Consider the following 115,343-nt stretch of genomic DNA (forward strand, 5'->3'; position numbering starts at 1 on the left):
CCGGTCTTGTGCGGGGCTTCAGGGCTGTTGCCGTTTTGCGGCATGCCCACTTCCGGGCAGTGAAGTGCCCGGCATAAATTGTCGAAAAAACTTTGTTTGATTGTTTGAAAAGCGATGTTTGTGCTGTCAACAGGCAAGCTTTGCTTTTCTTTTGAGCGGTAAACGAGACTCGAACTCGCGACCCTCGGCTTGGGAAGCCAATGCTCTACCAACTGAGCTATTACCGCAACACTATGTAAAACTTAGATATTTGAGCCGACACCCGGACTCGAACCGGGGACCTATTCATTACGAATGAATTGCTCTACCAACTGAGCCATGTCGGCTTCTTGATGCAAGCCTTTGTCTTTTTGCGTGTGCAAAGGTAATGCTTTTTTTTATTCTGGCAAAATATTTGTGTCAAAAAGTTCAATAAAGTTTTTCTTTTAAATATTGCCCCGTTATGCTTTCCTTGCATCCGCTCACCAATTCAGGCGTGCCGGCTACCACGATGTTGCCTCCGCGGTCGCCTCCGTCGGGGCCCATGTCGATGATATAGTCGGCGCATTTTATCACGTCGAGGTTGTGCTCGATTACGATTACGGTGTGCCCGCGGTCAATCAGAGCGTCGAAAGCGCCGAGCAGGCGCTTGATGTCGTGAAAGTGAAGCCCCGTGGTGGGTTCGTCGAATATGAACATCGTGGGCTCCTGTTTTTCCATGCCGATGAAGTAGGCCAGTTTCACTCGCTGGTTTTCTCCTCCCGACAGCGACGATGAGCTTTGGCCCAGCTTGATGTAGCCAAGCCCCACGTCCTCCAACGGCTTGAGGCGCTTTACAATCTGCTTCTGCCCGAAGCTCCCGAAGAACTCTATTGCCTCGGATATTGTCATGTTGAGCACGTCGTCTATGTTCTTTCCTTCATACCTTACGTCGAGTATGTCTTTCTTGAACCTGTGGCCATGGCAGCTCTCGCACTCCAACACAAGGTCGGCCATGAACTGCATCTCCACTGTTATCACTCCGGCGCCCTTGCATTCTTCGCAACGTCCGCCGTCGGCGTTGAATGAGAAATACTGCGAGGTGAAGCCCATTTGCTGCGATAGCGGCTGCTGGGCGAACAGGTCTCTGATGGCGTCGTAGGCCTTGACATAAGTTGCGGGGTTTGAGCGTGTGCTCTTTCCGATGGGGTTCTGGTCTACAAACTCAATGTGCTTTATAGCCTTGATGTCGCCCGTCAGCGAGCTGAAGTCGCCCGGTGCGTCGCAAACATCGCCGAGCGTCCTCTTCATTGCCGGGTACAGAATGCCCTTGATAAGCGACGATTTGCCCGAGCCGCTTACCCCGGTGACCACTGTCATGACGTTGAGCGGTATGGTGGCGTTCACCCCGCGCAGGTTGTTCATGCGTGCACCGTTTATCTTTATGCTCATGTTCCATTTGCGCCTTCCGTGCGGCAGCGGTATCGACTCTTCGCCGCTGATGTATTTTATGGTGTGGCTCAGCGGGTATCTGGCCACGGCATCCTTGTCGATGTGTGTGGCATTGCCGGCGAAGACTATCTCGCCGCCGAGCCTTCCGGCGTCGGGGCCAACGTCGATGAGGTAGTCTGCCGCACGTATTATTTCCTCGTCGTGCTCCACAACTACCACCGTGTTGCCCAAGGCCTGCAGCCGGCGCAGCACCCTGATGAGCCTGTCGGTGTCTCTGCTGTGCAGCCCGATGCTCGGTTCGTCAAGGATGTACAACGAGCCCACGAGGCTGCTGCCCAGCGACGTGGTCAGGTTGATGCGCTGGCTTTCGCCGCCGCTCAGTGTGTTCGACATCCGGTTGAGTGTCAGGTATCCCAGTCCTACGTCGAGCAAAAACTGCAGTCGGTTGTTTATTTCGGCAAGCAGCCTGCTCCCAATCTCCCTGTCATGGTCGCTCAACTGCAGGTTGTCAAACCACTCTTTGAGCCGTGTTATGGGCATTTGCACTATGTCTGATATGCTGCGTCCGCATATCTTGACGTAGTCGGCCTCCTTCTTCAGCCTTGTGCCATGGCATTTCGGGCAGGTGGTCTTGCCCCTGTAACGGCTTTGCAGCACGCGATACTGTATCTTGTATTGGTTTTCCTTGACCATGTTGAAGAAGGCGTCGATGGACACCTGGTCGTGTATGTCCTTGCCATTGTCGCCCGGCAGCCCGTGCCACAGCTGGTCTTTTTGCTGCTGTGTGAGCTTGTAGTAAGGCTCGAATATGGGGAAGTCGCTCTCTGCGGCACGGCGGCAGAACTCGTCTTGCCATATCCTCATCTTATCGCCGTGCCAGCACACCACGCAGCCGTCGTATACACTGAGCGACGAGTTGGGTATGACCAGTTTCTCGTCGATGCCTATCACCTTGCCGAAACCTTGGCATTCGGGGCATGCCCCGACCGGCGAGTTGAACGAGAACATGTTGTCCGACGGTTCTTCGAAAGTCATCCCGTCGGCTTCAAACTTTGTCGAGAAGTCGTAGCTTATCATCGATGGCAGGAACATGAGCCTGCAACTGCCGTCGCCTTCGTAGAATGCTGTCTCGGCAGAGTCTACCAACCGCGATGTGGCGTCTTTGGAAGAGTCTACCGACAGGCGGTCGATGACGAGGTATATGTCGTCGGCCTTGGCGCCGTTGACGGCCTCGCTCTCCAAGAAGTCCTCTATCCTTGTGAAGTCACCCCGGTAAAACAACCGTGCGTAACCCTGCAGGACATAGGCCTTTAGCTGCTGTTCGACGCTCCGTCCGTCGGAAATCCGCAGCTTGGTCATGACCACAAACTTGGTGCCGGGGGAGAATTGGGCGGTGCATTTTATCACGTCTTCGGTCGAATGCTTCTTCACTTCCACCCCGCTAACGGGCGAAAAGGTATGGCCTATGCGTGCGAACAGCAGCCGGAGGTATTCGTATATCTCCGTTGATGTGCCCACGGTGGAGCGCGGGTTGCGGCTTGTCACTTTCTGCTCTATGGCAATGGCGGGCGGTATGCCCTTGATGTAGTCGCACTCGGGCTTGTTCATCCTGCCGAGAAACTGGCGCGCATAGGCCGAGAGGCTTTCCACATACCTGCGTTGCCCTTCGGCGTAGAGGGTGTCGAATGCCAGCGATGACTTGCCCGAGCCGCTCACTCCGGCTATTACTATGAGCTTGTTGCGTGGTATGTTTACGTCAATGTTCTTCAGGTTATTGACGCGGGCGCCTTTTATCTCGATACAATCGTTCATACTCAACTTATGTTTTTAGCAAGCAAAGTTAATCAAAAACGCAGAAAAACACGAATGAATGAATCAAAAAGGATGGTCTGCCTGCCATTTGGGAGCATAGCGCAGCCCGGCTGCGTGCGCCCGGGCCGTTTGGCGGGGTGCAGCCTAAGCCAGTTTTGCCCCGTCCATTATCTTCGGGCAGATGCCCTCGAGTCCGCATTTGTCGCAGTGTGGCTTGCGCGATGTGCAAACGTATCTGCCGTGCAGCAGCAGCCAGTGGTGGGCCAGGGGTATGTCTTCCCGTGGTATGTTTTTCATCAGTGCCTGCTCCACTTTCAATGGTGTGGTGTCGCTTTTTGCCACGAGTCCGAGCCTGTGGCTTACGCGGTAGACATGGGTGTCGACAGCCATTGTCGACTTGCCGAATGCCACCGCCTGGATTACGTTGGCCGTCTTGCGCCCCACGCCGGGCAGGTCGAGCAGCGCGTTCATGTCTTCAGGCACCTCGCCGTTGTGCCGCTCGACGAGCGTACGGGCCAGCCCGGCCAGGTGCTTGGCCTTTGCGTTGGGGTAAGACACGCTGCTTATGTAGTCGAGCAGCTCTTCCGGCTCGGCCGCCGCCATGGCTTTGGCGTCAGGGTAGCGCGCAAACAGCTGCGGGGTGACTTGGTTCACCCGCTTGTCTGTGCATTGTGCGCTGAGCACCACGGCCACAAGCAGTTGGAATATGCTGCCGAATTCAAGTTCGGTGTTGGCTTCCGGCATTTCGTTGCGGAAGAAATCCATCACTTTTTCGTATCTTTCTCTCTTTGTCATTGCGGCACAAAAGTAACATAAATATTTGAGAATACCGATGATTTTCGTTAATTTTGCATTCCGGAACCCTGCACCATCAGTCATGCCCCGGTGGCTTCCCGGCCATGGGGCGGCCGATGGCAGAGGCCGCAGACCGGGCTTTTACATATTAATATGCAACATACAGAATAATGGAAGCAAAGAGAATATTGAGTTTCTTGACAGAACTCATGGCAAACAATAACCGCGAATGGTTTCTGGAACACAAGGCCGAATACGACGACGTGCGCGCGAGCTTTGAGCAGGGCGTAGCCCTCGCCATTGCAAGGATTGCAACCTTCGACCCGTCGGTGGCCCACCTCACGGTGAAAGACGCCACCTACCGCTTTTACCGCGATACCCGTTTCTCCAAGGACAAGTCGCCATACAAGAACCATCTTGGCGCCTACATCGCCGCACATGGCAAGAAGGCGCTTCACGGCGGATATTACATACACCTCGAACCGGGCCACTGCCTGCTGAGTTGTGGCAACAACTGGTTGCCGACAAATGTGCTCACTGCCTGCCGCAACGAGATAATGGCCAACACCGACGAGTGGCTCAAGTGTGTCGAGTCGGCCAAGTTCTTGTCGTATTTCGGCGCCGGCGAGGATGCCGGGTGGGACGAAAAGCAGGGATTCGGGCTGGAGCGTCTCAAGACATGCCCGTCGGGCTTTCCCCGCGACTATGAGCATGTGCGTTACCTGCGCATGAAAGACTATTGCTGCTGGCACTGCGTGGATGACAGTTTTTTTGAGGGTGACGGATGGCTCGACGGGATGGAGCGTATATTCAAGGCCGGGAAGCCGATGATGGACTTCATGAACTCGGTAATAGACGATTACGAATGACGCTCGCCGCTGGCCGCAACCCGTTCCGGGCTGATGCCGTCTGCATGGCCGTGGGCCGGTGATGGTGTGTCAGGGCAATGCTTTGCCCGGTTCCGGCCAGCCTGCCGGGATGAAAAGAAAAGTCCTCGCTGCGGTGCTTTCCGCAAGCGAGGACTTTTTTATTGTGCACCTGCGGCTGCGCCTTGCGTGCCGCCGGGTGGCATGTCGGTATGCTTATTTCTTGTTCAGGGCCATGTCTACGGTCACAGCTACGGCAACGGTGGCACCAACCATCGGGTTGTTGCCCATGCCGAGGAAGCCCATCATCTCAACGTGGGCGGGCACTGACGACGAGCCGGCGAACTGTGCGTCGGAGTGCATGCGGCCCAAGGTGTCGGTCATGCCGTATGAAGCAGGGCCGGCAGCCATGTTGTCCGGGTGCAGTGTGCGGCCCGTGCCGCCACCCGAAGCCACCGAGAAGTAAGGCTTGCCGGCAAGCACGCGCTCCTTCTTGTAGGTTCCGGCAACAGGGTGCTGGAAGCGGGTGGGGTTGGTAGAGTTGCCGGTGATGGAAACGTCGACGTTCTCTTTCCACAGGATGGCAACACCTTCGCGCACGTCGTCAGCGCCGTAGCACTTCACCTTTGCGCGCGGCCCGTCAGAGTAAGGTATCTCCTGAACCACCTTCAGCTCGCCTGTGTAATAGTCGAACTTGGTCTGTACGTATGTGAATCCGTTGATGCGGCTGATGATCATTGCAGCGTCCTTGCCCAGTCCGTTGAGGATTGTGCGCAGCGGGTTCTTGCGCACCTTGTTGGCCATCTCGGCAATCTTGATGGCTCCCTCGGCAGCGGCGAACGACTCGTGGCCTGCCAGGAAGGCAAAGCACTCGGTCTCCTCGCGGAGCAGGCGGGCTGCCAGGTTGCCGTGGCCGATGCCCACCTTGCGGTCGTCGGCCACCGAACCGGGTATGCAGAAGCTCTGCAGGCCGATGCCGATGGCCTCGGCAGCGTCGGCGGCAGTCTTCACTCCCTTCTTGATGGCGATGGCGGCGCCACAAACGTAAGCCCACTTTGCGTTCTCAAAGCAGATGCCCTGAGTGTCCTCGCATATCTGGTAAGGGTCGATGCCGACGTTCTCGCAAATCTGGTTTGCCTCCTCTATGTCCTTGATGCCATTGGCGTTGAGCGCTGCCAGTACTTGCTTGATGCGGCGCTCCTGGCTCTCGAAACTAACTTTTCTTATCATTGTGTCGGTCCTCCTTGTTATTCTTTACGTGGGTCAATACTCTTAACAATTCCCTGCTCGGCCTTTGTGCGTCCGTAAGAGCCGGTAAACTTCTTCACGGCCTCGTTGGCGTCCATGCCGTTCTTGATGGCTTCCATCATCTTGCCGAGGTGCACATACTCGTAGCCGCACACCTGGTTGTCCTTGTCGAGGAACATCTTGGTGATATATCCCTCTGTCAACTCAAGGTAGCGTGTGCCTTTGGCCACAGTGCCGTAAAGTGTTCCGGTCTGCGAGCGAAGGCCCTTGCCGAGGTCTTCAAGGCCGGCTCCGATTACGAGTCCGTCCTCTGAGAATGCGCTTTGCGAGCGGCCGTAGACAATCTGCAGGAAAAGCTCGCGCATGGCGGTGTTGATGGCGTCGCACACGAGGTCGGTGTTCAGTGCTTCGAGTATGGTCTTGCCGGGCAGAATCTCTGATGCCATGGCTGCCGAGTGGGTCATGCCGGTGCACCCGATGGTCTCTACGAGGCATTCCTGAATGACACCTTCCTTTATGTTGAGCGACAGCTTGCAGGCTCCCTGCTGGGGAGCGCACCAGCCCACACCGTGAGTATAACCGGAGATGTCCTTAATCTCCTTTGCCTGAATCCACTTTCCCTCTTCCGGGATTGGGGCCGGCCCATGGTTGGGGCCTTTCGCAACAACGCACATGTTGTTGACTTCGTTAGAATAAGTCATATTCTTTTTAATTTTATAAAATGAATAATTAGAGCCTTTTTTCGCTCGCAAAATTACTAAAATCTTTCGAGATATACCTATTATTAGGTATTCTTTTTGACTCTTTAACGCCATTTTTCCATGTCCGTATAATAAACTATGGTGATGGTCGGGCTTGCTTCCGTGGCCCGCTGGCGTGGTGGTGTGGTTGCGCCGGGGGCAGTCGGGACGGTTGCTTCCGGCGTAGTCCGCAGCTCATGACGGTGGTAAACAAACGTTACAAAAGCGGCTCCCCGCACCGCCCATGGCGGTTTTGCGTGCCCGTAAGGCCTGTTTTGCATGGCCAAACGGCCCGTTCGGGCGTGTTGTCCGGGCCGTTTTGGAATGTCATGTCGCATTGCTGTGTAAGTGGTTGTAGTCCAGTGATTTTTGTGGTTTGTTCTAAAGTTTGAAAACAATTTGCATTCCGGGCAGCCTGCAGGGGCGCATAGGGCTTGTTGGCACCATGCTCCTGGTGGTTTGTTCTGCGCGAGGGCAATGCCTTTTGTGCGTTGTGCGCTATGGCTCAGCGTATCCGCAGCGGGAGTGGGGCAGGCCCGTGTGGACGTGAGACTGGGCCATTCATGACATGTTGAGCCTGGATGGTGGCATTTGCGGCCCAAGCGATGCTGTCAGGCAGCAGCGCATGTAGTTAGCTGGTCTGTCCGTACGCCGTGTCGCCCATGCCGTGGCAAGTATGTTGCCATGTGCCCGAAGGCTTCAGAAGCCCCGCAGGGTCAAGGCGTCAACGCCGGAACAAACATCCTGCGGTATGACGGACGAATTGGGTTTAAATATGCATTCTTCTATGACAAATGCGTATAAAACATAGTTTTTTTAGCTCGCCGGATTGCCGTTTCGGAAAAATCATGTAAATTTGTAGCTGATATGAAAGAGGTAGTAATAAGTGATGCGGCATTGCGCGATGCCGCAGCAGAGGGAATGGATGCTTTTCTGCAAGTGTTTGTAGACGGCATCCTCAATGCCGTGGGCGGAGAGCTGACGGCAGACACCATGGCAGAGCTCAACTCCGACCAGCTCACCCTGTTGGCATACCACATGATGCACGACGAGGTGATGGACGGAGGCTTCGTGCAACTGATACACAACGGCTATGGCGGATTCATTTTCCAGAATCCGTTTGCCAAGGCCGTCAAGATGTGGGGGCTGCGCGACCTGGCCAAGCTGGTGTACGATGTGCGCATATTATATAACAAATATCATGAAGAGATTGAGGGAGATTGCTCAGACGAAGAGTTCATGGCGCTGTTTGAGCGCTTTGCCGAGTTCGACGATTACGACGACAAGTTCGTAGAGAACGAGGAAGAGTGGACTGCTGCCGTGGCCCATTACGTAGACGAGCACATCGACCGTTTTGCAAGGATAGAATGACGATGAACAAGGAAGAAGAACTGATACGGAAAAAAAGCCCGGTCAACATACGCAACAAAAAGGCTGCATACGAGTATTTTTTCATTGACACATACACGGCCGGAATAGTGCTGACCGGTACAGAAATCAAGTCGATCAGGATGGGAAAGGCCAGCCTGGTCGACACATTCTGCTACATCAACAACGGCGAGATATGGGTGAAAGGCATGAGCGTGAGCCCATACTTCTACGGGTCGTACAACAACCATGACGTAAAGCGCGACCGCAAGCTGTTGCTGAACAAGCGTGAGATACAGAAATTGCAGTCGGCCACGAAGCAGACTGGATATACCATAGTGCCGCTGCTCGTGTTTATCGATGGCAACGGACGCGCAAAGATGGACATCGCCCTGTGCAAGGGCAAGAAAGACTTCGACAAGCGACAGACACTGAAAGAGAAAGAAGACAGGCGCGAGATGGACCGTGCCATAAAACATTATTGAATGCAGCATAATACTTTGGCAGCCGCGGTGGGTAGCCGCGTGCTTGTGCTGGATGGCGCCATGGGCACCATGATACAGCAGTACGGGCTTGTAGAAGCCGACTTCCGCGGAGAGCGCTTTGCCGATTCCGCTGCCTTGCTCAAGGGCAATAATGACATATTGAACATCACCCGCCCCGACATAGTAGGCGACATACACAGGAAATACCTTTCCGCCGGGGCCGACATCATCACAACCAACACCTTCAGCAGCCAGCGCATATCGCAGGCCGACTACGGCCTGGGCCACTGTTGCCGCGAGATGGCGCTCGAAGGCGCGCGCATAGCCCGCAAGGCCGCCGACGAATATTCGGCTGGGGGGCACCCGCGGTTTGTGGCCGGCTCGATAGGGCCAACCAACAAGACCTGCTCGATGAGCCCCGACGTGAGCAACCCGGCAGCCCGCGAACTGACGTTCGACGAGCTGGCCGACGCATATCGTGAGCAGGTCGACGCCATGATAGAGGGTGGGGTCGACGCGCTGCTCATCGAGACCATATTCGACACGCTCAATGCCAAGGCGGCCATTGTGGCCTCGATGGATGTGATGGCGAGCCGTGGCGTTGCCCTGCCCATAATGCTTTCGGTGACGGTGAGCGACCTGGCCGGGCGCACGCTGAGCGGGCAGACGCTCGACGCCTTCCTGGCCAGCATAAGCAATTACCCCATCTTCTCGGTTGGCCTCAACTGTTCGTTCGGGGCGCAGCAAATGAAGCCCTACCTGAGGCAGCTCGCACAGCGTGCGCCATACTACGTGAGTGCATACCCGAATGCCGGACTGCCCAACAGCCTGGGGCTGTACGACGAGACTCCCGAGAGCATGGCTGCACTGGTGGCCGAGTTTGTGGATGAGGGGCTGGTGAACATAATAGGCGGATGCTGCGGCACCACCGAGCAGTTCATAAGGCTTTTCCCGGCGCTGGTAGAGGGCAAGGCGCCGCGCAAGCCTGCGCCGCGGCCCGCCACGATGAGGCTCAGCGGGCTCGACGTTCTCGACGTGTCGCCCGAGGTGCGCTTTGTCAATGTGGGCGAGCGCTGCAACGTGGCCGGTTCGCGCAAGTTTCTGAGGCTCGTCAGCGAGCGCAACTTCGACGAGGCCCTGGCCATTGCGCGCAAGCAGGTGGCCGACGGGGCGCTCGTGATAGACATCAACATGGACGACGGGCTCATCGACGCCCGCTCGTCGATGGTCACCTTCCTCAACATGCTGTCGGCCGAGCCCGACATAGCCCGGGTGCCGGTGATGATTGACTCGTCAGACTGGGAAGTGGTGAAAGCCGGCCTTAAGTGCATGCAGGGCAAGTGCATAGTGAACTCTATATCGCTGAAGGAGGGCGAGGAGACATTTGTCGCCCATGCGCGCGACGTCATGCAGTATGGCGCGGCGGTCGTGGTGATGTGCTTCGACGAGCAGGGGCAGGCCACCACATACGACAGGCGCATAGAAATTGCGGCCCGGGCCTACCGGCTGCTGACCGAGACCGTTTGCATGAACCCGCTCGACATCATATTCGACCCCAACGTGCTGGCAGTGGCCACAGGCATGGAGGAGCACGACAGCTATGCGGCCGACTTCATCAGGGCGGTGGCATGGATACGTGCCAACCTGCCCGGGGCCCACGTGAGCGGCGGCGTTAGCAACTTGTCTTTTTCTTTCCGTGGCAACAATTACATACGCGAGGCCATGCATGCCGTTTTCCTTTACCATGCCATACAAAACGGCATGGATTTCGGCATAGTAAACCCCGCTGCAAAGGTTACATATTCCGATATACCCGCCGACGAGCTACAAGTGATAGAAGACGTCATACTCAACAGGGGCGAGGGGGCGGCAGACAGGCTCGTCGAGCTGGCCGAGGCCATCAAGGCGCGCCAGGCGTCGGCGCAGTCGGCTCCCGCCGGAGGTGCCGCCGAAGAGCCTCAATGGCGCCATCTGCCGCTGGAAGGGCGTCTGTCGGCAGCCCTTGTCAAGGGCATCAGCGACTATATGGAGCCCGACCTTCACGAGGCACTGCAGGCATATCCGTCGGCCGTGGGCATTATCGAGGGGCCGCTGATGGCCGGCATGGACAAGGTGGGCGAACTCTTCGGCTGCGGCAAGATGTTTCTGCCGCAGGTGGTGAAAGCAGCCAGGACGATGAAGGCCGCCGTGAAAATACTCAATCCCTACATAGAAAGAGAGAAGGCAGGCGGCCACTCTGCCGCGGGCAAGGTGCTGCTGGCCACGGTAAAGGGCGATGTGCACGACATTGGCAAGAACATAGTGAGCGTTATCATGGCCTGCAACAACTACGAGATTGTGGACATGGGGGTCATGGTGCCTGCCGAACAGATTGTCAAGAAGGCCAAGGAAGAGCATGTCGACCTCATCGGGCTTAGCGGACTGATTACCCCGAGCCTCGACGAGATGGTCAATGTGGCCCGCCAACTGGCGGCTGCCGGCGTAGATGTGCCCCTGATGATAGGCGGGGCAACGACGAGCAAGCTCCACGTGGCGCTGAAGGTGGCCCCGGTATATGGCGGCCCGGTGGTGTGGCTCAAAGACGCCTCGCAGAATGTCCTGGTAGCGGGCAGGCTTCTAAGCGCCTCCGAACACGACAGGTTTGTGGGCGAGCTCAACTCAGAGTATGAGGCTCTGCGCCGTGACTACGCCGAGAAGCAGGCCGGCATAGTGCCGTTGGACGAGGCACGTAGCAAGCGCCTCAACCTGTTTGCCGACTGACCGGGCCCATGCCAGCCTGCAGCAAGCGTGGGATAGCCATGCAGCACGTATGGAATGGCTGTGATTAGCGAAATCAATTGAATATTAATGTATTATGATTAAGAATATATTGTTTGACTTGGGTGGGGTAATAATAACCCTTGACCCCAACCAAGCCGTGAGCCGTTTTAAGGAGATAGGGCTCGCCGATGCCGACCGCAGGCTGGACAGCTATACGCAGAGCGGCATATTCGGCGACCTGGAATTGGGAAAAATAAGCGCCGAGGAGTTTCGTGCCGGTCTGAGCGGGCTCATAGGCCATGAGGTGACGGCCGACCAGTGCCTGTATGCCTGGAAGGGTTATTGCAAGGAGGTGCCGCGGCGCAACCTCGACACCTTGCTCCGGCTGAGGGCCGAGGGCTACAGGGTGGTGCTCGTGTCAAACACCAACCCTTACATGATGAGCTGGGCGCTGGGCGACGGGTTCGACGGCATGGGCCATTCCATAGCCCATTACATGGACTCGATGTACATGAGCTATAAATGCGGGGCCATGAAACCTGACGAGGCTTTCTTCCGCCATGTTATCGAGGCCGAGGGCATCGAGCCCGGCGAGACGCTGTTTGTAGACGACGGCCCGCGCAACGTAGAGGCCGCCGCCAGGTTGGGCCTGCACACATTCTGCCCCGAAAACGGCAGCGACTGGACAAAATCCATTTATGAACATCTAAAATATTGAAATGCAGATGAAATGTCTCCTGGCTGTCATTGCCATAGCCATATCGATGTTGCCGGCCAATGTCAGCGCCCAACAGAAAAGAGAGTTCCGCGGTGCGTGGATTCAGTGTGTCAACGGTCAGTTCATCGGCATGTCGACCGATGCAATGAAACGCACGCTCACTTACCAGCTCGACGAGTTGCAGAAAGATGGCGTCAACGCCATAATATTCCAAGTAAGGGCCGAATGCGACGCCCTGTATGCCAGCCGCTATGAGCCTTGGAGTCGGTTTCTGACCGGGGTTCAGGGCAAGGCCCCGTCGCCATATTGGGACCCTCTGGCCTGGATGGTGGAGCAATGCCACAGGCGCGGCATGGAGCTGCACGCATGGATAAACCCGTACAGGGCCAAGACGAAGACCACCACCGACCTTGCATCAAACCACATTGCGGTGAGGCAGCCCGGAAGGGTGTTTGCCTACGACGGGCAGTTCATACTCAATCCGGGCATACCGGAGAACAGAGAGTATATCTGCAAGATTGTCAACGACATAGTGAGACGCTACGACATTGACGGATTGCACATGGACGACTATTTCTATCCTTATCCTGCGCCGGGGGCAACAATACCCGATGACGCTCAGTACAGGATGTATTCCAACGGCATTGCCGACAGGGCCGACTGGCGAAGGTATAACGTCAACCTGTTTGTAAAGCAGCTTTACGACTCGATAAAAAGCGTAAAGCCGTGGGTAAAGTTCGGCGTGTCGCCCTTCGGCATATACAGGAACAAGCGCAGCTCGGCCATAGGAAGCAACACAAACGGGCTTCAGAATTACGACGACTTGTATGCCGACGTGCTGCTCTGGGTGAACAACGGCTGGGTGGACTACTGTGTGCCGCAGCTGTATTGGCAGATTGGGCATCAGGCCGCCGACTACAAGACACTCATAGAGTGGTGGAACCAGTATGCAGGCGGGCGTCCGCTTTATATCGGCGAGGATGTGGAGCGAACTGCCAAATATCCCGATGTCGACAATCCGCGCATAAACCAGATGCCGGCAAAGTATGACCTGCACAGCAAGATGCACAATGTGAGGGGCACGGTGCTGTGGTACGCCAAGGCCGTGGTAGACAATGTGGGCAATTACGGCACCATGCTGAGGAATGTTTACTGGAAGTATCCGGCCCTTCAACCGCAGATGCCGTTCATCGACAAGAAGTCGCCCAACAAGGTGAGAAAGCTCAAGCCCGTGTGGACGGCCGACGGATATATCTTGTTTTGGACAGCACCAAAAGGCAAGGATTGGGACGATGTGGCACACAAGTATGTTGTCTACAGGTTTGCCCCGGGCGAGAAAGTGCGCACCGACGACCCGTCTAAGATAGTGGCCATCACCGGGTCTACATATTATAAGTTGCCTTATGATAACGGAAAGGTGAAGTATACCTATGTGGTTACTGCCTTGGACAGGATGCAGAACGAGAGCAAGGCACGCAAGAAGAAGATAAAGCTGTGAGCGGTATTCTGTACGCCCGCCCGCACAGCATGAGGGGTTGCCGGCCTGTACATCTCGGTGTGCAGGCCGGCTTTCCTTGCATGGCATTGCCTGAGGCTGTGCTGCCGGTGCTCTAAGTTGGCGTCCTGCACGGCAGGCGGTAGCAGGCGAGTGGGCATAGGGGCCAGGGCGGGCCAATGGTGTTATGAAAATGTTGGCCTCAAAATATATCAGGAATTATTTTGAATATTGGCTGAATTACATTATCTTTGTACTTTAAAAGCAGAATCTTCACTAAGACATGGACCATATAAGAAACTTTTGTATCATTGCCCATATAGACCACGGCAAGTCGACACTTGCCGACAGAATGCTTGAATATACGAAAACAATCCAGGTGACAAGCGGGCAGATGCTCGACGACATGGACTTGGAGCGCGAGCGCGGCATCACGATAAAAAGCCATGCCATACAGATGGAGTATGAGTATAAGGGAGAGAAGTATGTGCTTAACCTTATTGACACTCCGGGCCACGTGGATTTTTCTTACGAGGTGTCCAGGAGCATTGCTGCCTGCGAGGGGGCGTTGCTCGTGGTCGACGCCACGCAAGGCGTGCAGGCCCAGACCATTTCCAACCTGTACATGGCCATTGACCACAACTTGGAAATCATACCGGTTATCAACAAGATAGACATGCCGAGCGCAATGCCCGATGAGGTGGAAGACGAGATTGTCGACCTGATTGGTTGCGAGCGGTCGGACATAATACGTGCCAGTGGAAAGACAGGTGAGGGGGTGCCCCAGATACTCGATGCTGTGGTTGAGCGCATACCATGCCCTAAGGGAGACGCCGACGCTCCGCTGCAGGCTCTGATTTTTGATTCTGTGTTCAACTCGTTCAGGGGCATCATTGCTTATTTCAAGATAGAGAACGGCACATTGCGCCAGGGCGATAAGGTGAAGTTCTTTAACACGGGAATGGAATATGACGCCGACGAGATAGGAGTGCTCAAGATGGATATGATACCGCGCAAGCAGCTTGGTACCGGCGACGTGGGATACATCATAAGCGGCATCAAGGACAGCAAGGAAGTTAAGGTGGGCGACACCATCACGCATATAGCAAGGCCGTGTGACAAGGCCATCGAGGGATTTCAGGAGGTCAAGCCCATGGTGTTTGCCGGTGTGTATCCCATCGACCCGTCCGAATATGAGAACCTCAGGGCGTCTTTGGAGAAGCTTCAGCTCAACGATGCTTCGCTCACGTTCTCGCCGGAGTCGTCGGTGGCGCTGGGCTTCGGCTTCAGGTGCGGTTTTCTCGGGCTGCTTCACATGGAGATAATACAGGAGCGACTCGACCGTGAGTTCAACATGGATGTCATTACAACCGTGCCCAACGTGTCGTACATGTGCTACGATAAGCAGGGTGGAGTGAAGGAAGTGCACAACCCGTCGGGCCTGCCCGACCAGACTATGATAGACCACATAGAGGAGCCTTACATACGTGCGTCGATAATAACAGCCGCCGACTATATCGGGCCGATAATGAAGCTGTGCCTCGACAAGCGCGGAGAGCTCATCGACCAGCAGTATGTCAGCGGCAACCGCGTCGAGTTGCACTTCATGTTGCCGCTCGGAGAGATTGTGATCGACTTCTACGACAAGCTCAAGAGCATTTCCAAGGGCTATGCGTCTTTTGATTATCACATAGACTGCTTCCGCCCGTCAAAGCTGGCCAAGCTCGACATCCTTCTCAATGGCGAGCCTGTCGACGCGTTGTCGACGTTGACACACCAAGACAACGCCGTGGCCTTCGGACGTAGAATGTGTGAGAAATTGAAGGAACTCATACCGCGCCAGCAGTTCGACATTGCCATCCAGGCTGCCATCGGGGCCAAGATTGTGGCTCGCGAGACTGTGAAGTGCGTGCGCAAGGACGTCACTGCCAAGTGTTATGGCGGCGATGTGAGCCGTAAGCGCAAGTTGCTCGAAAAGCAGAAGCGTGGCAAGAAGCGCATGAAGCAGATTGGTAATGTTGAGGTGCCGCAGAAGGCTTTCTTGGCTGTGCTCAAACTTGATTGAAACTAAACGGAAAGGAGATAAATATGGTGAATATTGGAATGACGTCACGTGACGTGGCGCGCGAGCTCGCGCGGCGTTACAGTACGATGACCCATGAGGAGCTTGACCTCTTGGAGGGCATCTTGGTGCCGATGAAATTTCCCAAGGGTGAAAAAGTCATCAGCGAGGGGGAGGTCTGCACCCACATGTATTGGGTGGTCAAGGGCCTTGTGCGCCAATATTACTATAAGAACAATAAGGAGCTGACCGAGCACATGGCTGTCGAGAACAATATAGTAATGTGCATCGAAAGCCTTTTTAAGGAGAAGCCGACTCACCTTAATATAATGACACTTGAGCCGACTGTGATATATGCCATCCCGCGCCAGCAATTGGAACGGGTGGCTATGAAGAGCCTCAACATACAGATTCTGTACAGGAAGATTCTTGAGGAATCATTGATACAGAGCCAGATTCATGCTGACATGCTTCGCTTTGAGTCGGCCCAGAGCCGCTATGCCAAATTGGTGAAGTTGCAGCCACAGCTTGTACTGAGGGCTCCGCTTGTGTATATTGCAAGTTATCTGCAGATGACGCCGGAGACACTTAGCCGTGTAAGGACGTCGGCTTTGATGAATGGTGCCGATTGATATTTGCCGCGTTTCGCCTTGATGGCGATTCAGCAGACTATTGTATTCGAGCATGGCCGTGCGCCAGAGGCTTATGCCTTGGCGTACGGCCATGCCTTTTTCTGCTCATTGTTGGTTGGTGGTTCAGTCCATGTGGAACAGTTCTTTGAGCGGTATTGAAACAGGCGAGTTGTCTGGGTTTACTTCCATTATGTCGGCCATCATGTCCCACCACTTCTGTGTTATCGGGTCGACATTTGTCGTGTCTTGGCTGTTTGTGTCTTTATCGCATTTCTGGACGGCAAACAGCAGGTTGGTTTCTTTGTCCCAGAATATGCTGTAGTCACTGACTCCTTGGTCTTTTATCATTTGTTTCAGCTCCGGCCATATTGCAGCGTGGCGCTTGGCATACTCTTCTTCGCAGCCTTTTTTAAGGATCATTTTGAATGCAAATCGTTTCATTTTGTTATTGGTTTTAGTTCGACATTAATATTGTTTGTTTGATATGAAGTATCCGATTCTGTAGATGTTGAGGAGCTTGAGGCATGGGTGGCTGCCTGTCAGGATACTTCGTTCAGCCTTGCCGAAGGCCCAGTGCCATGTCCTTACGCTGTAATAAAGCGGTGGCATGCGCCTCAGTGTATTGGCAAGGGTAAGCAAATGCGAGTAGCCTTTTAGCTCGTCGCTGAACGTTGATAGTATCCGGGCGTCAAGTTCTATCTTGTTTATGTAGTCGGGGTTGCTCTCGAAGTCGTTCATCACAACAGGGTTGTCGATGTGCAGCACTTTTATGTTTTTTTGCCTGAGCACCTTTCCGAAGTAGACATCTTCATACCTTTTCATCTTTTCTTCAAATTTTATTGAAAGGAAAAGGTCGCGTTGTATCATGAAGTTGGTGGAGCGGAAAGATTTGTATGGATTTCTGTTCCTCTGTTCTGCTGTGTGTGACGAAGCCTCGCGGCTTTCGTACAGGTAACGAAGGTTGCGTCTGTTGGCTTCCATGCTGCCTCCTATGTTAAGCCCGCCATTGACAACGCAACCCTGTATGCGCTTGTCGACATATTTCTTAATGAAATCTTGGTCTGGGATATCCATGTCGCAGTCGAGAAATATGAGCCATTCGTACTGGCTGAGTTCTGCCAGCCTGTTCCTCGTTGCAGCGCTGCCCTCATTGCGTTCTTTCCTTATGAACCGGCAATTGGCCATCGAGTTTATGGCGGAATTGCGTTCAACGGCGCCAAGGTCGGGCGAACCGTCGTCTGCTACAATAATTTCGTAGTTCAATGACGGTATGCTGTCGCAGAGCCTTTTTAGCGTAATTACTCTTTCAACGCATACTTGGTTGTATGCAGGCAGTAATATGGAAAGTCCTTCGTTCACGGGTATGTTGCTGTTACAATGTAATTTTCGTATCACAAAAGTAATCAAAAAAAATTAATGCAGGAACTTTCATGGGTTTTATTTGTGTATGTTATGATAAAGTATTAATTTTGCCACACATTTTAATATATAGTTATTTATGAAAAAGAATGTATTAATCAAGACACTGGTCATTGCATTGATGCTGGCCGGAAGTGCCACTGCGAACGCACAGATTGACTTGGGAAGCATTTTGGGAAGCTTGACCGGCAAGAGTTCAAGCAAGGAAAATACGTCCTCAACTACTAATCTTCTTTCTGGCTTGACGAACATTTTCTCAAGTGAAAAGCAGGCCAGCAAGAACAATCTGGTCGGTACTTGGGAATATTCCGAGCCGGCTATTGTCTTCGAGTCTGACAATCTGTTGGCCAAGGCTGGTGCCAGCATAGCATCAAGCAAGATTGAAGACAAGCTGCAGGAGCAACTTTCAAAATTCGGTTTCGAGTCGGGAGCTTTCAGCATTACCTTCAATGAGGACGGAACTTTTGAGGAAACGTTTAACGGCAAGAACATTCCTGGAAAGTGGGAAGTAAAAGACTCTAAGCTCTATCTTACGTTCGGAATGAAGGCTTTGCCCATCAACACGCAGTTGAGCGGCAACAAACTGATGTTTGTAACAGACGCCACAAAGCTCCTCGACCTGGTTAAGACAATTGGGAGCAAGTCGACTAATTCAAGCTTCCAGACCGTTACATCGTTGATGAAGAGCATAAATGGCATGCAGGCTGGCCTTACCCTTGTTAAAAAATAATAAAAGGCAGGGCTGCTACGGCCTTTTCTGTTGATAAAGTATTACCTTTGCACCCGTCATTACGGGTTAATGGCATAAAATTCAAACCTAATTAAACATTAAAATTAAATGGCAACAAAAATCAGATTGCAGCGCGGCGGTCGCAAAGGCTATGCTTTCTATAGCATCGTAATCGCTGACGTTAGAGCACCACGTGATGGTAAATTTACTGAGAAAATTGGTACTTACAACCCTAATACCAATCCGGCCACAGTAGATTTGAATTTCGACCGTGCACTCTATTGGGTGGAAGTTGGTGCACAGCCAACCGACACCGTGCGTAATATCCTCAGCCGTGAGGGTGTTTACCTTATGAAGCATCTGCGCGGAGGCGTTAAGAAGGGTGCCTTCGACGAGGCTACAGCACAGAAAAGGTTCGACGCTTGGAAGGCTGACAAGCAGAAGGGCTTGGACACAATCCGTGAGAAGGAAGAAAAGGCAAAGAAGGATGCCAAGGTGAAAGAGCTCGAAGCCGAGAAGAAGGTCAATGAGACTATAGCAAAGAAGGTGGCTGAAAAGAAAGCCGCTGTTGCTGCTGCCCAGGCTGAGGCCGAGGCACAGAAGGCCGCAGAAGAGGCTGCTGCTGCAACAGCTGAGGAGCAGGCACCCGCTGAGGCATAACTCATATGATTAATGATTACTAAGCACCGCGAGGCCGGAATCTCATTATGGGGTTCCGGCCTCGTGCGTATAGTAGTGTTCGTATTCTTTAGCCACCTTTACATAGTCATGGTGTTTCTTCACATATTCAATGCTTTGGGCTTTCAGCTTGCCTATCCGTTCGGTGTGGCATACCAATTGCTCTAACTCATGGCAGACGCTTTCGTAGTTTGGTTGTACGTTGATTATCGGTCGCAAATCCGTTTCATTTATAATGGAGTAGCTTTCTTCTTCGCCTCCTCCGATGCAGATAATGCCTTTCGACATGGCCAGCAGAGAGTTCATCGACGGGGTATAGCTGTATAATTGGTCCAATATGGCGTCGCTGCCGTTCATTAGCTTTTCGTATTCGGAGAAGGGCAGTGATTCAGCTTTTATCAGTTCCATTTTGTCCGGGTGCCTTTTTTGTATGTCCAAGGCAGCTTTCAGCATGATGTCTGTACCCTTATACTCACTCCGGCTTTTGTTTATCCCGATGAAAACCTTAAGTTTCCTGCCTGCCGTGTCGCCACGGTCATTGTCGGCCTGGCATTCGCCTGCCTTGATGGGGAAGGGTATGTATACCGTTTTGCGTGGCATGGCCGATGAATAGCAAACCCAATACTCATACAATCCGGCTATGATGCCGTCGCAATCGTTGGCTATAAACCTGTTCAGTCGTTCCTTGGCAGTGCCTATCCAGTCGTTCTGCTCCTTGATGGCATCTCTGTTTGTGCGCCTGACATTGCCTATGTTGAAGTCGCTGTATTTCAGTGGCATGTCGTTGATACAAGTGTTCACCCAATACCAGTCCATTCCGAAAGCGCACAAAAACACTTTTTTGTTGTGTTTGCGCAAGTATTTGTATATTGGGAATATCCTTTCGGCCTTCAGTTCAACGAACATAGGGTTGATCAGCTGCACAACGTCATACCCCCTCAGTTTAGGCAGCAGCGAGTATATCTTGAGCAACAGGGCCATCCCGCCAATCTTACCTTTGCGTCTCACCAACGATATGTCGCGAGGGTAATCCTTCCAGAAGTCACCGTTGGAGGCAACGGTTACCTGATGACCGAGCGCCCTGAGCCCTTCTGCCAGCGTAGCGTGCACATTGCTGTATTCGCCTAACAACAGTATCTTCATCTTGCTTATTTTACCAATGTCAGTGTATGCCGCAAGATGTAGAGGCCCGTCTTAGAGTTTGCAAGTTTCCTGAACCATATATACTTCTGCGAATAGTCCCTGTCGGGCAGGGGGTAGAGCCCCACCTTCTGCAGTCGCATCAACCGCGTTTCGAGTTGGCTTTGCGATTTTGTCATTTTGATGATGTTGTATATATAGTCCATTGTCAGCTGTGCCACCCGCCTTTGCAGCGCCGTGCTTTCTGCCATTGGCAGTGTTGTCGATATGTCGTGCAGGTGCTTGATTATCTGTTCAAAGTCATTCAATCGTTTCAGGATGTGCTTCTTGTCTTTCTTTGTTGTTATCGAGCCTGTCCTTTTTCTGTAGAAGTAAGCCTTGTAGTCTGTGTCGTAAACTTTCTCCGCGCGCAACAGCAACTGAGGGGTAAACTCCTCATCTTCGTGCAGAATGCCCGGCGAGAATTTCAGTCCCATCAGTATATCCTTCCTGAACAGGTAGCCCCAGGCCGACGCATGGATGTTGTTGTTGTTCATAAACACAGTTCCGTCCACCGCATCGAGGTTTTTTATCTTGGGTTTGGCACTGTCTGTGTCGGTATAGTCGAACAGCACCATGTCGGGGTCTTTAAACCTCGCCAAGTCAAGGCACTGTTCATAAATGTTAGAAACAATCTTGTCATCGCCGTCGATGAATTGTATGTATTTGCCTGTTGCAATGTCCAGGCCTATGTTCCTTGCGGCACTGAGCCCTCTGTTTGGTTGTCTCAGATATATTATGTCATCACAATAAGCCATTAGTTCAGGCATGGGACACTGCTGCGAACCGTCGTCAACTATGATGATTTCTTTCTCAGAGCGGCTCAGCGACAGGGCCAATACACTGTCTATGCACTCGCGCACCATGTCCATTGGTAAGTTATAACATGTGATTATAAAGCTTATCAATGGTGTTTTTTTATCTGTTTGTGTTGATGGTTGGCTTTGCATATATTGGTCGTTTCGTTATTGAATACGAATGCAAAATTACAATAATATTTTATATTTCCAATGGTTTGGTGCAACCATTTGAATGATAAACTTTCAGCTGGGCGTCTGCAAAACGTTGCAGGTGGCAGTCAAACCGCCCACAATCAAATGATTTTAGCGGAAGTAGACCTGTGATGCTTAAATGCTTTTGTATATCGCCGGTCAAGCATTTTCCGCCCGGTTTAATGTGCTTCGTTTCTTCCATGGCTACAAAGGGCGTCGGCCATGTCGTGGTGGCTTCATACCGTGGTGGCGTTATCAGTCTCCCGGTCCCCCCTTGGCGTATCACCGCAGCCTTATTTACGGTTTCTCCCCAAGATTGCGCGCAAAGAGAAATACAGCCATTCCTGCACCCTGAAAAGGCCCCATGTGGGCGCGTGGCGGTAGCCGAACTTCCTTTTGAGCGCATCCGGCAACCTGGCGGTGTCTGTGGTTCGCCATGCCCTCTCAAGCTCCCCCAAGCCGTACGAGCGTTCATTGCAGTCCAACTCGTTGGCGTGGCAGTGGTAGAACATATACGTGTCGATGAGTATCAGCCAGCGTTGCTGTTCATATTCTGCCATGATGTTTTCTGAGACTCCCATCAGCTCAAGTTGCCTTTTCATGCTTTCGGCGGCTTTCAGGTAGTCAAACCGCTTCACGCTGACTGCGTGGGTTGCCGATGCCGGGTGCTGGCGGTAGTGGTAGATGCCGCGGCAACGCCTCACCTCACGTGACGCCAGGTAGTGAATCCTTGTGGTGTTGTCGTCGCTGTACAGCCTGCATGTCTCGTCGTACGGCCATTTCCTGTGTATTGATGCCCTTACCATGTACAGTCCGTGAATTGTCCACGACAGGCTCATCCTGAACGCCTCGAGGCCCGTCAGGGCTTTGAAGTCGGGCATGGCGTAGGCCTCCTGCCTTCCGTCGTATTCCATCATGACGTCGAACAGCACCGCGTCCGTGGCCTCGTTGTTTTTGAACACGCTTACAGCCTGTTGTATGGCGTCGTCTGAAAACCAGTCGTCAGCATCGAGCATGCATACGTAGTCGCCTGTCGATTGCGCCAGGCCAACGTTGCGTGCGTGGGCCTGCCCTTTGTTTTCGTCAAGCGAAAAGACCCTTATGCGTGCGTCGCGCTTTGCGTATGTGCGCAATATCGACAGCGACGAGTCTGTCGAGCAGTCGTCTATGCATATCACTTCTATGTCATGGTGCGTCTGCGCCAAGAGTGAGTCCAGGCATGTCTGCAAGTATTTTTCGGCATTGTATACGGCCACGAGAATAGACACCTTATCCATTGTGCAGCAGCTTGGATTTTAGTTTGTTCCAAAGCGAAGTCTTTTTGTATATGATGTATGCCGAGGCTGCACCGCTTGCGATGGTTATTATTGTGCCGAGCGCAACATATATCCATTCGCATGAGATGTGTGTGACGGCATATGCCGAGAAGCCCAGCGGCAGTTGGAGCAATGCGTAGCGGTAGACCTGCGACGACACGCGGTACTTGTATCTCACGTGGGCGTAGGCCAGAATCATTGCAAGGTCAAGTATGTACGACAGCGTCAGGGCAATTCCCGTGCCTATCAATCCCCATTGGTTATAGCCGAACACTATCAGCAGCACCAGCATGGCGTCGTATGCCGTTTCGAGTATGAAATATGCCACTGAGTCGCCGTGTGCCAGTGTGACATAGGCTATGGGGAGCGACATTGCCTTGAAGTACATTGACAGGGCGGCCACCTGCGCCATCGACACCACTGGCGCGAAACTGTGGCTGTAGAGCAGCGGCATGAGTATGGGCAATGCCAGTATCAGCAGTGCCAGCATGGGCGATATGATGAGCAGCGACACTTCTATCTGCCGGTTGACCATCAGGTTGGTGGCCGCCACGTCGTCGTTTACCGACGATACCCGTGGAAAATAGTCGGTCTCCATGGCCGAGAACACCATGCCGGCATAGGTCACCGTGAGCACATATCCGGCATTGTAGAGCCCCACGATGTCAAGGCCCGCCTTGACGTTGAGGAATGAGCGTATCACCATCTCGGCCCCGCTGCCCATTATTCCGGTCAGCACAAAGGCTATGCCGAGCCTCACCATTGGCATGCCTTCGCCTATGAGGCTGCGGCAACCGTTCAGTTTCAGCGGGTAGAAACGGTAGGAATACATGATTGTGAAAGCCATGTCGGCCATGGCTACCAGCAATATGACGGGGACGATGCCGCTTTGTCCGAAGAAGTAGTATACCGGTACGGAAATCACCAGGGCTGCAAACACCGAGTAAATCTGTATCGTGGCCAGCGCGCGCAGTTTGCGCGCCCCTTTTAGTATGGCCGTCTCGCCGCCGGTGATGGCGAGCATGCCAACGACGGGCGACAGCAGTATGAAATGCAGCGTGTGGTCGCCCCATGAGAATGTGTAGTCGCTGAGCATGGGGCCGAGCAGCGCGCAAAGCGCCATGCCGAACAAGGCGGTGATGAGGCTCCACGTCCTGATTATCTTGATGAAGTGCAATATGCGGCTCTCGTCGCCACGGTCAAAAATCTCTGCAATGTGTTTCACCGCGCTGAACGACAGGCCCAGGCTCGTGGCTTGCGACATAAACGTTATCGCCGAATTGAAAAGCGACACAAGGCCCATGCCCGACGGGCCAAGCAACAGGGCTACGAGTTTGTTGCGTACAAGCCCTATGATGATGTTCAGGCCTTGCACACCGCCGAAAATGCCAGTGTATTTTAGCACGTGGCTGTAGCTGGTTTTCGATTCTGCGTCGTCCATCTGGTTATTCAACGTATTTCTTTTCCGTTTATTATGCCTGTTGCCTGATTTTGTGTGTTGTGCTATCTGTTCATGCGCAGCCTTGGGGCGTGGGCGCGTTGCCGGCGGCAGTCGGTGTTTGGCGTGCATCTGTAGATGTCTCGCCATGGCCGGCTTGCCTTGCTTCTTGCAATGTTGTGCCACTGCATCGCCTTTTTGCCGGCTGCCAGCAAGGCCGGTAGGCGGTGGCCTATTGTTGTTTTGTTTGTGCCGAATGCCCTGTTGTGACCGGGTTTACGCGGCTTTGCCGGTGGTGGCCGGTGGGCTTGCCTCCAAAATGCAGGGTGGTTGCCTGGGGGCAGTCCGCTCCCACTTCATGTGCCGTGGCCATGCAGCAGGCCCTGTTTGCCGGCATGTATGGTTGCGCTCATGCGTAAGCCCCGCCAACCGGGGAACCTTTGACGGTGGTCTCCGGTTGGTGGGGCTGTTCCTGTCCCGGCGCTTGCCGGACATGCTCATCGGTGTCGGCGTTTGCCTCAGCCCGGGCCTTGGCTTTTGCCTGTGGCCATTGTGGCGGTTGTGGTGCAGCCTTGCCCGCGGGCCGGCGTCATCGGGCTTGCACGCTGCCCTGTGCCGGTGGCGTCACGGCGTCGCCTTCCTCATAGCTCATGTCTATGGTCTGGAACTTGAAGTCGCCCTCGTCTATGTATCTCACGTCGTACATGCCGGGGCTTTCTTCTACGTACAGCTTTTTCAGCTTCAGGTATTTTTTCTCGGCTTCCTTTCTTGAGCGGGCATACATAACCAGGCAAGTGCGGTTCTTAAGGTGCAGCTTGTCCGACAGATAGTTACGCAGTTGGTACGAGTAGTTTTCGCGTCCGAGCAAGAATTTCGATTTGTTGTCAATCCACGCGCTGTCCACTTTCTGTACATTGGTCATGTAGATTGTAGAGTCGGTGAACGAAGCAGAAAAGCCAAAGATGTAAATGCTGGGCACAGCCTTGCCTTTGGCACTCAACTCTCCGGCTGCGAGCACCATGGTGAACAGCAGCGCGGCAAAAGAGCATTTGAAAAGTCTCATTTTTGTATTGTTATTGTCCTAAATATGCTTTGAGTATTTTGTTCTTCGTGCTGTTGCGCAGTCTTCTTATCGCTTTCTCCTTTATCTGCCTTACACGCTCGCGCGTCAGCCCGTATTTGGTGCCTATCTCGTCGAGAGTCATCTCGGGTTGGTTGATGCCGAAAAACGCCTCTATGACATTGCGTTCGCGCTCGTTGAGGGCCTGGAGGGCGGTGTTGATTTCTGCGCGGAGCGACTCGAGCACCAGCGACTTGTCGGCCATTGGCGAGTCGTCGTTGACCAGCACGTCAAGCAGCCCGTTGTCTTCGCCGTCGGCAAACGGAGCGTCGACAGACACGTGCCTGCTGTTTATCTTGAGCACATCGTCTATCTTGTCTTCCGGCAAGTCTACCTTCTCGGATATCTCTTCTATCGACGGTTTGCGCTCGTATTCTTGCTCAAACTTGTTGAGCACTTTGTTTATCTTGTTCACCGAGCCCACTTGGTTGAGCGGCAGCCTCACTATGCGGCTCTGCTCGGCTATGGCTTGCAGTATGCTTTGCCTTATCCACCACACTGCATAGGATATGAATTTGAAACCGCGGGTCTCGTCAAATTTCTCGGCAGCCTTTATCAGGCCCACGTTGCCTTCATTGATGAGGTCGGGTAGGCTCAAGCCTTGGTTTTGGTATTGCTTGGCCACTGACACAACGAACCTCAGGTTTGCTTTAGTAAGCTTTTCGAGGGCTTTGCGGTCGCCTTTCTTGATTCTTTGCGCCAATTCCACTTCCTCTTCAACAGACACAAGCTCCTCCTTGCCTATCTCTTGCAGGTATTTGTCAAGTGACTGGCTTTCACGGTTGGTTATTGATTTGTTGATTTTAAGTTGCCTCATTGGAGAATAGGGTTTTAGTGTTTGCAAAGATTGTGCATGCCGTGGCAGTGAGGACATGTTTGCCTGTTTGTCAGGCGCAACCTATTTTCTGCAAAGATAATGATAAATTTCCACAATGCAAAATCTTTTTGCGAAAACTTTACTGCATTTTTGAAATGCATTGCCGGTTTTGTTACATCGTTGTGTTCGGCTGAATGCTGTTTGCTGTGGTGGTGCTTGCGGCTGCCGCTTTCCGTCCGGTTTTGTTACATGCTCGGAGTCGCGTTGGCACGGCTGCCGTTTCGTGGCTCAATATGGGCTGTTTGGCATGCCGGTTCGGCCTGTTTTGGCGGCCGGCATGGGTCGTTTTGCGTTGTGCTGCCGGTTTTGTGGCGTTATTGCCTGTGCTTCAGCGTGTTGTGCTTGCAGCCTCAGGCCGTGCCCTCGTTGCGAAAAATGTTTAGTCCCAGGCCGTGCCTTGCCGTGGGGCTGCGTAGGCTGGCCGGCCTCAGGGTGGCTTGCGGCTCGTGTAGCCCGCTGGCCGACGGCGGTCGGGGCAGGCATGCAAAAGGCGCCCGCGGGTTGTTCCGCGGGCGCCTCGTGGTTGTTGTGCCATTGCCGTCGTATGGCTGCCTGTCAGTTGTCTTGCAGCGGAACGGCAAAGTAAGCCTTCTTGCCTGTCGGGTAGATGCCCTGTATGTAGAGCACAGGCTCCTTGCTTGTCGAGGCGTCTCTTACGGCCTTCTGCAAGTCTTCTATCGTGTTGATGCTCTGGTCGTTCACCTTCTGGATGATGAACCCGCGGTTGATGCCGGCATCTTTCAGCTTGCCGTTGTTCACCTTCAGCACTTCAAGTCCGTAGCTTATGTCGAGCTGCCTCTTCTGGTCGTCGGTCACCTCGCGGAAGTTGGCACCCAGCACGTCGAGGTCGGCATGCTTTACCACCTTCACGGTGCCCTGCTCGTTCTTGAGCGTCACGGTCTCTGTGTGCTTCTTCTTCTCATGCAGGTAAGTGATTGATATCTTGTCGCCGGGACGCTTCCTTGCTATGATTTCCTGGAGCTCGGCCATCCTTGTCACCTTTTCGCCATCCACGGCAACGATTACGTCGCCTTCTTTTATTCCGGCGTCAGAAGCGGCGCCGTCCTCAAGCACCTTTGCAACGTAGATGCCTTCCATAGTGCCCAGGTCAATGTCCTTGCCTTGGTCTTTCTGGCTGTCAACATAGTCTTTTACGTTGCTTCCCTGTATGCCTACCCATGCACGCTGCACAGTGCCATACTTCTTGAGGTCGTCTACCACCTTGTTCATTATGGTTGTCGGTATGGCAAATCCGTAGCCGCTGTAAGAGCCCGTCTGCGAGTAGAGCATGGCGTTGATGCCCACAAGTTCGCCGCGGGTGTTGACAAGGGCTCCGCCGGAATTGCCCGCATTGATGGCGGCGTCGGTCTGTATGAACGACTCAACGCTGTTGGCCCCGAGCCTGCGCGCCTTTGCACTTACTATGCCGGCGGTGACCGTATTGTTGAGTCCGAGGGGGTTGCCCACTGCCAGCACCCACTCGCCAACCTTGATGTCGTCGCTGTTGGCTATCACGATGGCAGGCAGGTTCTTGCCGTCAATCTTGATGAGGGCCAGGTCGGTGGTCTTGTCGGCGCCAATTATCCTTGCCGAATACTCCTTGTTGTCGTTCAGTGTGACGGTCAGCTCGTCGGCACCGTCAACCACGTGGTTGTTTGTTACGATGTAGCCGTCGGCCGAGATTATCACGCCCGAGCCTGTGGCAGTCTTCCTCGGGGTTTGCACCTGGCGCTTTTGCGAGCCGCCGTTGCCGCGTCCGAAGAAGCCGCCGAACGGGTCGAAGAAGAAATCGCTGAACGGGTCGCTCTGTACGTCGATGGTCTTCACCTTGCTGTTCTGCACGTATTTTATATGCACGACAGAGGGGAGGGCCTTTTCGGCAGCGTAGGTTAAGTCAACGGGTTGCCCTGCCGGCGTGGCGGCCCCTGCCTTGTTGAAGGCTGCGACCGAGAATACAATCGCCACCAGGCATACGGCCGGCAGCAGATAATTGATGATCTTTTTCATTCTCTTATTGTTTTATATTCATTAATACTGTTCGTTTTGATGTCTGCAAATATAGAGGCAAATTTTTGAAATCTGTCATTTTGTCCTATTCTTTTGTCTGATTTTAACAGTTAGAATAAACGACTTAACTACAGTTTGCGCTTGGTATTTGAAGACTAAAAAAACGTAAACATAATATGGTTTAAAATGTCTTTAAGTTCCTGACAGGCTATGCCGCAGCAAGGCTTCGGGCCCGGCGTTGGCGATGACCCGTGGCGTTGCAACATGTGGCGGCGGCTTGGCCATGGCGTCCGGCATGCCTTGGCGCGGTGTAAATATATTTTCTTGCAAACGTTTACACAACAAAAAAGCCCGTGGGGCGTTTCGCCGTGTCACTAATTTATATACCTTTGCAGTGTGAAAAGCAGCAGCGTGGGGTATACAACGGGTTTGTTGCAGCCTCCGTTGCCCTTGTTTCCGTCTGTTTAATAATATGAACCTAAGCAAGACATAAAATGGAAAGAACGTGGAGATGGTTTGGCAAGAACGACAAGATAACCCTTGCCATGCTAAAGGAAATTGGTGTGCAGGGCATTGTGACCGCATTGCACGACGTGCCCAACGGCGAGGTGTGGTCGCGCGAAAAGATTAGCGACTTGCGCAAGTACATCGAGAGTTACGGCATGCGTTGGTCGGTGGTTGAGAGTCTGCCTGTGTGCGAAAGCATAAAGTATGCGGGCCACGACCGCGACCACCTCATAGCCAACTACAAGGAGAGCCTCAAGAATCTTGCTCTTGAGGGCATACATACCGTTTGCTACAACTTCATGCCGGTGCTTGACTGGGCCCGCACCGACCTGGAGCACCCCAACCCGAACGGCACAACCAACCTTTATTTCTCGCATGCTCAGTTTGCCTATTTCGACATTTGCATACTGAAGCGCGAAGGAGCAGCTGCCGACTGGCCTGCAGATGTGTTGGAGGAAGTGGAGAAACTGAAGAAGACCATGACTCCCGACGACGACCACAAGCTGGTGGAAAACATCATCGTGAAGACGCAGGGGTTTGTCAGCGGCAACATCCGCGAGGACGATGAGCACCCGGTGGAGCTCTTCCGCCAGCTGCTCGACCTGTACAAGGGCATCACCAAAGACCAGTTGCGCGAGAACATGCGCTATTTCCTCGAGGCGATAATGCCCGTTTGCGATGAGTACGACATGCGCATGTGCGTGCATCCCGACGACCCGCCATTCCCCATCCTGGGCCTGCCGCGCATAGTGACGTGCGACGAAGACATCAGGTGGTTCCTCAATGCCGTCGACAACCCGCACAACGGCCTCACGTTCTGCGCCGGGTCGCTATCGGCCGGGGCCCACAACGATGTGGTCGACTTGGCCCGCAAGTATGCCGGACGCACATGGTTTGTCCATCTGCGCTCATGCCACGTGTTCCCGAACGGCGACTTTACCGAGGCGTCGCACCTGGGCGGGCGCGCCGACATCATAGAGCTGGCCCGCATATTCGAGAAGACCAACCCCGAACTGCCAATGCGCGTTGACCATGGAATGACCATGCTCGGCGACGAGAGCAGGGGCTACAATGCCGGTTACAGCTTCCTCGGGCGTATGTTTGCCATGGGGCAGGTGCAGGGAATACTTGCCACCGTCGACCGAGAGCTCGGCATAGAGTACAGGCAGCCGGGCTTTTACGAGTGATGGCGCCTTCATCTTAATATATAGCAAAGGTTTACTGCCGGCGTATGCCGGCCGAAATAATATATCAGGAAATGAAAAACTTGTTTGACATAAAGGATTACGTGGTAGTAATCACCGGCGGTACGGGTGTGCTTGGGCGCGCCATCGCCAAGTATTTGGCGCTCAACGGGGCCAAGGTTGTTATATTGGGCCGCAAGGAAGAAGTGGGCCGCGAGATAGTGGACGACATCGAGAAAGAGGGCGGATGCTGTGAGTTTATGAAGACCGACGTGATGTCGCTGCCGACCGTGCAGGGCAATTGCGACGAGATAATGGCAAAGTATGGGCGCATAGACACGCTGCTCAATGCTGCCGGGGGCAACATGAAGGGGGCTACCATCGGCCCCGACCAGAACTTCTTCGACCTCGAGCCAACCCAGTTCCAGACGGTGCTCGAGCTCAACCTCACCGGTACGGTTATACCCACGCAGGTGTTTCTGAAGCCGATGGTGGCCCAGGGCAAGGGCTCGATTATAAATTTCTCGTCGATGGCTGCCTTCCGCCCGATGACACGCGTGTGCGGCTATGCCGCTGCAAAGGCCGGTATTAGCAACTTCACGGCCTTCATGGCCACAGAGTGTGCCAAGAAGTTTGGCGAGGGCATACGCGTCAATGCCATTGCCCCGGGCTTCTTCATCACCGAGCAAAACCGCTCGCTGCTGACCAATCCCGACGGCTCTTACACCCAACGGGGCCAGGACGTGATACGCCAGACGCCATTCGGGCGTATGGGTGAGCCCGAGGAACTGTGCGGCACCATACACTACCTGATGAGCGATGCGGCAAAGTTTGTCACAGGTACGGTGGCCGTTGTCGACGGAGGCTTCAATGCCTTTGCCATGTAAGACTGCGGATAAGCAATTTGATGAATGATAGTAGAGGCGGACTCCGGCGCATGGCACCGGTGCTCCGCCTTTTCTGGCTGGAAGGCAGCTGTGGCTTAATGGGCTTCGGCCATGCGGCGCTCGGTGAGATTCATGCCCGTGGGCTACGGGGTTGGCCTGTGAAAATAGTTTACTCTTTGCCATGTGGCTACGTTGCTTGCCATCAGTTGGCTGCTATGGCGGCCGGCGGCTGGATGGCTGTGGGGGCCTGTTGCCTGCCACTTGGTGTGCGTGGGCAATGTGTCTTTATTGTTGTCGTTGCATGCCGGTGCCATCGTCGGCAGCCGGCGGCCGCGACCTTTCATGCAGGTTCACCCCGTGGGTGGGAGTGTTGCATGGTTGTCGGCGCTGCGGTCGGTTGGCCTGGTTGCGCGCAACATCACAATCGGCCTGTTGGATTTGCTTTTAGGCTAACCCGCTGGGTGCCAGTAGGTTAGTGCATGGATGCTGCGTCGGTTGAAGAAATGGCCCATTTGGGGTTCTGATATGGGCCGTTTTGCATTGCCAAACGGCCCGTGTGGTGATGCCGAACGGGCCGTTTGGCCCATGCACACGTAGGCGGCAGCTGTCTTGTGGCGCGCCATGCGTCATCGGCCGGTGGCGCCCTGTGGGCCGAGCGCTGCTTTTTGCTTCATCATCGGGCGTTTCGCCATGTCCCGTGAGGCATGCCTTGTGTGCTGGTGCAACTATGTTTGTGCTTCGACGGCTCCAGATGCTTCGTTTCGTTCGCCCTGTTGCTTACAACGTCGGAATGTTTATCCCGGATGTCGGCGGCCGGTTGCGATTGGCATGGTGTGTGCTGTTGCGCGGCATCCTCGGCAAGGGGGTATGGCCGCCGTGGCGGTGCGTGCCCGCCAACGTAAACCTTTACGTTATAAATATTATCCCAATTATTTGCATGAATGCCAAAAACGCCGTATCTTTGCAATACGCAACAAGAACAAAATTATAATACATTATTATGAAACCATTAAACAAACATTTTGCGCCCAAGAGCGTTATGCCCGAAAAGGTAATCCAATTTGGTGAGGGCAATTTCCTCCGTGCTTTTGTTGACTGGATTATCTGGAACATGGATCAGAAGACCGACTTCAACGGTTCTGTGGTTATTGTTCAGCCGCTGGAGCATGGAATGGTCGACTGGCTCAACGGCCAGGACTGCCTGTACCATGTCAACCTGCAGGGCCGCGAGAATGGACAGCCTGTCAATACGCTTGAGCGTATCGACGTGGTTAGCCGTGCGCTTAATCCATACACACAGAATCAGGCATTCATGGCATTGGCCGACCAGCCTGAGATGCGTTTCGTAATCTCTAACACAACCGAGGCCGGAATTGCATTCGACCCGTCGTGCAAGCTCGACGACGCGCCGGCAGCATCTTATCCCGGAAAGCTCGTGCAGCTGCTCTATCGCCGCTGGCAGACTTTCAACGGCGACCCGACCAAGGGACTCATCATATTCCCCTGCGAATTGATTTTCCTCAACGGCCATGTGCTCAAGGATTGCATCAACAAATATATCGAGCTGTGGAAGCTGCCGAAGGAGTTCAAGGAGTGGTTCGACAACAGTTGCGGCGTTTACGCCACACTCGTAGACAGGATTGTGCCCGGATTCCCGCGCAAGGAGATTGCCGAGATTCAGGAGAAGATAAGCTATCGCGACAACCTTGTGGTTCAAGCCGAGAACTTCCACCTGTGGGTTATCGAGGCTCCGAAGGAGGTTGCCAACGAGTTCCCTGCCGACAAGGCCGGGTTGCACGTGCTCTTCGTTCCGTCGGAGGAGCCTTACCACAAACGCAAGGTGACATTGCTCAACGGCCCTCACACGGTGCTTTCGCCTGTGGCTTTCCTCAGCGGGGTCAACATCGTGCGCGATGCCTGCAACCACGAGGTCATCGGCAAGTATATACATAAGGTGCAGTTTGACGAGCTAATGCAGACTCTTGACCTGCCGATGGAGGAGCTTGAGAAGTTTGCTAAGGACGTATTGGAGCGTTTCGACAACCCGTATGTAGACCACCAGGTGACGAGCATCATGCTTAACTCGTTCCCCAAGTTCTGCGCCCGCGACCTGCCAGGTGTCAAGACATACCTTGAGCGCAAGGGTGAGCTGCCAAAGGGCCTCGTGTTCGGGCTTGCTGCAATCATCACTTACTATAAGGGAGGCAAGCGTGAGGACGGAACCGAGATTGTGCCCAACGACTCTCCGGAGATCATGGACTTGCTCAAGGAACTCTGGGCAACGGGAGACACGCAGAAGGTTACCGACGGTGTGCTCGGCGCAACGTTCATCTGGAACGAGGACCTCAATGAAATCAAGGGCCTCAACGGTCTTGTCAAGCAGTATCTTGACCTCATCCAGGAGAAGGGTATGCTTGAGGCCGTCAAGACAATACTGTAATTTCAGTGCATCAAGATAGGAATTATTTTTTATAGTTAATGTGGGCATTGGGAGCTGTGAGGGTTCTCAGTGCCCTTTTTCGCTGTTTTCAAGATATGGAAGATGTAAAGCAACTCCTGGCGGAATATGCCAGACGGTATGAGACCCCCGACTTCCTTCCGGCCGACCCGAGCTGTTTCATGCATAAGGTTGACGGCGACCTGAACAGGGAGACGCTGGCTTTCATAGCGTCGTGCCTGAGCTATGGCAGCAGGAAGCAGTTTTTCCCGAAAATCCAGTATGTGCTCGATTGTGCTCATGGCGAAGTGTACGACTGGGTGGTGTCAGGCAACTTTTCGGCAGACATACCCGACGATGACTCCAGATGCTATTACCGCTTGTATACATTCCACACGATGAACCGCTTTCTTCATGCCCTTAGGGACATGCTCTTGGAGCATGGGTCGATAGGCAGGTTTGTGGAGCGCAATGCCACCGACGGTTATTCGGCAGTGGTGGCTATATGCGGGTATTTTGCCTCAAAGGACATAGAGGTAATCATTCCAAAAGACACTAAGTCGGCTTGCAAGCGCGTGTGCATGTTCCTAAGGTGGATGGTGCGCGACGGCTCGCCTGTAGACTTGGGCCTGTGGGGGCATTTCATAGATAAGCGAACGCTTATAATGCCCATGGATACGCATGTGGTGCAGGAAGCGGTCAGGCTTGGGCTGCTCTCCAGCAAGGCGGCTTCGATGTCGGCGGCGAGGAAACTGACCTCGAAAATGGCCGAGATATTTCCCGACGACCCGCTCAAGGGCGACTTCGCCTTGTTTGGTTACGGTGTCAACCACTGACGCATGCCGTGGCAGGCACAGGTCGCCCGGAGAATAGAAAAAGGGGATTGGAAGCCATTCCAATCCCCTTTGTTACTTCGCCTCTGGCTATGTTGCAGCCTGTGGCGGTTGTCAGTAGCTCCTTGCTATGATGACACGGCATTTCGCCGGCTTGCCGCTCACCATGTCTACGCCCGGAGTCTGCTCGTAAGCGAACGGGACGCAGCGTATTGTGGCCTGTGTCTCTTCTTTTATCTTTGCCTCGGTCTCGGCCGTGCCGTCCCAATGGCAGAGGAAGAAACCGCCGTCCTTGATGCGCTCCTTGAACTCTTCGTAATTGTCGCATTCATATACGTGAGCGTCGCGGAATGCCCTTGCTTTCTCGAATATGTTCTTCTGGATGTCGTCGAGCAGGGTGGTTATGTGCTCCACGATGCCCTCAAGAGGCAGTGTTTCCTTTTCGAGCGTGTCGCGCCTCATCAGTTCTATCGTGCCGTTCTCCAGGTCGCGGCCTCCCATTGCCAGCCTTACGGGCACGCCCTTCAGCTCATAGTCGGCAAACTTGAAGCCCGGACGCTTGTTGTCTGCGTCGTCGTATTTCACGCTGATGCCTTTCTCGCGCAGTGCGTTTATTACCGGTGTAAGCTTCTCGGTGATTGCGGCCAGCTGGTCGGCTCCCTTTGTTATGGGTATGATAACCACCTGTATGGGGGCCAGTTTCGGCGGAAGCACCAGTCCGTTGTCGTCGGAGTGGGTCATGATGAGGGCTCCTATGAGTCGTGTCGACACACCCCACGAGGTGGCCCAGACGTACTCCGGCTTGTTGTCCTTGTTCAGGAAGGTAACGTCGAACGCCTTGGCAAAGTTCTGGCCGAGGAAGTGGCTCGTGCCGCTCTGCAGGGCCTTGCCGTCTTGCATCATCGCCTCGATGGTGTAAGTGTCCAGCGCTCCGGCGAAGCGCTCGGTCTCGCTCTTCACGCCTTGAAGCACGGGGACGGCCATCCAGTTCTCCGCGAAGTCGGCATATACCTTCAGCATCTGCTGTGCCTCGGCTTCGGCTTCCTCGCGGGTGGCGTGCGCGGTGTGGCCTTCCTGCCACAGGAATTCGCTCGTGCGCAGGAATGGGCGCGTGCGCATCTCCCATCTCATTACATTGCACCACTGGTTGCACAGCAGTGGCAGGTCGCGCCAAGAGTGTATCCAGTTTTTGTATGTATTCCATATTATGGTCTCCGAGGTGGGGCGGATAATCAATTCTTCTTCCAGACGGGCGGCGGGGTCTACTTCAACTCCGCTCTTGTCTTCTTTGGCACGGAGGCGGTAGTGGGTCACTACGGCGCATTCCTTGGCAAAACCTTCAACGTGTTCGGCTTCTTTAGACAGGAAAGACTTTGGTATCAGGAGCGGGAAGTATGCGTTTTGCACGCCTGTCTGCTTGAACATCAAGTCCAGCTGATGCTGCATCTTTTCCCATATTGCGTAGCCGTATGGCTTGATTACCATGCAGCCCCTTACTGCGGCCTGCTCTGCGAGGTCGGCTTTCACGACAAGGTCGTTGTACCACTGGCTATAGTTGTCAGCCCGTTTAGTTAAATCCTTCAATTCTTTAGCCATATCAAAACAGTATATTTAATATTTTTTGACTGCAAAATTACAAAAAAAACTTGGAAATGTGGTGGAATATCAATAAATAGATTACCTTTGCATATCGAATTTTATGTTCAACAATCAAAATTATACCACAATGAGAAAACTTAAAGTATTTACATTAATCCTGTGCTTAGGCATTGTCTTTGCCGGATGTAACAACACTCAAAAGGGTGCTGCCATTGGTACCGGAGGCGGCGCCGTGCTGGGTGCCATCGTTGGTAAGCTGGCCGGAAACACAGCTGTTGGTGCTGCCGTAGGTGCTGCCGTAGGTGCCGGAACCGGAGCTATCATAGGCAAGCACATGGACAAGGTGAAGGCCGAGGCTGAGCAGGTGGAGAACGCCCAGGTTCAGGAGGTTAAGGATGCCAACGGACTTGACGCCGTCAAGGTGACCTTCGACTCTGGCATTCTGTTCGCTACCAACAAGTCAGACCTGAACGCTGCCGCCAAGACATCGCTCGCAAAGTTTGCCACAGTGCTCAACAACAATAAGAATTGTGACATCGCCATCTATGGCCATACGGACAACACGGGCAACGACGGCATCAACCAGCCGCTTTCTGTAAGCCGTGCCACGAGCGTTGCCAACTACCTGAAGAGCTGCGGTGTGTCGTCTGCACAGATCAAGACCATCGAGGGCCAGGGCTCATCAAACCCTGTTGCCGACAACTCTACGGCTGCCGGTCGCCAGCAGAACCGCCGCGTGGAAGTGTACATGTATGCCAGCCAGGCAATGATTCAGGCTGCAGAGAACGGGACATTGCAGTAAGATAGTATTTTGTCGGGATGTTTATTCTGAAGAAAATACGCTCTATATTGAAGTGGATGGTGGTTGCCTTTTTCGGCACCACCATTCTTTCTGTTGTCCTGCTTCGTTTTCTTCCGGTTTATTTCACTCCGCTAATGTTCATCAGGCTTGTGCAGCAGGGGGGCAGGGGAGAGGAACTGCGCCTGCACCACAGGTGGGTTTCGCTCGACGAGATTTCTCCTTACCTGCCTCAAGCGGTGATGGCCAGCGAAGACCAGCGATTCCTTGTGCACCACGGTTTCGACTTCAAGGCCATAGAGAATGCCGCCAAGCACAACATGCGCAGCGGCAGCAAGCGTAAGCTTGGGGCCAGCACCATATCGCAACAGACGGCGAAGAATGTGTTTCTGTGGCCCGGGCGTACGTGGGTGCGCAAGGGCTTGGAGGCTTATTTCACCGCCCTGATTGAGCTTATGTGGAGCAAGCAGCGCATAATGGAGGTTTACTTGAACTCAATTGAGATGGGCGACGGCATTTACGGGGCCGACGCGGTGGCCGAGCGGCATTTCGGTTGCCGGGCCAGTGAGCTCACCAAGGGACAGTGCGCGCTGATTGCTGCCACGTTGCCCAACCCGCTTAAATATGACTCGGGTGCCCCAAGCCCGTATGTCAAGCGGCGTAAGCAACGCATATTGCGCGAGATGCGGAATGTGAAGATGCTGCCCGAAGAAGGCGAGGACGCCGCGAAGTGACAGTCTTCACGGCAGTTGGCTGATGCGGCCGTGGCCAAATGCCGGGCCGTCATGGCCGTGGGTGCCTAATCCGTTGGTTTACAATGTATTGCATTATGTGCCGTTTTGCATTGCAAAACGGCACATAATGCTTTGTGAAACGGCCTGTTTCATTATGCCGAACGGCTTGTCGTGCACATTGGCCTCATGTCGTTGACTGTGCGCCGCCAAGGGCGTTGAACTGATGTGACACGCTGCCGTTGACTTCGAGGCAGGCACTGCCTGAATGCCCACGGACTATTTTGTGTAGAAATCAATCATCCTTGTAAGGGCCTGTTGGCATACGGCGCAGAAGTCGGGCACGTCGTTGGTGCGCATGCGGCATTTTTCCACACCTCTGAAAACGCCTTGCTTCTGGTAACCTCCACCCTCGATGAGCGATGCCTTGCCCTGCTTTATCAGATTCTCCCATTTGCCTTTGAAGTTGTGCTTGGTGGTGAGGTTGGGCTCCCACGGCTCTGTGTCCGGGAAATACATGGGGTCGTCGTTGCCATATTCATACTCGTCGCCCAGTCCTCCGAAGCTGTGCCCGAACTCATGCACCACTACCGGCTTGAATTGGTTGCCTCGGGTGTACGACAGGTTGTAGGAGTTGTAAATGCCGCCACCGCCGTATTTGGCAGTGTTCACAAGGATGATGATGTGTTCGTAGGGCGTGCCTGCAAGTTTGTCGTGCAGGTCTTTTATGTTGAGTGTGGTCAGGTAGCGGTCGCTGTAGAACGTGTCAAAGTGCGAGCTCAGTGCCGTGGTTTTCCAAATCCCGTTGGCCGGTTCGCTTGTGCCGCTGTCGGCAGAAGGCGACATGACGGCCACGATGTTGAAGCGGCTGCGCAACTGCTTGAACGGTTCGTGGGCAAACAGGGCCTCGGTGGCGTCTTTTGCATCGTTCAAGAATGCTTCCATCTCGTCAGAGCGGTATCCCTCGGCCACGTAGGCTATGTGTATGCACCGTGTGGTGTCGGCTGCTTTCTGGATTGTCTGGTATGGTGTTACGTGTTCAAAGCCAATGCGACGTATCAGTATGTCGGCCGGGTCAACGGTGTGTGTTAGCGACGCCGTGATGCGGTTGTGGTAATCGCGCAGTTCTACAGTGATGTCGACAGCCTGCCTGGGGTAGGGCACGAGGAAGACGTTTTCAAACGACTTGCTCGTGTGCTTTGCCTCGGCCGTTGCCAGCCACTCCTGGAACAGCGTGGAGAACGAGTGGCGGTAAATCACCTGTCCGCTGCCTTTGTCTCTTACGGTAATCTGTCCGTTGCCGGCCACGGGCAGTTCGTCCAGCCGTTGCCTGCGCCCGTCCCATCGCGGTATGAGGCATTGTCCGTCTACGTATATAGCTTGGCGCGATGTGTCGCCGGCAAAGATGTAGTCGAGCCTCAGTGTGCTGTCTGCGAAAAACTTGTCGAATTGTTGTGCCGTGGCGTTGGCGCACATCAATGCCGCCATGGCGATGGTGCATAATAATCTGTTCATATATGTTTCATTAATTGTTTTATGTAGCTTCTGTTCCAGTCGTCGGGGTGCAGCCTGAGGCCGTCGTAGTCGAGGATGTCGATGTCGATGTCGATTCTTCCGGCTGCGGTTCCTTGCGCCGAACGCCCGCATTTGGCTTCCATCAGCTTGGTTGCCTCTGTCAGTTCGTCCAGCGTCAGGCTGGTCTGTCCGGCAACCATGCTGTTTAGGAACATGCCCGCAGCCTTGCCCACGGGTTCGGTCCACATGGCAGGTGCCTGCCTGCTGATGTCCACCACGCCGCCAATCAGTGTGAGTGCCCTGTTTAGGTTAGCCTCATGGTCGGCGTTCGACCCCAGCGCTATAATCACCCTGTGAGTCAGAGGGTTATTTGATGAGCTCTTTCTTGAGGAATCTGTCAAACTGTTCATGATACCCATTGAATACGTTAATGTCGACCTCGCCGTGTATTCCGTCCACCCTGCCGTCGGGGCACAGCTGCCAGTACACAAGCTTAATGTCGGGCTTGTATTCCCCGTAGCGGGCTATCCAGATGTTGTAGTTCTTCTTTATGTCGGGTGCACGGTTGAGGTGCTTGTTGACGAACGACTGGCTGACATACAGTATCGGCCTTACCCCGGTGTGCCTCCTTACAATGTTCATCCACGTCCTGACGCTGGCGAACAGTTTGTCGATGCCTCCCATTGCTGCTATCTGCCTCTCGGTAGGCTCAACATCGAGCACCGGAGGCAGGTCGCCACTCCTGAAGCATGAGTTGCGTATGAAGTGCCTGGCCTGTGCCTGTGCCGTGCTTCTGGTCGAAAAGAAATGGTAGGCGCCGCAGTGTATGCCGTGCTTTCGTGCCTGCAGGTAGTCGGCCCTGTAGTATCTGTTGCGTATCGAGGTGCCTTCGGTTGATTTTATGTATATGAAAGACACTGGATAGTCGACAGTGCCGCTTATTTTCTTCGTGCTTATCCGCCCGAGGTCGGTGATGCGCAGCTTGCCCCAGTGTATTGGGTAGTAGCGCCTTCCGCGTCCGTGCTGGTAACGGGATATGTCTATGCCGTATATCCTTTCCGACGTGTAGTTCAGCCTTTCGCCCCGATAGACATCGGCCTGCCACTCTCCGGCCCTGAGCCTCTCGCTGTCTACGGAAAATCCGAAACCGTTGCGGCTGTCGCCTTTCCAGTGCCCTTCGTAGTATGTGCCGTTGTGACGGGTGTAAGTGCCGTGGCCGTTGGCGTCGAGCCCTGCCGAGAACAAGCCTCGGTAGATGCCGGAGGTGTCGCTCCGAAGCCCTGTGGTCAGGGTGTCTGCCTTCCAAACGCCAGAAATTATTCTTCCTGCCGAGTCGGTGCCTATGCCTCGTCCTTCGTTTGGCACCTTGAGCCAGATGCCGTTTTTCCATCTTCCGCCGTTGCATTCCACAAACACTTTCTTGGGCCTTCCTGGCTTGGCCTGGGTTTTGTGGATGCAGGTGTGGTCGACTTTTACTTTTGCCTTTGGGCCTATCGACTCAAGGGCGTCGGCCAGTTGCCTAAGCGAGGCTATTTCTTTCTCTGTCGCCGTGTAGTGTCCGGCCACCATGTCGTAGCCTTCGTCTTGCACACCGTGCACCTTCAGGTAGTATCCCATTTCGTCCATGGTGGCCTCGAGAAACGCAATCCTGTTTTCCAGGCTGTCTTTGCTGTGCCTGATTATGGCGCGCAGTTCGCCGGCAGACGGAGCGGTTGCACTGCCAAACATTATGGTTTTGCTGTCAAACGTGATGCCCGTCAGTGTTGAGTCGTTGCTGATGCCTGTGAAATAGAGGATGTTGTTGCCATCTGCCGAAAGCGTGTTGTAAGAGCGGATGGCCGTTTGCGGCATGGACTTTTCTATGCCGCCGAATATGCCAAAATGCCAGGTAAGGACGGCAGTTGCGGCTACTGCGAGTGCTGCAACTGCTGCGAAGAATGTCCTTTTCTTAATGACTATGTATCCTTCCATTTAAAAAAAGACCACACGAAAGCCCACCGGGGCGGGCTTGACGTATGGTCATGGATTAAGATTATTGATGTTTCAGCCGGCGTCAGGCATTCATCGACAAGAGGAATTCCTCGTTGCTTCTTGTCTGTATGAGCCTGTCGCGCACAGTGTTCATGGCTTCTATCGGGTTCATCTCGCTGATGAACTTGCGGCATACCCACATCCTGTTGAGTGTGGTCGGGTCTTGCAGCAGGTCGTCGCGGCGAGTGCTTGACTGCACAAGGTTGACAGCGGGGAATATTCTCTTGTTGCTCAGCGAGCGGTCAAGCTGCAATTCCATGTTGCCGGTGCCCTTGAACTCTTCGAAAATGACCTCGTCCATCTTCGAGCCGGTGTCAATCAGCGCTGTGGCAATGATTGTCAGCGAGCCGCCATTCTCTATGTTGCGGGCTGCTCCGAAGAATCTCTTGGGCTTTTGGAGGGCGTTGGCGTCGACACCTCCGGTGAGGACCTTGCCACTGGCTGGGCTCACTGTGTTGTAAGCGCGGGCGAGGCGGGTGATGGAGTCGAGGAAGATCACCACGTCGTGACCGCATTCCACCATGCGCTTGGCTTTTTCCAACACGATGCCGGCAATCTTAACATGGCGGTCTGCCGGCTCGTCGAAGGTCGAGGCTATCACTTCTGCATTTACCGTGCGGCTCATGTCGGTCACTTCCTCGGGGCGTTCGTCGATGAGAAGCATCATCAGGTATGCCTCCGGGTGGTTGGCGGCAATGGCGTTGGCGATGTCTTTCATGAGGATGGTCTTACCCGTTTTGGGCTGTGCCACGATGAGGGCGCGCTGCCCTTTGCCTATAGGCGAGAACAGGTCTACTATGCGTACGCTTGGGTTTGTGGTCGCTTTGTCACCGCAAAGCTTGAATTTCTCGTCGGGGAAGAGTGGGGTCAGATGCTCGAAGGCCACGCGGTCGCGCACTTCTGCGGGGTTTCTTCCATTGATTGTGCGCACGGTGCTAAGCGCAAAATACTTTTCGTTGTCGTGTGGCGGGCGCACGGTGCAGTCCACGACATCGCCTGTTTTCAGTCCGTATTTCTTTATCTGCTGTGGTGATACATATATGTCGTCGGGCGACGAGAGGTAATTGTAGTCGCTTGAACGCAAGAATCCGTATCCGTCGGAAAGCACTTCAAGCACGCCGTTGCCGCTTATTATGTCTGCGAAATCAAAGGCGGGCTTCTGCATTCCAGTCTGTTGCTGGGCGTGTTGGTATTCAAGGTCGGGCTGTTGCATGGTGGGCCTGTCGAATATGTCGAGTGTCGGCATGGCTCCCTGGTCTTCTATCGGCAGGTCGACAACAGTGATAAAGTCCGTTCCGTCTCCCGGGTCGCCATCCCAAACCCCTGTGGGGCTGAATTCCGTTTTTGCTTCATCCTCTTGGTTGCGCTGCGTCATCTTCTCCTGAAGCTGTGCTATCAGGCTTTTGTCGGCGGGCGTTTCGTCTGCATTGTCGGCGCTGCCGAAGGCGGCTTCCGGCACAGCGCACTGTATGTCGTCGTTGGTTTCGCTTGCTTGCGCTACCTCTTCAACCGGCTCTTCTGCGCTTTCCGTCACAGGCTCAACGGCTTCTTCTTTTGCCGTTTCCTGCGCTATTTCCTTGCTTGCCTTGGCCGCTTTGCTTTTGGCGGGCGCCTTAACGGGTTCAGCAGGAGCCTCTTCTGCCGGTTCGTTGTGTTCTTCTGGTGCTGGTATTGCCGGCAGGTCATTGAAAAGCGAAGCCGGTTTTGACTCGGCGGCTTTGCTTTGTTTGTTTTTCAAGTCGAAGTTTTCGCCGTCCTTGCCGTTGACAGTGTAAACCTTGTTCGTATCTTTTTTTACTATTCTTGTTCTCTTTCGCTTTGGTGCGGCTGTCGAATTCATGGCACTTTCTTCTGCGGCTTTATCCAGGATGGAATAAACCACGGTCTCAAGCTCGTCGTCTGGTGAAACTTTGATGCCCAATTGCTCTGCGATACCCATCAGTTGGACGGTATCCATCGATTCTAGTTCTTCTTTTGTATACATACTATTATTTAGTATAATCTTGTTTGCTTGTGAAAAATTGAGGTAGAAGCGTTTCGCGGATGGAAACGTTGTTTTAAACATTTGCAAAGGTAGTAATTTATTCTTAAACATCCAAATAAATCATCTATGAATGTAAGTCGAAATTGATAAGAGTTGACATAGGTTGCCGATTGGCTTCGGGTGTGGTTCGGCAGCATAGTCATGATGGTTTGGCGATGCTTGTGCTTGTTGTTGCGCAATAATGAGCAAATTGTAATCTCGCCACCCTTGTTTTATGGCCTTGGCCTATGGAAAATACTTCTTTTATTGGATAAAAATGAAGAAAATACGGAAATATGTTATATAACATAAAAAATAATTTGCACAGGAAATCAGAAATAGCTACCTTTGCCACCGTTATCCTGAATACAATCTTTTTACCTTAAAACGGCTAATACCTATTGAGTAATGCCTCCCACTGTGAAGTGGGGGGCGTTTTTGTTTTTTCCGGTCATCCTTCCGTCTTTCCGTGGCCCGCCTGCCGGTGGCTTGCCTGCTGCCTGTATGGGCTTTTCCGTGGCCACAGGTGGTGGCTTGGCGTTGCGCAACAAAAAAGGATGCCCAAAGATGGACATCCTTTTTGTTGAGGTACCTAGCAGAGTCGAACTGCTCTACACGGTTTTGCAGACCGTTACCTAACCGCTCGGCCAAGGTACCAATGTCGGTTTTGCGGGTGCAAAGGTAACACATTAATTTGGATTGTCCAAATTATTTTGCAATTATTTTTCCTGTTTTATAGTAAAATGCCACATATATTGCTTTTGGCCTGCAGTTGTTCTGTCCGTTGGGCTCATTCGTGGTGGTATGGCTCTCCTTTTATTATAGTGCACGCCCTGTATATCTGTTCGCTTATGATTAGCCTTATCATCTGGTGCGAAAACGTCATCCTCGACAGCGATATCTTGTCGTTGGCCCTGTCGTACACCTGTTTTGAGAAACCGTAGGGGCCGCCTATGGCCAAAATGAGACGCTTGGCCGAGTTGCGTTGCCTTTCGAGCCACGCCGCAAACTGAAGGCTCGTAAACTCACTGCCGTGCTCGTCGAGAAGCACCAGCGTGTCCGTCGGACGCACTTGCTTGAGTATTTGTTCGCCTTCTATCGTTTTCTGCTGCTCCACAGTCAGGCTCTTGGTGTTCTTGGTCTCTGCTATGGTCACCGTTTCCATGGGCATGTAGTGGCTGATGCGTTCGGCATAGTCGTTGATGCCGGCCAGGAAATGCTTGTCGGTGGTCTTTCCCACCTGCAACAGTATTGTCTTCATTGCTTGCCGTATTCATGTTTGCGCTTGGGGTTCATGGGGAACCAGCCCTTCAGCACCCGTTTGCGCTGGTCGAACAATTCGCCTATCGACCAAAGGAACGAAGCTCCGACAACGCCGAATATTGACGAAACGATGACGTTTTCTATAAACAGGGCGGCTGCTACAGACGCGAGCCCGAGCACAAGGAACACCCACCACAGCCGGGTGCCTGTGTAATACTCGGTCTTTATCACTATGGGGTGGAAAATGCCAATAATCAAGAATGTGCTGACGGCTATGATAACTCCGGTGAAGTACATGGTTGATGCTTGTTATTTGTTGTTTATGGGGAATGCCTTGACAAGGCGCTTGCGTTCTTTCTTTGTTATCTGTATGGTTGTGCCGTGACGGGGCGTGAAGGCGCCGCGCGTCTCGGTGTCCTGCACATATTCAAACGTGTTGAGGTCTGAGCTCTTTGCAAACTGGTAGTGGTGGTCGCGGTAGCAGTCGTACATGAGGCACCATCCGCCCTGTATAAGCGGGAATACGCACGAGCCTTCGACGTCGCTCTTGGTTATCTCGCAGAACCCCGGGCGCAGCTTCCATGTGTCGGGAGAGTGCAGGTCGGTGAATGTGTATTTGCGTATGCCCTTGTGCTGGCCGGCCTTCTCGGTCTTGAAAAACAGGTGGTAGGTGCCGTTCTCGTCTTCAACGATGTCGGTGTCGATGGTGGCTTCCTTATAGTCGAACAGCACTTTTGGCGTGCCTTCCAGTCCGCTGAAGTCGGGAGTGGCGTAGCAATAGTAAACCTTGTCGTACGGTATCGACTTGTCGTCTGTAAGGAGCGAGAAGTAAACCATGTATTTTCCGGCAGACTTGTCATATATTGTCTGCGGTGCCCACACCCGGGTGACGTTGGCAAATTCGGTGCCCTTGAATCTTTCGGGGAAGTGTACGGTGTGGTGCTCCCAGTGAATCAGGTCGTTCGATTTCATCAGCACTATGCCGCGGTTGCTTGTCCAGCCCAACGAGCAGCGCATGTCGGTGGCAACCATGTAGAAAGTGCCGTCGTCGGCTCTCAGTATGTGCGGGTCGCGCACGCCCTTGCTCAGTGCTATCGTGTCACTGCTGATGATGGGGCGTCCGCCGTTAAGCGGTGTATAGTTGAACCCGTCGTCACTGATGGCGAAGCATATTTGTTCCTGTTCGGGGGCGTTGCCCGTGAAGTATGCAAACAGATAACTTGTCATTTCTGCTTTTTTCTTTGCCAATGACATTGTCGCGGTGGCAGGAAAGCACAGAGTGGCGATAAGTGCTACTAATAGTTTTCTTGTCTTCATGTTGTTTTGATTTATTTCCTTGTTTTGGTTTATGTTGCTTGTTGTCAGTGGGTTGCGGACTTTTCGTGCCGTTGTCTGCCGACCGTTGGCCTTGGCCGGGCCATGCCTGTTTTGCCCTCTGGCCCATGGTGTGAAGCCGCTGTTGTTGGGCCGGTTTGTCAAACTGCCCGTTTCGCAATGCGATACGTGCCGTTTGGCACCGCCGTTCATGCCGTTTTGCATTGCCGTTCGGCCTGTTTTGCCCGTGGATGTGGTTGTGTGGGGTAGGGCATGAATAGTTGGCTGCATGTCGAGGCTTGCCGTTTGGCACGAATCTGTACATGCCAGCATGCTGCATTGCCGGGCGTCCGGATGGTGTGCGGCCCCAAAGCCATGCTGGGGCCGCCGCCGACTCTTATTTGCAAAAGTAACAAATTAACCGGAGATTTTGAAATAAATCTCTTTATTTTTCTTGCCTATGAGCTCTTTTCACCCTGTTGCTGCCCTTGCGGCGAGGCGGCCTGTGCCACATCCGCGGGGCTCGTTTTCCTTTCTGCTCATGCCGCTACAGCAAGCCGCGCGGCGGCTTTGTGTTGCTGGCTATGGCCCGGCTGTTTGTCGCCGGCTTTCTGCTTTTTGACTGATTGGGTTAGGGCAGACGGCAATGAACTAATTCATACTTTTTGCGACTTCAGTCCGAGTAATGTTTTCGTGGCTGTTTCTTTGCCGTAAAGAGGGGCATAGCGGGCTGCGTGACGGATGGCGGCGAAGAAACATACCGAAAAGAACCTCCGAATAAAGTAAAAGCAAGACTTTTCGCGAGCAGTTTAAATGAGTTCAATATCGGTTGCTGACAGTGTTGCTTGTCGGGCCGTGGAGCCCCGTAGCCATGCTGTCAGCCATGCCTTACGGCCATGTTGAAGCCACCAAACGGCGGCAGCCTTTTCCATTCGGTGGCAAGGAGATGGCACCTTGACGGGCGAGATGTTTTGGGGAAATAGCTGCTTCATGGTGAAAAAAATAGCTTGTTTCTTTGTGGAATGGATTTTTCTTCGTAATTTTGCGAACAACAAACAAGATGAATTATATGTCCGACAATTTACGTAATAACCAAGAGGCCATTGCCCGTTTTGCCAAAGCTATGGGCCATCCCACGCGCATTGCCATACTGCAGTTTCTCGCCAAGCGTGACACCTGTTATTTTGGCGACATCCATGAGGAGTTGCCAATAGCCAAGGCCACGGTTTCGCAGCATCTGAAGGAGTTGAAAGAGGCAGGCCTGATACAGGGCGAAGTTGAGGCACCGAAGGTGAAATATTGCATTAACCGCGACAACTGGCGGTTGGCCGGCTTGTTGTTCAAGGACTTTTTTGAGCAATGTGCCGTATCCGATGAAAAGAGTTGCTGTGGCTGACAGCCTCTTTTTTGACGTTATTGTTCGTTGTTCTGCGAATTACATATATTATTTCAATATGAATAAAATAGCGTTGACATTGGCCCTTTGCCTGGGGCTTTTCGCTTGTGGCTGCAATAATACCGGAAACGGCAGTCAAAACAAGGGAACCGGTGGGCAGCATGAAGTTGTTGAGGCTGCAGACGGGGTTGAAGTGTTGTTTTTCTATGGTCGGCAGCGTTGTCTTACCTGCAAAGCAATAGAGCGGGCGACTGAAGAGTTGCTCAATGTTGAGTTTGCAGACGAACTTGGCAATGGCCGGCTGGTGTTCCGTAAGCTGTCCATTGACGACAACGAAGCGCTTGCCGAGAAGTATCGTGTAACTTGGACTTCGCTTGTGGTTGTTGGGCATTGCCGTGGAGATGAGAAAGTGGAGAATTTGACCGAATTTGCCTTCGCCAACGCCCGCAAGTCGCCAGACGCATTCAAGAAAGGGCTTTACGACAAGATAATCGAATTACAAGACTGACAGGTTATGGACTGGTTGCAATCTTTGCTTGGCAGCGAAACGGCCCCTGCTGCCACTGCTTTTGTTTTGGGGTTGCTCACGGCCCTGTCGCCCTGTCAGCTGGCTGCCAACATAGTAGCCGTGGCTTTCATTGGCGGTAGCATCGATGACCGCAAGGCTATATTCTCCAGGGGAGGGCTTTATGCCTTTGGGCGTGTGGCTGCCTACACTGTGCTTGGGGCCGTGGCAATAGCCATACTTCGAGAAGGTGCCAGCATGTTTGGCATCCAGAAATTCTTGTCCGTCTATGGTGGCAAGGCCGTCGGGCCAGCATTGCTTTTGGTAGGGGCGTTTTTGCTTTTCGGCCACAGGCTGGGTCTGCCTTCATTTGGATATAAGGGCAGTGGTGAGCGTATTGCGAAACAAGGAGGATGGGGAGCTTTTGGACTTGGCGTATTGTTTGCCATGACCTTCTGCCCCACGAGCGGTGTGCTGTATTTTGGCATGCTTATGCCCCTGTCGGCAGCTGTTGCCGGAGGTTGGATGCTTCCGGTTGTGTTTGCTGTGGCCACATCGCTGCCAGTGCTTGTCGTGGCTTGGGTGCTGGCTTTTTGCTCCCATCGCATTGGCCAGGTTTATGGCAGGATGCAAACCCTGCAGAGGTGGCTCAACACTGTTGTCGGTGTCGTGTTTTGCGTGGTTGGCATTTATTACTGTGTGGTCTTTTTTGTCTGATGCAAATGTTGCGTATCACGCACAAATGGGGCATCGGCCTCACAAAGCAATTGCTGCCTGTATCCGTGCGTAACGGGCTTGTCCTTGACCGGAAGCGTTGTGGCTTGCGGCAAGCAGGCGGCAGGCAAGATGCCGTCAGGTGGTGGCTAAGTGCCTGTGGATAACAATATTAATACTGAACAAACATCCCGCAGTCTGGTGTCAGGTTGTGGCTAAATAATTGAAAATATGGAAATTAAGGTTTTAGGTCCGGGTTGCGCCAAATGCAAGGCAACCTACAGAGTGGTTGAAAAGGTAGTGTCAGACAACAAAATTGACGCCCACCTTGTCAAAGTGGAAGACATTGTCGACATGATGAGTTACAACATCATCAGCACGCCTGCCGTGGTGGTCGACGGAGTGGTAAAGATAAAGGGATATGTTCCCTCCGAAGCAGAAGTGAGAAAGGCTCTCGGGATATAGGTTCGGGCATATGGAAGCAAAGAAAGAGCTAAGGCTTCTCTTTTGGATTGTGGCTTTCTTTGTGGCGGTATTTTTCACGCCGCTGCAAAGCGCCCGGTTTGTTACGGCTGTAGGTGCCACCCTCGACCTTGTGCAGTGGTATGCCCGCGAGCACGTTGTGCTTTGCCTGCTGCCGGCGTTTTTCATTGCTGGTGTTATTGCTGTGCTGGTAAGCCAGGGGGCTGTGTTAAAATACCTTGGTGCAAACGCCAAGAGATGGCTGTCGTATACTGTGGCATCGGTGTCGGGTGGCATCCTGGCGGTATGCTCGTGCACCATTTTGCCGTTGTTCACCTGCATCTACAAGCGCGGAGCCGGCCTTGGCCCCGCCGTGGCGTTCTTGTATTCCGGCCCTGCCATCAGTGTGCTCTCCATCATTTTGACAGCGCGCATACTTGGTTTCGCCATGGGGCTTGCCCGTGTGGTGGGGGCGGTGTTGTTTTCGGTGGTCATCGGTCTGGCCATGGATTTCATTTTCAGAAAAGAAGAGAAAGCCAAGCAAGAACAGCTGATGAACATTGGTGACATGCCCCAGAAACGCCCAATGTGGCAGACCGCATTCCATTTTTTCACACTGGTGCTGATACTTGTTTTTGCCAACTGGGGCGCGCCCGCATCGGCGGATTCTGGTGTGTGGCAGTCTGTCTTCGCACATAAGTGGCATGTGGTGGGCTTGTTGTCGTTGATGTTGTGCTGGTCGTTGGTCGTTATTCTGAAGATTAAGGCATTGTGGGTGCTGTTTGGGGCAATGGTCACTGCGGCATCGGCAATGTTGGCCGACGGCATATCGCCTGGCGGCAAGATGGTTCCTGTTGTCGCGATGGTGGTGGCTGTGGCTTGCCTGTCGGTGATATTGTTGTTCGACAAGAATGACGCCGACAACCGCGAATGGCTGCTTTCTTCCTGGGGTTTTGCCAAACAGATAATGCCGTTGCTTGCTTTCGGTGTGGCCACCGCAGGTTTTCTGCTTGGCTCAACCCACGATGCCACATCCATCGCTGGCATTGTGCCCAACGAGTGGATACAGCGGGCGGTAGGCGGCAATTCGCTCCTCTCAAACTTCCTGGCCAGTTTTGCCGGGGCGTTCATGTATTTTGCCACACTTACCGAAGTGCCTATAATTCAGGGACTTCTGGCCTCTGGCATGGGCGATGGCCCTGCATTGGCATTGCTCCTGGCCGGTCCGTCGTTGTCGTTGCCGAGCATGCTTGTCATCAATCAGGTGATGGGGTTGAGGAAAACGGCAGTGTATGTTGCATTGGTCATCGTGATGGCCACTCTTTCCGGCTGGATATTCGGTGCTTTGTCATGATGCCTATTGGTTGGGATGCCATGAGGCAAGATTGGGGCTCTCCTGACTTGATGCCGCAATTTGCGGCATCAAGTCAGGCCATTGCCGCTAAGGCTGCCTTGCCATACATTAGCATTATATCATTACTCAGATTCACGCCTTTCCGTATTGCTATCTGCCGTTAAGCTGCCTACATATTCTTTGATAGTCATTCCATACTCCTTTTTGAAGCACCTCGATAAATACTTTGATGTGTTGAACCCCACCTTCAGCGATAGCTCGGTGATGGTCATGTTTGGGTTTTGCTTTATTATCCGGCACGCCTCCTTCAGGCGGATGTTGGTGATGAATCCCGAGACATTGTAACCGGTGATGGCCTTCAGCTTGTTGTAAAGGGTGGATGAGCTGACGCACATGTCACTTGCAAAAGTCTCCCTGTCGTAATCAAAGTCGTTGATGTGGGCTTTAACGCACTCTGTGGCTTTCTGCACAAAGGCATAGTCAGGGTTGCTGTAGTGCTGTTCGTTGGCTGCAGAATCCGTGTTTCGTGTCAGCTGTTCTTTTATTCTTATTCGGTTTGATATTATGTTGTCAACCCTCAGCAACAGCTCGTCAAGTTTGAATGGCTTTGTGATGTAGTCGTCGGCTCCCGTTTCAAATATCTTGTACCTGTCTTCTTCTCGTATCTTGGCAGTAAGCAATATGACTGGCAATTGCCTGAACTCGTTGCTTTTCTTTATCTCGCGTGTCAGTTCCATTCCGTCCATGACCGGCATCATGACGTCTGATATAACAACGTCAAGTTCCTTGCGGCAAATAGTGTTAAGTGCCTGCTTCCCGTTTTTTGCCGTATATGTCGTGTATTTTTTGCTTAATAGCCGTTGCATGAGCTCGAGTAGTTCCTCGTTGTCCTCAACAATTAGAATCTTGAACCTATGGTCGTCGTCAACACTGTGTGAGAATCCGCTTGTTCGAGGTTGTGTGCTGTCTATTTCCGTTACGTATGGGCTTATCATGTCGTTGCTGTTCATCTCTTCCGTTTCTTCATTTGCATACTGCTTCTTGTCTGTCGGTATCCTCACGGTGAAAACAGTTCCCTGTTCAACCACACTATGGCAGTCGATGCTGCCATGGTGCAGTTTGACGAGGTCGTGGGTTAACGACAGGCCTATGCCTGTGCCTGTTGTGTTTTTTCGCCTGTAGTCACCGTCGAGAAACCTGCTGTACAGGTTTTTCATCTTGTCTTTTGAAATGCCAATGCCTTCGTCTTTCACTTCCAGTATGGCTGTGCTTTTTTCCATGGTGAGCGTCACCGTTACAAGTCCATTGTCTTTGTTGTATTTTATGGCGTTTGAGACCAGATTGTAAATTATCTTGTCCATCTTGTCGGGGTCAAACCAAACGAGTCTTTGGTTGAGGCCGTTGTTGTTGACAATTAGTTTCTGTCCGCGTGCGCTTGCCATTGGCCTGATGTTATCGCATTCTTGTTCGACAAAGCCGGCCAAGTCGCCTTTGCTCACCTTCAGTTTCAACTGTCCAGCCTGCGATTTCCTGACCTCCAGTATCTGCCTCAGCAGTCGCGTGAGCCTGTTTATGTTGTTGTGTATCAGGCCATAGTCATTGCCGTACTGAGGGGCTTTTGCCTTTATTTCGTCGACAGCGGCCGAGATGACTGTTAGCGGTGTGAGCAGTTCGTGGGTAATGTTGGTAAACACCACCGACATCTGCAGTCTGTTTTTCGTCTTAAGGTGGTTCTTGTACCATTCGATGCAGGCAAACACCACTCCTGCTAATATAATAATGTATAGCGTGAAGGCCCACCACGACAGATACCACGGAGGCAATACCTTTACCTTGATTCCATATGGCAGTTGTTGCCAATGGCCGAAACTGTCAGATGCTTTCAGGTTGAATGTGTATGATCCCGGAGGCAGGTCTTTATACTGTGCGCTATGTTGTGACGCATCGCCATAGTGCCACTCTTGGTCGTAGCCTTCGAGTTTGTATGCATATCTGTTTTGTTCCTGGTTGAAATATGTGAGCAGTGAAAATTCGATAGAGAACTTGCCAACTGTTGCCGGTATGGTCAAGTTGCGTGTGAATACGGGCATGTCCGGCGATATTGTTTCCCTTAGTTTGGCCTCTACTTGCGCCAGTGGGGTGTTGTCGATTACTATGTCTGATATTATGAGCTTAGGCTGCCATTTGCCCTGATGGGCCATCAGGTTCTTTGGCGAAAACGCCATGATGCCGTTTCTGTTGCCAAATAGCAGCATCGAGTCGTGCTTGAAGCACATGTATGGGCTGAATAGTCTGTGGCCAGCGCCGTCATTGTTGGCATATATGGCTACGTCAGGTTTCAGGCTTGAGTTGTCATTGCTGAATGACAGTTTTATCATGGCGCTGTTGTTTGTGAGCCATAGGTTGCTTTTGTTGTCTTCGTTTATAGTCAGAATGCCGTCGTTGCCTATATGGTATTCCTTGTTTTTAGGCTTAAACATGTCTTCTTTTTCATCATATAAAAACAGGCCGCTGCTTTTGGATATTGCCCACAGGCGCCCGTGCGAGTCTTGCATGCACGTGGTTGCCTCGCCCACGGCAAACCTTCCGTTTCGTGGGTGATAGTGGGCGAAATGCAGCGTCTGGGGCTGTGCAGGGGTGCCGCTAACCCTTATGATGCCCTCGTTTTCTGTGGCTATCCATATATTTCCGCTGTTGTCTTCGGTTATGCCCCTTACGTCGCAGTTGGTGAAATCGTCATTGCCGTTTTTCATTTTGAGTATCAAGCCATTCCCTCCCGGGAGAGCAACGCTCACGGCCGAGCGTTGCCCAATCCAAATGTTGCCGTTTTTCTGTATGTATAGTGTATTTACATAGTCATCCTTGATGAAGTTGGGAGCGTTAAGGTGGTTTAGAACGCGAGCTCTGTCGTCTTTGCCATACACAATGACACCATAGCTTCGGCTTGCCATCCATATATCCCCATGAGCAGTCTTGCAGATTGAAGATATGCCGGCCTTTACCACCTGCTTGAATATACCAGCCCCGTTAAGCCCAGGTATTTCACTGTCGTAGAGGGTCTTGCCCGTCGTGCGGTTGTGCAGTGCTATGCCATACGGATTGAGGCCGAGCCACAGTTTATTTCCATCATCGGTGTATATTGTCTCGATGTGGCTTATGTTTCTGTGGCTTTGCCGTTTCAGTTTCCATGACTCATACATCGGTGGAGTGGTATGTATTTGTATTATTCCGTCGTTCATGGTTCCGATGTAAATGTGACCGGAACCGTCTGTCGCCATGCTGTTGCAGAACTTGTACTTATCTGTATTGGTGAACTTTGTGTCGCTTTTTTCGTTGAGCATACTTATGCCGTCGCGTCCGCAGGTATATATGGTACCGGTGGCCTTGTCTTCGAGCATGTCGTGGATTATGTTGAAATTGTCGGAGTCGTTGTTGAATCGTCGCACTCTTGGCGACGAAATGTTATCAGGATGCTCAATCAGTTCTATGCCGTGCCCCCACGTGCCAATCCACAAGCGCTGCTTGCTGTCTATGAGCAGTTTGTAGGCAGAGTTCATGTCGTTTGTCTGCGGATACTGCTCAAGCTTGCTGCTTCCTTTGCGCAATCTGAACAGGCCGTTTATCCATGTCCCAACGTATATTGTTCCGTTCTTGTCTTCGGCAATCGATTTGACGCTGTAGTTCCTTGCATAAGGGTAGTCGTGGAATTGGCCGTCAGTCTTGTCGTAGCGTGTAAGGCCGCCGTCTGTGCCAATCCACACGGTTCCATTGCTTGAGGTGAAGAGGGTGTAGATGATGCGCTGAGTGTTTTTAGGCAAATGTAATGTCTTGAATGTGCCTTTTCGTTTGTTCATGATGGCCAGCCCGTCGCGCGTACCTATCCATATATTGTTGTCGTGGTCTTCTGTGAGCGACATTATATAGTTGTTTGGCAATATACCGGGCGAATAAGCGTCTGACTTGTATGTGCGGAAACTGTAGCCGTCGTAAGACAGCAGGCCCGAACATGAACCTATCCACATGATGCCATCGTTGTCGAGGAATACACATCCTGCTTCGTCGGTGTCGAATGCAGATATTTGGATTGGTGTTGTTATCTGATATTTCTCACTATGCGCAATGGTTGTGACGCTGAGAAATATCGATATAATTATTGGTAATATTGACGAATTGCTCATTTTGACTGATATATATAAATGCAAAGATACTATAATTTAGCCCAATGCGAAACATTTGAGTCATTTATTTTGCAGAATGTACCTGCCTGATACAATAGACATAGTGCTATCATGTTTGTGGGGTAAGGTAGAAAGTTTGCTGCATTCTCTGTTGATTGGCGGTGGTTGCATGTATATGGGATGAGGGAAGCCGTGCCGTTGTAATTTGTATGCTGTTTTAGTTGAAAACAAAGGCCATGGTGCCCCAAATAACTATTTCGTCCCCCCAATTAATGATAAGTTTCCCTCATGTGGCGTCTATCATGGTAATTTTGCGCAGCTAAAAACGAAAGCGTTGGCTATGGGGACAAACTTCAGGGCACTGACGATGCCCCTATGATGTCAATGCGCTATAAAACCAAATTCAATCTGACTGATATTATTAAGATTAAACCTCGAAACAATGAGAATTAAGTCTGTTGTTATTGTATGCTTGGTGGCCATGCTTCCATTTGCCGTGGCCGGCCAGACAATAAAACCGGGCCGGATATGGAAAGATAACCGTGGCATTCATATCAATGCCCATGGTGGTTGTGTTATAAGTCATGGCGGTAAATATTATTGGTATGGGGAGCACAAGTCGGACGACACATCATCTGCGATGGTTGGTGTGACGTGTTATTCGTCGGAGAATCTTGTAGACTGGACTTATGAAGGCGTGGCACTCCCCGTGTCTGATGAGGCCGGGCACGATATCGAGCGTGGGTGTATTCTTGAGCGCCCAAAGGTGGTTTACAACGAAGCCACCCGTCGTTTCGTCATGTGGTTCCATCTGGAATTGAAAGGACGTGGTTATGCTGACGCTCGTTATGGCGTAGCCATGAGCGACTCTCCTGTTGGGCCGTTTCGTTTCATTCGTTCCGGTAGGGTAAATCCAGGCTTGTGGCCTATGGATATGTCACAGGCAGACCGAGACGTGGCAGACGCGCTTGATTTGGGTAAGTATACAGAGTGGTGGACACCCGCTTGGCGCGATGCCATAGTCAAAGGCCTTTTCGTAAAGCGTGACATGAAGGCCCACGATAGGTTGCCGGCTGGGCAGATGGCCCGCGACATGACAATATATGTGGACAGTGATGGTCGGGCATACCATATTTATTCCTCAGAAGATAACCTGACAATTCAAGTGGCTGAGCTTACAGATGATTATACGGACCACACCGGAAAATATGTACGTGTGGCTCCGGGGGGTATGAATGAGGCTCCTGCCATATTTAAGAAGGATGGCAAGTATTGGATGATAACGTCGGGCTGTACAGGTTGGGATCCTAATGAAGCCCGTATGTTTTCGGCAGACAACATTTGGGGGCCATGGTTGCAACACCCTAATCCCTGCGTGGGGCCCAAAGCCGAAAAAACTTTTGGTGGGCAAGGCACCTATGTGTTGCATGTTGGCAACTCGTATATTTTCATGGCTGATGTGTGGCGACCGGAGTACCCAAGCGACGCACGGTATATTTGGTTGCCTATTGAGTTTGACAAGGGCAGCCCTGTGATTCGTTGGAAGACAGAATGGTCGCCTGGCAATATGTGAGTAAGGGGGGAATGTTGTTGTGGCATGATACATGAACAGCCTCTGACTTGATGCTTGGAAATATCGATTACTTTTCGCTAAAACTGGATAGTTATGGCAGAATTAACGATAATGCCCCCTTAAATAATGATAATTTTCCCTTGTAGGGCCTTTACTTGATAATTTTGCAAAGACAATATAAAATATAAAAACAAATATGTATTATGTGGCGATAAACATTCTGCGGTTTCAACCTTGGCGTGGTCATTAAAGACAAAGGCCTGGCATTTGGATTTTGCAGAGCATATATATAATAATGTGTACTACTGCATCATGCTTTAGCTTGGCAGCACATTGCCTGTTGCATTGGCAAGCTGGTCAGGTTTGGTGTGAATGTCACAGCCGATTGAACGGCTGTAGATGGCGCGGTACGGGATGTGACCAACTAACTTCAGAACACTAACAATATTTCATAATAACTAAAATCATGACTATGTTTATTGGAAAAAATTTACTTTTAGCGTCTTCACTTGTGTTGACGGCAGTCGGCGCAAGTGCGGAGATTGTTGACGGTGTTCGTCAGCTGCCTTTGTATCCGCAGGTGACAAAGACATCACTGCAGTTCGACAAGTCGCTCTTGCTTTTCAACAAAGCCTCAGGCTTTTTCTGTGGAGCAAACGATTGGAAAACGCGTGCCAGTGTCTCCGAACAGGGATATCGTGTTTTCGTAAGCAAGCATCTCGATTCAAAGGGAGCTTGGGACGGCAAGACAGTCATACTCAAGGACTCCGTCGAGAAAAACAATAGCGGTGCTTTGGTCAACAAGATTCTTATGGTCTGGGCTGCCGAAGACGGTGCATCATGGGTGGACTGGAACAACCAGGCTGACACATTGTGGACAATAGCCCCTGCCGGTGACTACTATCGCATATCTGTTAGCAATGAAAATCCTGTATGCAATACTGCAGGAACTTTTTATGGTACTCAGAAAGGCAATGCCGAGGAGACGAGGTTGTTCTGGAACCTGCCATTGGACAAAGTAAACGCAGATTGGTATTTCGTAGACCCGGCAGTGTTTGCCAAGGAGAAAGAAAGCTTTGACGCTGCGATAGCTGAATACAAGAAGGCATTGGAAATATTCAAGGTTGCCGAAGGACTTAAGGTACTTCTTGATGAAGCCGAGGCAAGCCACGTGGATGTGGCAGCTCAAAAGGCTGTCTACCTGAATGAAAAGGCCACAAAAGAAGAGATAGAGGCTGCTATACAGGCAGTTAAGACGGCTCTGGCTGCAGTGGAAGAGGGTAAGGTTACTGCCGACAATCCCGTAGACAAGACGTCGCTTATCACCAACCCCAGCTACGACAAGAACAACAATGACGGTTGGAGTGGCGACAAGCCAGCATTCCAGTCACATACCGATGCAGAGTTCTACCAGAAGAAATTCAATGTATACCAAACGATAACTTCTGCGCCCAAGGGAGTGTATGCTCTAAATCTCCAGGCTTTCTATCGTTCAGGTTTCTCTAATGTGGCTTATGAGAACTATAAGTCGATGACTGGTTACGATGCCAAACTTTATGCCGTAAATGGTGCGGATACTGTGGTTGCCAATATCGTAAACCCGTTCTCTGAGGCACTTACTGAGGCAAAGGGAATGAATGAGAGCTCTGTTGAAGACGGTGGAGTGACTTATTACATACCGAGCAACATGGAGACAGCAGAGGCATATTTCAAGGATGGCCTGTATAATAACACAGTGTTCTTTGCGACGGAAGATGGTTCGATGACCATCGGTATGTTTAAGAATAATTCCGACCAGCCCTCTGGCAACTGGGTGTTGTTTGACAACTGGGGCCTAAAGTATTATGGTAGCGGTGCTGATGCTTATACGTTGTGGCTCGAAGACGTGAAGAAGTCGGCAAAGGATTATTCTCAACTTCCTGACGGCATGCTCATTACCGATGGCATGGTAAGCAACTATACAAATGTGATCAGGAGCTTCGTAAAGGCATCGAACAAAGCAGAGGTATTGGACGCCATTGCCAAAATCAACGGTGAGTCGGCTAAGATTGAAGCAAATCTTGCTGCATGGAAAGAATATCAGGAGGCTTTGGTAAAAGGTAAGAAAATTGCAAACGACGAGTCGATTGTTGGACAGGACAAGAGCGACCTTGCCGATTACATCGACCTTGAAAGCGAGGACATAATCTCTGGTCTTTCTCTTACTACAGATGAAGTGAAGGCAGAGACCGCCAAAGTGCTCGCAATGATAGATGCAGCAATAAAGAATGGCATCACTCCCGGTACCGATGTTACAGACAAGTATCTTGTGAACGCAGACTTCGAAGTGAAGGACAAGGGTTGGACTGTGAAGAAAGCAAATGGCGGCAATGTTGCTTATGGTGGCACAACGACCAATAAGTGTTTCGAGGCATGGAACAATTCTAATTTCGATGTTTACCAGGAAGTTAACAGCGCTCCTGTTGGTGTCTACGAAATATCTGTACAGGGTTTCTATCGTTACATGAGAGGTGCCAATGCCTATAATGCATATCAGGAAGGAACAGCCCCCAACGACGTAGTAAACATATATGTAAATAATAGGAATGCGCATTTCAAGAGCGTGTTTGACGAAAAGGTAGAGAATGGCCAGATGTATAGCGTTACTGATGCCAATCCTCCTTTTGTTGATCCTGAAGAGGCTTACTGGTATCCCAACGACATGGCCAACTCAAGTATTGCTTTTGCCAATGGCCTGTATAAGGCTACATCTTTCGGTGTTGTTGCCAAGGCTGGCGACGTGCTCCGCATAGGTGTGAAAGGTGCGACAAACCAGCAGGGAGACAGCTGGGCCATCTGGGATGATTTCAAGATGGTGTTCAGGGGCACTGATGCAGAAGTGGTGAAGCCGCTTCTGACAGATGTCATTGCCGACCTCAAGAAGACTATCGATGAAGGCAAGACTGTAGGCAAGTCTGTTCTTGAGAATGCCAACACTGTTCTTGCAGGTTCTGAAGAGGCCGTTAATGGCTCAGACGGTAAGGCTATGTTCCAGGCTTTGTGCGATGCATTGGCAGCAAACGAGTCTATGGCCACTTCTGCTGATTTGTTTGCAAAGCTAAGTCTTAAGGCTGAAGAGCTCAATGCTGCTTATCTCTCTTCAGAGGCTGCAGAAGCAACGAAGTCGGAAGCTGCAGCGCTGTTTATCGAAATCACCGATGGTATTTCTGCCGGAACGATTGAAGACGGCGATGTTGCCGGATATATGGAGAAAATAGAGGGCATGATAATCAAGTTGGCGATACCAGCCGAGGCAGCTAATGCTTCAGACGACAATCCTGTCGACATGACGCAGCTTATCAAGACCCCGACATTTGACGATGGCCTTGGAGCAAATTCAGTTGCAGGTTGGGAAGGAACAGAAGGCTATAACTTTGGCAATGATGACACACAGAAGGCTGCGCTTGCCATCGAGTTCTATTCAAAGACGTTTGACATCAACCAGACAATAAAGGGCTTGCCTAACGGTACTTACAAGGTGGCAGTGTCGGCACTCTACCGTTTTGGAAGCATAGCTGACGATTATGCTGCCTATAAGGCCGATCCGTCGGTAGCTGGCAACGCGTTTGTTTATGCAGTGACAGGAGGCGACTCGATAAAGGCACCTGTTTGCCTGCTTGCATCCGGGGCAAATGAAGACCTGGGTATTGCCGGAACAAGCAATATCAGTGGTACTGATTTGTATGTTCCTAACAGCATGGTTTCTGCTGTGGCTTATTTCACAGACCTCAAGGCTTATGCAAATGAGATAATTGTGAAGGTGACAGACGGAACTCTCAAGATAGGTCTGAAAAAGCCGGTGAAGCTTGATAACGACTGGGTTATCATGGACAACTGGACTCTGACATACTATGGCGAGAACAGTACCAAGGAGCCTACAGACGGAATAGACAACGTTAATGCTGCTGAGGCCGCCAAGGTTGAAATATTCAACATTAACGGCATCAAGGTGAACCGTTTGGCTAAGGGTGTTAACATAATAAAGACAACATCTGCTGACGGACGTATCACAGTAAAGAAAGTATATGTGAGATAAGGCACACTTTAGCCGAAATCCGATGATTGATGTGGGAGGCAGATATGCCTGTCTGCCTCCCATTTTCTAACTAACATTAATATATATCAACGCAAACCTAAAATGAAAAGATTTCTAACTCTGGGAGTACTCTGTGCAATTGCCATCCATTCATTTGCACAAGTTTGTATGACTATAGATGCGACGCGGCGTGGGCCGCATATCGGGCCTTACCATAATGGATTATTCTTTGAAGAGATAAATCATGCTGGTGATGGTGGGCTTTATGCCGAATTGATAAGCAATCGTTCGTTCGAAGACGGTATGGCAAACTGGTCTCCGTATAATGGCGCTTCAATACGTCTTAAAACAAAAGGCTTGCTTAATGATTCTCAGCGCAACGCGTTGTCTATTACTGTTTTAGGGGCGTCGAAATCAAATATGAAGGGAGTTGCCAACAGCGGATTCTGGGGCATAAACATCGTTAAAGATTCAACTTACAACCTTTCACTGTGGGTGAAAGGCGATGTTGCATATTCTGGCAAGCTGATTGCGCAGCTACGTTCAAATGACGGAAAGACAATTTTAGGTACTGGTGTATTGCAGGGAACTGTCAGCAACACGTCTTGGTCGAAGCTTAATGTTGCCATCACACCAACAAAATCAGATGAAAGAGGACAGCTACTGTTGCTTACGGGCACCAATGGCCGTCTTGACATTGATGTGGTGTCAATGTTTCCATATACATGGAATAATCGTCCCAACGGGCTACGTAGCGATTTGGCACAGTTGCTGGCTGACATGCATCCTTCATTTTTGCGCTTTCCCGGAGGTTGTTATGTAGAAGGAGAGGGTAGTTATGGTAACGCTTTCCAATGGAAAAAGACAATCGGCCCTATTGAAGCACGCCCCGGCCATTATAATAAAAACTGGGGATATTGGTCGTCTGATGGCCTGGGGTTTGATGAATACTTGCAGTTATGCGAAGATTTAGGAGCAGCCCCAATGTTTGTTGTAAACATCGGCTTGGGGCATGGATTCTCATTGTCACACGATTCTACAATGATTCTTGTCCAGGATGTACTCGATGCTATAGAGTATGCCAACGGAGACGCTACCACTTATTGGGGAGCGAAGCGGATTGCCAACGGTCATTCCGAGCCTTATGGCTTGAAGTTTGTAGAGATAGGCAATGAGAACTATTCGCCGGGCGAGAAATCGGAGTATGCAGAAAGGTATATTCTGTTTTATGAGGCTATCAAGGCAAAATACCCGGATATCGTGACCATAGGCAATGTAGAGGCATGGGGCACAGACAATCCATCATGGGGCAACAGTCATCCTGTGGAAATTGTTGACGAGCATTATTACCGCCATTTCCAATGGATGCGTAACAATTATGGAAAGTATGACAACTACCCAAGATTCCCGATTGTGTACAATGGTGAATACGCAGCGAACGGAGGTGGGTATGGTAAGTATGGCAACATGAACAGTGCGCTTGGCGAGGCAATATACATGTTGGGTATGGAACGCAACAGCGACGTGTGCCAGATGGCGTCTTTCGCACCGATATTTACTCACGAGAAAGATCCGCGTTGGCCATACGACATGATTCATTTCAATGCTTCGGACTATTTTGTCACACCGTCGTATTATGTCCAAAAAATGATGAATTTGAATCTTGGCCAACAGAATCTATTGTGGACTGAGACAGGTAATGCTTTGGCTCAAGTCAGTGGTGATGTAAAGGTTGGAATTGGTTCATGGGGTACACAGGTAGCGTTTGATGATATATCCGTAAATGGTTCTGATGGTAGTCTGATGTTCTCAGACCATTTTGATGGTGGTCTCGGGGCTTGGATTGTGAACGATGGCAACTGGAATGTTTCCGATGGCACTTTTGTTCAATCTTCATCTTCAGAGAATTGCACAGCCGTTATGGACATGTCTCTGCATGGCAATTATATATATAAGGTGCGTGCAATGAAGACCGGTGGCAACGAAGGTTTCCTAATCTTGTTTAATTTCAAAGATAGTAAAAACTATGCATGGTGGAACATCGGAGGTTGGAACAACCGGAAGCATGGGGTAGAGATATGTGTTAATGGCACTAAATCGACCGTAGTAGAAAGACAAGGAAGGATAGAGAGCAACAAATGGTATGATATTGAAGTCCGTGTTAATGGTGCCGATGTTACCTGTTTGTTAGACAATGAAGTGATTCATACGTTTACCCTTAATACAGAGCGTGCCTTATATCAGAGTGTGCAAATCGATGAAGGCAATGGAGAGCTTATACTAAAGGTTGTCAACCCGCATGGCGAAAATCAGCGGCTCAATGTCAATGTGCAAAACATGAAGATATCAAGCGGAACCGTAGAGAGGCTCTCGGCTGATTCCGGGACAGATGAGAATACGATGGAGCGCCCTGATGTGATTGTTCCCACGAAAGAGCCTGTGGCCGTTGACAACGGTGAAAGTGTGGCATTGGACATTCCACCATATTCGCTGAATGTATTTCGTCTGGCTGCAGAGTCCGTTGGCGAAGAAACTCGAGTGTCGTATCCGGAGTATGAAAGAGAGGACAGGGGTATGGGGGCGTATCTTTTTGCCCATATGAACAGAAATGGAGAATACACGAGCTATGCATTGAGCAAATACGGAAACAACTGGCAAGATATGTTGGGTGGGGCAGAGGTCTTTGACACAAAGGCCAATACAGTTACCGGAGGAATGCGCGATGCATACATAACACGCATGCATGACGGTAATTTCATGTTGGCCGGTACAGACATGACGTCACGATTGGGATGGACGAGCAACCATATCATGGTACTTATGCTTTCGCCCGACCTCGTGCACTGGACGAAAAATGTAAAGATTGACCTTGAGTCGGAAGAAAACCTAAAGGCTCTTGGCGGCATTACTGCGGATGAGATGACAGCCGCCTGGGCTCCGCAAGTGATATACGACAGGGAGAGTGGAAATTATGTCATGTACTATAGCGTTGGCTTTCCAGACCGACATCGTATATATTATAGCATCATAGACAAAGATTTGAATGTACTTAGTCGCCCGGCGTTGTTGTTTGATCCAGGCTACGATGTCATAGATGCAGATATTGTTTGGAATGATGTAGACAAACACTATGTGATGCTTTATAAATGCGAGAAGACATCAGGGTTTGACAGGGCAACAGCCACACATCTTGTTCCTGCCGCCAACGAGACATCCGGAGTTTGCCAATGGACTATTACACCTGATTTCCATTATGGTGAAAACAATCAGGCCATAGAGGCTCCGACCCAATGGCGCCAAATCGGTTCAGACAAGTGGATGTTGGCTTATATTAATTATTCCGGCAATGGATACGGATATAAGATTTGCGGCATGGACGAGCATGGATTGAATGTCGGGGCACCGGCAATGATTAATGGCAGTGTGGCCGCCCAGCACGGAAGCATACTGAAGATATCATCAGAAGAGTATGATTATCTAAAGTTATGGGAAAGGGTAAAGACGCTATTGCCTGACGCAGAGTCATATTATAAAGCTTGTAAGCACGACGCTATTGCCGATGCAATATTGAAAGCTCAAAATGCGCTAAGTAACTCTACAACGTTTGATGAGAACGTTAAGGAGATGAATGCTGCATACGATGCACTAATAAAATGCAAGGATATATACATGGAATATATCAAGAATATGGGTGAGGCAGGTAAGGCTGTGGATATGACGGCCTTGCTTGTCAACCCAGACTTCAGGGACGGTGCGAAAGGCTGGAATGTTTCAACCAATTTTACCCAGGCCAATGGGGCTGTTGCTGAATATTGGAATACATCATTCGATTTTTCACAGACCATAGAGAACATGCCTAAGGGGGAATATGAAGTAAGTGTGCAGAGCTTTTATCGTAACGGTTCTGTTTCGGATGCGGTATCTGCACACGTTAACGGTACCGAAAAGTCCTGCGCTGTGTTATACGCAAATGACAGCGAGGAACCAATTATGAGCATATACGATGAAAGTGTAACCCAGTATGGGTTATCACCTTATACTTATCCTGACAATGTAACAACGGCAAATGAAGCCTTCAATAAATTCGGTTTGTATACAAATGCATTGCGGCTGTCACACAACACCACTGGGCCGATAACAATAGGTATAAGGAAGATGGAACATGTTGCATCTGATTGGTGCTGCTTTGATAACTTCACCCTGAAGTATCTCGGCGAGCCTTCATCCGTGAATGGCAATATAAAAGCTAATGTGCAAAAGCATAAGCTATATACTTTGGACGGATGCGAAGTGCAAAACAAGGGCATGCATGGGAAAGTATACATCAAGGATGGACAAAAAATAATAGAATAACTAAAAACATAAAAGCATGAATTGCAAACAAATCAGGCACGGTGCCTTCGGCCCTATGATTGCCATAGGGCTAATGTTGGGAACCGCAACATTATTCCAGTCATGTGAGGATGATTTGCTCACAGGACAGCCGTCGTGGTTGGGCAACTCTATTTATGACGAGTTGGACTCTGATGGCAATTATAAAACGGTGTTAAGGCTTATTGATGACTTGGGGTTTCATGATAAGATGAGCCGTACAGGCTCTGTGACAATATTTGTTGCAGATGACGCTGCTTTTGACCAATGGTTTCAGACAAACAAATTGGGCGTGAGGTCGTACGAGCAATTGTCGACCGCACAAAAGAGACAGCTCCTCAATAAGTCGATGATAAACAATGCCTATCTCATTGAGTTAATGTCTAATGTAAGTGCCGACCCACCAGAGGCAGGAAAGGCAATGAGGCGTCCTAATTCTTCGAGTGTCTTTGATTCGATTTACGTGATGAGGCACGAAGACATGAATGGGGATATGCCGGCCTGGGCATGGTATAAGCAAAACAAAAAGGATATCATACTGTTTAAGGACGGTAGGATAATGAACAATGGCTCGGTGGCTGGATTGTCGCAGCCGATGATTCACCTATTGCCTGCGTTCATGCGTAAGCAGGCGTTTACTGATGAAGATGTGCGTATCTTGACAAATGGCAAGGCCACGTCGGTCAACGATGCCTTTGTTGAAGGCCGAAAGGTGGTTGAGCGTGACATAACTTGCAAGAATGGTTATATACATAAGGTGGACGGAGTCATTGAGGGTTACGACAACATGGCAGAAATATTGAGGCAGCATCCGAACATGTCATTGTGGTCGCATCTCATTGACCGTTTCAGTGCACCGTATTATGACAAGTATAAGACAGAAGAGTATAATCGTCTATACGGGCGTGATGTCGACTCCGTGTTCACCCTGCGTTATTTTGCCGATTCCAGAAAAGATGGGCTTGCCGTGACTGCATATCCGTTGACATCTGGAAATCCTGTAGAGGAGAAAGTGCCGGCTACTCTTACATTTGATCCGGGCTGGAATCAATATATGTATGAGAACACCAGTGGTTATGACCTTCACTATGACGCAGGGGCAATGCTGGTGCCGAGCAACGAGGCTTTGCTGAAGTGGTGGAATGCCGATGGTAAAGTGTTGAAAGACAAGTATGGATCTTGGGATAATATACCTGAATTGGTGTTGTCAAAGTTGCTCAGGGTAAATATGCTCGGAACCTTTACCGATGCCATACCTTCAAAATTCTCATCCATTGTCAACGACGCCAAGGTGTCAATGGGGGTCAAGGTCTCTGATGTGGACAGTTGTTTCATTGGTTGCAATGGCGTTGTTTACCAGACTAATCGTGTGTTCAGTCCGATGGAATACTCAAGTGTTTCGTTCCCGGCCCTTATTCATCAGGATCTCATGAGTGTAATATATTGGGCTATCGACGAACTGGAGTTCACCCCATATCTAAATTCAATGGACTCATATTACAGTCTGATGTTGCCAACAAACACGTCGATGCTTACCTATGTAGACCCATGTACATACGGCGATACCCGACAGACGCTTCTCGAGTTCTATTATGACTTAAGAGAGAAAAAAGTAAAGGCACATCGCTATTTATGTACCATTGGCGATGATGGAGAAATTGTTATTGGCCAGAAAATAGTTGAGAACGTTCCGGAAGCACAGGTGAAGAATCGTCTTAAGGATATAGTTAACCAGATGATTGTAGTAGGCAACATAGAAAACGGATATAGCTATTATAAGTCAAAGAATGGCACCATGGTAAAGGTTGCCGATGCTGGGAAACCCGGGCAGATGACCGTATCGGGTGGCTGGCAGTTGGAGCATGGCTTAAGTGTCAGGGTAGATTCCATTTATGATATGTCAACTACCGGCAATGGCAAGTCGTATAGCATTTCCAGCCAAGTGCCCATGCCTGCATCCAAATCTGTTTATCAGACACTTCTTGAACATGAAGAGTATTCGGAGTTCTTGAAGTTGCTGGTAGGATCACAGTATCTGGACAAGGACGATATAATACTTGCAAGCAGCGTCAAGCTGGGTGACAACAAATACAGTTGCCTGAATCCCAATAGCAACAGTAACATAAGTTTGTTCGGAACATACAACTATACTGTTTATGTTCCAACGAATGAGTCAATACTCAAGCTGGTTAATGACGGGGTTCTGCCCACGTGGGATGATTACGACGAACAGTTCTTGCTGTCGGAGAATGCGCCTTCGCAAGAAGAACGCGATGCAGCCAAGGCGGCATGCACAATGATTAAGAACAGGATACTTGATTTCGTTAAATACCATATCCAGGATAATGGTGTCGCAGTGAACGGAGCGCCTGAAACAGGCGAGAATGGTGTTGCCATATTCAAAAACAACTACGAGACGATGGTGCTTAACGCGGAGACGAACCGTTACTACCCGGTTGCGGTTGACGTTTCAAACAAAGGGCTGAATATAACCGACTTGACAGGAAATGTCCGCAAAGTTGTTAAAAACACAGGCCTTTATAATAATATCTGCCGCGAGTATTGGGTGTCAGGTTCTGGCTACAACAAACTTCTGTATACTTCGGCCGATGCCGTGGTTCATCAGATAGACGGACCATTGTTCTATAGCAATAGCCAGAAGACATTGTGGAAGAATGAAATATCGAATGCAAAATTAAGGAGGAGATAATTTTATGGAATACTATAATTGTAAAATGCAGGCACGAGAGATGCGTCGCACAACCAATAGCTTGCTTCGGGTCATACTCTCGATGCTTCTTATTGTGTTAAGCTCTCCGGCTTTCTCGCAAACAACAACTGTTCATGGAACATTGTCCGACGAAATGGGGCCGTTGATGGGTGCAACCGTTTGCGAAATTGATGTGAACGGGCGTATCATTAATTCAGCAATCACCGACTTGAATGGTAATTTCACAATGTCAGTGAAGAGCGACAAGAACAAGATACGTTTCAGCTATGTAGGTCTCAAACCGCAGACAATGCCTATCAACCGTACTGTTTATAATGTGAAACTTGGCAATGCCACACAATTGAAAGAAGTTACTGTAACCTCCAAGAAAAGAGTTGGTGGCAATAACCTTGCTGTGCCCGAGCGAGAGATTTCATACGCCAGCCAGAGCATCAACATGAAAGAGTTTGAAGGTTTGTCGTTCACTTCTGTTGACGAGGCTCTGCAAGGGCGTATTGCCGGTCTCGACATCGTGGGCAATTCCGGTGACCTTGGTGCGGGCTCTACAATACGTTTGCGTGGCGCTTCGTCTCTGTCGTCTCTGACAGACTCAAACCCTCTTATCGTTATCGACGGCAACATTCGCAGCGTCGATTTGACCGGCTACGACCTGGCTTCGGCAAGCAATGAAACATTTTCTGAATTGCTGAACATAAATCCTGAAGACATCTCAGACATCAAGGTGTTGAAAGACGCTGCAGCCACAGCCGTTTACGGTAGCCAAGGTGGCAATGGTGTAATTGAGATAACTACCAAGCGTGGCGCCATGGGGGCTCCAAGGGTGTCTTATTCTTTCAAACTTACCGCAACACAGCAGCCCAAGGGTTATGAGTTGCTCAGTGGCGATGACTACACTATGATGCTCAAAGAAAGCTATTTCAATCCGACCCAGGATGATAACAGAAGCCAGAGCATCAGGGAAATCAACTACGACCCAACCTTTTCGGAGTACGAGCAATATAACAATAATACCGATTGGCGCGATGCCGTAACCCAAATCGGGTGGCGTCAGAACCATTATATATCGATAACCGGAGGAGGTGAAAAAGCGCGATTCCGTATTGGTGGCGGCTATGATACAGAGAAAGGAGCTGTCATCAAGCAAGGCCTTGACAGGTTCTCTACCCGTGTCGCCTTGGACTATTATGTCAGCGAGCGCATAACCGTTTCAACTAACTTTGCGCTTACTTACACGAAGACAAAATTCAACAGCGATGGGCTTTTGGCTATTGCAATGAAGAAGATGCCCAACATGAGCATTTACGAGCAAGACCCGGTGACTGGTGAAGACACTGACCGTTTTTACGAAATGTTGCAATCTGCGTCAAGTGTGTTCGACAAGAATCAAAAGGACTTGGTAAACCCGGTGGCAAGTGCCTACTTGGCCAAGAAGACGAGGAGTACATACGACCTTGTGCCCGAACTGGTGATAAACTATCGCCTTCTTGGTACGGATGATCAGCACACACGTCTTGATTGGCGTGGTAGTGTGTTGATGAGTGTATATAATCAATACGACGATTCATTTTATCCAGCAGAACTCAAAACCGTATCGTGGGACAATGGTGTCAATACAGCTTCTTCGTCAAGCTTGAAGAGCGTGAATTTTAATACGAAGCAGACACTCACGTTTACTCCGCATTTCAACAATATGGATCACTCTCTCATCATGATGGGGCGGTTTGAGTTGAATTCGGGCACAAATAGCTCTCAGTCTAACGGAGCCAAGCTACTTCCTTCTGGTGGCATCGAAAGCCCTGATGCCGGCGGAGTGAATACGGGTCTGGCATCATCATATTCACAGTCGCGCACCATGTATTTCACTTTGTCTGCGCATTATGCATACAAAGGCAAGTATATGGCAGATTTCTCTATGCGTGCCGATGGCACCACGAAGTTTGGCCCCAACAAGCGTTGGGGGTATTTCCCGGCATTGTCGCTGCGGTGGAATATATCTGACGAAGAGTTTATGAAGCCTGCACGCAAATGGCTTTCAATGCTTTCGTTGCGTCCGAGCTGGGGACGTGTGGGAACGGCACCGAGGATTGACTACCTGTATACAAGTAAATATGCTTCGGGAAACAAATACATCGACATGCAGACTATGTACCCTTTAAACATACGCCTTACCGATTTGCGTTGGCAGGAAACGTCAAGTTACAACTTGGGTGTTGATATTGGTTTGTGGGATGACAAGTTGACCATGGCCATCGAGACATACCGTTCCACCACATCAGACATCCTTCTTGAGAATTATCGCATACCGTCTAACAGCGGTTTCGTGACAGTGCCTTACCACAATAGTGGCAAGATGCGCAATGTCGGTTGGGAGTTCCACGTAAACACCAACAGGCTGATAAAATTCGGAAAGGCTATAATGGACGTAAATGCCAACTTTGGCAACAACCGCAACGAGATACTTGAAATGGACGAATATGTGCTCAAGTCGCTCAATTCAACTTTTGCCTATAAGAATGGTGAGTGGTTGCGTCGCGTTCAGCTGTTCAATCCCCAGGGAGCCATTTATGGCTTCAGGTACAAGGGTGTCTACCAATATAATTATGAGACATTCAAGGATCTCGATGAAGAGCAGCGTGCTGCCTTCCTGGCTTCCGGTAAGACAGCTCCTGTAGCCTTCAATTCAAAAGGCCAGGTTATTGTTGACTCTGAAGGCAACCCATTGCGCATGCGCTACAACTATAATAATGATGGCACGGGCAAGAATTATCCATTCACCGGTGGAGATGCAATATATGAAGACATAAACCATGACGGTAATATCGATGCTCTCGACATTGTGTACCTTGGAAGCTCATTGCCCAAGCTTGTCGGAGGGTTTGGCTTTACCTTGACATACAACAAATGGCGCTTTACAGCCCAGTTTGCTTACCGTGTAGGTAATATGATATTGAATATGGCCCGACTTCATGCTGAGTCTATGACTGGAAATGACAATCAGAGCCAGGCAGTGAACTACAGATGGCGCAAGGAAGGCGATGTGACGTCGATACCGAGGGCAATGTTTGGTGAGACTTCCAACTATAACACTTTGGTCAGCGACCGGTTTGTCGAGTCGGGATCTTATTTGCGCGCCAGTTATTTCCAGCTTTCCTATGCGTTGGAAAAGAAACAGCTGAAAGCTCTGGGATTAAACCGTATATCATTGTATGCCAGCGCAAACAATCCTTTTGTAATCACAAAGTACACTGGCGTCGACCCTGACATAAGCGCTTGGGGATATGACCCGGCTATAGATAACGCACAAACGCCACGTACGCGTTCATATACATTAGGTGTAACTGTTGATTTTTAAATGAAAGATGTTATGAGAATAAAAAATATAATTTGGGGCGTATTCGCTGCTGGCGTTATGTCATCAGGACTTTCGTCTTGTGGCGACTTTCTGGAACTCGAGCCCCAGAACGAAATAATATTAGAGAAGTTCTAGAATGAGAAGGCCGACGTTGACGGTATCATCGCTGGCTGTTATTCTGGCATGCAGTCAAACAACCTGATGCTCCGCATGATGATATGGGGAGAGTTCAGGAGCGACAACATATCCAGAGGGCAGAACCTGGACAAGGATTTGAACATAGAGAATGTCCTCAAGGAAAACATCCTTGCAACAAACTTCTATACAACATGGGACGGCTTTTATAGTATCATCAATAGGTGCAACACGGTGATAAAATATGCTCCGGGCGTTGCAAAGAAAGACCCGAACTTTAGCGACAGTGAGCTAAAGGCCGACATTGCAGAAGTTACGGCATTGCGCGCGCTTTGCTATTTTTATTTGATACGCACGTTCCGTGACGTGCCGTATTCAACCGAGGCGTTTATAGATGATAACCAGAAGATGGATTTGCCTGCCACTAAGTTTGATGTTGTGCTCGACACCCTCATTGGCGACCTTGAGAGAGTAAAAGACGACGCTGTTGAGAAATACCCAGAGGCAAGTTCGGCGCAACGCCTCTATCAGACAGGGCGCATTACCAAGATGGCCATCTATGCCATGTTGTGCGAGATGTATTTATGGAAGAAAGACTATAACAACTGCATACGTTACGCTGATCTTGTCATCGACAGGATGAAGAAGCAGGCTAAAGAAGCCAATGGCGGCATGGTCAATGATGACTATGCAAAAACCAACGGCTACCCTCTGATTCCAACCGACTATAACAGCTCAATGTCTACTTTCGGATATGCCTATAACCAGATATTCGGTACAGGCAATAGTTCCGAAAGTATCTTTGAGCTGACCTTCATGCCAGATGACAACATGCCATCTAACGGAGCCGTTAGTCTTTGCTATGGCAACTCCAAGAACTCCGGCATCATGGGATACGCATCAGCATCGTCATTTATAGGCGATGACATGGAGTCTAAGACCTTTGCCGTGTTCAACAACAAGTATGATGCGCGGGCGTATGAAAATATCATGCGTGGCAATGTTATAATAAAGTATGCGCACACGCTGTCGCAGATTAACTTTTCTTCTGGTACGGCTGAGGTTACGGTGAGTGGCTTTTTCCCGGAAAACAAAGTTAAGACCAACTGGATAATATATCGCCTGTCGGACATAATGCTCCTAAAAGCCGAGGCTTTGGCTCAGTTGATAAGCAATAATGAAACCTTTACGGAACAAGACGAGCGTTACTACAACGAAGCGTTTGCTTTGGTAAATGCGGTCAACAAGCGTTCTTTGTGCCAGCCGTTAAGCCAGATTAAAGATACGCTTGTGGCTACAGCTTACAACACAAAGGAGAAAATAGAGTTGCTCGTCATGCAGGAGCGCCAGCGTGAATTGATGTTTGAAGGAAAACGGTGGTATGACCTCGTCCGTCGTTCACTCAGGGATGGTAACACAAATTTCCTCAGCACACAGGTGCTCCAGAAATTTACCTCCAATACGTCTGCCATACAAAACAAGTTCAGAAAGCTTGATGCCATCTTTTGGCCATATAATGTAGACGAGTTGAAAGTGAACAAGAATTTGCATCAGAATCCTGCTTTCGGTAGTGGTGAGAATAATAGTTATAAGAATAATTGAGATTGGTATCAACATAAATGTAAAATGGAGAATTCTATGAAGCGGCTAAAATACATATTTGTCGGTGTCGTATGCGCACTGACCGGGATGGCTACCGTAAGTTGCTCTGACGAACCTGATGATGAGAATTTCTATACATTTACAGGTGAGATGATGAGCGACTATTTCAGGAACAGGCCGGAATACAGCGACTTTGCTTACATTGTCGACCAGGCTGGCATGACCGATTTGCTGTCGGCATACGGCCACTATACATGCTTCCTTCCTTCAAACAAGGTGGTTGAAAACTATTTGAACAAGAAGGGTTTGAATAGTGTAAAGGATCTTACCCTGGAACAGTGTGACACCATCGCACGCACGCATCTTGTCAATAACATGTATGCGACTATTGACATGAACGACGGTACGCTGAATACTGCCAACATGAACAAGAGGTACATACAGATTACTCATACTGTAGACAAGAACGACAACTCTGTCGTACAACTCAACCGTATGTCAAACATCATTTTCGAACTGAAAGACGATTCTGTAGAAAACGGAATAATCCACCCGATAGATGTCTTGCTTGAGAATTCCAACAGTTCAATATCTGATGTTTTGAAGGCAAATGACAGGATACGCATCTTTTACGAAGGTCTTGTTGCCACCGGCCTGCGTGACACACTCATTAAGACGAAAGACGAGTCGTATGACGGTTCGAAATATGGAACATATTCATACACGTCTGATTTCTGGCGCGAGATAGCTGTCGCTCCTGAGGAGAAAAAGTATGGTTTTACTGTTTTTGTCGAGCCTGATGACTTGTATGAGAAAAAGTTCAAGGAATACGGCATTTCCACATCCAACGGCATGGTAAGGGCTCTTTATGACCTTGCATGCATGATTTATGACCCTGTTTTTGCCGACGACGATGATTACAAGGCAGCCTATGGCTTTGACAAGATCACAGACAGGAATAATCCTCTCAATATGTTTATGGCCTACCACATACTCACGCGCGACGTGATAGGGTGGAACAAGCTTACTCCGATAGAGGTTCACTCCGGCATAGTGGATGGTGCCATAGGCATTAAGATAGACAAGATGAATCCTTGCGACTGGTATGAAACATTGATGCCTCGCACCATGATGAAGCTGGAGCAGGCCACGGTGCGCGAATATATGGGGAATTCTGAGCGTGGGCAAAGATACATCAACCGCCGTGTAGATGACAAGTTTTCCATTGATGGCAGTAAAATCCAGCCCACGGTCGAGGCCGACTATCTGCAGGATGCACCCAATGGGCGGTATTTCTATATTGACGATATCATTGCCTTCAATAAGGACACTCAGGAGAAGGTGCTGAACGACAGGATAAGGATGGACTTTTCCACTATCTTCCCCGAAGTGATGACAATGAACATGCGTCTTAACGGTGACCCGACAAAGGATGATGAAAGTTCTAAAGCCGACCAGACATTTAAGAACGGAAAGAATTATTGGTTCCCAAAGGGCTATCTTGACAATGTGACCATGGAAGGTAACGGAGTGCTTGTATACCGTCGCCCTCACTGGAACTTCTGGTCGTACGAAGGTGATGAATTCAATCTGTTTGGCGACTATGACTTTACATTCCGATTGCCTCCGGTGCCATACGAAGGTGAGTATCAGATTCGCCTGGGATTCTGTGCCCTTGATACCCGTGGCGTTGCACAAATCTACTTCGATGGTAAGCCCCAGGGCATACCTGTAGACATGCGTAAGCGCTTGTCTGACGAGACAATACTCGGCGACCAGTTCGGCACAAAGAAGTGGGCAGACATGACAGATGAGGAGAAGGCTGAAGACCAGAAGATGCTTAAAAACCTCGGTTATTATCGTGGTGCCTACGGTGGCTACCATTCAAGCGGTTCCACAATCAACGAGTTTGTAGACAACCCGCGTACATACAGGCTCGTGCTTTGCACTGTGCACATCAACCCGAAGAAAGACCATTATATCCGCGTACGTTGCACATCGTCGAGCAAGCTTGGTAACAACAACGAGTTTATGATGGACTACTTGGAGATTGTCCCCAAAAGTGTTTATGGGATATCGTCGAGTGGTGCAATGGAGACAGATCTGTAATTGATTGAAAATTAAAATAGTTATGGCAAGATATAATATAACAAACAAAAGGTTGTTGGGAACTGTTGCGGTGGCCTTGAGCATTGTGGCATGTACTGATAATTGGGATGAGCACTATAACATGGGTTCTCCTTATGACGGAAACTTGTGGGAAGCAGTTTCATCCAATCCCAATCTGACAAATTTCGCACGCGTCATCGAAGCATGCGGGTATGATTCGTCATTGGTAAGTTCTCAGATGTTTACAGTGTTTGCTCCGACAAATGATTATTTCACTGCAGAGGATGCAAATGCTCTGATATCGGTATACAATGAGCAGAAAGCCAAGCATGTGAAAGACAACGACAACATGACAATAAAGGAGTTTGTCCAAAATCACATCGCCCTTTACAACTATTCCGTATCCAGCTTGAGCAACGACTCAATAGTTATGATGAACGGCAAGTATTTGCCTCTGACTTCCAGTTTTATTGGTGGGTCACAGATGTCGTCAAGCAAAACAGTTGGCAACGGTATCCTGTACACGGTCGACGGTCGGCTGCAATATTCCCCGAATGTGTTTGAATATCTTGAAAAAGATGCAGACCTTGATTCGGTTGCGCGCTTCCTTTATTCTTTCAATAAGTATGAGTTCCAGCCGGCATTGAGCGTGCCCGGCGATATCGTTGACGGCAAGACCCAGTATCTTGATTCCGTTACGACATTGACTAATGAAATTTTTGTAGAGTTGGAAGCCCGTCTCAGTTCTGAGGACAGCACATATTGGATGGTTGTTCCTACCAATGATGTGTGGAGCGCTTTGGTGCCAGAATACGAGAAATATTTCCAGTACGACAAGTCTGTTAACAAGCGTGACTCGTTGCAGTTTGTCAATGCTCGCATGGCCTTGCTCCGTGGAACGATATTCAGTCGTACCAACAACAGTGACCAGTCGGTCAAGGACTCTGCCATGTCTACAAATGCCGTACCGTATGTGCTGCGTCGTTTCTTTTATGGCTCAAGTTCAGACAAGTATTACCAATATGAACGTCCGTTCGAGCCGGGTGGTGTCTTTTATGGGTCACCGTCAGACAAATGTAGTAATGGCCTCATATATAAGGCCGGTGATTGGCATATAGACAAGACTCAGACATTCTTCCAGACTATACGTGCCGAAGGAGAAAACAATGAGCGCCTCGACTCCGTTGACCAGGCTTCGACAAATGCTCCGTTGGCCATCTACAAGGTGTCGCCAAGTAATAAGTTTTATGATAAGATTTCCGGCAAATCCTATTCTGAGATATCTCCTGCCAGTGGCGCTGCAACTAACATAAAGGCAGTGTTCAACATTCCAGGTGTTTTGTCAAACATCGGCTACGATATTTATGTCGTAACAGTTCCGGCTTTGGCCGGCGATACATTGGCTTCTGCAGCTGATCGCCTGCCTACCAAGTTCAGAGTCAGGATGGCTTATAACGACGAGAACGGGAAGCAGCCTGCAAAGGAGTCTAACTGGACTTTGCTTAAGCAGGCGTTGCAGACAACTCCCGATGCTGTAGATACGTTCCTGGTGGCAGAGAATGTCAAGGTGCCATATTGTTCATGGGGTAACAACATGCAGCCGCAGGTTAAGATTATCTTCGATACGCGTGTAAGCAACGCTGATGTGAGGAATGGCGTATTCAACCGTATCCTCCGCATTGACTGCATTGTTTTCAAGCCACATGATGAAGAATAAAACTTATTAACATAACTATAAAGTGACATCAAAATGAAGCTCAATAATATCAGATATAATAAAACACGTTATTGTGTTCCGGCTGGGGCATTAATGCTATGCATGGGGATGTTGGTGTATGCTCCTAATGTGTTGGCCCAGACCGATGAACCAGATGTTGTCTTGAAGAAATCCGATACCCCAAAGCAACGGCAGTATACTCTGCGTGCTGTCGAGGGGCGTGTTACAGATGCCGATGGCAATCCTGTGTTTGGTGCAATGGTTAAGGCCATGAATGTCGAGGGCTACAGTACGCTTACAGAGGAAGATGGTACTTACAAGCTTTATGTCCCGGTGTTTTCCAGTTCGTTGATTGTTTCAGAGCCGAAACACAATCCTGTGGTCATCGGGTTGCTTAAGGGCGAGAGGCAATATGATGCAGTAATGCATTCAATGTCATTCACTGCCGACTACAGCGACGACCAGAATGAGTTTGGCGGCAAGAGCGCAACATCGTTCAACTATACGTCTGCCCTGAATGTAAAGGAGGAGATACAAAAGCAGTTGGGCGGAATGGCATATACCAAAATGCGTAACGGCACACCCGGCATAGGTGGCGATATCTTTATCAACGGCATTAATTCGTTGAATGTCAATGCCCAGCCTCTTGTCGTTGTCGATGGCGTTGTGCTCGACCAGCAGTATGGCCGAACGATGATTCATGACGGGTTTACCAACGACATCCTTTCAAACATAAGCCCGGCAGACATTGCCAAGGTTACAGTGCTTCGCAACGGGACGGCGCTATATGGCGCAAAAGGTGCCAACGGTGTCATACTGATAGAGACACATCGATGCAGAAGCCTGGCAACACGTATCTCTGCCACCCTCTCGGCTGGCGTGACCACCATGCCCAAGTTCATCGACATGATGGATGCCGAGCAGTACAGGGGATATGCCTCGGAGATGCTTAAGACCACTTTGTCGAAAAACAGGGAGTTCAAGTTCCTTAACAATGATCCAGGCTATTATTATTACAACCAGTACCATAACAAGACCGACTGGAAAGACAAGATATACCGCACGGCCATATCTCAGAGCTACGGCATAACGGTCGAAGGCGGTGACAATGTTGCCACATATAATCTGTCGGTCGGATATACCAAGGCGAACAGCACCATGGAGTATAACGACATGTCGCGCCTTAACGTTCGGTTCAATACAGACATCAACCTGCTCAAGAATCTGTCTGTGAGGTTTGATGCTTCATTTGCCGACATCACACGCGACATAAGGGACGATGGCGCTCCTTCCGGTTATAGCGAAGGCACCCCAACGTCGCCTGCGTTCCTGGCCTATGCCAAGGCGCCGTTCCTCAGCCCCTACGCCTTCGGCCGTGGTGTCATATCCGATTCGCATCTCGATATTGTTCCCGAGAGCTACTTGGACGAGGCATTGGCCAACTATCCTGATTACAACTGGAAACTTGCCAATCCCGTAGCCTTGAATGAGTATGCTGAGGCTTCAAACAAGAACCGCTTTGAAAATTCGCTGTTAAACATATCAGTATGGCCCGAATACCGTTTTTCGCCCAATCTGTCGATAAGCGAGCACTTTAGCTATACATTGGTAAACACTAATGAGAAATACTATATTCCTATCAATGGTGTGCCGTCATACTACGTTGCCGCCGTCAACGGCTTCAGGACCAATGAGGTGCGTTCGCTTTTCTCAAAGCAAAACTCGGTCATGAGCGACACTCGCTTGTCTTGGCATAATAGGTACGACGCCCACAACGTAGAGTTGTTTGGTGGTGCCCGCATTTTGTGGGAGTCGTATTTGCTCAACAATCAGTTGGGATACAACACCGGCAGCGACAAAACTCCTTTCATGAGTTCCAGCCTTATGAATGCCAGTTCGTTTGGAACTAAAGACAATTGGAACTCCCTGGCCTGGTATCTGCAGGCAAACTATGATTATATGGGCAAGTATTTCCTGCAGGGCAATGTCACCATTGAAGGTTCGTCTCGTTTCGGAAGCGAGGCTTCCGGTTTAGACCTATTCGGTGCCAGATGGGGTGTGTTCCCGTCGGTGCAGGCATCGTGGGTGGTGACCAACGAGCCTTGGATGGCCAAATCCTCGGTGTTCGACTATTTGCGCCTGTCGGCAGGTTACGATGTCAGCGGAAACGACGACATCGACTACTATGCCGCGCGCAGCTACCTGAGGTCAAAACTGTTCCTCCATGCCCTGTCGGGCTTGTCTATCGATGGCATTGGCAATACGCAGATTAAGTGGGAGACCACGCGCCGCGTCAATATCGGACTCGATGCAAAAATGCTCAGCAACCGTCTGTCGTTGTCGTTCAACCTATATAAGAGCTGGACGAGCGACCTGCTGACCATGCAGAGCATCGGTTTCTTGTCTGGCCTCGACTCCAACTGGTCTAATGGCGGAAAGCTTGAGAATGTAGGGCTTGATGTAGCTGCAATGGTCAAGGTCATCTCAAATCGCAATTGGCAGTGGGAAGTAGGTGCCAGCATGGGGCACTATAAGAACAAGCTGACCGAGTTGCCTGACAACAAGACATACATTGACAACGAGATGTATGGTGCAGTAATACGTTCGGAGGTTGGCTCGCCCGTCAATATGTTCTACGGCTACAAGACCGAGGGCGTGTATTCAACGTCAGAGCAGGCAAAGGCAGCCGGATTGTATGTTCTTGACGCCAATGGCGTGACTAAGCATTATTTCGGTGCCGGCGACATGATTTTCGTCGACAGGGATGGAAACCACGAGATAAATGGGAACGACCGTTTCATTATCGGCGACCCCAATCCGGATATTTTCGGCAATATTTCCACATCATTGTCATATAAGAACATCAGGCTTGATGTTTGTTTCAATTACAGTCTGGGCAATGACGTTTACAACTATATGCGTTCGCAGTTGGAGGCAGGCAGTCGTTTCATTAACCAGACCACCAACCTGCTTGGCAGGTGGCAGTCAGAAGGCCAGGTGACAAGCGTGCCGAAGGTTGTGTTCCAGGATCCTATGGGCAACTCGCGTTTCAGTGACCGTTGGATTGAAGACGGTTCGTATCTTCGTTTGAAAACAGTGACCTTGAGCTATCGCCTGCCAATTAGCTCGCAGTACATACAAGGCCTCGAGTGTTGGATACAGGGCAACAACCTTTTGACGCTGAGTAAGTATCTCGGTTCCGACCCTGAGTTCTCTGCCACGACATCTGTCATAGGGCAGGGCATAGACTGTGGCCAGCTGCCGCAAAGCGCCTCGTTTGTTGCCGGTGTGAGAATCAATTTGTAAAACATAATAATAAACGAAAATATGAAAACGAAATATCTGCTGTTTGGCGGGCTTGTTGCCGCATCGTCTCTGTTGTCGGCATGTAGTGATTTCTTCGACCAAGATTCCGACCACGTGATTTTTGCCGATGATTATGAGTTAAACCAGTCGTCGGATACCATCTACTCACTTACCGGAATAATGTCAAAGATGCAGGCTTTGGGCGACCGCACCGTCCTTCTTGGTGAAGTCAGGGGTGATTTGGTCGACGTTACAAATTCTGCAAACGCCGATTTGCGAGAGTTGGCACAGTTTGACGTAAGCGACGGAAACAGGTATAACAGCCCCAAGGACTATTATGCTGTGATCAACAACTGCAACCTCTACTTATCCAAGGCTGATACGGCTGTTAGGAACAGTGCCAACAAGTCGTTGTTCATCAAGGAGTATGCAGCAGTAAAAGCCTATAGGGCATGGACATATCTGCAGCTTGCGTTGAATTATGGAAAGGTGCCATTTTATACCAAGCCAATAACGACGAAAGAGCAGGCCGAAGCAAAATACCCGGAAAAGGATATCGTTGATTTGTGCAATACACTTGTTGCCGACATCGCTCCGCTGGCCGATGTCGAGATACCCGGGTTAGGCAATATCGGTATTACCGACAGCCGTATGCTGTACTTCCCGATATATGTGTTGTTGGGCGACCTTAATCTGTGGGCCGGAAATTACAAGGAGGCTGCCATGGCTTATTATAAGTACATCACCACCGCCAACGGTAGCAATTCGTATTTCCCCATCACCTCACGCAGTGTGATGTGGACCGGCCCGGAGTGGGTATCTATCGGTGACAATTGGAGCAACATGTTCAACTCGGAGATTTTTACCACCGACCGTGAGATAATTACGATGATAGCCGGCGACTCCATACCTTCTGAAGGCAACTACAGCCAGTTGCGCAATATATACAACAGCAGTGCAGACAATGATTACAAGGTCAGCCTTGTTCCATCTGAGTCATTGAAGGAGTTGTCGCAGCGTCAGGTTTGGTGTTACTTGGCAAACAACGGACGTGATACGGTGTATGCTCCTTCAAACCTCACGAGAAATCGTGCCGGCGACTTGAGGCTTGTTTCCTGCTGGAGGTCATATCAGTCGGTTTATGAGGGCAACACTGTGACGAGGCAGTTCGTCAGTAAGTTCCTTACCAGAAACATCCACGTTTACCGTCGGGCTACTGTTTACCTGCGTCTTGCCGAGGCGTTGAATCGTGCCGGCTACCCGCATTTTGCCTACGAGATATTGTCGGAGGGGGTTAACAACAAAGTGACTGAGCGAGATGTGCTGCCGTATTGCAAGACCCCGGCAGACTCGGCTTTCGTCAAGTCTTTCAATTTCCCGTACAGCTCCAATTCGGGCTACATCGTGCTTGATGCCGGGGCGGAACATTCGTACAATACCATTGGATTGCATTCGCGTGGTTGCGGCCTGAGCCAGTACAACAAGTACTATCTTATGCCCGACGATTCCACCCTCAGCGAAAAGGAGCGTCTGGACTATCAGATACGCAAGGTAGAGGACATGATTGTCGACGAAGGTGCCTTGGAGTTTGCCTTTGAGGGCGTTCGTTATTACGATTTGTTGCGTGTGGCCCTCAGGCGCAATGACCCAAGCTATCTCGCTGACCGTATTTACGCCCGCAGGGGGGCAGAGCGCATAAGCGAGGTCAAGTCGGAAATAAAGGCAGACCTTACCGACAGGGCTAATTGGTTCTTGTCGTGGAATGGTAAGTTGGGTGTTAAGTGACGCTTGTCTAATAAACATAATGAATTCACTATGCGAATGAATATGTCATATAGATGGGCAATACTATCCCTGGGCCTTCTTGCCGGTTCGGTTGCCGAGTCGGCCAATAAGGTGGTGACTGTTAGCCAAGTCACCTCGGATGTTGTTATTGCCGATGATGTTGATTATCACATAACAGACAATGCACCGTTTTCCATGACGGGCAGCATCAATATAACGGCCGTTGACCATGCCGTGGTTGTGTTTGACAATGTAAAGCCGTCAAGGCTGCTTGCCCTTCTGCCTCATGTCAGAATCAACGGCCAGGAAGCCGTCAACAACAAGACATGCCAGGTAAAGATATACAACCAGGGGGGCATGATACTGCCATACGGCAGCGACATCAGGCCGCTCACTGTTTACAGCGGCCAGAATTTCACGGGCGAGGCGGTCAATGACTTCGGGCTCGAGAGCAGCGGTGGCTTCATGAACACGCTCAGCGACGGCAAGCTTAACAACAAGATACGCAGCTTCAAGTTGAAAAGGGGCTATATGGTCACTTTTTCAACCCGTGCGGGTGGTTATGGCTACAGCCGTTGCTTCATAGCCGACACCGAAGACTTGGAACTGGCTGAAATGCCCGCAATACTCGACCGCAGCATATCGTCATACCGTATATTCAAATGGAATGACGCCAGCAAGAAGGGTTTGGCCAATGATACGCGTTCTGGTTCGAATGATGCCTTGAACACAACATGGTGCTATTCGTTCGGACTGGGCGAAGACACGGGCATCGACCGCGAGTGTGTGGCCCACCATATTTATGAGGGCTGGCCGTCGGTGGCCGATTGCGGAAGAAACGGATATACAACTTCGGCGCCTACGATGAAGACGAACAACGAGCCGGGCAACAAGGCCGACGACCATCCGCAGAGCGTGGCAGAGGTGCTGGCAAACTGGGAGCGCCTCATGGCCACCGGTTTGCGGTTGTGCTCGCCGTCGTCTCATGACGGCAGCTTGAATTGGCTGAAAGAGTTTATTGACTCCGTTGATGCAAGGGGGTGGCGTTGCGATGTGCTTGACGTGCATTCCTATTGGCCGTCAGGCAGTTTCTACGGTCTGCAGTCGTGGTATAACAACTATGGCCGTCCGTTGTGGATATCCGAATGGTGCTGGGGCGCTTCGTGGAATCGCAACGGAGCTTTCAACCCTTCGCTTAGCGACGATGAGGCCAGGAGGCAGAATGCCGACAAGGTGAAAGAGCTGACCGAACTGATGAATGGTTATGGATATGTAGAGCGTTTCTCATACTGGAATTCAGAGGCCGACAGGTCGAAACTGTATGTCAATGGCGTGTTGACCGGTGCCGGCAAAAACTATGCAGCCTTGCCCGGAGTGATTGGATATAACAAGCGTTATGAGTTCATTCCGAAGCTGCCAAAGTCGAAGGGGGCACCGTCTGACCTTTCGTGCCGCTTCAGCGCTGCCGATGGGGTGGCCGTGCTCAGTTGGCACGAGCCTAATGGCGAATACAACAAGAGCATGTTTGTGGAGCGCCGCAAGAAGGGCGCCGCCTGGGAACCCCTGGCGGAGGTCGAGCTGAAAGAAGGCGAAGCCGACTACCGTCTGGAAGATGCCGGGGCGTTCGATGGTGCAGAGTATCGCATACATGTTGTTTATGCCGATGGCAAGGATTATTTCACGGCCAAGTCGGCAACGGCTGTTCCAGACAGGCTGGTAGCCGGCGATGCGCTTGTCATAGGCGGGAAAACCTACTACATAGGAGGCAACTTGTTGCCAAACGGCAACTTTGACTTCGGCACAGATGGATGGACCAACGGCGAAGGCAGGCAGCTGTCGTGGCCCGACTTCGAGGTCATGGGCAAGGGCGGATACGACGGCGGCACATATCTGCAGGCATATTCACACCATTCGCCTGACAAGGCCGGTGCCGTCAAGACCGTTGTCGACTTGGAGAAAGGGGCCGACTATTACTTTAGCGTAGCCTCTTATTTCAACGGCATGTCGGTAAACAAGTTGAGCATGACGCGCGATGGTGTCAACGAAGACTCTACCGTGGTTGGAATACCCAACAACGTGGTGTGGTCGAAATACGCAACAGCATTCAATGCGGGTACTTACAGCAAGGCCATTGTCTCACTCGCATATTTAAGGTCGTGCGCCCAGTTTGATCAATTCATGGTTTCGCGGCTGTTTGCTTCAAAGGATGCAGCCATTGCCGACGGGTTGAAGGCCGAGACAAACAGGGCCCGCATGCTGATAGACTTCAACAAAACGCTGCCAAACCTTAACGCCGGCGTCAGTTCGGTGTTGGAGCGTACCGAAACAACCGAGGCCCATTTGAGGGCGTTGGTTGCCGTCGTCGACAACACCATAAGGGCCATCCAAGGCAAGCGCAAGGCCGACTCGCTGGCTGTCTTGGCCGACGCTGCCATCAGCGAAGGGTTTGACGGCAGCGAAAGCCTTGAGGCGTCGATGGCTGTGCTGAAGGAGACATCGTCGGCAGAGACATATCTGAGCGAGGTGGAAAAGATGGAAGGCGTGCTTTCGTCGTGCATGCCGTTAAATGCCACCACATTCATCAAATATCCGTCGTTTGAGCAGCAAACCGCCGATTGGGTTCAATCGGGGTCATACGCCGGCGGACAGCAGGGCGTGATGACAGCCGATGGCAAAAAGTGCTGGCGGGCACAGTGGAACGGTTTGGGCGCATCGGAGTCGAACGATAAGTCGATGGCTGTGTCGCAGACAATAGTCAAGGATGCCGACGGCGAATATCTTTCACACGGTTTGTATGTATTGGAGTGCAAGGCGTCGACGGAGCATTATTGCATCACCGACCAGCATTCATACTTGTTGTATAAAGGCGACAGCATTGTCTCGCCGGCATTGTCGGCCGACTACATGGACATCCCCACCATATCGGGGGATGGCAAATGGCAGACATTGGCCACACCGCCGGTGTATGTAGGCGACAGGGATACCCTGACCATTGGGTTTGCCGCAACCAAAGCCAACGCCATAGACAATGCGTGGAAGCCTTATGGCGACAATGGTGGTAAGGGCGACATGCGTGAGGGCAGCTGGTGGGCAACCGATTTTGTGCTCCGCCATCTTCCCGTTTATCATTACAAAACCGACGGCAACGGGTGGTTTACCCTTTGCCTGCCTTACGACGCGGCACCATCCAAGGGGGTAAGGTTTTATCAAATTGCAGGCATCACGCAGGATAAGTCGCAGATTTGCCTGGAGGAGATTGCCGGCACGCCAGCCGGTGTGCCGTGTGTGGTTTATTCAGACCATGCTGATGTGGTGATTTATGAGACAGGCGAGAAGGTTGCAAGGCGCACGCCCGGCCCCAACGGGCTCAACGGGTTGTTCATAACTTCTGCCACCACGCCCGAGAACGGACTTGTCTTGCAGAATGGCGAATGGGTTGTGCAAAACTCACCCAACAGGGATGAGAGGGCCGCGATTGGCAACTACTCCGCCTACATCAAGAGCCTCGACAACATCAGCGAGCTCGCCGCTTGGAGCGGGGTAACCCTTCCTGTCGGCATGCTTGTGTCGTCAATCAGCAATGCCAAGGCCGACGGGGCCACGCCTGCATATTATTCTCTCGACGGCGTAAGGTACAAAGATGAACCCAAGTCAGGGGTTTATTTGAAGGTAATTAACGGTAAAGCAATTAAAGTAGTGAGATGAACATGATTAAGAACAGACTATTCATGGTTGACAACAAGGCTTTGTCTGTGTTGGCGATGCTGGCTGTTATGTCACTGCGGGTTTTTGCCGGCGACATAACAGTTACCACCGACAAGCGTTTTGCCAGGGGGGCAACGATGGCTTTCGGCCGTATGACAGTTACAGGCTCCGATATCCGTGAGACCGGTTTCTGTTGGGCTGAGACACCGGAGCCAACAGTCGACGACAACAAGACTGTGAAATACCTGTCGAAAAATGGAAAGATATATTGGTTGCAGAACCTTAATCCTTCCACATTATATTATATGCGTGCGTATGCCATTGGCAATGATGGTACTGCGCATTATGGCCAAGTGATAAGGTTTTACACCATACCAATGGGGCGTATAGAATATACCATACGTGATGGTGGCCCCGATGACGCCCGTAACCGAATAGCCAATGCTACCAAGAGCGCCATTGACTGGTGGAACAACCTGACGTCGATTACCGGCTTTTCTACGAGCGTAGGCTATGAAGCCGGGGTGAACACAGCCGATTGCTCTTATGGAGGATGGGTAAGGGTTGGCCCCAACGCCTCGTATCAGCGCACTGGCACCATACTTCACGAGCTGCTTCATGGCGTCGGCGTCATACCATGGGCCGACACGGAGTGGAGCCGCCACAACCTCAGGGCTTCGGTCAACGGCGATGGCTATGGCACAGGTGCATGGTTGGGCGACCGTGTGACTGAGGTGGTAAGGTTTTTGGAAAACAACAACTCTGCAAGGCTTAACGGCGACTACCAGCATCTGTGGCCATACGGCATAAACGGAGCGCATGAGGACGACGACTCCGAGGTGCTTTATATAGGCAACAGCCTTGTTTGCCAGGCTCTCGGTGAGGACGGACTGCAGCATACCGTGTCGAGCTTTGCGCGCCCGTACCATGCGTTCAACCATGAGGAGGGCAGGAAATACTACATCAAGAACGAGTCGGTGGACTGCGGGCTGTACGACTCTTACCTCATGGTGGCCGCCAATGGGGCGCTGGCCTGGAAGAAGATGTCGGCCGAAGAGGCCGCAGGCAACGACAGCGCGGCATGGACAATCACGTTTACGCCGCAAAACCAGTACTATCAGTTGAAAAACGTTTCTACCGGCAGGTATATGAGTTATGCTTCTCCCGGGCCCGGGGGCATAGCCACGTCGGCAGTGGCGGTGCCTGCGACGGCAGAAGATTTCCAGCTCATGCGTGGGCGGAATGACATATATGCGGGCATGGCCAGATTGTCGAACCGCGGATATTGGATAGTTCACCCCGAAAGCAATTGGACGCCAAACTGCCTGCAGGCTGCCCCCGGCGGAGCAACGGCGGCCGCCACTTTCAACATCTCAAACTCTGCTGAAAGCCAACGGTGGCTGATACTGTCTGCCGACGACATCGACGAGGTAAGCACTGCGTCGGTAAAGGGAATCAAGTCGGAGATAGAAAACTCAATATCCGAGTTGGAGAGGCTTGTTGCCGTGCCCCATGTAGAGAATGTTGCCGGGCTTGACGCCGACATGGCTACGGTTGTGGCACGGGCGCGCGAGGTCGTGGGCCGTTCCGACGACATGGCTGAGTTGGAGTCGGCCAGGGACGGCCTGCGCGAAGCAGTGGGCACATTCCTCAACAGCGTGGCGGCCAAGAGCGCCGACGAGCCGTTTGACCTCACATACATGATGGCCAATCCGGGCTTTGAGACGACCGACGGCTGGGCCGTGTCGCCTGTTGTCAATTATTCGTGCGGCGAGTTTTACAGCAAGGCCTTCGACATGAACCAAGTCTTGGCCGGTATGCCAGCAGGCACGTACAGCCTGCGTGTCAAAGGCTTCCAGCGTCCCGGGGCGGCTTCCGACGTTTGGGCAAAATACTCTGCCGGGCAGAGCAAGGTGACGGCATTCATGTATCTGGGTTCTGCAGTCAAGCGGTTGAGCAACATCTGTGCGGGCGCTTCTGGCAGCAGGTTGGGCGGAAGCGAGTCTGCCGTCGGTGCCCCTGCCATGTATATACCCAACGACATGCAGTCGGCAAGCATATACTTCTCGAAAGGGATGTACGAAAACGAAGTGGTGTATGACAACCCAAACAAAGGCGGCTCATTGAAACTGGGCATCCGTTCGGCAAGTATGCCTGATAAGTATTGGTGCATTTTTGACGACTTCCGCTTGTATTTCTATGGAAAGGAGTCGTCGACGTCACTCGGAATCGATGATGTCGATGCCGGCAGGGCCTGTCGTTCGTCGGTCATTTATTCGTTGGATGGCCGTCTTGTCGGTAGCGATGCTTCTGCGTTTGAGCGCCTTCCCAAAGGCATCTACATCGTCAACGGTATGAAAGTAGTGAAGTAGGGGCGCCCGGTCTATTGTGCCTAAAGCATTGACGTCGGCGTTTGACCCATGCCCGCAATCGTGGCTACGTACGGGCAGCGACTGTTTGTCTTGGCTTGCGGCAATGCCGCGCGTTCAAGACGGGTGGTTGCGTAACGTCAAACGTGCCGTTTCATTTGTCGGAACGGCACGTTTTGAAGTCTCAAACGGCAGGCTTTGCAATTCGTTGGCAACCAGGCTATTGCAACCTACCGTCTCCGTCGGTTTAAGAGGAGGCAAGAGGCATGCCTGTGGATGGGCGTACTGGGCGCCTGAAAACGCTACGGTGGAGGTAAGATATTGGTTTCTAAATGATTTTTGTTCAGTTGTTTGTGGTTATGGTCTTGCCTGCGAAAAGGTAAGACCATAACTTTTTCTTTATCTGCGGGGGTGGGGGCGGGATGGCGTGTCCCGTCGTATTCCGATGACTGCAACGCGCTATCTTGTGGCGTGGAATCCCTCAAGGTTTGCGTGTTTCTTGCGCATCATCCTTGCATATATGTTATGCAGCCACAACTTGTGGGTCACGGTAAACACCAACCCTGCGACCGTCATTATCAGTAGCGATGTTTCCTTGCCTACGGCGAGGGCAATCAGCTGTATGGCAGCTATAGGGGCAATGAACGAAACAATGCCTATCATGGCCGGGATGGCATTGTTGGAGCCCGGCCTTCCTATTGCAGTATTGTTGAGAGGCATTGTCTGCCGGTTGTTCACTGCCAGTTGGAAGAGGATGAAATAAATTGGCCCGGTGGTTGTGAACAACCCGGCAAAGACCAATGACGGTGGCAGCTTGCCCGAAATCATGGCCGGCAGCAGTATGGCCAGCGGCACGGCCAGCACCATGCAGTAATAGTAATATTTTGCCTTGAGCAGTTGGTAGGTGCTCTCTTTGTGCGTCATGAGCATGTCGATGTAGTTTCCCTCGGCTCCCATAATTCTTGTCAGGTTGACTATACCAAAAAAGATGAAGCAGTAGAAGCAATAGGTGGTCTGCGAGAAACTGTCGTTGTCGTAGATGGTGGTAAATGTAATCATCGCGCTCAGTAGCGACATTAGCAATATGCCCTGCATGAAATTGCGCTTGATGGCTTTGTTGCGCATCGTGCTTTTAATCTCAAGTTTCATGTATTCGCCGGTTATTCCCCATTTCTCGGGCAATGTTATCTTTGTCGCGGCCTTGCGCTTAGTGCCGTCGCCTGTGGCTTCTTGCGTGGCGGAACACAGCAAGACGTGACGGTTGGCCACAAACAGCATCGCGAAGCATGCCATGTATGCCAAGATAGAAACCGGCGTATGTCCGTGTGCGACAAAGAAGTCGAGAATGGCCTCGGGGGCGTCGCTTGTCGACGCCATGCCGGCGGCAGCCATCGGCATGGCGTATGCCATGGCAGGCAATGCCCACCAAGCCAGGCTTTTGTTTGTCAGGGAGCGCACCAACAGTTGCCACAGGCAGTTTGTCTCTATCAGAAATTGGCAGACCAGCGCAATGCCCGCTGCCTCTGGCAGGGGTGCCACGCCCATGGCGGCAACAGTGATGCAGTGTGGAATGAAGAGGCATAGCCAAACGAAATTGTAGCCTGCCGCGAGCGAAGAGAGCAGCAAGCTGTCTATCACTTCAGACCGTTTGACCGGGAGGATGAGATATGGCGTAATGTCGATGGGCTTCTTTCGGGATGCAAAGCGCATCGAGAAGTCTACAATAAGCACAAACGGCATTACGCCCGCGATGGTGTACGGGCCAATGTCTTTTGCCAAGAAGCCGAGGCCCACACCGCATGCCGAAAGGTAAAGGCATGCGAGTGCGGCCCCAAACCATTCCAGCGCCTTCGACCATCGTGAGCCTGACGCCGGGTTGCGGCGCTCGCCCAGTAGCATGATGCCGAGAAACAGCCGTATGCGCTGAGCCCTTGTCATCTGAGGTCAATTATTTCGGCCTTCGGATAAGCTTTTGCGTTGAATGTGAATGTTGCGTCATTCAGGTTGGCTTTCTTGAAGTTGCTTATTACTATAGTGCTCCAGTTTGCCCCTTGACGCATCTTGATTTGCGTTGGCACATAGGTCGACTTGTTTACCGTGATGTACATTTCCTGAATCTGGCGCGACTTGTTGGTCGCTGTCAGGTGAACCTGGTAGTTGGTGCCAACGGTCTTCATCTTATACGTAAACCCTGTTCGGTACATATTGATGAAGTTGTAGGGATTGATTGCCTGCAGTTCGCCTTCGGTCGGAGTGTTTATGTTCACCTCGTTGCTTCTGGCCATGTAGGTCCATTGGGTAGTCCCGTCAAACCACACGGTGGCCGCCGGTGTGGTAGTCTTAAACTTCCGGCCTTTTATCGCAATGCTTCCCGTGGTATTGCCGTACTGGCTGCTTGCGATGCGGAAGCTGGCCGAAGCCCCTCCCTTGTTGCTCACCACGGCAGCTACTTTGTCGAGCACCGCTTTGGCCGGTTGGGCCATTGCCCCACAGCTTAGTGTAATCAAGGCTATCAAAGCAAGAATGTTTCTTTTCATATACTTTTCGTTTTCTAAATTCTATATGGTTGTGTACACTCAGTGACCCGTCCTCAATGACTTTATCTGGTTGTCAAGACTGACCTCGTCCTGGATAAGCACTTCACGCGGCTTGCTGCCCATTGCTGCCCCAACGATGCCGGCCTTCTCGAGCTGGTCCATCAGTCGGCCGGCCCTGTTGTAGCCGATGGAGAACTTGCGTTGGATGAGGCTGGTGCTGCCCGACTGGTTAAGCACTATGAGGCGTGCCGCTTCCTCAAACAGCGGGTCGAGGTGCTGCATGTCCATGTCGGCCGAACTGCCAAGGTTTTCGCCGTCGCCATTGTCCGGCTCTGGCAGCTCGAACGGCGTGGTATATCCCTGTTGCTGGGCAATGTACTTGTTGATGCGTTCCACTTCGGGCGTGTCTACAAATGCGCATTGCACCCGGACAGGCTCGTTTCCGTTGAGGAAGAGCATGTCGCCACGCCCAATCAGCTGGTTGGCACCCGGCCTGTCGAGAATTGTCTTCGAGTCAATCATGGCACTGACCTTAAAGGCAATGCGCCCCGGGAAGTTGGCCTTGATGTTTCCGGTGATGATGCTTGTCGTGGGGCGCTGGGTCGCAATGACCATGTGTATGCCCACGGCACGCGCCAACTGGGCTATTCTCGCAATGGGAAGCTCTATTTCCTTGCCTGCAGTCATTATCAGGTCGCCGAACTCATCGATTATCACTACTATGTAGGGCATGAACCGATGGCCCTTCTCCGGGTTGAGCTGCCTTGAGATAAACTTCTTGTTATACTCCTTTATGTTGCGCGCGCCGGCTTGCTTGAGCAAGTCGTAGCGTGTGTCCATCTCCTTGCACAGGCTGTTGAGCGTCCTTACTACTTTGCTGACGTCCGTAATGATGGGTTCGGCGTCTTCGTCCGGCACTTTGGCAAGGAAGTGGTTGGCTATCGGGCTGTATATGCTGAACTCGACCTTCTTGGGGTCTATGAGCACAATTTTCAGTTCTGCAGGGTGCTTCTTGTATAGAAGTGATGTGATGATTGCATTGAGGCCAACCGACTTTCCCTGTCCTGTCGCACCGGCCACAAGCAGGTGCGGAATCTTGGCAAGGTCGAACATGAACACCTCGTTGGTAATGGTCTTTCCCACGGCACAAGGCAGTTCCATCGTCGTCTCCTGGAATTTCTTTGAATTAAGTATGCTTTCCATCGATACGATGTTTTGCTTTGCGTTAGGCACTTCAATGCCGATGGTGCCTTTCCCTGGTATCGGGGCAATGATTCTGATGCCCAATGCCGAGAGGCTCAGCGCTATGTCGTCCTCAAGATTGCGTATCTTTGAGATTCTGACCCCTTGCGCCGGGGTGATTTCATATAGGGTTATTGTCGGGCCTACCGTGGCTTTTATGCTGCTTATCTCGACCCCGAAGTTGCGCAACACTTCCACGATGCGGTTTTTGTTGGCTGTCTGCTCGGCCATGTCGATGTAAGGCTTGCCGTCATTCTCATACTTCTTCAGCAAGTCGAGCGTAGGGTAGTGGTAGTTCTCCAAGTCGCGCTTGGGGTCGTAGGGGGCCATTGTCGTCACATTCCCGTTGACCAGTGAGGTGCCGACAGCCTCTTTCTCGTCGCCGGCCACCTTGATGTCCATGACCACATCTTTGTCTTTCTCTGTGTCGGCAGGCTCGGGTGTCGCTTTTGTGTCGCCTGTGGCTCGGGCCGGCCCTGTTGGCGTGGCAACGTCATCTCCTTCAAACTCAATCACTTCGGTTGTGGGGTCGTCAAATACCTTGGGGTCTTCAAGAGTTTCGATAGTGTTGGTCGGCTTTGCTGTGTTTTGCTCTTCATAGCTCGTGACGTTGAACTTGACCCTGTCGGTAAAGAATTTGACGGGGTTGAGCAGCTTCCTTATCAGGTAGATAGTTTCTGCGCTGATGTATGTCAGGAAGGCTATGGCAATGACAATAAGTATGGCTGTTAGGCCGGGAGAGCCCACCAGGTTTTCTATTGTCGTGCAAAGGAACACTCCGTGGTCGCCACCCGGGTTGTAGCACTGGTCTACAAACACGGGTGAGAGAAACTTGGCCAGCGTTACCGACAGCCATATCATCAGTAGCATCAGGCACAGAAACCACTTGACGAGGTTGAGTTGGTATGCCCTCATGAGCCTCATGGCCACCATGCACAAGAATGTGGGCACGAGAAACGACGCCAGTCCAAAGCATCTTTTTACGAAAAAGTAGGCTGTGTGCGCCCCGATGGAGCCACAACTGTTTTTAAACTCACGCTGGGTGTTCATCAATTCGCCTACCTTAGGCATTTCAATCAATGTCTGGTCGGCTGCACCTGTGGTGAAAAACGAGGTGAACGCCAATATCATATAACCGGCCATTACGAGTAAAAGCAGGCCAATTACAAAATTCAGTTTCTCGTTGTGGAATATAGTATTGAACCCAAGGGTTTCGCTTAGAGAAGAAGTTTTACGCTTATCTTTTTTCCTTGCCATCTTTGAATCTTTCTCAATTATTGTGCAAATGTAGCTGAAAAAAGTCAGAATAGATAATAAACTCATGATTTTTTTGTAATTTTGCATCTTGAAACGCTTTCACTGCAGAGGGGCGCGACCGGCCTGTTGACAGTCTGAATGGCGGTGGCTGACATTGGGTGAAAGCTTGCCATACTACAGCATAGTCCTGTGGGTGAGTTGGTTCCGGTTGGCTGTTCGGCTCAGGCATATAGGATTGGCGTATAATAGTGTTAGAATAAACGATGAAAACAATATATAATAAGTATGACAAGTCGCAAATCGGCGTGCTGCCCCGGGCTTTGTTCCAGGGGCGTATCGTGGTTGTGCTGTCAGCAACAGAAGCCAAAAAGGCTGTTGACTTCCTGCTGTCACAGCCCATATTGGGTATAGACACGGAGACACGGCCTTCGTTTAAGAAAGGCGTGACGCACAAAGTGTCGTTGCTTCAGGTGTCTTCAGTGGATACTTGTTTCTTGTTCAGGCTTAACATCATTGGCATGTCGGAAGACATCATACGCCTATTGGAAGATACCAAGGTGCCCAAGGTCGGACTGTCGCTTCACGACGACCTCCTGATGTTGCACAAGATAGCCGAGTTTAAGCCCGGTTATTTCATTGACTTACAGGACCACGTGGGCGAGATAGGCATAGAAGACAAGAGCTTGCAGAAGCTTTACGCAAACGTGTTCGGTGAGAAGATAAGCAAAGGGCAGAGGCTTACAAACTGGGAGGCCGACGTGCTCAACGACAATCAAAAGCTGTATGCCGCTACGGATGCTTGGGCTTGCATCAAGCTTTACGAGGAGTTGCAACATCTGAAAGCCTATGGCGATTACGAATTAATAAAGCAAGAAGATGGACAAGTACAAAAAAGTATATCTTAGAAAAGGCAAGGAACAGAGCCTTGACCGCTTCCACCCATGGGTGTTCTCTGGCGCGATAGCCCACGTGGACGATGGCGTCGACGAGGGCGAGGTTGTTAATGTGTTTTCGTCCGACGGTAGTTTCATTGCCGTGGGGCATTACCAGATAGGCTCTATCTCTGTCAGGGTGTTGTCATTCGATGATTGCGATATTGATTCAAAGTTCTGGTCTGCCTCGCTGAAGGGCGCTTTGGAAATGCGCATTGCCCTTGGCCTGGCCGACAGTTCGGCCGGCGACACCTATCGTCTGGTGCATGGCGAGGGCGATTTCTTGCCCGGCCTGGTCATCGACGTGTATGGCAAGACCGCTGTAATGCAGGCCCACAGCGTTGGGATGCACATGATGCGCAACGACATTGCCCGAGAGTTGATGGCTGTCATGGGCGGGCGCATTGACAATATTTATTATAAGAGTGAGACAACACTGCCATTCAAGGCCGAGTTGGGGCAGGAAGACGGCTTCATCTGTGGCGGAAGCGCCGACAATGTGGCTGTGGAAAACGGATTGAAGTTTTACGTCGATTGGCTGAAAGGCCAGAAAACGGGCTTTTTCATCGACCAGCGCGACAACCGCTCTCTGCTCGAGCACTACTCGGCGGGGCGCAATGTGCTCAATATGTTCTGTTATACCGGGGGCTTTTCCGTGTATGCCATGCGTGGCGGGGCGGCGTCGGTGCATTCTGTCGACAGTAGCGCCAAGGCCATAGAGCTTACGGAGAAGAACGTGGAATTGAACTTCCCGTCTCACGAACGCCACGCTGCTTATTGTGAAGATGCCTTTAAGTACCTCGACAAAGTGGCTGACAAGTATAACCTTATCATTCTCGATCCGCCGGCATTTGCCAAGCATCGCGGGGCATTGCACAACGCCTTGAAGGGTTACACGCGGCTCAATGCCAAGGCACTTGAGAAAATACAGCCTGGCGGCATATTGTTTACGTTCTCTTGCAGCCAGGTTGTCACCAAGGACAATTTCCGAAATGCCGTATTTACCGCGGCCACTGTTGCCCGGCGCAAGGTCAGGATATTGCATCAGTTGCATCAGCCCGCCGACCATCCAATCAACATTTACCATCCTGAAGGAGAATATCTGAAGGGGCTGGTGCTTTACGTAGAATAGACGGCAGTGGCAATAAAAGACATCGTTGCAGGATATATAGCCAGGCACGGGCTTCTGGATAAGCGTTCCACATGCCTTGTTGCACTGAGTGGCGGGGCCGACAGCGTGGCCTTGTTGCTGCTTTTGCGCGAGCTGGGCTATGCCGTAGAGGCGGCCCATTGCAATTTTCACCTGAGGGGAGAAGAGTCCGAACGCGACGAGGACTTTGTTAAATGCCTTTGCCACACCAACAATGTGCCTTTGCACATAGTCCACTTTGATACAAAGGCGTATGCTTCGTTGCACAAGGTGAGCATAGAGATGGCTGCCCGACGGCTGAGGTATGCCTACTTCAAGCAACTGTTGGGCGACATCGGTGCTGCCGCTGTGTGTGTGGCCCACCATCAGAATGACAATGTCGAGACGGTGCTGATGAACCTCATGCGTGGCACCGGCATTCACGGACTGGTGGGCATAAGGCCGAAGAATGGCTTTGTGGTGCGCCCGCTGCTATGCTTGAGCCGCAGCGACATCGAACAATACCTCGGCTCACGCGGCCAGGGATATGTGACCGACAGCACAAACCTCGTGCCCGACGTGGTGCGCAACAAGATACGGCTTGAGCTGATTCCGCTGATGAAAACAATCTATCCCGAGGCTGTCGGCAACATCCAGCGCACTTCCGGGCTTGTGGCTGAGGCCGAAAAGGTGTATGATGCCGCAATCGCCGATTCGGTGTCGATGGTGACGGGGCGCGAAGGCGGTTTGGTGTATGTGGACATTGACCTACTGAAACAACAGCCTTCGCCCGAAGCCACGCTGTTTGAGATACTTCAAGGTTACGGATTTTCGTCGCAGCATGCAGAGCGGATATACCTTAACATAGACGCCGCACCGGGAAAGGTGTATTCTTCCGGCGGCTATGACTTGGCCATAGACCGGGGCAGGATGCTTATTTCAGAAAAGCGTGAACCATGCCGTGATTTGCGCATGCCTGAGCCCGGGGTATATGTCTATGGCGATGGAAGGAAGCTGCGCCTTGACGTCAGGCCGGTCGACGCGTCGTTTGCAATATCTCGGCAGGGCTGCGTGGCGAGTGTTGATGCGGCAGACGTCGCTTTCCCGCTTACACTCAGGCATGTGCGCGAAGGCGACAGGTTTGTGCCGTTTGGCATGAAAGGGTCGAAGCTTGTCAGTGATTACCTCACTGACCGCAAGCGAAACCTGTTTCAGAAGCGTGGCCAGCTTGTGGTTGAAGATGCCACCGGTAAGATTGTCTGGCTCGTGGGTGAACGCGTGGACAACAGATGCCGCATCACCGGCGAAAGCAAATCGGCGTTGATAATGTCGTTTGTCGAAGAGCCTTAGGCTGCAACCGGGCTTTGCGCTTGCGGTTGATTGATTGCCGTAGGTGCCATATCTGTAATGTGAAATTGTGGAATTCAAGCAATGCCGGCAGCCGGGCAATTTGGTATGCAAGGCAAAAAGACATAGTGTGCCAGTATGCCACGTGAGGAAAGCAGACAGGTTCGACATCTGTTTCGGCGTCAGGCTGAAACGTGGCGCCATGCCGCAGTAGGCATGGCTTTAGCATTCCTGCCATGCCCTGCAATCGCTTACTGCCTCTTTCAGTCATCTTGTCAGCCTGCTTGGCCATCCGTCGCCAGACATGCCTTTGGCAAAGGCGCCAAGCAGCATTCACGGCAGAAGCAAGAAAAATATTTTGAGTGTTATGGCCGATTTGGGGTGAAGCCCCGGCCTTATGCAACAAGGGGCAGGCTGCTTTCGGCCTGCCCCTTGTTGCATAGGGTTGATGGTTTATTCCAGAAAGACATCGTCCTTTCCCTTAGCTTTGCCAATCCTTATGGTCTGCCCTTGTTCAAGGTCGCCGTTAATGATCATTTCACACAGCTTGTCTTCAATGTAGTTCTGGATGGCCCGCTTCAAAGGCCTTGCCCCAAACTGCACGTCGTACCCCTTGGTTGCAACAAACTCCTTGGCTTCGTCGTTTATCTCGATGTTGTAGCCCAGGGCGTTGACCCTTTTGAACAGCCCCGACAGTTCGATGTCGATTATGCTCTTGATGGCCGTAAGGTCCAGTTGGTCGAATGTTATTATCTCGTCCAGGCGGTTGAGGAACTCTGGCGAGAACTGCCTGCTCAGCGATTTCTGTATGATGCTGCGCGCATACTCTTTGTCTTTGTCGTTCATGGCTATGCCCGCATTGCCCGCCGTGAATCCCACACCGTGGGAGAACTCTTTGAGCTGGCGCGTGCCCGCGTTGCTTGTCATTATGATTACCGTGTTGCGGAAGTCGACAAAGCGGCCGTTGCCGTCGGTAAGCCTGCCTTCGTCGAGCACCTGCAGCAACAGGTTGAACACATTGCCGTGGGCTTTTTCAATCTCGTCGAGCAGCACGATGGAATAGGGGTGGCGGCGCACCTTTTCCGTCAGCTGTCCGCCTTCCTCGTAACCCACGTATCCCGGAGGCGCCCCAATGAGCCTTGAAACATTGAAGCTCTCGGTGTATTCGCTCATGTCTATGCGTATAAGAGCGTCTTGCGAGCCGAACATAAACTCGGCCAGTTTCTTTGCAAGATATGTCTTGCCCACACCGGTAGGCCCGAGGAACATGAACACTCCGATAGGGTGGTTGGGGCTTTTCAACCCTACGCGGTTGCGTTGGATGGCTTTCACCATTTTGTCTATGGCCCTGTCTTGCCCCACAACCTCCTTCTTCAGCTCCGAAGCCATGCCTTTCAGGCGCAGCCCTTCCGATTCGGCCATTCGCTGCACCGGCACACCCGTCATCATCGAAACCACCTCGGCCACGTCTTTTTCGGTCACCGTCTGTCGCTCTTCGCCGTCGCCGTTGGTCCAGCGTTCGTTGAGTTCGGCCAGTTCCTTTTCCAGTTCGGTCTGCTTGTCGCGGAACCCAGCAGCCAGTTCAAAGTTCTGGTTGCGCACAGCCGCCTGCTTCTTTGCCTTTACGAGTTCAATCTCTTTCTCCTTCTCGGTTATCTCGGGCGGTATTCGTACGTTGCCCATGTGAACCCGCGAGCCTGTCTCGTCCAGAGCGTCGATGGCCTTGTCAGGGAACTGGCGGTCTGTGACATATCTCTCTGTCAGTTTGACACACGCGTTGAGAGCCCCGTCGGTATACTTCACATGGTGGTGATGCTCATACCTGTCTTTTATGTTGTTGAGTATGGTCAGCGTCTCGTCGCTGCTTGTCGGTTCCACCAGCACTTTTTGGAAACGCCTCTCGAGCGCTCCGTCTTTTTCAATGCTGTTGCGGTATTCGTCGAGCGTTGTGGCCCCGATGCACTGTATGGTGCCCCTGGCCAGTGCCGGTTTGAGAATGTTGGCGGCATCCATGCTGCCTGGAGTCGAGCCGGCGCCGATTATTGTGTGTATCTCGTCGATGAAGATAATGACGTCCGGGTTTTGCTCAATCTCCTTTATCAGCGCTTTTATGCGCTCTTCAAATTGCCCACGGTATTTCGTCCCGGCCACAATGCCGGTCATGTCGAGGCTTATAAGCCTTTTCCCGAAAAGCACCGGCGACGTCTGCCGCTTTGCAATAAGCTGTGCCAACCCTTCCACTATGGCGCTCTTTCCAACACCGGGCTCGCCAATCAGAATTGGGTTGTTTTTCTTCCTGCGGCCAATTATTTCCACCACCCGGGCAATCTCGTGCTCGCGTCCCACCACGGGGTCGAGCTTGCCTTCGGCCGCTGCCTGTGTCAGGTCGGTGCCAAAGTTGTCGAGCACGGGCGTCTTCCCGCCAGGCTTGCGTGTCTGCGTGGTGGGTTGCTGCCCGCCCTGCTGCCTGTCGCCATATTTGCCCTTGTCATCCTGGTTAGCCTCTTCGTACTCGTCTTCGTCCGGAAGTCCGATACCGTCGTTGACGCTGCTCTTCTGTTGCAGCAGAGCATATACGTCGTCGTATGTCATGTCATTCTGTTCCAATATTTCTTTTGCTCCGTTGTTTACGTTGTCGTGTAGTATTGCCAATAGAATATGTTGCTCGTCAACTCGCTGCAGATGTTGTATACGTGCCTCAAGTACAGCAAGTTTGAGTATGTTGCTCGCCTTTTCGTTTAACACGAGTTCGGATGTGTTTATTGGCTGGCCCACTTCGTTCTGCTTAACCCTGTCCTCCAGTTCGGCCTTTACGAGCCGGAGGTCGACATTCAGTCGCCTGAACACATCAATCACCGGGCCATCTTTCATCCTGAGAAGCCCCAAAAGCAGATGCTCCGGCGCAACCGAACTGCTGGCAAGGCGTGCTGCTTCTTCCCTGCTATAAGCGAGTATCTCTGATACTTTGGGTGAAAACTGGCTTGTCATATTGTCTGTTCCTTTCTTTATCTATGTAATGTGTAGTCAAGTGCGTGTTGGTGCAATGACAATATATAGTATTGCAAAAGCTGTGCCAAACATTGCTCTGGTGCTCAGCCGCGACGTCGATTTATGACATTTTGCATTTGTTTGTGCGCTCTTGGTTCCACATTGTAAACATAATGTGTGGCTCGTGGGGGCCCCATTGCGCCTTTGGGGGTTGCCACCAGGTCCGGTAGGCCTGCCTCGGCCGCACGTCTCCGCCCGGGCTCGCTACTGTTGCAACTATCTCGTCGGGGCATATTTCAGATATTGTTGTTTATATTTAATTATTTGATATATGCTATTTTACATGTGAACATTAAATTATTGGTTTAGAGAATGACCCGTGTTGGATTCTGTCCCGGTCGGCCCGGCTGGGTGAAACGGGTCGTATTACATTGCGGAACGGCCTGTTTTGTGGTGCAATACGGGCCGTTTTGAAAGGCGATACGGCCCGTTTTGTTTTCTGGCAGATTCCGTTGGCCTTGTTCCCCCCGGCTCGGTTCAACGGCAGGGGCAGTCGGTAGCGTGCCCGTAGGAGCCACTCTTGCCGGCAGGCAGATGGTGGCGCGAGCCTTTCATATCCGTAAGGAATCACGGCGAATACAGGCGTGCGGCGGCAGGAGCGGCCCTTGCCGTCACCCCAGATGGCGCTGTCGGCGAGACGGGCGTGAGGGTTGCTGCCGGCCGCTTGCGCTGCCCAAGCCTTGTGCCTCGGCTTGCCGCTCCACCGCCGCGGCGGCAGCTAAAACCCATAGCATTTGGCAGTGTAGCCTAAAAAAGGCTAAAATGTTTTGCCATGTAAAGAAAATGTAGTAATTTTGAATGCTAAAAAGGAACTTAATCGCGCCAGAAGCTGCGTAAATGGCCTTAGACGGCATTTTGCGCCGTGAGTGCCGCCGTCAAGTTGATGATGTGAAAACAATGGAGTGAGCGAATATAAAATAGAATTAAAACAATATAGACAATCCAATGGATCAGACATTAGATCAAGACAGAATTATTAAGATTAATATCGAGGAGGAGATGAAATCCTCCTATATAGACTACTCGATGTCGGTGATTGTGGCCAGGGCGCTGCCTGATGTGCGCGATGGTTTCAAGCCCGTACACCGCCGTATTCTGTATGGTATGTTGGGAATTGGCAACACGAGCGATAAGCCATATAAGAAGTGCGCGCGCGTGGTAGGTGAGGTTCTGGGTAAGTACCACCCCCACGGCGACAGTTCCGTTTATGGCGCCTTGGTCAGGATGGCACAGGATTGGAACATGCGTTACACGTTGGTTGACGGGCAAGGCAACTTTGGTTCGGTGGATGGCGACTCGCCCGCGGCAATGCGTTACACTGAGTGTCGCCTTTCGAAGATGGGCGAACACATCATGGACGACATGGAAAAAGACACTGTCGACATGGTGAACAACTTCGACGACTCGCTCACCGAACCAACCGTGATGCCTACAAAGATACCCAATCTGCTGGTTAACGGAGGAAACGGCATCGCGGTGGGTATGGCCACCAACATACCTACGCACAACCTCGGCGAGGTGATTGACGGTTGTTGTGCATATATAGACAACCCCGACATCGACACCGACGGGCTGATGCAGTATATCAAGGCCCCCGATTTCCCTACGGGTGCATATATATATGGTGTAAACGGGGTGAAGGAGGCTTATGAGACCGGTCGCGGCCGCATCGTGATGCGCGCAAAGGCCGAGATTGAGAGCGGCGACACCCACGACAAAATTGTTGTTACCGAAATACCTTATGGCGTAAACAAGGCCGACTTGGTTAAGTATATAGCCGACCTTGCCAACGAAAAGAAGATAGAAGGAATAACCAACGTCAACGATGAGTCGGGCCGTCAGGGCATGCGTATCGTTGTCGACGTCAGGCGCGACGCCAATGCCAATGTCATACTTAACAAGTTGTTTAAGATGACGGCGCTACAGTCTTCGTTCTCAGTGAATTGCATCGCGTTGGTGAAAGGCCGTCCGAAGCTCCTCTCGCTCAAGGATTGCGTGCGCTATTTCGTTGAGCACAGGCACGACGTGACCATCAGGCGCACCAAGTTCGACCTTAACAAGGCACAGGAGCGCGCCCACATACTCGAGGCTTTGATTGTGGCCTGCGACAATATCGACGAGGTGGTTCACATCATCAGGGCTTCAAAGACACCTCAGGAGGCCATCGAAAACCTGAAGCAGAGGTTCGGCTTTGATGACGTTCAGGCAAGGGCCATCGTTGACATGAGGCTCAGGCAGCTGACAGGGCTGCAGATGGACCAGCTGCGCCACGACTACGAGGAACTTGAAAAGCTCATCGCCTACCTGCAGTCTATACTTGACGACCCTGAGCTATGCAAGAAAGTGATAAAGGATGAGCTTCTCGAGGTGAAGGAGAAATACGGCGACGAGCGCCGTACGGAAATAAAGTATACAAGCGAGGAGTTCAATGCCGAAGACTTCTATCCCGACGACCCCGTGGTGATTACCATCAGCCACTTGGGCTATGTCAAGCGCACGGCGCTCTCCGAGTTCAGGGAGCAAAGCCGTGGCGGGGTGGGCAGCAAGGGCGCCAATACCCGCGACGAAGACTTCACAGAGTATATCTATCCGGCCACGATGCACAACACGTTGCTGTTCTTCACCCAGAAGGGCCGTTGCTACTGGCTCAAGTGCTACGAGATTCCCGAGGGGGCGAAGAACGCCAAAGGGCGCGCCATACAGAATCTGCTCAATATCGAGTCGGACGATGCCATCAATGCCGTGCTCAGGATAAAGAAGTTTGATGACGCCGAGTTCCTTAACACACACTATGTGGTCTTTGCCACCAAGAACGGAGTGATAAAGAAGACATGTCTTGAGGCTTACAGCCGTCCGAGGGCGAATGGTGTGATAGCCATCAACATTATGGATGACGACCAGGTGGTGGGCGTGCGACTTACCAACGGCAACAACGAGATTGTGCTGGCCAACAGGAACGGGCGCGCCATACGTTTCAATGAGAGCGATGTCAGGACCATGGGGCGTGTCTCTACAGGTGTCCGCGGCATGAAACTCGACGGTGGCGACGACGAGGTTGTGGGCATGGTGTGCATCAACGACCCACAGACGGAGACCATCATGGTGGTCAGCGAGAAGGGTTACGGCAAGCGCAGCAATGTAGAAGACTACCGCAAGACTTCACGTGGGGCCAAGGGTGTGAAGACGCTCAGCATCACCGAAAAGACCGGGCGGCTGGTTGCCATAAAGGTTGTGACCGACGACAACGACCTGATGATAATCAACAAGAGCGGAATACTTATCCGGCTCAAGGTTGCCGACGTCAGGGTCATGGGCCGTGCAACCCAGGGCGTAAGGCTGATAAACCTGACTAAGAAGAATGATACGATTGCGAGCGTATGCAAGGTGATGAGCGCAAGCGACGAGGAAGTGGTCGAGCAAGAAAGCCTCGATGAGTTCGGCGAGGAGATGGGCGGTGCACATCAGAATGCCGAAACGAGGCCGTTAGGCGACAACGGCGCCGATGCTTCGGGACTGGCCGAAGCGTCGCAGGATGGCGACGATGGTGATTCGGAATTAAGTTAAGGTGAAATAAATGTCAAACTAAATTTACAAAGCAATGAAAAGGATTATGATGATGGCAGCTTTGGCAGTCATGACTACCGCTGCTTTCGCACAGGATGACTTGGTAAAGAGTGCCAAGAAACTGTGCGACAAAGGTGAACTGGAGGAAGCTGTAAAGACTATCACTCCTGCACTTACTTCCGACCAGACGGAAGACAAGGCCGAGGCGTGGAACGTGATGAGCGAAATCCAGTATCAAATCTTCATGAAAGGTCAGGCTGCCGAGCAGGCAAACAAGGCCAACAACTCTACCACTCCTTTCGATACCGCGGCCATGCACAAGGCCATGGTGGCATCGCTGGAGGCTGCTATGAAGTGTGACGAGTACGACCGTCAGCCTAATGCCAAGGGCAAGGTGAAGATTCGCTTCCGCGAAGCCAACGGCAAGAAGTTCTTCATCTCGCGTCCTTATGTCATCAGCGCAGGTCTTTACGAGTACAACAACAAAAACCTGCCCGAGGCAATCAAGGCATGGAAGCTTTACATAGACAGCGCCGAGAATCCTCTTTTCACGGGTCTTGACATGACCAAAGACCAGTATCGCTCTGAGGTTTGCTATTATATAGGCCTTTCTTCCTATAATATCAAGGACTATGCAACAGCCACTAAGTATGCTAAGATGGCCGCACAGGACTCTGCCAAGGCACAAGAGGCTAACGAAATCTTGCTTTTCGCCCAGAAAGATGGCGCAAAGACAAAGGAAGACTCGCTCGCTTACCTTGCCACCATCAAGGATTTGCATTCTAAATATCCCGACGAGGCTAGGTATTTCAACCTGTTGATGGATTACTATTCGAAGCCCGGACGCCAGGCAGAGATGAAGCAATGGACTGAAGAGGAGATTGCAAAGGATCCAAACAACAAGATGACATGGGCCTTGAAGGGCGAGGTTGAGATGAATACCGGCAAGTGGGACGACGCCGTGGCATCCTACAAGAAGGCTGCTGAGCTTGATCCTACTTTTGTGCAGGTTATCTTCAACACCGGCGTATGCCTCAACCAGAAAGCTATCGAGCTGAAAGACAAGCTGGCAGACAAGAAGACCGGCGGCCTGACTCCCGACAATGCAAGCAAGGTTAAGGCTGTGTTGGCAGAGGCAAAGGTCTACCTTGAGAAGTCGAAGGAAATCGACCCGAACCGTGAGAAGGTCGACTGGGCTTATCCATTGTATCAGATTTACTATAACCTCGGCGACAAGGCAAAGGCTGCTGAAATGGAGAAGCTCGTGGGAAACAAGTAAAACAGTAAATGCGGATGAGGAAGCTTGTTATTATAACGCTTCTCTTGCTATCCATAACACCGTGCTTGAGAGGTCAACGAAAGGAGATGTCTCAAGCACGGTCTTACATAAAGAGCGGCAAGGATTATGACAAAGCAGAGAAGCTGATGGTTGAGCTGCTGTCTAAGGATTCATTGAACAGGATGAATCCAAAGATTTATTTGCTTTTGTATCAGGCTGTGCTTAAGCAGTATGAGGCTGGGAATGAGAAACTTTATCTGAACCAACAGTACGACACTGCATCGCTCTTTAATATCACAAAGCGTATGTTTGCCGTCCTTGAGGCGCTCGACTCGGTGGATGCCGCGCCCGACAAGAAAGGGCGGGTTAAGCTCGAGTATCGGAAGAAACACGCTTCGGAGCTCGATACTTACAGGCCAAACTTGTATTACGGAGGGACGTTCAACATACACAAAAAGGATTATAAGACGGCCTTTGCTTTCTTTGACGCCTATTTGGATTGCGGGCGCCAGCCTCTCTTTTCGGCGTTCGATTATTGGCAAAATGACAGGAAGATGCTTGATGCGGCATATTGGGCCACTTATTGCGGATTCAAACTGAAAGACCCGCAGCTCACTTTGAAATATGCAGATGTGGCATTGCGCGATTCCACGCGCCGCAAGACAGCCCTAATCTATGTAGCCGAAGCTTGTAGTCTGATGGGGGCCAAGGATAAATACAGGGATGTCTTGAAGGCCGGATTCGACAAATATCCGCAGTCGCCGTATTTCTTTTCCCATCTGATGGACTGCTACACGCTTGACAATAAGCTCGATAGTGCATTGTCGGTAGTAGACAGGTCGTTGTCGTTGGACGGCGACAATCCGTTGTTCCTCTTTGCAAAGTCGACCGTATTGCTTAACTTGGGGCGATATGATGAGTGCATTTTGGTAAGCGACTCTTTGATTAACGTTAACGACACATTGGCTGAACCATATTACAATGCAGGCACGGCATACCTGAACAAAGGGCTTAACTTGGTGCAAAAAAACAACTCACGGCAATACGGGAAGCAGATTAAGGAGTTGTACCAGAAGGCTTTGCCATATATGGAAAAGTACAGGAAGCTGGCTCCCGAAGCCAAACAAAAGTGGGGGCCGGCGCTTTACAGGATTTACCTAAGGCTTAATATGGGCAAGCAGTTTGAAGAGATGGACAACCTGCTTAACGAAAAGTGATCCGTTGTTTGGCCTTGCCGGCTTGTTGGGCTGGCCGCGATGGATTACCATCATTTGCAATTTTGTATCATTCCGTCAGGCAAATGGGAGCGATGTCTTAGCTTTAAAGACACCATCTTGCCTGGCTGTAGGGCAACACGTCGGCTGGAATGCCACTTGTTGCGGCCTTAGGTTGTGCAATAGTTCACTGCTAAAAAAATGAAAAACCGTAATGTAATGCCTTCCGTTCGGGATATTTTTGTTATCTTTGTAAAAGGATTTTTGTATATCTAAACATTGAAAATTATGGAGAATAACGAACAACTTATTGCTCAATGCGAGGCTAAGGCACAACAGTGGCTTGCCCCATCGTTTGATGCCAAAACCCAAGAGGCGGTAAAGGCAATGTTGTCGAGTGACGACAAGACAGAGCTCATTGAAAGTTTCTATAAGGATTTGGAGTTCGGAACCGGCGGGCTCCGTGGGATAATGGGTGCCGGAAGCAACCGCATGAACATCTATACCGTAGGTCTGGCCACGCAAGGTTTCGCCAATTATCTGCGCAAAAACTTCGCCGGACTGAATGAGATTTCGGTCGTGGTTTGCCACGACTGCCGTAACAACAGCCGCTTGTTTGCAGAGACTGTGGCCAATGTGTTCTCGGCAAACGGCATCAAGGTATACCTGTTCGACGACATGAGGCCTACGCCCGAGTGTTCTTTTGCTATACGCTACTTGAAGTGTCAGGCCGGAGTGAACGTCACGGCAAGCCACAACCCGAAAGAGTATAATGGCTATAAGGCCTATTGGGAAGACGGTGCCCAGGTGCTTTCGCCCCACGACACAGGCATTATCGACGAGGTTAACAAGGTTAAGATATCTGATGTTAACTTCTCCGGCAACAAGGATTTGATTAATATCATAGGCGAAGAGATAGACAAGGTTTATCTCGACAGGATAAAAGAAATATGCATCGACCCTGAGGTGATAAAGCGACAGAAAGACCTGAAGATTGTCTATACGCCTCTGCATGGAACCGGAATGACCCTTATTCCGCGCTCGCTCAAGCTTTGGGGCTTTGAGAACGTGCATTGCGTGAAAGAGCAGATGGTGAAGAGCGGCGATTTCCCCACCGTTGTTTCGCCCAACCCAGAGAACGGCGAGGCCCTGACGTTGGCTCTTCGTGACGCCAAGGAGATAGATGCCGATATCGTGATGGCAAGCGATCCGGATGCCGACCGTGTGGGAATGGCTTGCAAAAACGACAAGGGAGAGTGGATTCTCATCAACGGCAACCAGACATGCTTGCTGTTCCTGTACTATATCATCACCAACCGCAAGGCCAAGGGACTGCTCAAGAAAGGCGACTTCATAGTGAAGACCATCGTTACCACGGAAGTAATACGCAAGATTGCCGATAAGCAGGGCATAGAGATGCGCGACTGTTACACCGGCTTCAAGTGGATTGCAAGCGAAATAGCCAAGTCGGAAGGCAAGCAACAGTATATTGGTGGCGGTGAGGAGAGTTACGGATTCCTGGCCGAGGATTTCGTCCGCGACAAGGATGCGGTATCTGCCTGCTCACTGTTGGCTGAGATTTGCGCTTACGCCAAGGACCAGGGCAAGACGCTGTATGACATACTTATGGACATATACATTGAGTATGGGTTCTCAAGGGAGTTCACTGTCAATGTGGTGAAGCCGGGCAAGAGCGGTGCTGACGAGATAAAGCAGATGATGACCGACTTCAGAAACAACCCGCCTCAGGAACTTGGTGGCAGCAAGGTTGTGGTATGGAAGGACTATCAGACACTTGAGCAGCTTGAAGCTGACGGCTCAAAGTCGAAGCTCGACATGCCTACAACGAGCAATGTTTTGCAGTGGTTCTGTGAAGACGGCACCAAGGTGAGCGTGCGTCCATCGGGCACCGAGCCTAAGATTAAGTTCTATATAGAGGTTAAGGACAACACCATGAAGTGCTCAAACTGCTACGGCCGTTGCATGGAAGGCGCCGAGACAAAGATTGAGGCTATAAAGAAGTCGTTGAACCTTTGATGTGACGATATTGCATAAATAGTAAAATCATTGCAGGCATGGTGCTCGTTGACCATATAGCCTGCAATGATTTTTTATATGGCATAAAGGCTGTCAGGCAGTCGGTAGCTTACTCCACATTGTTGCTTGGCATGTGGTTTGCCGTTTGTTTGCGGCTCGCGGCCTTATGGACTTTACGCCTTCCCGGCTTGTGTGCAGCATGTTTTATATGCGCTCCAGCACAATCCTGATCAAGTCGTCTATCTGGTTTTTGTATCCTGTGTTGGCTTTTCCGGCCACACGATTGGCAATCACCATGCACACCGTGGTGGCTTTGTGGCCCATGAGCCTCGACAAGCCGGCAAGGGCAGAGCTCTCCATCTCGAAGTTTGTTATCCGGCGGCCGTTATACTCAAAGCTCTCCACCTTCTCGTTCTGGTGCGGGTCGGCCAGCGGGATGCGCAGTTCGCGCCCTTGCGGTCCGAAGAATCCGCCGCAGGCGATGGTTATTCCCCTCACCATGTCGTCAGCCGCAATGCGTTCTACGAGCTCCTCGTCGGCATCGACAGCATAAGGGTAGGGGGCGCACATGTTTCCCGTCCATCCCAGGTGGGCAATGAGGGCGCGCTCCAACTGTAGGTCGCACACGGCATTTCGGCCGGCATAGAAGTTGAGTAGGCCGTCGAAGCCGATGGAAGTCTGCGAGCATACGAACGTACCTTCGGGAGTGAAAGGCTGCAGTCCGCCACATGTGCCAATCCTTACTATCTCAAGATGTCGCAGGGCGCTTTTCTCTTGCCTTGTCTTGAAGTCTATGTTGGCAAGGGCGTCTATTTCGTTCAACACTATGTCGATGTTGTCGCAACCAATTCCGGTAGATATGACAGAGATGCGCTTTCCGTTGAATGTGCCGGTTATGGTGTGGAACTCGCGGCTCTCGACGTCACACTCCTTAGTGTCAAAATGCGACGCAACCAGCCCAACGCGGCCCGGGTCGCCCACCAATATGACCTTGTCGGCCAGTTGTTCGGGAGTTATGCGCAGGTGGAACACACTGCCATCAGAGTTAATGATCAGTTCTGACTCAGCAAAATATTTCTTCATATACCGTCATTTTAAAAGTTTGTTCTCTTCGTTTCTTATCTCTTTGCCTGTTTGGGCAATATTTGTCTCAAGCGATTCTATCTGTCTCTCGCTTTGCAAAATCTCGTTTTTCAGGGCGTTGCGTTCGTTGGTGCTCGCTGTGGCATAGTAGTCGCGGGCCTTTGCCAGCGCCTTGCTCAGAGCGGCATGCTTGCTTTCCAGCTCTTGCAGTGCCTTGAATTTTTCCAATCCTGCTTTAGAGCGGAAGTCGGCCATCTTGGTGTAGGTGGTCTTGTCGTTGACCACGAAGCTGAAAGAGCCCTTGGCTGCCATGACAACCTTTTCGCTTTGCATGGCCTGGAGGCGCTCCATGGCCAGTTGCCTTTCTTTTCCGTCGCCCCAAGTGTCGGCAATCCTGTTAAGGTTGGCAAGGCTCCTGATTTGCTCTTCCGAATATTCGTCGGGCGAGTAAAGCTGCCTTGAGTCCGACGGAACGAACATATATATGCACACCTTGCCTTCGCTTTGGTTCCTGTCGGTGGCAAACCAGCCAATGTTGTTAAACTCGTCGATGGCATACATATAGTCGTTTGCCGTAGAGTTGAAAGGCATGCCGATGTTCTCCGCTTTCAGGAAAGTGCCCCTCTCCGAGTCGAATCGTGTGGCAAAAATGTCGTATCCGCCGATGCTCTCGTCGCCGGTGGCTGCAAAGTAGAGCGTTGATCCGTCGGCCATCATGAACGGATAGTTCATCGACTTGTGCCCTGCGCCGTCGTCGAGTCCGTCAAGCCGGGCTGCGGGAGTCCACGAACCGCTCAGGTTGTCGCTTGTGTATAGGTTGAAGTCGCCCACCGAGTCTTCCCTTGAGAAGTAGCATTTGTCGCCAAGTCCGTTGACATACACGTATGCGTTGGCCTGGTCTTTGGCCTTGAAGAAGTCGTCATACTTGTACAGCCGGCCCGCATCCTGGCACAGGTTGTATTTTGTCAGGAATGCGTCTTTGTCTACAACCACGCTGTCAATGAACATTACTTTCTGTGTTGCGGCCACCATCTGTTCTATTCTCTGTTCTGCCTCCTTGGCCGCCTTTGCAGCCTGGGCCTTTGCGGCGGCCTGGCTTTGCCTTTTGCTTTGCCCGCTTGCCGGCATTGCCGAGAGCATGGCGAGTGCAGCTAATGATATCAATGTAGTCTTCATCATGCGGTTTGTTGTTACACTTCGTTTGGCATGCAATCACCGTTGCCCTTTGCAGCCGCGCTTATGTGGCTGCCGTTCAGATGATTGCTGGTTGTCTTTACAAAGGTAATGAAAAGATTTTGAAAACTTATGGCGTTAACATAAATTTGTTTTGGCTTTGGTGTCGCCAGCCTTCCGGCATGGTTTGGCCCCGGTCTGTTTGTATGAATACGTTACTGTATGGCTCATGTGGGCAACGCATTGTATGCCAGTGGCTTGCGATTCATTTCCGATGGCTTTGCGAAATGTGCCGTATGGTGTGTCCGTATGGCCCGTTTCGCATTGCAAAACAGCCCGTTCGGGCCCCTCGTTCGGGCCGTATGGCGTCGGCATGCCCGCTGTGTCATTATATTTCATGCACATTATGAGGTGGCACCATGCCATGAAAAAGCCGCCAGGCACATCTGTCTGATGGGCTTGGCGGCTGGTTTGCTTGCTGCTGTCGGCTCATCGCCGGCGCTCTTTGATTATGCCATGGCGGTAGGCATACAGCAGTTTCTTCAAGTCGACGATTTGCGCCTTCAGTTCGTTGCCGCAGTCTGTGTCGGCCACGAGCATCCTGTGGGCCGACATTTCCACTATTTGCGTGGTGCTCTTGATGTCGGTTCCGCGTTTTATGGCGTCGGCCGCGCTGGTGAACGGCTCGTGTTGCACGAGCTGGAAGCCGCGGCTGTGGTATACGAGCGTATATCCGGCAATTCCCGTTTCGTTGTGGTAGGCCTCGCTGAATCCGCCGTCGATTACCATCAGCTTGCCGCCGGCCTTGATTGGGTTCTCGCCGTTTGACGCATGCACAGGCACGTGTCCGTTTATGATATGCCTGTTGTCGCCTGTCACCCCGAAAGCGTCGAGTATGCTGTCGCATATTGCCTCGTTGTCGCGCAGCCTGAAGTAGTATCCCTTTTCTTCCTTGTATGTGGTCTTGTCTTTCAGGAAATATCTTTCAAAAGTGGCCATCTTCGACTTGTCGAACAGCGGGCTGTCTTTTCCGCACCACAGGTAAAGGAAGTAGTCGATGGCGTAGGTGCGTTCGGCGGGGGCTGTGTCGGAATTGAACGCCGAGCGTATTGTCATCTCAATCTGGTACATCAGTTCCTTGCCACTGTATTTCTCGCCGTTGTAGAGCGTCACTTCTTTCAGCGCTCCGTCAGAGTTCAATGGCACGGAGGCGTGGAACAGCAGGTTGCTGTTGTATATTGCGAACATCCCTCCGTGTCCGAGCAGTGTCTTGATATGGCGGTGCAGCTTTTCGCTCACGGCGAAAGAGTGGTGCAGCCGCTTCATCAGCTTTGTTTCCTCTTCTGTCAGTTTGTATGGCGCGGCAGGGTCGACGGTTGGGAAATTGTTGCTTTTCATCTCGTATTCTTTGCCGTCGATGATGCAGACGCCTCGCTGCCGGTCGATGCACGACAGGAGGTTGCGCCCCGACATGCGCCATTCCGGGTTGCGCAAGAATATCTGTGCCTCTACCTTGAATTGTATTATGCTGATGGCTTTGTGCATTTGGGCTATCAGCTTTATGGTCTTTCCGTCGAAAGTGGCTCCGTTGGTCACCTTGGGCATGAACTCCTCGCACGGGTCGTTGCCGTAAGTGTCCATTGCGAATGTGGCAAGCGGCACAAGGTTTATGCCGTAGCCTTCTTCGAGTGTGGCCAGGTTGGCATACCTGAGCGAAAGCCTCAGCACATTGCAGATGCAGGCGTCGTTGCCGGCGCAGGCCCCCATCCATAGTATGTCGTGGTTGCCCCATTGTATGTCCCAGCTGTGGTAGCGCTGCATGGTGTCCATGATGATGTGTGCCCCGGGGCCTCGGTCGTAGATGTCGCCGAGTATGTGCAGTTGGTCGATGGCCAGCCTTTGTATCACGTTGCACAGGGCAATGATGAAGTCGTCGACCCTTCCTGTGGTGATTATGGTGTCGACGATGACGTTGACGTATGCCGTCTTGTTGGTGTCGTCGGTGTGTTCGTGCAGCAGTTCCTCGATGATGTAGCTGAAATCGGGCGGCAACGACTTGCGCACCTTTGAGCGGGTGTACTTGCTGCTCACGTCTCTGCAAACCTTGACAAGCTGGTGTATGGTTATGTGGTACCAGTCTTCAAGTTCGGGTTCGGACGCCTTAATCAGCTCAATCTTCTGCTCCGGATAGTATATCAGGGTGCAGAGCTCCTTCTTTTCCGACTCCCTGAGACTGTTTCCGAACAGTTCGTTCACTTTGCGCTTAATGTTTCCGGAGGCGTTTTTAAGCACGTGCTGGAAGGCTTCGTTCTCTCCGTGGATGTCGGCAAGGAAGTGTTCAGTGCCCTTTGGCAGGTGTAGTATTGCCTCGAGGTTGATGATTTCCGTGCATGCCGCCGCGATGGTGGGGAACAATTTGGACAGCCAGTTGAGGTACTGTGTGTCTGAATTGTGTTCAGTCTGTTGATTTTGGGTCATATGTTAACGTGTTTTGTTATTATCTTCTTTATTCTTCTCGTTGTCCTGTCATCCTTTTCGGGCAGTATCATGAAGCCTTCGTCCAGTCCGGTCATGTCGGACAGCAGGTGCATGATGCGTGACGTGTGCTGCTCGAGCCCGCATTCCTTCAGCTCACCGGCCACTTTTTCTTCGTCTATGATGCTGTGTGTGAGCAGCTCAGCCATTCTTATCAGGTGACAAATGCCGAAGCCTTGTTCCTTGATTTGCCTTTTAGAGGCTTTTATTGCGGAAAGCAGGGCGTCGTCGGGCGATTCGTGCCCTCCCGTGGCCACTGCCTTTGCGTGGTTTGCCGCCGGCATGTGGTAGTTGTCGACACTTTGCGGCAGTGCTTCAGGGGGTGTGAATCCGATGCATTCGATGCCTTTCGCTATAGTGTCGTTTATGTGCTCGTCGCATGAGAAAACGGCAATCTTGTGCCACTCTTCGTCGCTAACAGCGTTGCAGGCCTGCTGTTCCTCACTGTCCAGCCATCTGCTGTCGCCGGTTATCCCTGCCTTGATGAAGCCCCTGAGGGCCGTCTTCGTCTGTGGCAGCATGAGTTCCATCGTGTCTGTGTCGAGCACTTTCTTGTAAGCAAGAAACATCTGCCGGCCCATCTGCCCGTCGCTAATGGTCTCGGTGATGAGCGAGTTGAGAATGGTTTCAATGCGCGTGTTGTATCCAAGGCGTTCCATGTAGCCCGCCTCCATGCGCCCCATGGCTATTATGCAGTAGGCTTTCCGCAGGCATCGGCGTTGGTATAGCAACAGCTTTGGCAGCTTTTCGGTCCAATGCCTTTGCTTTATCACCCACGGTTCCAGTTGGCCGTGTGGAGTGATGACAACACGTGCGCCAGACTTCATGCCTATCTTTGCCGCCCTGGCAATAGACAGTCGCCATGCACCGTGGAGGTGGACGATTTGGGGTTTCCATGATTCGATTGCCTTGCGAAACGCCTTCAGACTGTCGCACGATTGTATTTCAGTGCCATCAAGCATCGAGCCGGCCAATCTGTCTATGTATTGGCAGGCTCTCTCATCGTCTTTTATGTAGAAATGCAATATCCTCATGGTGCAGCTGGTGTTACCTTCTTATGAAGTCGTATTTGTCTGAAAACCTGTGGCGGAGCATGAAATAGAGGTTTTGCCAGGCAACCCTTGTTTCCATTAATGGCACAGACCACAAACTGACATGTACGCCGAACAGTTTCATTGCCTTGTTGGCAATGGTGGCCCTGAGCGCAAGCGTGATCATTGCCGAGGCTACGGCAGCACCCAGGATGGGCCAGTCGGAGGTCAAGGCCGAATATACCATGGCCGCTACCTGGGCCAGGTAGTTGATGTGCAGCAGCAGCGTGTCAGTGTTGAACAGCATCCGATAGCCGAAGCTGCGCTCAAGGTGCCTTCTTGTTTCCATGTAAAATAGGTGGCTGTTTGCCCATTTCTTCCTCGACGGGCTGTCTTGGATGATGTGGGCCTCGGGCTCTATGGCCACGGCTGTGCGTTGCGGCTGTGCATGCTCATTGGCTATGAAGTCGTATTCTCCGCGCAAGAACTTGAGGTTCTTCAGAAACCCGTTGTTGCTCATGAATACGCTTTTGCGCATAGCCAGGTTGTGCCCGTCGTACCTGTATGCCATCCCCCTTTGTGCCTTGCGCATGCAATAGCACGATGTGAGCAGTCGTTCAAACTGGTAAAACGGTTTGGACGACTGCTCAAAAGGTGTGAATCCGAGCACCAGGTCGTGAGAGTCGTTGCAGTGTCTGGACATAGTCTGAAGCCAATTGCTGCCATTTGGCTTGCAGTCGGCATCGGTTATTATAATCCATTCATTGTGAGCGGCTTTCACGCCAAGGGTTAAAGCCAGTTTCCGGCGGCTGAGATAGTGGCTCGACTCGGGAATGAACGTGGTGTATAAGTTGTTGTGCTGATGCTTGAAACGCTTCAGCACGTCTTCCGTTTCGTCGGTTGACGATTCGTCGACGATGATGATTTCATACCCCGGGGCATAGTCTTGGGTGAGGAATGCCGGCAGGTTGCGTTCCAGTTCTTGGGCATTGTCGTGGACAGCCATTATTATCGAGATGGCTTGTCCTTCGCCTTCCGGCGTGCCGTCTTGTTCGCGATGCGGCCTTCTGTGCAGTCCGCTGCAGAATGGTGTGGCAGCGGCCAGCATGACAAGCAACGCGCAAATACATATAGTCAGCATGCTTATGACCATGGCCTGTGCGTTAAATCATCTCCTCACTCGTATATCCGGCAGGAAGGCGGCGGCAGTTGTATTGCGAAGCCATTATCTCGCCGTATGCCCCCGCCGACCGTATGGCAATCAAGTCGCCGCGCTGGCATCTGTTTATTTCGGCCTGCTTGGCGAACACATCGCTTGACTCGCATATCGGACCCACCACATCGTATGTGCCTACCGGGCCGTCGTTGCTTATGTTTTCTATCTTGTGGAAGGCGTGGTATAGGGCTGGCCGTATCAGGTCGGTCATGCCGGCGTCCACTATTGCGAATTGTTTTGCGGTGCCTTGTTTCACGTATAGCACCTTTGTGATGAGCGAGCCGCACTGTCCAACAACCGACCTGCCAAGCTCGAAATGCAGTTTTTGGCCGTCGCGCAGCTTCAGATGCTTTGCATAGGTGGCGAAATAGCCCTTGAAGTCGGGTATTGGCACACGGTTGGGGTGCTGGTAATCTATGCCCAGGCCGCCTCCTACGTTGATGTGTTCCACCCAGATGTGGCTCTTCTCAAGCCTGTCTTGCAGTTCGTTGATGCGGTTGCATAGAGCCATGAAGTCATTCATGTCCATTATCTGCGACCCGATATGGAAGTGCAGGCCTTTAAACTGCACGTTGTTCAGCTGTTCGGAGTGGCGTATTGCCGTCTCCATGTCGGCCATGGCTATGCCAAACTTGTTTTCGGCCAGGCCCGTAGTGATGTTTGCATGCGTGTGTGCCCCGATGTCAGGGTTTATCCTGAACGCAACCCTTGCGGTCTTGCCGGCCTTCTGCGCCAGTTCGTTTATGACATCAAGTTCGGCAATGCTCTCAACGTTGAAGCAGAAGATGTCTTTTTCCAGGCCAAGGTTTATCTCCCAGTCGCTTTTGCCCACACCCGCGAAAACAATCTTTTCGGGTGAGAATCCGGCCTTGATGGAAGCCTCTATCTCGCCACCGCTCACACAGTCGGCTCCCATTCCGCTTTCCCTTATGATGTTCAATATCTTCGGGTTTGCATTGGCTTTTATGGCGTAATGCACCGTAAAGCCATTGTATTTGCCTGCCTCGGCATTTATTTCAGCCAGGGTGCGGCGCAGCAAGTCGGTGTCGTAATAGTAGAACGGGGTTGCTAATGTACTGAACTTGTCTGTTGGAAAATGTCCTTTCATAATGATGAGATTAATTACTTGGCACTATAGATGCGCCCCGCGTGCCTCCGGTGACTTGGTCACGGGGGCATGGCGGACGAGTAGGGAGATTTATTTGTTGAACAGAGTGTCGCTCAAGCTTTGCAGGGCGCGCTGCTTGTCGGCCTCTTTTATCAGGAACGATATGTTATAGTTGGAGCCTCCGTAAGAAATCATCCTCACCGGGATGTTCTTCATCGCTTCCATGGTGAGCGTCTCAAAGCCCACGTTGCTCCAGTCAAGGTCGCCCACGACGCACACAATGCACATGTTGCGGTCGACTGTCACTGTGCCGTATTTTTTCAGCTCGTCGACTATCTCGTCGAGGTGGGTCACGGTGTCTATGCTCATCGAGACGCCAACCTCCGACGTGCATACCATGTCGATGGGGGTCTGGTAGCTTTCGAAAATCTCGAACACTTTGCGCAGGAAGCCGGTTGCCAGGAGCATTCGGCTGCTCTTAATCTTAATGGCCGTGATGTTGTCTTTGGCTGCCACGGCCTTTATCTTGCCTTGTTCGGTTTTGTTGCTGATAATTGTTCCTTCGGCTTCGGGTGCCATGGTGTTGAGCAACCTCACAGGGACGCCTGCGTATTTTGCCGGCTGTATGCAAGTGGGGTGTAGTATTTTTGCCCCGAAATATGCCAGCTCGGCAGCCTCCTCAAAATGAAGCTGGTGCACGGGCGACGTCTTGTCGACAACCCTCGGGTCGTTGTTGTGCATGCCGTCGATGTCGGTCCATATCTGTATTTCCTCCGCGCCTATTGCCGCTCCGATGAGCGAGGCGGTGTAGTCGCTGCCACCGCGCTGCAGATTGTCTATCTCGCCATAGGCGTTCCGGCAGATGAATCCTTGCGTGATGTACACCTGTGCCCCGGCATTTT

Annotated in this window: 73 protein-coding genes and 3 tRNA genes (1 of these 76 running past the window's edge); 40 read left to right on the plus strand and 36 right to left on the minus strand. The window is 51.3% G+C overall.

Going from position 1 to position 115,343, the window contains the following annotated elements; all coding sequences use genetic code 11:
* Positions 1-154: 154 nt before the first annotated feature.
* The 4 genes from M3089_RS05170 to nth form a co-directional block, all read right to left on the minus strand.
* Positions 155-227: transfer RNA gene (locus tag M3089_RS05170), tRNA-Gly, on the minus strand.
* A 26-nt stretch (positions 228-253) separates the two neighbouring features.
* A tRNA-Thr gene (locus M3089_RS05175) sits at positions 254-326 on the minus strand.
* 82 nt (positions 327-408) lie between these two features.
* Entirely contained in the window at positions 409-3,222 is a 2,814-nt protein-coding gene (uvrA, locus tag M3089_RS05180) for an excinuclease ABC subunit UvrA (RefSeq protein WP_249082204.1), read from the minus strand.
* Between the two features lie 144 nt (positions 3,223-3,366).
* Entirely contained in the window at positions 3,367-4,017 is a 651-nt protein-coding gene (nth, locus tag M3089_RS05185) for an endonuclease III (protein WP_249082207.1), read from the minus strand.
* A gap of 170 nt (positions 4,018-4,187) precedes the next feature.
* On the opposite strand from nth, the gene M3089_RS05190 reads away from it, so the two are divergent.
* A complete protein-coding gene (locus M3089_RS05190; RefSeq protein ID WP_249082209.1) occupies positions 4,188-4,886 on the plus strand; it encodes a DUF2461 domain-containing protein in 699 nt (232 codons plus the stop codon).
* Positions 4,887-5,099: 213 nt separating this feature from the next.
* Here the strand turns inward: M3089_RS05190 and M3089_RS05195 are convergent, their stop codons facing one another.
* Positions 5,100-6,113 (minus strand): GGGtGRT protein, encoded by a 1,014-nt coding sequence (locus M3089_RS05195; RefSeq protein ID WP_249082211.1) that lies wholly within the window; start codon positions 6,111-6,113, stop codon positions 5,100-5,102.
* A 17-nt stretch (positions 6,114-6,130) separates the two neighbouring features.
* Positions 6,131-6,832, minus strand: a complete 702-nt coding sequence (locus M3089_RS05200) for an iron-sulfur cluster assembly scaffold protein (RefSeq protein ID WP_205107551.1) — start codon at positions 6,830-6,832, stop codon at positions 6,131-6,133.
* 906 nt (positions 6,833-7,738) lie between these two features.
* Between M3089_RS05200 and M3089_RS05205 the strand changes: the two genes are divergently transcribed.
* The 7 genes from M3089_RS05205 (at position 7,739) to M3089_RS05235 (ending at position 16,391) form a co-directional block, all read left to right on the plus strand.
* On the plus strand, positions 7,739-8,242 hold the full coding sequence (locus M3089_RS05205) for a DMP19 family protein (protein ID WP_249082213.1): 504 nt from the start codon (positions 7,739-7,741) through the stop codon (positions 8,240-8,242).
* A 2-nt stretch (positions 8,243-8,244) separates the two neighbouring features.
* Positions 8,245-8,724 (plus strand): SsrA-binding protein SmpB, encoded by a 480-nt coding sequence (gene smpB, locus M3089_RS05210; protein WP_205107555.1) that lies wholly within the window; start codon positions 8,245-8,247, stop codon positions 8,722-8,724.
* Positions 8,725-11,484 (plus strand): methionine synthase, encoded by a 2,760-nt coding sequence (metH, locus tag M3089_RS05215; protein WP_249082215.1) that lies wholly within the window; start codon positions 8,725-8,727, stop codon positions 11,482-11,484.
* Positions 11,485-11,578: 94 nt separating this feature from the next.
* Positions 11,579-12,202, plus strand: a complete 624-nt coding sequence (locus tag M3089_RS05220) for an HAD family hydrolase (protein WP_205107560.1) — start codon at positions 11,579-11,581, stop codon at positions 12,200-12,202.
* Positions 12,203-12,209: 7 nt separating this feature from the next.
* Positions 12,210-13,700, plus strand: coding sequence for a glycoside hydrolase family 10 protein (locus M3089_RS05225; protein WP_249082217.1), 1,491 nt, complete (start codon positions 12,210-12,212; stop codon positions 13,698-13,700).
* A 280-nt stretch (positions 13,701-13,980) separates the two neighbouring features.
* Positions 13,981-15,762, plus strand: coding sequence for a translation elongation factor 4 (gene lepA / locus M3089_RS05230; protein ID WP_205107564.1), 1,782 nt, complete (start codon positions 13,981-13,983; stop codon positions 15,760-15,762).
* Positions 15,763-15,785: 23 nt separating this feature from the next.
* The gene (locus tag M3089_RS05235; RefSeq protein WP_205107566.1) at positions 15,786-16,391 is read left to right on the plus strand and encodes a Crp/Fnr family transcriptional regulator; all 606 of its coding nucleotides are present in this window, start codon (positions 15,786-15,788) and stop codon (positions 16,389-16,391) included.
* A 123-nt stretch (positions 16,392-16,514) separates the two neighbouring features.
* Here M3089_RS05235 and rhaM read toward each other — a convergent pair whose 3' ends face one another.
* Complete coding sequence (rhaM, locus tag M3089_RS05240) at positions 16,515-16,832, minus strand: L-rhamnose mutarotase (protein ID WP_205107568.1); 318 nt, start codon at positions 16,830-16,832, stop codon at positions 16,515-16,517.
* Positions 16,833-16,856: 24 nt separating this feature from the next.
* A complete protein-coding gene (locus M3089_RS05245) occupies positions 16,857-17,750 on the minus strand; it encodes a glycosyltransferase family 2 protein (RefSeq protein ID WP_249082220.1) in 894 nt (297 codons plus the stop codon).
* 139 nt (positions 17,751-17,889) lie between these two features.
* Here M3089_RS05245 and M3089_RS05250 point away from each other — a divergent pair, with 139 nt between their 5' ends.
* Together M3089_RS05250 and M3089_RS05255 are read left to right on the plus strand one after the other, a co-directional pair.
* Positions 17,890-18,540 carry a lipocalin-like domain-containing protein gene (locus M3089_RS05250; protein WP_205107572.1) on the plus strand — a complete coding sequence of 217 codons (651 nt, stop codon included), beginning with the start codon at positions 17,890-17,892 and terminating at the stop codon, positions 18,538-18,540.
* A gap of 108 nt (positions 18,541-18,648) precedes the next feature.
* Positions 18,649-19,200, plus strand: a complete 552-nt coding sequence (locus tag M3089_RS05255) for a 30S ribosomal protein S16 (protein WP_205107574.1) — start codon at positions 18,649-18,651, stop codon at positions 19,198-19,200.
* A gap of 45 nt (positions 19,201-19,245) precedes the next feature.
* On the opposite strand, the gene M3089_RS05260 is transcribed toward M3089_RS05255, so the two are convergent.
* The 7 genes from M3089_RS05260 to M3089_RS05290 form a co-directional block, all read right to left on the minus strand.
* Complete coding sequence (locus M3089_RS05260; RefSeq protein WP_249082222.1) at positions 19,246-20,361, minus strand: glycosyltransferase family protein; 1,116 nt, start codon at positions 20,359-20,361, stop codon at positions 19,246-19,248.
* Between the two features lie 5 nt (positions 20,362-20,366).
* On the minus strand, positions 20,367-21,347 hold the full coding sequence (locus M3089_RS05265) for a glycosyltransferase family 2 protein (protein WP_249082225.1): 981 nt from the start codon (positions 21,345-21,347) through the stop codon (positions 20,367-20,369).
* Between the two features lie 335 nt (positions 21,348-21,682).
* Positions 21,683-22,666: a glycosyltransferase family 2 protein gene (locus tag M3089_RS05270; protein WP_249082227.1), complete on the minus strand. Its 984-nt coding sequence runs from the start codon at positions 22,664-22,666 to the stop codon at positions 21,683-21,685.
* Positions 22,659-24,146 (minus strand): oligosaccharide flippase family protein, encoded by a 1,488-nt coding sequence (locus M3089_RS05275; protein ID WP_249082228.1) that lies wholly within the window; start codon positions 24,144-24,146, stop codon positions 22,659-22,661. The genes M3089_RS05270 and M3089_RS05275 overlap by 8 nt, the downstream gene beginning before the upstream one ends.
* Positions 24,147-24,732: 586 nt before the next feature.
* The gene (locus M3089_RS05280) at positions 24,733-25,206 is read right to left on the minus strand and encodes a hypothetical protein (RefSeq protein ID WP_249082230.1); all 474 of its coding nucleotides are present in this window, start codon (positions 25,204-25,206) and stop codon (positions 24,733-24,735) included.
* 10 nt (positions 25,207-25,216) lie between these two features.
* The gene (locus M3089_RS05285) at positions 25,217-26,080 is read right to left on the minus strand and encodes a sigma-70 family RNA polymerase sigma factor (RefSeq protein WP_205107585.1); all 864 of its coding nucleotides are present in this window, start codon (positions 26,078-26,080) and stop codon (positions 25,217-25,219) included.
* A 615-nt stretch (positions 26,081-26,695) separates the two neighbouring features.
* Entirely contained in the window at positions 26,696-28,147 is a 1,452-nt protein-coding gene (locus tag M3089_RS05290) for a Do family serine endopeptidase (protein ID WP_205107587.1), read from the minus strand.
* A gap of 494 nt (positions 28,148-28,641) precedes the next feature.
* Between M3089_RS05290 and uxuA the strand changes: the two genes are divergently transcribed.
* From uxuA to M3089_RS05310, 4 genes are all read left to right on the plus strand, one after another.
* Positions 28,642-29,841: a mannonate dehydratase gene (gene uxuA, locus M3089_RS05295; protein WP_249082231.1), complete on the plus strand. Its 1,200-nt coding sequence runs from the start codon at positions 28,642-28,644 to the stop codon at positions 29,839-29,841.
* Between the two features lie 71 nt (positions 29,842-29,912).
* On the plus strand, positions 29,913-30,725 hold the full coding sequence (locus M3089_RS05300) for an SDR family oxidoreductase (RefSeq protein WP_249082232.1): 813 nt from the start codon (positions 29,913-29,915) through the stop codon (positions 30,723-30,725).
* 1,000 nt (positions 30,726-31,725) lie between these two features.
* Positions 31,726-33,165, plus strand: coding sequence for a tagaturonate reductase (locus tag M3089_RS05305; RefSeq protein ID WP_205107593.1), 1,440 nt, complete (start codon positions 31,726-31,728; stop codon positions 33,163-33,165).
* 95 nt (positions 33,166-33,260) lie between these two features.
* Positions 33,261-33,998: a TIGR02757 family protein gene (locus tag M3089_RS05310; protein WP_205107595.1), complete on the plus strand. Its 738-nt coding sequence runs from the start codon at positions 33,261-33,263 to the stop codon at positions 33,996-33,998.
* Between the two features lie 111 nt (positions 33,999-34,109).
* Here M3089_RS05310 and proS read toward each other — a convergent pair whose 3' ends face one another.
* Positions 34,110-35,591 carry a proline--tRNA ligase gene (gene proS / locus M3089_RS05315; RefSeq protein WP_249082235.1) on the minus strand — a complete coding sequence of 494 codons (1,482 nt, stop codon included), beginning with the start codon at positions 35,589-35,591 and terminating at the stop codon, positions 34,110-34,112.
* A gap of 130 nt (positions 35,592-35,721) precedes the next feature.
* Between proS and M3089_RS05320 the strand changes: the two genes are divergently transcribed.
* Positions 35,722-36,396, plus strand: coding sequence for an OmpA family protein (locus tag M3089_RS05320; protein WP_205107599.1), 675 nt, complete (start codon positions 35,722-35,724; stop codon positions 36,394-36,396).
* 17 nt (positions 36,397-36,413) lie between these two features.
* Positions 36,414-37,127: a monofunctional biosynthetic peptidoglycan transglycosylase gene (gene mtgA, locus M3089_RS05325; RefSeq protein ID WP_205107601.1), complete on the plus strand. Its 714-nt coding sequence runs from the start codon at positions 36,414-36,416 to the stop codon at positions 37,125-37,127.
* Between the two features lie 276 nt (positions 37,128-37,403).
* Here mtgA and M3089_RS05330 read toward each other — a convergent pair whose 3' ends face one another.
* The 8 genes from M3089_RS05330 to M3089_RS05365 all read right to left on the minus strand — a co-directional run bounded on the left by M3089_RS05330 (position 37,404) and on the right by M3089_RS05365 (position 45,183).
* Positions 37,404-38,639, minus strand: coding sequence for a M64 family metallopeptidase (locus M3089_RS05330; RefSeq protein WP_249082237.1), 1,236 nt, complete (start codon positions 38,637-38,639; stop codon positions 37,404-37,406).
* Positions 38,636-39,049, minus strand: a complete 414-nt coding sequence (locus tag M3089_RS05335; protein WP_249082239.1) for a 2-amino-4-hydroxy-6-hydroxymethyldihydropteridine diphosphokinase — start codon at positions 39,047-39,049, stop codon at positions 38,636-38,638. The genes M3089_RS05330 and M3089_RS05335 overlap by 4 nt, the downstream gene beginning before the upstream one ends.
* Positions 39,006-40,610: a GH25 family lysozyme gene (locus M3089_RS05340; RefSeq protein ID WP_249082240.1), complete on the minus strand. Its 1,605-nt coding sequence runs from the start codon at positions 40,608-40,610 to the stop codon at positions 39,006-39,008. Before M3089_RS05340 ends, M3089_RS05335 begins: the two co-directional genes overlap by 44 nt.
* An 82-nt stretch (positions 40,611-40,692) precedes the next feature.
* Positions 40,693-42,654 (minus strand): transcription termination factor Rho, encoded by a 1,962-nt coding sequence (rho, locus tag M3089_RS05345; RefSeq protein ID WP_249082243.1) that lies wholly within the window; start codon positions 42,652-42,654, stop codon positions 40,693-40,695.
* A 625-nt stretch (positions 42,655-43,279) separates the two neighbouring features.
* Positions 43,280-43,350 (minus strand) — tRNA-Cys (locus M3089_RS05350).
* Positions 43,351-43,483: 133 nt separating this feature from the next.
* Positions 43,484-43,954 carry a 23S rRNA (pseudouridine(1915)-N(3))-methyltransferase RlmH gene (gene rlmH / locus M3089_RS05355; RefSeq protein ID WP_205107608.1) on the minus strand — a complete coding sequence of 157 codons (471 nt, stop codon included), beginning with the start codon at positions 43,952-43,954 and terminating at the stop codon, positions 43,484-43,486.
* Positions 43,951-44,253, minus strand: a complete 303-nt coding sequence (locus M3089_RS05360) for a DUF4491 family protein (RefSeq protein ID WP_205107610.1) — start codon at positions 44,251-44,253, stop codon at positions 43,951-43,953. Before M3089_RS05360 ends, rlmH begins: the two co-directional genes overlap by 4 nt.
* Positions 44,254-44,265: 12 nt before the next feature.
* Positions 44,266-45,183, minus strand: a complete 918-nt coding sequence (locus M3089_RS05365) for a glycoside hydrolase family 43 protein (protein ID WP_249082245.1) — start codon at positions 45,181-45,183, stop codon at positions 44,266-44,268.
* Between the two features lie 1,156 nt (positions 45,184-46,339).
* Here M3089_RS05365 and M3089_RS05370 point away from each other — a divergent pair.
* From M3089_RS05370 to M3089_RS05390, 5 genes are all read left to right on the plus strand, one after another.
* A complete protein-coding gene (locus tag M3089_RS05370) occupies positions 46,340-46,666 on the plus strand; it encodes an ArsR/SmtB family transcription factor (RefSeq protein WP_249082246.1) in 327 nt (108 codons plus the stop codon).
* Positions 46,644-47,174 carry a nitrophenyl compound nitroreductase subunit ArsF family protein gene (locus tag M3089_RS05375; RefSeq protein ID WP_249082248.1) on the plus strand — a complete coding sequence of 177 codons (531 nt, stop codon included), beginning with the start codon at positions 46,644-46,646 and terminating at the stop codon, positions 47,172-47,174. Before M3089_RS05370 ends, M3089_RS05375 begins: the two co-directional genes overlap by 23 nt.
* A 6-nt stretch (positions 47,175-47,180) precedes the next feature.
* Positions 47,181-47,888, plus strand: coding sequence for an aromatic aminobenezylarsenical efflux permease ArsG family transporter (locus M3089_RS05380; RefSeq protein WP_249082250.1), 708 nt, complete (start codon positions 47,181-47,183; stop codon positions 47,886-47,888).
* Between the two features lie 228 nt (positions 47,889-48,116).
* Positions 48,117-48,350: a thioredoxin family protein gene (locus tag M3089_RS05385; RefSeq protein WP_249082254.1), complete on the plus strand. Its 234-nt coding sequence runs from the start codon at positions 48,117-48,119 to the stop codon at positions 48,348-48,350.
* A gap of 10 nt (positions 48,351-48,360) precedes the next feature.
* Entirely contained in the window at positions 48,361-49,701 is a 1,341-nt protein-coding gene (locus tag M3089_RS05390) for a permease (RefSeq protein ID WP_249082258.1), read from the plus strand.
* Positions 49,702-49,823: 122 nt separating this feature from the next.
* On the opposite strand, the gene M3089_RS05395 is transcribed toward M3089_RS05390, so the two are convergent.
* Positions 49,824-53,879, minus strand: coding sequence for a hybrid sensor histidine kinase/response regulator transcription factor (locus M3089_RS05395; protein WP_249082260.1), 4,056 nt, complete (start codon positions 53,877-53,879; stop codon positions 49,824-49,826).
* 481 nt (positions 53,880-54,360) lie between these two features.
* On the opposite strand from M3089_RS05395, the gene M3089_RS05400 reads away from it, so the two are divergent.
* The 12 genes from M3089_RS05400 to M3089_RS05455 all read left to right on the plus strand — a co-directional run bounded on the left by M3089_RS05400 (position 54,361) and on the right by M3089_RS05455 (position 86,712).
* Positions 54,361-55,452 carry a glycoside hydrolase family 43 protein gene (locus M3089_RS05400; RefSeq protein WP_249082504.1) on the plus strand — a complete coding sequence of 364 codons (1,092 nt, stop codon included), beginning with the start codon at positions 54,361-54,363 and terminating at the stop codon, positions 55,450-55,452.
* A gap of 580 nt (positions 55,453-56,032) precedes the next feature.
* Complete coding sequence (locus M3089_RS05405) at positions 56,033-59,527, plus strand: hypothetical protein (RefSeq protein WP_249082261.1); 3,495 nt, start codon at positions 56,033-56,035, stop codon at positions 59,525-59,527.
* 102 nt (positions 59,528-59,629) lie between these two features.
* Positions 59,630-63,880, plus strand: coding sequence for an alpha-L-arabinofuranosidase C-terminal domain-containing protein (locus M3089_RS05410; RefSeq protein WP_249082263.1), 4,251 nt, complete (start codon positions 59,630-59,632; stop codon positions 63,878-63,880).
* A gap of 16 nt (positions 63,881-63,896) precedes the next feature.
* The gene (locus M3089_RS05415) at positions 63,897-66,608 is read left to right on the plus strand and encodes a fasciclin domain-containing protein (RefSeq protein WP_249082265.1); all 2,712 of its coding nucleotides are present in this window, start codon (positions 63,897-63,899) and stop codon (positions 66,606-66,608) included.
* Between the two features lie 40 nt (positions 66,609-66,648).
* Entirely contained in the window at positions 66,649-69,981 is a 3,333-nt protein-coding gene (locus tag M3089_RS05420) for a SusC/RagA family TonB-linked outer membrane protein (protein ID WP_394802250.1), read from the plus strand.
* 162 nt (positions 69,982-70,143) lie between these two features.
* Positions 70,144-71,718 (plus strand): RagB/SusD family nutrient uptake outer membrane protein, encoded by a 1,575-nt coding sequence (locus M3089_RS05425; protein ID WP_394802252.1) that lies wholly within the window; start codon positions 70,144-70,146, stop codon positions 71,716-71,718.
* 24 nt (positions 71,719-71,742) lie between these two features.
* Positions 71,743-73,827, plus strand: a complete 2,085-nt coding sequence (locus M3089_RS05430; protein ID WP_249082269.1) for a fasciclin domain-containing protein — start codon at positions 71,743-71,745, stop codon at positions 73,825-73,827.
* A 22-nt stretch (positions 73,828-73,849) separates the two neighbouring features.
* The gene (locus tag M3089_RS05435) at positions 73,850-75,544 is read left to right on the plus strand and encodes a fasciclin domain-containing protein (RefSeq protein ID WP_249082270.1); all 1,695 of its coding nucleotides are present in this window, start codon (positions 73,850-73,852) and stop codon (positions 75,542-75,544) included.
* A 162-nt stretch (positions 75,545-75,706) separates the two neighbouring features.
* Entirely contained in the window at positions 75,707-78,850 is a 3,144-nt protein-coding gene (locus M3089_RS05440) for a SusC/RagA family TonB-linked outer membrane protein (RefSeq protein ID WP_249082273.1), read from the plus strand.
* A gap of 21 nt (positions 78,851-78,871) precedes the next feature.
* On the plus strand, positions 78,872-80,635 hold the full coding sequence (locus M3089_RS05445; RefSeq protein WP_249082278.1) for a RagB/SusD family nutrient uptake outer membrane protein: 1,764 nt from the start codon (positions 78,872-78,874) through the stop codon (positions 80,633-80,635).
* Positions 80,636-80,665: 30 nt separating this feature from the next.
* The gene (locus M3089_RS05450; protein ID WP_249082279.1) at positions 80,666-84,340 is read left to right on the plus strand and encodes a glycosyl hydrolase; all 3,675 of its coding nucleotides are present in this window, start codon (positions 80,666-80,668) and stop codon (positions 84,338-84,340) included.
* A 2-nt stretch (positions 84,341-84,342) separates the two neighbouring features.
* Positions 84,343-86,712 (plus strand): hypothetical protein, encoded by a 2,370-nt coding sequence (locus tag M3089_RS05455; RefSeq protein ID WP_249082281.1) that lies wholly within the window; start codon positions 84,343-84,345, stop codon positions 86,710-86,712.
* A gap of 456 nt (positions 86,713-87,168) precedes the next feature.
* On the opposite strand, the gene M3089_RS05460 is transcribed toward M3089_RS05455, so the two are convergent.
* From M3089_RS05460 to M3089_RS05470, 3 genes are read right to left on the minus strand one after another with little or no spacing between them, the layout of a single operon-like run.
* Positions 87,169-88,647: a DUF5687 family protein gene (locus tag M3089_RS05460; protein WP_249082283.1), complete on the minus strand. Its 1,479-nt coding sequence runs from the start codon at positions 88,645-88,647 to the stop codon at positions 87,169-87,171.
* Positions 88,644-89,246, minus strand: a complete 603-nt coding sequence (locus M3089_RS05465; RefSeq protein WP_205107637.1) for a LolA-like putative outer membrane lipoprotein chaperone — start codon at positions 89,244-89,246, stop codon at positions 88,644-88,646. Before M3089_RS05465 ends, M3089_RS05460 begins: the two co-directional genes overlap by 4 nt.
* 39 nt (positions 89,247-89,285) lie before the next feature.
* Positions 89,286-91,745, minus strand: a complete 2,460-nt coding sequence (locus M3089_RS05470) for an FtsK/SpoIIIE family DNA translocase (protein ID WP_249082285.1) — start codon at positions 91,743-91,745, stop codon at positions 89,286-89,288.
* 263 nt (positions 91,746-92,008) lie between these two features.
* On the opposite strand from M3089_RS05470, the gene M3089_RS05475 reads away from it, so the two are divergent.
* From M3089_RS05475 to tilS, 3 genes are read left to right on the plus strand one after another with little or no spacing between them, the layout of a single operon-like run.
* Positions 92,009-92,650, plus strand: a complete 642-nt coding sequence (locus tag M3089_RS05475; RefSeq protein WP_205107641.1) for a 3'-5' exonuclease — start codon at positions 92,009-92,011, stop codon at positions 92,648-92,650.
* Positions 92,622-93,809, plus strand: a complete 1,188-nt coding sequence (locus M3089_RS05480) for a class I SAM-dependent rRNA methyltransferase (protein ID WP_249082287.1) — start codon at positions 92,622-92,624, stop codon at positions 93,807-93,809. Before M3089_RS05475 ends, M3089_RS05480 begins: the two co-directional genes overlap by 29 nt.
* A gap of 6 nt (positions 93,810-93,815) precedes the next feature.
* Positions 93,816-95,156 (plus strand): tRNA lysidine(34) synthetase TilS, encoded by a 1,341-nt coding sequence (gene tilS, locus M3089_RS05485; protein ID WP_249082288.1) that lies wholly within the window; start codon positions 93,816-93,818, stop codon positions 95,154-95,156.
* A gap of 450 nt (positions 95,157-95,606) precedes the next feature.
* On the opposite strand, the gene M3089_RS05490 is transcribed toward tilS, so the two are convergent.
* Entirely contained in the window at positions 95,607-98,141 is a 2,535-nt protein-coding gene (locus M3089_RS05490; protein WP_249082291.1) for an ATP-dependent Clp protease ATP-binding subunit, read from the minus strand.
* A 1,005-nt stretch (positions 98,142-99,146) separates the two neighbouring features.
* Between M3089_RS05490 and gyrA the strand changes: the two genes are divergently transcribed.
* The 4 genes from gyrA to M3089_RS05510 all read left to right on the plus strand — a co-directional run bounded on the left by gyrA (position 99,147) and on the right by M3089_RS05510 (position 106,295).
* Entirely contained in the window at positions 99,147-101,765 is a 2,619-nt protein-coding gene (gene gyrA, locus M3089_RS05495) for a DNA gyrase subunit A (protein WP_205107649.1), read from the plus strand.
* Positions 101,766-101,799: 34 nt separating this feature from the next.
* Positions 101,800-103,044, plus strand: a complete 1,245-nt coding sequence (locus M3089_RS05500; RefSeq protein ID WP_249082294.1) for a tetratricopeptide repeat protein — start codon at positions 101,800-101,802, stop codon at positions 103,042-103,044.
* 65 nt (positions 103,045-103,109) lie between these two features.
* Positions 103,110-104,261: a tetratricopeptide repeat protein gene (locus M3089_RS05505; RefSeq protein WP_249082296.1), complete on the plus strand. Its 1,152-nt coding sequence runs from the start codon at positions 103,110-103,112 to the stop codon at positions 104,259-104,261.
* 285 nt (positions 104,262-104,546) lie between these two features.
* Positions 104,547-106,295: a phospho-sugar mutase gene (locus tag M3089_RS05510; RefSeq protein ID WP_249082299.1), complete on the plus strand. Its 1,749-nt coding sequence runs from the start codon at positions 104,547-104,549 to the stop codon at positions 106,293-106,295.
* Positions 106,296-106,499: 204 nt separating this feature from the next.
* On the opposite strand, the gene M3089_RS05515 is transcribed toward M3089_RS05510, so the two are convergent.
* The 7 genes from M3089_RS05515 to M3089_RS05545 form a co-directional block, all read right to left on the minus strand.
* A complete protein-coding gene (locus M3089_RS05515; RefSeq protein WP_249082301.1) occupies positions 106,500-107,378 on the minus strand; it encodes a nucleoside phosphorylase in 879 nt (292 codons plus the stop codon).
* Positions 107,379-107,384: 6 nt separating this feature from the next.
* Positions 107,385-108,557 (minus strand): hypothetical protein, encoded by a 1,173-nt coding sequence (locus M3089_RS05520; protein ID WP_249082302.1) that lies wholly within the window; start codon positions 108,555-108,557, stop codon positions 107,385-107,387.
* 483 nt (positions 108,558-109,040) lie between these two features.
* Positions 109,041-111,029 (minus strand): fructose-1,6-bisphosphatase, encoded by a 1,989-nt coding sequence (locus tag M3089_RS05525; RefSeq protein ID WP_249082305.1) that lies wholly within the window; start codon positions 111,027-111,029, stop codon positions 109,041-109,043.
* Positions 111,026-112,120, minus strand: a complete 1,095-nt coding sequence (locus tag M3089_RS05530) for a glycosyltransferase (RefSeq protein ID WP_249082308.1) — start codon at positions 112,118-112,120, stop codon at positions 111,026-111,028. The genes M3089_RS05525 and M3089_RS05530 overlap by 4 nt, the downstream gene beginning before the upstream one ends.
* Positions 112,121-112,133: 13 nt before the next feature.
* On the minus strand, positions 112,134-113,258 hold the full coding sequence (locus tag M3089_RS05535) for a glycosyltransferase (RefSeq protein ID WP_249082311.1): 1,125 nt from the start codon (positions 113,256-113,258) through the stop codon (positions 112,134-112,136).
* A 22-nt stretch (positions 113,259-113,280) separates the two neighbouring features.
* Complete coding sequence (lysA, locus tag M3089_RS05540) at positions 113,281-114,441, minus strand: diaminopimelate decarboxylase (RefSeq protein WP_249082314.1); 1,161 nt, start codon at positions 114,439-114,441, stop codon at positions 113,281-113,283.
* A gap of 90 nt (positions 114,442-114,531) precedes the next feature.
* Positions 114,532-115,343, minus strand: the 3' portion of a protein-coding gene (locus M3089_RS05545) for an aspartate kinase (protein ID WP_205107669.1). The gene runs 508 nt beyond the window's last position; the window shows 812 of its 1,320 coding nt (coding positions 509-1,320); its start codon lies beyond the right edge, outside the window; it ends in the stop codon at positions 114,532-114,534.

The sequence above is a fragment of the Marseilla massiliensis genome (genome assembly GCF_023336985.1).
Classification (GTDB): Bacteria; Bacteroidota; Bacteroidia; order Bacteroidales; family Bacteroidaceae; genus Prevotella; species Prevotella intestinigallinarum.

Bases quoted from the DNA above. Each gene is read 5' to 3' on its own strand.
- M3089_RS05470 (WP_249082285.1), bottom strand. From the start codon at position 91,745: ATGGCAAGGAAAAAAGATAAGCGTAAAACTTCTTCTCTAAGCGAAACC.
- M3089_RS05340 (WP_249082240.1), bottom strand. From the start codon at position 40,610: ATGGAAGGATACATAGTCATTAAGAAAAGGACATTCTTCGCAGCAGTT.
- M3089_RS05200 (WP_205107551.1), bottom strand. From the start codon at position 6,832: ATGACTTATTCTAACGAAGTCAACAACATGTGCGTTGTTGCGAAAGGC.
- M3089_RS05535 (WP_249082311.1), bottom strand. From the start codon at position 113,258: ATGCTGACTATATGTATTTGCGCGTTGCTTGTCATGCTGGCCGCTGCC.
- M3089_RS05330 (WP_249082237.1), bottom strand. From the start codon at position 38,639: ATGAACAGATTATTATGCACCATCGCCATGGCGGCATTGATGTGCGCC.
- M3089_RS05450 (WP_249082279.1), top strand. From the start codon at position 80,666: ATGCGAATGAATATGTCATATAGATGGGCAATACTATCCCTGGGCCTT.
- M3089_RS05445 (WP_249082278.1), top strand. From the start codon at position 78,872: ATGAAAACGAAATATCTGCTGTTTGGCGGGCTTGTTGCCGCATCGTCT.
- rho (WP_249082243.1), bottom strand. From the start codon at position 42,654: ATGTATACAAAAGAAGAACTAGAATCGATGGATACCGTCCAACTGATG.
- M3089_RS05190 (WP_249082209.1), top strand. From the start codon at position 4,188: ATGGAAGCAAAGAGAATATTGAGTTTCTTGACAGAACTCATGGCAAAC.
- M3089_RS05420 (WP_394802250.1), top strand. From the start codon at position 66,649: ATGCGTCGCACAACCAATAGCTTGCTTCGGGTCATACTCTCGATGCTT.
- rhaM (WP_205107568.1), bottom strand. From the start codon at position 16,832: ATGAAACGATTTGCATTCAAAATGATCCTTAAAAAAGGCTGCGAAGAA.
- M3089_RS05415 (WP_249082265.1), top strand. From the start codon at position 63,897: ATGAATTGCAAACAAATCAGGCACGGTGCCTTCGGCCCTATGATTGCC.
- M3089_RS05385 (WP_249082254.1), top strand. From the start codon at position 48,117: ATGGAAATTAAGGTTTTAGGTCCGGGTTGCGCCAAATGCAAGGCAACC.
- M3089_RS05275 (WP_249082228.1), bottom strand. From the start codon at position 24,146: ATGGACGACGCAGAATCGAAAACCAGCTACAGCCACGTGCTAAAATAC.
- M3089_RS05435 (WP_249082270.1), top strand. From the start codon at position 73,850: ATGGCAAGATATAATATAACAAACAAAAGGTTGTTGGGAACTGTTGCG.
- M3089_RS05430 (WP_249082269.1), top strand. From the start codon at position 71,743: ATGGAGAATTCTATGAAGCGGCTAAAATACATATTTGTCGGTGTCGTA.
- nth (WP_249082207.1), bottom strand. From the start codon at position 4,017: ATGACAAAGAGAGAAAGATACGAAAAAGTGATGGATTTCTTCCGCAAC.
- M3089_RS05280 (WP_249082230.1), bottom strand. From the start codon at position 25,206: ATGAGACTTTTCAAATGCTCTTTTGCCGCGCTGCTGTTCACCATGGTG.
- M3089_RS05500 (WP_249082294.1), top strand. From the start codon at position 101,800: ATGAAAAGGATTATGATGATGGCAGCTTTGGCAGTCATGACTACCGCT.
- M3089_RS05525 (WP_249082305.1), bottom strand. From the start codon at position 111,029: ATGACCCAAAATCAACAGACTGAACACAATTCAGACACACAGTACCTC.
- smpB (WP_205107555.1), top strand. From the start codon at position 8,245: ATGAACAAGGAAGAAGAACTGATACGGAAAAAAAGCCCGGTCAACATA.
- M3089_RS05300 (WP_249082232.1), top strand. From the start codon at position 29,913: ATGAAAAACTTGTTTGACATAAAGGATTACGTGGTAGTAATCACCGGC.
- M3089_RS05460 (WP_249082283.1), bottom strand. From the start codon at position 88,647: ATGACAAGGGCTCAGCGCATACGGCTGTTTCTCGGCATCATGCTACTG.
- M3089_RS05255 (WP_205107574.1), top strand. From the start codon at position 18,649: ATGGCAACAAAAATCAGATTGCAGCGCGGCGGTCGCAAAGGCTATGCT.
- M3089_RS05530 (WP_249082308.1), bottom strand. From the start codon at position 112,120: ATGAGGATATTGCATTTCTACATAAAAGACGATGAGAGAGCCTGCCAA.
- uvrA (WP_249082204.1), bottom strand. From the start codon at position 3,222: ATGAACGATTGTATCGAGATAAAAGGCGCCCGCGTCAATAACCTGAAG.
- M3089_RS05235 (WP_205107566.1), top strand. From the start codon at position 15,786: ATGGTGAATATTGGAATGACGTCACGTGACGTGGCGCGCGAGCTCGCG.
- M3089_RS05465 (WP_205107637.1), bottom strand. From the start codon at position 89,246: ATGAAAAGAAACATTCTTGCTTTGATAGCCTTGATTACACTAAGCTGT.
- M3089_RS05515 (WP_249082301.1), bottom strand. From the start codon at position 107,378: ATGAAGAAATATTTTGCTGAGTCAGAACTGATCATTAACTCTGATGGC.
- M3089_RS05510 (WP_249082299.1), top strand. From the start codon at position 104,547: ATGGAGAATAACGAACAACTTATTGCTCAATGCGAGGCTAAGGCACAA.
- M3089_RS05410 (WP_249082263.1), top strand. From the start codon at position 59,630: ATGAAAAGATTTCTAACTCTGGGAGTACTCTGTGCAATTGCCATCCAT.
- M3089_RS05195 (WP_249082211.1), bottom strand. From the start codon at position 6,113: ATGATAAGAAAAGTTAGTTTCGAGAGCCAGGAGCGCCGCATCAAGCAA.
- M3089_RS05390 (WP_249082258.1), top strand. From the start codon at position 48,361: ATGGAAGCAAAGAAAGAGCTAAGGCTTCTCTTTTGGATTGTGGCTTTC.
- lepA (WP_205107564.1), top strand. From the start codon at position 13,981: ATGGACCATATAAGAAACTTTTGTATCATTGCCCATATAGACCACGGC.
- M3089_RS05335 (WP_249082239.1), bottom strand. From the start codon at position 39,049: ATGAACAGTTTGACAGATTCCTCAAGAAAGAGCTCATCAAATAACCCT.
- M3089_RS05520 (WP_249082302.1), bottom strand. From the start codon at position 108,557: ATGATGAAGACTACATTGATATCATTAGCTGCACTCGCCATGCTCTCG.
- gyrA (WP_205107649.1), top strand. From the start codon at position 99,147: ATGGATCAGACATTAGATCAAGACAGAATTATTAAGATTAATATCGAG.
- M3089_RS05285 (WP_205107585.1), bottom strand. From the start codon at position 26,080: ATGAGGCAACTTAAAATCAACAAATCAATAACCAACCGTGAAAGCCAG.
- M3089_RS05455 (WP_249082281.1), top strand. From the start codon at position 84,343: ATGATTAAGAACAGACTATTCATGGTTGACAACAAGGCTTTGTCTGTG.
- M3089_RS05260 (WP_249082222.1), bottom strand. From the start codon at position 20,361: ATGAAGATACTGTTGTTAGGCGAATACAGCAATGTGCACGCTACGCTG.
- rlmH (WP_205107608.1), bottom strand. From the start codon at position 43,954: ATGAAGACAATACTGTTGCAGGTGGGAAAGACCACCGACAAGCATTTC.
- M3089_RS05475 (WP_205107641.1), top strand. From the start codon at position 92,009: ATGAAAACAATATATAATAAGTATGACAAGTCGCAAATCGGCGTGCTG.
- lysA (WP_249082314.1), bottom strand. From the start codon at position 114,441: ATGAAAGGACATTTTCCAACAGACAAGTTCAGTACATTAGCAACCCCG.
- uxuA (WP_249082231.1), top strand. From the start codon at position 28,642: ATGGAAAGAACGTGGAGATGGTTTGGCAAGAACGACAAGATAACCCTT.
- mtgA (WP_205107601.1), top strand. From the start codon at position 36,414: ATGTTTATTCTGAAGAAAATACGCTCTATATTGAAGTGGATGGTGGTT.
- M3089_RS05370 (WP_249082246.1), top strand. From the start codon at position 46,340: ATGTCCGACAATTTACGTAATAACCAAGAGGCCATTGCCCGTTTTGCC.
- metH (WP_249082215.1), top strand. From the start codon at position 8,725: ATGCAGCATAATACTTTGGCAGCCGCGGTGGGTAGCCGCGTGCTTGTG.
- M3089_RS05365 (WP_249082245.1), bottom strand. From the start codon at position 45,183: ATGACAAGTTATCTGTTTGCATACTTCACGGGCAACGCCCCCGAACAG.
- M3089_RS05305 (WP_205107593.1), top strand. From the start codon at position 31,726: ATGAAACCATTAAACAAACATTTTGCGCCCAAGAGCGTTATGCCCGAA.
- M3089_RS05290 (WP_205107587.1), bottom strand. From the start codon at position 28,147: ATGAAAAAGATCATCAATTATCTGCTGCCGGCCGTATGCCTGGTGGCG.
- M3089_RS05220 (WP_205107560.1), top strand. From the start codon at position 11,579: ATGATTAAGAATATATTGTTTGACTTGGGTGGGGTAATAATAACCCTT.
- M3089_RS05400 (WP_249082504.1), top strand. From the start codon at position 54,361: ATGCTTCCATTTGCCGTGGCCGGCCAGACAATAAAACCGGGCCGGATA.
- M3089_RS05320 (WP_205107599.1), top strand. From the start codon at position 35,722: ATGAGAAAACTTAAAGTATTTACATTAATCCTGTGCTTAGGCATTGTC.
- M3089_RS05360 (WP_205107610.1), bottom strand. From the start codon at position 44,253: ATGTACTTCACCGGAGTTATCATAGCCGTCAGCACATTCTTGATTATT.
- M3089_RS05375 (WP_249082248.1), top strand. From the start codon at position 46,644: ATGAAAAGAGTTGCTGTGGCTGACAGCCTCTTTTTTGACGTTATTGTT.
- M3089_RS05205 (WP_249082213.1), top strand. From the start codon at position 7,739: ATGAAAGAGGTAGTAATAAGTGATGCGGCATTGCGCGATGCCGCAGCA.
- M3089_RS05395 (WP_249082260.1), bottom strand. From the start codon at position 53,879: ATGAGCAATTCGTCAATATTACCAATAATTATATCGATATTTCTCAGC.
- M3089_RS05310 (WP_205107595.1), top strand. From the start codon at position 33,261: ATGGAAGATGTAAAGCAACTCCTGGCGGAATATGCCAGACGGTATGAG.
- M3089_RS05490 (WP_249082291.1), bottom strand. From the start codon at position 98,141: ATGACAAGCCAGTTTTCACCCAAAGTATCAGAGATACTCGCTTATAGC.
- M3089_RS05250 (WP_205107572.1), top strand. From the start codon at position 17,890: ATGAAAAAGAATGTATTAATCAAGACACTGGTCATTGCATTGATGCTG.
- M3089_RS05225 (WP_249082217.1), top strand. From the start codon at position 12,210: ATGAAATGTCTCCTGGCTGTCATTGCCATAGCCATATCGATGTTGCCG.
- M3089_RS05270 (WP_249082227.1), bottom strand. From the start codon at position 22,666: ATGGATAAGGTGTCTATTCTCGTGGCCGTATACAATGCCGAAAAATAC.
- proS (WP_249082235.1), bottom strand. From the start codon at position 35,591: ATGGCTAAAGAATTGAAGGATTTAACTAAACGGGCTGACAACTATAGC.
- M3089_RS05380 (WP_249082250.1), top strand. From the start codon at position 47,181: ATGGACTGGTTGCAATCTTTGCTTGGCAGCGAAACGGCCCCTGCTGCC.
- M3089_RS05480 (WP_249082287.1), top strand. From the start codon at position 92,622: ATGGACAAGTACAAAAAAGTATATCTTAGAAAAGGCAAGGAACAGAGC.
- M3089_RS05265 (WP_249082225.1), bottom strand. From the start codon at position 21,347: ATGCAAAGCCAACCATCAACACAAACAGATAAAAAAACACCATTGATA.